We start from the raw sequence: 112,058 nt of genomic DNA on the forward strand, positions 1-112,058 counted from the left end.
CAATGCCTTTGTATTCGTTCAACTCGCCGGTTTGCATGATTTCAAGCAGACGTTCTGCAGTTACGCGCTGTTTGCCTTCTACTGCTTCAGCAAGCGTAGGCAGCGGTTTGCGCGGAATGCGATGGCGCGTCACGCGTTCGATGAAGTGCAGGTGATCGATCTCGCGCGGAGTAACGAACGACCATGCTGCGCCTTCTTTACCAGCGCGGCCCGTACGGCCGATACGGTGAACGTAGCTCTCCGGATCTTGCGGAAGGTCAAAGTTCACAACGTGAGTTACGCCGGAAACGTCCAGACCACGCGCCGCAACGTCCGTTGCCACGAGAACGTCGATGCTGCCGTCACGGAATTTGCGCATAACGGTATCGCGTTGATTTTGAGACAAGTCACCATGCAGACCATCAGCGGAATAACCGCGTTTTTGCAACGCTTCAGCCAATTCGTCCACACGGCGTTTCGTACGACCGAACACGATGGCGAGCTCCGGGGATTCCATGTCGAGCAAACGGCTCAACGCCTCAAACTTCTGGCGCTCAGGCACTTCAATGTAAGCCTGGTCGATCAGAGGTGCACTAACTTGTTTTGGAATGACGGAAACATGCTCTGGGTTGTTCAGGAATTGTTGAGCCAATTTCTGGATGTTAGGAGGCATTGTCGCTGAGAACAACATGGTTTGACGATCGTCCGGCACTTGCTTCAGGATGGATTGGATATCTTCCATGAAGCCCATATCCAGCATTTCATCCGCTTCGTCCAGTACAACGGTTTGTACGTCTTCAAGCTTAATCGTTTTGCGGTTGATGTGATCCAGGAGACGTCCTGGCGTACCGATGATAATTTGTGGTTTTCTTTTCAGGGCACGGATTTGGCGAACGATGTCTTGTCCGCCGTAGATAGGCAGGGAGCGCAGGCCCTTGAAGCGGGTAAGTTTTTCGATCTCTTCGGCAACCTGAATCGCAAGTTCGCGGGTAGGCGCCATGATGAGGGCACGGATTTTTTCGTCGTTTTTGGCAATTTTGCTGATCAGCGGAATACCGAAAGCAGCCGTTTTACCTGTACCTGTTTGAGCTTGACCGATCAAATCACGGCCCGTCAGAGCTACTGGAATCGATTTTGCCTGAATCGGAGTCGCTTCTTCAAATCCGAGTTCGGTGATCGCTTGCAGCACCAGTGGTTCCAAATTGAATTCTGAGAAATTTGTCAAAATTATTCATACTCCTTCTATAGGGTGGACATGGTGGACAATCCACTTTGTTGTCTGTATTCTTAAGTAGCGTTAATATTTATAGGGTTTCCCACAACGCCGATTTCATTTCACCAATTTTACCTTGTTGCCGAATTCGTGAATGGGCCCCCAACATAAGACTAAAACTACATAGCATACGTTGAAACACTTTAAATTTTAACCGTTCCAATTGGAAAAAGTTTCCTACTCAAGAATATCCACAAATTATTATATCACAAAACAAATCAAGATTACCAGCGATCTGATTCAAAACTAAAATGAGGTGATTAAATTGCCCAAAATGATTTGGCATTTTCTGGCGATCATCGTTGGCGCGGCTGCCATTGCGTGCGGCTTTAACTGGTTCTTGATTCCCCATCAGCTCCTTAGCGGCGGGGTTTCCGGCATATCCATGCTTCTTGGCTACTTTACGGCATTAAATCTGAGCGTGATGTACTTTGTCCTGAATATTCCACTGCTCATTGCAGGCTGGTTCATTCTCGGAAGGCGCTTTATTATACTTAGCATTGTTTCGGTCCTCGCCACTTCGTGGTTTATCGGCTTTCTGCCAATCATTACCGTAGCGGACGACCCATTGCTGAGCTGTGTTTTCGGGGGAGTTCTGGTCGGACTGGGAACAGGCATTTCATTCCGGGTTGGCGGCTCGACCGGCGGTCTTGACATTGTCGGCTCAATCTTTACCCGCAATCGCGATTTTCCGATCGGAACCGTAATGGCCGGCATGAATGGGGCCATTATTTTGCTTGCCGGTTACCTGAACGATGACTGGAACATCGCCCTGGCCTCCATTTTGTCGATATACATTACAGGCAAAGTGCTCGATCTCATCCATATCAGCCATGTCAAAGTCACGCTGTATATTGTGACCAACGAAACCGAGGCCATGCTCAAAAAAATGCTTGTACACAAGCGCGGCGTCACCAAAATCAAAACGCAAGGAGCATACACCGACATTGAAAAGGACATGTTAATGACAGTAACCACGCGGTATGAACTCGTCGAAGTCAAACGCATTATCAAGGAAACCGACCCAAACGCATTTGTTAACATTGTGGAAACGGTTGGCGTAATGGGCTCGTTCCGTAGAGGATAAAGGTTTCTGTCCGATTAACAATTCGTAACTTTGTGGTATAATAATGGTGCACAGCTCCTAAATATGATTGTATAGCAGGGAACTGCCCTTCAATTTCACAGGCCTTATGCTTTTCCAATTCTCGCCGAATGAGTTACCATGTTTGGAATTCGAGTAGGAAAGGGTGATTGTTGTGGAGATGGAAACGGTGAAACTGTTAGAAATCGTCAACAGATGGTGCCCTGAGATGCTCCCTTTCTTGAAACCGAATGAGCTGGACTCACTCATTGTCCTCCGGGATGGAATGGGCATTCTGGAGCAAGGGGACGCAATGGAAATTATTCAATACAGTATTTGCGAACATCAGAACGAAAGTTTTATTCAATAATTCAGTGATGAACAAATCGCCTCCAGCCGGGAATGCCCGGTTGGAGGCGGTTTTTGTTTCCCCGTCTATTCAAACGAATGAAAATCCTCTACAATGAATAGCTGTGCGCTTTCAATACGACAGCTTGATGATATTATTCAGAACAGAGAGGCCTTTCACGTGAACATGTTAACAACGAGTTTTTCGCAAAAAATCAAACCGTTTTTGATCATATTTTTACCGATCTTCACGACGCAAATATCGCTGTCTGCCATGTCGTTCTTCGATACGAACATGTCAGGGCGCTTCTCTCCCGCCGATCTGGCCGGCGTCGCTATAGGCACAAGCCTCTGGATGCCCGTTCAGACCGGGCTTAACGGCATTTTGATGGGGATCACTCCCATCGTTTCGCACCTTCTTGGCTCCAAACGCTATGACGAGATCGGCCGCAGCACGTTGCAGGCCCTATACCTCGGCCTCGCGGTTGCACTGATTGTGCTCGGCGCTGGCGCTCTGCTGCTAAACCCCGTTCTGGACGCCATGCCTCTGGACTTCCGGGTTGCAGAAGTCGCTCATGGATTTTTGAGCGCGCTTGCTTTCGGCATTCTACCGCTGTTCGGGTATACCGTGCTCCGCAGTTTCATGGATGCGCTGGGGCAAACGAGAGTCACGATGCTGATTACGTTGATCTCCCTTCCGATCAACATTATTCTGAATTATTTGCTGATCTACGGACGCTGGGGTTTTCCCGCATTGGGCGGGGTCGGAGCAGGCGTTGCAACGGCAAGCACCTATTGGTTGATTTTTCTGATCAGCATATTTTTTGTGCACCGGATTCAGCCGTTTGCCCGATACGGAGTTTTCCGAAAATGGTGTGGCGTATCGCTGAGCAAGTGGAAGGAATTGCTGCGAATCGGCATCCCGATCGGGTTTGCCACCTTTTTCGAAACTTCGATCTTTGCCGCCGTCACGTTGCTCATGAGCCGATTCGATACGGTAACCATAGCGGCGCACCAGGCTGCGCTGAATTTTGCATCAACCTTGTACATGCTTCCGGTAAGCATATGCATGGCACTTACCATCCTTGTCGGCTATGAATCGGGAGCAGGCCGCGTGAAGGACGCCAAACAATACAGTCTCATAGGCATTGGAGGCGCAGTGCTGCTTTCTCTGGTTACCGCCGCTCTGCTCCTGATATTCGGCGAAACGGTAGCCCGGCTGTACTCCAAAGAAGCCGACGTCATCGGGCTAACCCAGCACTTTTTGATCTACGCCATTTTTTTCCAGATTTCAGATGCCATCGCAACCCCGACGCAAGGCGCGCTCAGAGGGTACAAGGATGTAAATCCTGCTCTGATCATTACGTTTGTCGCTTATTGGATTATCGGTTTGCCCGTCGGCTATCTCATGGCAACGTACACATCCTTTGGCCCATTTGGGTACTGGATCGGCCTGATCGCTGGTCTTGCTGTGGGGGCTGTCGCTCTCTTGTATCGCCTGTTTGCCGTGCAGCGTATGGCGGCACAGCAGAGCAGCAACCACGTTCAGCAAAGATAAACCGATGACGCTCCGCATGCGGTGCATAAAGAAAGAGCACGGCCCACTTCAAGTGGTGCCGTGCTCTTTCTTGCATGATGCCGGATTTATTGGGACAGACGAATCGCAAGCTCGTAAGTGTCCAAATCGAATTGTTTTTTGGTGTTGACCACTTTATCGATGTCCGTCAACACAAGCTCGCCTTTGATGATTCCGCAAGCTTTGTCTGTTTCTCCCTCAATCAGTGAGCGTACGGCGAAATCGCCCAGACGGCTGGCCAGGTTGCGGTCAAACGGCGTTGGAGTCCCGCCGCGCTGGATATGTCCCAACACGGTTACACGCGGTTCATAGGTCGGGCAGCGTTCCATCAATTCTTTGGCTACATCTTCGCCTTTTCCTACGCCTTCGGCAACAACGATGATACTGTGGCGTTTGCCATGTGAAAAGTTTGCTTTCATGCGCTCTGCCACTTCGTCCATGTCGAATGGAACTTCCGGCACCAGGATCGTTTCCGCGCCGGAAGCCAGGCCGGCATGCAGTGCGATATCGCCGCAATGTCGTCCCATAACCTCAACAATGGAAGAACGTTCATGGGAGGACATCGTGTCGCGCAATTTGTTAACCGCATCGACAACTACGCTAACCGCTGTATCAAAGCCAATGGTGTAATCCGTAAACGAAATGTCGTTGTCGATCGTTCCAGGAAGTCCCATGGTGTTAATGCCCAATTTGCTCAATTTGTTTGCCCCGTTGTAGGAGCCATCTCCACCGATCACGACCAGGCCGTCAATGCCGCGCGCACGCAGAATGTCCGCCCCTTTTTGTTGTCCTTCAGCGGTGTAGAACTCTTTGCAGCGGGCCGATTGCAAGACGGTTCCTCCGCGCTGAATGATATCGCCAACGCTGCGCAAATCCATAGGGAAAATGTCGTTGTTGAGCAAACCCTGGTATCCACGCTGCACGCCGTAGACTTCCAGACCATGGTACAAACCACTGCGAACGACGGCACGAACAGCTGCGTTCATTCCTTGTGAGTCGCCGCCGCTCGTTAGAACTGCGATTTTTTTTACTGCTGACATGATGTTTCTTCCTCCTCTAGTTTCACTTCAGGCTCCCGCAACAAAAACGCCTGACTTACATTTTTTTGCGAATCCAGCGGCTGAACGCGAAGAAGAACACCCGGGTCATCGGGCTCTTCTTCATCAAACGCTTGGATACGGCGCGAACTTCCTGCTGTTCGCTGACTTTGGGATCAGACAGGTAAATGGCCAGCAGTCCCTCGATAATCATTCGGTGGAACGAATTCCCCGGAATGTTCCGCACATCGCTGCGTGCCATCTCCACGATAAAAGCAATGCGGTCCAGCATGGTCTCAACATGATCGTAATAATTGCAAAAGTTGAGATCTCCGCCCACACGGTCCTCATCCTGGTCGATCAAATAATCAAGCAAGATGTGCAGTGCGCACACATGCGGGAAGTAGGCTCTATGAATCAAAGCAGCCTGCTCTTCCGTCAGGTGCCCGTCGCTTGCAGCCAAGAATAGCATGAAAACGCCCAGCGTGGAACCGGTCGCGGCAGCAAATTCGTTCCAGCGCAGCTGAGGCGTGCGGTGACGATGCTTCGACCACCATTCAAGCAGCGCCGTTTCTCTCAGCTCGGGTTTGATGTGCTTATATACCTGCAGGTCCGTGTATAGACCTGCCAGATCCTGAATTTGAGGTTTGGCGGCCTCGTAGCCGGGCAACTGGCGCGTCAGCTCCTGACACCGCGTCACCAAGGAATGAAGGTATCCTCCGTCATCCTGCTCCTCGCGAAGCGCGTAATAGTTGACAGGCGAAGCCTCCGGGTTAACCGCATCAAGCATCGATTGATGAAGCAGGCGAAAATCGCCGGGATCCATCGACGTGCTGCGATCACATAGATTGTCCAAATAATCACTAATGGTTTGATAAGAAACGATAAGCGGGATCAGAATGTGCCTCTGGTTCATGTCGGGCAAGGCATATACCGTGCCCCCTTCGCAGTGAAACTGCTTGTCCCTGAGGCTGGCCAAGGCTTGATTGCGCAGCTCCTCGTTCGGAATGCGCTCCGCCGCTGCTCTCCAACCGTCCAGTTCCTTCCGGGTTTCCGGAATGGTGTTCCTGTACACCTTCCTCATCAAATCGAGCGGTCCCCGCGGATATTGATGGCGGCTTTGATTGAATTGGCTCAAATTAAATGTGCCTCCACTTGATTGAATACGTAATAAAGCGATTTTAAACCACTACTATTATAATATGATCCCCCTAATTGTACAAATGATCTGCCCTGCCGGCACGGCAAAAAATCGCATCCACTGCATAAGCTTTGTGGTATACTAACTTTATTTCATCCATAAAAGGAGTCGTTGACATGACGTCAGGTGAACCGCTCTCATGGAGACGGTTATTTGCTTTTTTCGTGCCGCTCGGCATTTCCGCCTCTCTCGTCACCATTTCTCACGTAATCATTAACAGCACGCTGGCGCGCTCGGCGCACCCGGAAACGGTCATTGCCAGTTATGCAATCGCCGGAAGCCTGCTGACCTTAACCGAGCGCCCTTCCACTTTATTGCGGCAAACCTGCTCTGCGCTGGTTCGTGACCGCCTTTCTTTTCAGGCGCTCGCTTTCGTCACGAAAATATTTTTGGCCTGCGTGCTTCTGATCGGTTTTGCGATCGTGTATTCCCCCGTAGGAACGCTCGTGTTCAAATACTTGTTCGGCGTTAGTCCCGACCTCTTGACCAAAGTCATCGATGTATACGAGATCCTGATGTATGTCAGCATATTTTCGGTCATCCGTAACATCTATCAAGGCATCATCATTACGAATAACCGCACGAAATGGCTAACGTTCGGCATGTTGTTCCGGCTTGCCGGCATGTATGGACTTTCCCTCTATTTCATCTATACGGATACCATTAACAGCGGTCGTGTAGGCGCTATCATTTTTGCGGTCGGCATGATTATTGAGGCGTTGGTTAGTTTTGTCGAAGGAAACAGCATCAAACGGAACATGCCTGCCAAATTGGAAGATCATCCGGTAGAAACGAAGGGGCAAGTATTTCGCTTTTACAAACCTTTGCTCCTGTCCAGCTTCGTCGCACTGTTCATCGGCCCGGTCATTAACATCGCGCTTGGCAAAACGACGGGCATCGCACTGGCGATCTCCTCCTTTGCGGTAGCAAGCAGCCTGATGCAGCTCATGCTGAGCTTCTTTACTTATATTCACCAGATCGTGCTGAACTTCTATGAGGTCAATGCCACGCTCGTCAAAAAGTTCGCGCTCGTCACGGGCTTCGTTCCGTTTGCGATGACGACGTCTATCGCCTATACGCCGCTAGGCCCATGGGTTTTGGAACATATCATGAGCGTGGAAGGCAATCTGCTGGAACAGAGCTTATGGACCCTGCGCGCCTTTGTGCTGTTTCCGCTGATCTCCCCGTTCCTGGATTTCAGCAACGGCCTCATTTTGCTGCGCGGGCAGACCAAAACGATGTTCCGATCCCAGGCCGCCAATGCAATATGCACTATGATTGTTCTGCTTATCCTGATTAACCTGTTTCCGTCCTGGAACGGCATGATCGGCGCCATCGCGCAATCCCTGGGTCTGTTTGCCGAACTGGTCATCGTGTGGCTGGTCATCCGGCGCACGCAGCAGGAGCCTACGATGAGATCGGCAGGCAGGGGCGGAAAATCCTCCGCCCTTTAGGAACAACGGATTTCAACTACGAGATTGGAGTATGTCAACCATGAATTCAAGTCCTCTCGCCCGTCCGGATCAAAACTGGCTGCGGGCACTCATGTTCACCATTTTCGGGTCCACCGTGCTCGTTGTGTCCTATTTCCAGCTGTTTTTCAGCCATCTGGGCTTCAGCCGGGCCGAAATTGGCTACCTGTATGGAATCGGTCCGCTCATCTCCGTGTTTTCCAACATGTTTTGGAGCATGGCCAGCGACCGATACCAAACGGTGCGGAAAGTGATGATCATTTTGCTGGCCGGGCAGTTGATCATGGGTGTGCTGCTTGCCAATGCAACAACGTTTGGCGAAGTGTTCGTCCTGGTCACCCTTTTTTATTTTTTCTATTATCCGGTCTACCCCCTGGCTGATACGATGGCGATCACCACGGCCAGCAAATACGGCAAAAACTTTACGTCCATTCGGGTTTTTGGTTCGATCGGGTATGCCTTCTTTGCATTGGCCATCGGATATTTTCTCGGCTCCTTCGGACCGGGTTGGACGATGTGGATATGCATTGCCATCGTGACAACCACGCTGCTTATCGGATTCAAGCTTCAGGATCAGCCTGTGGCGAGCAGCAGCAAGATGGAGCTTTCCGGGCTATGGTCGATTCTGAAGAGCCGGGAGGTATTGCTTTTTTTCGGCTGTACCTTCCTGCTTGCCCTGGGCCACCGAATGAACGAAGCCTTTCTGACGATCACGCTTAAGGAACTCGGAGCGAACGAAGGGGTCATCGGCTGGTCCCTGCTCATTGGGTCCGTAAGCGAAATTCCCGTGTTTTTGCTGCTCAGCAAGTACGGCAACCGCTATAAAGAGCTGCCCTTGCTTGCTCTTGCCGCACTTATGTACACGATCCGGCTGTTCTTGATGTCCATGGCCGATACGCCCGCTACCGTCATCATGGTTCAGTTTCTGCACAGCTTGACCTTCGGCGTTTTCTATGTGACCGCTGTCCGCTACATTACTCGGCTCGTTCCCGACAATTACCGGGCGACCGGCATGGCCCTGTTCACGATTGTATGGTCCAGCGCATCAGGACTGCTCAGCGGCACATTGGGCGGATTGCTTCTGGAACATGCCGGCAGGGAAACGTTTTATTTGACGGCGATGGCTTTTGCATTCGCCGCCCTGATCGGATTCGCGCTCCAACTGTTCTTCCACATGCTCCGCCGCACGTAATCGGGTGGGGCTTGGTTGAACCGAACCAAAAAAAGCACAGCCACCCATAAGGGAGACTGTGCTTGATTGCTAATGTTCAGCTATCGGTCAATCATTTATAAGAGATCCGCCGGGCGGATAGATCTTACAATTTAATTACGTTAGCTGCTTGAGGACCACGGCTTCCTTCAGTGATTTCGAATTCAACCGCTTGACCTTCCTCCAAAGTTTTGAAACCGTCGCCTTGAATTGCGGAGAAATGTACGAATACGTCCTCGCCGCCTTCAACGGAAATAAAGCCATAGCCTTTTTCTGCGTTAAACCATTTAACTGTACCTTTCAAATGAACAACCTCCTAAAAATATCACCATCTGTGGTGAATACCATCATTATACTGTATGACCATGCACATTGCAATTTATCTTTTCCAAAGAATGCGAAAAAATTTGCTTTGCATCTAAGGGTACGGTATCATTTTACCAAAACCGTAAGTTTGGAGACGACCTATGATCAAAAAACATGAAATATACAAAACCGACAAGTGGAACATGATGACCGTTGAAGTGCAGGGCAAATATTTGGTGCTGCGCGAAATTTCCGACCAGTGGGGCGAGGAATGCCATACGTTTCTGAGCCGTCCTGCCTTGATGCAGTGGGCCGAACGCCGCTTCCCGAAAGAAGATTTCGAAAACCGCGAGGAAGAATGGCAGCGTCTGATGGCCGCCTTCAAAGAGGTTTGATATGCAGCTTGATTCAAGCAATGCGTTCATCTTCATTATTCTGGCCTTCTCCCTCGGGATCGTACTGATCCTGGGGCGGGAGTCCATCCCGGCCAAGCTGAAACGAGGCATGGCCCTCATAGCCACCCTCATGATCGGCTTCGCCTTTTTTCTGATCGTTTACTTCTTGTTCAACATGGGCGCTTGACGCTCCCAAATATTTCAGCGACCCTCCGGCCATACTATTCGGGTATTTTACCGACGAGGAGGAAACCGCTTGAAATGGCGAAACACGTTGCTCGTTCTGATGGCGTTCAGTCTGATCCCTTCGCCTCTCCCCGCACAAGCGAACGTGGCAAGGACAGACCGGCCCATACATACATCCCTTCCATTATCCCAACAAAGGAGGATTCCCATGAGTCAAATATTGAAACGTTCCGAGGTGCCGGCTGAGCATACATGGAAACTGGAGGACTTGTTTGCAGACCAAAAGGCTTGGGATCAGGAATATGAGGAAGTACTTGCTTTAATCAAAAAAGCCTCCGAATTCCAGGGAAAGCTGAACAAACCCGAATCGCTGAAGGCAAGCTTTGAGCTCGAAGACGAAGTCAGCCTGAAGCTGGAGCGCTTGTTTGTCTATGCACGCATGCATCAGGATGAAGACACCGCCAACCCTACATACCAGAGTCTCTCCCAGAAAGCTCAGAAACTGAGCGTCAAGGTCGGCGAAGCGCTTTCGTTCGTAACGCCTGAAATTTTGTCCCTGCCGGACGAACAGCTTGATGCCTTCATTGCCAACGACGATCTCAAACCCTACCGATTTACGTTACAGGAAATGAAACGCGAAAAGGCACATGTTCTCACCCAGGCCGAGGAAGCTTTGCTGGCCCAGGTGGGGAACCTCTCGCAGGCTCCGTCAACCATTTTCAGCATGTTGAACAACGCCGACTTAAAGTTCCCGAAAGTGAAGGACGAAAACGGCAAGGAAGTCGAACTCACTCACGGCAGCTATATCCAATTGCTTGAGAATCCGAACCGCGAGGTCCGGGAACGTGCCTTCAAAGCCGTTTACGAAACGTACGCCAAACAAAAGAATACGATCGCCGCAGCCTTAAATGCCAACGTAACCAAAAACATGTTCTACGCCAATGTGCGAAAGTACCCTTCCGTGCTGGAAATGTCCCTATATGGCGACAACATCCCGAAAGAAGTGTATACCAATCTTGTGGACACCATCCACGAAAGCCTGCCGCTGCTGCATCGGTACATGGAATTGCGCAAAAAACTGCTTAAGGTCGACGAACTGCACATGTACGATCTGTTCGCCCCGCTCGTGGACGAATACAAAATGGACATCACCTATGATGAAGCGAAGAAAATCGTGAAAGAAGGCCTAAAGCCGCTGGGCGAGGATTATGCCTCCGTCCTGCAATCCGGATACGACGATCGCTGGATCGACGTGTACGAAAACGAAAACAAACGGTCGGGAGCTTATGCTTGGGGCGCTTATGGCACGCACCCTTATGTATTGCTCAACCACAAGGACAATTTGAACAGCATGTTCACGTTGGCGCATGAAATGGGCCACGCGCTGCATTCGTATTATTCGGACAACGCGCTGCCTTACCGTGATGCGCAGTACACCATTTTCTTGGCCGAAGTCGCTTCCACGACCAACGAAGCGCTGCTGATGGATTACTTGCTCAAAAAATCGACAGATCCGAAAGAAAAGCTGTATTTGCTTACTTATTATGCGGACCAATTCCGCACCACCGTATTCCGTCAAACCATGTTTGCGGAATTCGAGAAAATCATTCATGAACGTGCCGAGCAGGGCGAGGCTCTTACGCCGCAATTGCTGTCGGAAATTTATTATGACCTTAACGTCAAATATCACGGAAACGGCATGGTCGTTGATAAAGATATCGAGATGGAATGGGCTCGCATTCCCCATTTCTACAACAGCTTTTACGTTTATAAATACGCAACAGGATTCTCTGCGGCAACCAGCTTTTCCAAGCAAATTCTTGAGGAAGGCCAACCTGCGGTAGATCGTTATCTCGGATTCCTGAAAAGCGGCGGCAGCGACTTCTCCATCAACATCCTTAAAAAGGCAGGCGTGGATATGTCCTCGCCGCAGCCGATTCGCGAAGCCATGAGCGTTTTCAAGGAACTGATCGAGCAGATGGAACAGCTCACCAAGTAAGGCGGACCCCTGTTTGAACGGTTTGAAACGGTTCATCCCTTGCCCTTGTCGGGCAGGGGATTTTATCATCGGATCAGACTGCAAACGTTCAGGACCCAGGAAAGAATTAAAATGCTGCATAGCCTTTCCTTCAGGAGAAGGATGGTCCTATCAAGGAGGCAACATCATGAAAATGCAATGGTCCCTCATTGCAGGTCTCGTTTTTGCATTATTAACCGGCATTTTTGCGGTGATTAACGTCAACGCCGTGAAGGTCAACCTGCTGTTCAACACGTTCCAGATTCCGTTGATTCTGCTCATTCTCGGCTGCACGCTGATCGGCGGCGTTATCGTGGGATCTTACGGCATTTACCGCCAATACCGGCTTCAGCGCGAAAACAAACAATTGAAGCTGCGTATTACCGAACTAGAACAATCTGCGGCGAGCCCATTCTCGCCTGATTCGTTTGCTTCCGCGGAACCATCTCAAACAGCTGCTCCGATCGGAACGGAGGAGCCAGATTCCTTGCATAAAAAGGAGTAGGGATTTAGAGCGGAACAATACATGGTAGCACTCGAAGCAGCCTGCCGGGTACTTGGTGATGCACTGCATTTCCGCCTGCCAGGCTGTGTTTCTGTTTTTTAAATTGTGAGTTTCAATGAAGGAGGACAAATGACCCATGCATCATACCATCGATGAATCATACGTATTGAATTTTTTAAAAACGTTATTGGACACTCCTAGTCCCAGCGGTTATACCCATCATATTATCGATATGATCTGCAAGGAAGCCCAATCTCTAGGCATTGAATCCAAACTGAACAACAAAGGCGGCGCCATTCTGCGTTTGCCCGGGCAAGACAACAGCAAAACGATCGGCCTCAGCGCACACGTCGATACGTTGGGTGCCATGGTCCGCTCCATTACGTCCTACGGCACGCTCAAACTGACTTCGGTTGGCGGATTTACCATGCACAGCATCGAAAACGAATATTGCACGATCCATGCCCGTGACGGCAGAACGTATACAGGCACTATCCTTACGCTGCATCCTTCGGTCCATGTCTACCCTGACGCCCGCACGTTCGAGCGCAAGGAAAGCCATATGGAAGTACGCATCGACGAACTCGTGAACAACAAAGAGGACGTTCTCGCGCTCGGAATCGGCGTCGGGGATTTTATTTCCTTTGATGCCCGGGCCGTTATTACGCCAAGTGGTTACATCAAATCGAGACACCTGGATGACAAAGCCAGCGTAGCTGCACTGTTCGGCTTGTTGGAATCTTCCAAACGCGAGGGTTGGAAGCCGGCGCATGACGTTCTTTTGCTCATTTCGAACTATGAGGAAGTCGGTCATGGCGCCGCGCACATCCCAGCGGAGATCAGTGAAATGATCGCCGTTGATATGGGCGCCATGGGGGATGATCTGAGCTGCAAAGAAACCGACGTTTCGATCTGTGCCAAAGATTCTTCCGGGCCTTACGATTATGCCATGACAAGCCGTCTGATTGAATTGGCCAAAAAAGGCGGCCTGGATCATGCCGTCGACATTTATCCGGATTACGGTTCGGACGCCAGCGCAGCGCTCCGCGGCGGCAACAATATCCGCGCCGCACTCATCGGTCCAGGCGTTCATGCTTCCCATTCCATGGAGCGTACGCACAAAAATGCGGTACTGAACACGGCAAGGCTGCTAACGGCATATATCACAACCCCTTAAGCCCCATAATATCGCGACGATATACACCGCAAAAAAGGATGCCTACGGACTTTTCTTATTCCGTTGCGGCATCCTTTGCTTTTGGAAAAATAAATCGACACCACGCTGCGCATTCTCCCCCACGCACTCCTCATATCAAATGTTTCAAATCAAGTCCTATAGGTCGGAATAGATCCAGGGAAAAGGTACAAAATTTCTGCTGAGCGCCTTACTAGCGGACAATGCAAAAACACCTTCCTGCTCAGTGCGACAGCAAAGCCGCGCTTGATCAGAAAGGTGTTCATATCGGTTTATGCCCCGAACAGATGGCATCCTTGCTTCAAATTCGTGTCCGTGGTTACGATTTGCTCTGCTCGATCTGTTCTGCAAGTTCGTTCAGATAGGTCCAGCGTTCCATCAATTGCTCCAAATGCCGTTCGGCTTCCGCCTGCTCGGCCATCAATTCCTGCAAACGGGCGGAATCGCTAAAAGCTTCTTCCATGGCCGTATTGATCCGCGCGATGTTGGCTTCCGCCTTTTCGATATGATCATCGATCTGTTCATATTCGCGCTGCTCCTTAAAGCTGAACTTCAGCTTCGGCTTGGAAGCGGAAGCAGGCTTGACGTCAGCCGTTTCAGCTTGTGCCTTGGCACTGCCTGCGGCATTTTCCAATCCCGCCGGGGCCGGGGCATTACGGGCCATCCATTCCGCGTATTCGCTGTAATCGCCCACATGCACCCGCACTACGCCCGCACCTTCGAAGGACAACACTTTGTCTATGGTCCGATCCAGGAAATACCGATCATGGGATACGACAAATACGACGCCCGGGAAATCGTCCAGGTAATCCTCAAGCACGGCCAATGTCTGAATATCCAAATCATTGGTCGGCTCATCCAGCAGCAGTACGTTCGGCGCACCCATCAGCACGCGCAGCAAGTAGAGCCGCCGCTTCTCCCCGCCCGACAGGCGCGAAATCGGCGTCCACTGCGAGGCAGGAGGGAACAGGAAACGCTCCAGCATTTGCGAGGCGGTGATAACCGAACCATCGGCTGTTTTCACGTTCTCGGCCGCCTCCTTGATGTATTCAATCACGCGCAGGGATTCATTCATCTCCTGATGCTCCTGCGTGAAATAACCCAAGTTCACGGTTGGTCCGAGGACCACTTCGCCTTCATCCGGCTCCAGCTTGCCGGAAATCATCTGCAGCAAGGTAGACTTGCCGCTGCCGTTGGGGCCAATAATGCCCACCCGGTCGCCGGGAACGGCAATGTAATTCAGGTCGCTGATCAGCTTGCGATCTCCGACCGATTTGGAGAGATGCTCGATCTCCAGAATTTTTTTGCCCAACCGCGTGGAACCGACGGACACATCCATTGCCCCCGAACGCTGGATGCCCTGCTGGTCTTTCAATTGTTCGAAACGGTCGATCCGCGCCTTCTGTTTGGTCGTACGTGCCTTGGCACCCCGCCGAATCCATGCCAGCTCCGTGCGGAGCAGGTTTTGCCGTTTCTGCTCGGAAGCAACCTCACGCTCCTCGCGTTCAGCCTTCAGTTCCAAAAAACGGGTGTAGTTCGCCTCATAGCGATACAAACGGCCATGGTCCAATTCCAGCATCACGTTCGCTACCCGGTCCAGGAAATAGCGATCATGCGTAATCATAAGCAGCGCGCCGCGCCGTTTCTGCAAATATTGTTCCAGCCATACCACCGAATCGTTATCGATATGGTTCGTCGGCTCGTCCAGAATCAGCAGTTCGCAAGGATGAATAAGCGCTGAGGCCAATGCCACCCTTTTGCGCTGTCCACCGGACAAGGTCCCCATGCGTGCATCAAACTGCCGGATGCCCAATTTGGACAAAATGCTTTTGGCTTCGCTCTCCAACTGCCAGATCTGGAGCTGTTCCATCTGCTGGTTCAGTCGCAGCAGTCTTTCCTGCAAAGCCGTGTCGGAAGGATGAAGCTCCAGCAGCTCCATCGTTTCCGTGTAATCGCGCACGGTCTTCATCTCCGGGCTGTCACCCTCAAATACTTGCTGCAGCACCGTATTATCCGGGTTGAAGTCGGGATTTTGTGCCAAAAACTGAATGCGCACGTCATTGCCGATCGCGATCTGCCCTTCGTCGGGTTGTTCAATCCCGGCAATGACGCGCAAAAACGTAGATTTCCCCGTCCCGTTTACGCCGACAATGCCGATTTTGTCCTGGTCGTTCAAGCCGAATGAGGCATCCTTAAACAATATTTTTTCGCCATAGCTCTTGGAGATTTGCTCCACAGTCATTATATTCATGCTCGTTACCCACTTCTCCGTAAATTAGTTGATGGTGTCCCCGCTCCACTCATGCTTGCAAAAAAGAACGGCACCCATCCAGGAATAATGCTGCCGCAAACGCAATCCGTCTGTTCAGATCCTCTTCGCCGAACTCGGGATTCAGCATGATATCCATTTTCAGGCGGTCAAGGATGCCGATATAAGCTTCTGCCAGCAATACAGGGTCCGGCACGCCTGCCCGCTCCAGCACCTCGCGTACCACGCCCATGTACTCGCGCATGAACCCTTTCATGAACTGCATCAGATCCGGATCATTGTTCGGGGCCATAAAAAACAGCTTGGTATGATTGCGGCGCTCATAATAATACGTCAAATGTGTTTCGGCAATGGCCCCAAGCTTGTCGCCCGTGCTTTCATGAGCTTCCAGCGCTCGGCCCAGACGGCTGATGAATTCATTGCAGTCCCTTTTCGATACGGCCACAAATAATTGCTCTTTGCTTTTGAAATATAAATAAATCGTGCCTTTGGCGATCCCCGCCTCGTCCGCGATATCGGACATCTTGGTTTCGTAAAATCCCTTCGATCCAAATATCGTGTATGCCGCATCCAAAATGGCTTCCGATTTGTCTCCCTGCACGCTGCTCAAAATGCAACTCCCCCTATAGCGCAAAAATGTTCCCTAATCCAATGGCCACGCCTGCACCGACAAGGGAACTGATTACGTTCACCAGATCGTTGCTCATCCATGACCAGCCTCGCGCTCGCACCGTATCATGCCCGCAATGCGTTCCAACCTCCACGTCGCGCCCACATACGGTGCAGCGATACATACGCTGCACGGTTGCTCCCAGATAGGAATCGGCAAAAGCCCCCGCAAGCCCGCCGACCAGTCCCGTACATATCCAGCCCAACACATGAGCATGTTCCATGCCGGCCATCCAGCCAAAGAAGGAGGCTCCCGCGCCGATCATGGCCCCGCCTGCAGCAGCAGCAGTGGTGCCAAGCATCGATACACCTCCGGAAGCTCCGGGTGTCAGCACCTTCCATGTCAGCACGGAACGAGGAGGCTTGCGGCTTAAACTACCCAGTTCAGTCGCCCAGGTATCGGAGGTAACGGTCGCCATGACACCGATGAACGCATACAACCAAGCCGGATGCGGATACAGCCAGTATGCAAGGCAAAGAATCATGCCGATGCCGCCATTGGCCATGACTTGTCCCGCGTCACGATTTCCCGTTTTGGCGTACGATTTCTCCAGCTCCTGCTTGCGATCCTTTCGGTACTTCGAAAGCACCGTGGAAGTGATGAAAAACAGCAGCAGCGTACCAAACCAAAACAAGTTCCCCGCGCCGTAATAGATGGTTCCCATCATGACAGCCGCAAGCGCTCCCGACAGGGTAAGCGATTTTTTGGCATAGGCGGCGCCCGCTACAATAAAGGCGCACACGGCGCCGATGATCCAGTCCATATGTTCTCCTGTACGTCAGCATGCGTTAAATGCAACGGACGCTCTCCCATTTTAAAAGTTGATCAACAGTACACTGATTATAACACGGTTTCCCGTGATGCCGAAATGTTGATGAAATGCCGCAAAACCAAAAGGAGCGCCTTCGCGCTCCTTGCAGCTTTGTTCCCGTTATAGACAGATCACATGTTGGTGTCCTCTACTTCAATGCGATGGAACACTTGCCCACCGTTTGGCCATTCCAGCCCAATTCCAGCACGTCTCCTGCCGTCGTTGGTCCCACCCCTTCAGGTGTTCCGGTGAAGATCACATCACCAGCTCCCAGGCCATAATGATGGCCAACATAATCCACGATGTCCTGCAAGCTGAAAATCATGTTGCGGATGTTGCCGCGCTGCACCGTTTCCCCATTTTTGGTCAGCGTAAAGTCGCTTTCCAGCAAGTCTTTCACCCCAGGAAAAGGCTGAAAATCGGTAATCGGCGCCGAATTGTGGAACCCTTTGGCCGCCGTCCAAGGATGGCCTTTTTGTTTAATCTTGGACTGTACGTCCCGAAGCGTGAAATCAATGCCAAAAGCATAAGCATCGACAAGCTCATCTACCTTGACTCCCGGCTCGTGGCTGCTTCCGATGCGGATGACCAGCTCGGCCTCATAATGGATTTCACCTTTTCCGGCCGGCAGTTCAATGACCCCTTCAGTCATGGGGATGACCGCGTGGGAAGGTTTCATGAAAATCATCGGTTCGTCAGGAACGGCATTGCCCAGTTCTTCGGCATGAAGTTTATAATTGCGTCCTACACAGTATACGTTGCGAATATTTGTCAGCATGAATACAACCACCTTTGTCGGATTCGTTATGCAAAGCTTTGCCTTTAACGTTTGATAAACCGGTCATGCGAATCACGGAAAGCTACCTGCCACGCGTGCACATCATTCGTGCAGATCATCACTTCCGGATCGACCGCCGCGAGCTGCTGCATGACGGCCGGATCGTCCACCGTCCAAGCCATGACTTGGATGCCTCTGCTCCGCAAATCGTTCATCATGCTGCGATTGACATGGGAGTGTCCAATAGACAGAAAACTGCACTTCATTTCCTGCAAACGCTCGGGAAGATCGGCTGGATAGGCATCAATGATCAACCCGGTCCTAATCCCGGGGTCGATCTCCTTCGCTTTGATCAAAGCCGTCGGTTCGAAGGAGGTCAAAACAACGTCGTTCTGCATATGACGCTTCTTCACCTCTCGAATGACCGCTTCCGGCAAATCGGGGTACATGTTCCCTACCGTCTTCAATTCGATATTGAGCCGTACTTTGCCGCAGCAGCGATCCAGCACTTCCGCCAAAGTCGGTATGCGCTCCCCTGCGTATTGTTTGCTTTTCCATGATCCGGCATCAAGCGATGCCATAGTGGAACGATCTGTCTCCCGGACCAAACCTTCGCCATTTGTCGTACGTTCCAACGAAAAATCATGAATGACGACGGGAACACCATCGCGCGACATTTGAACATCCAGCTCGATCCATTGCACTTGCGGCTGCTCCATGGCCAGCAAAAAGGCCGCCATCGTGTTTTCGGGCGCTACCGAGGAGTATCCGCGGTGCGCGACACATATGTTTTTCACTAGGTTTCCCCCTAAAATGATAGTCATTTCGTCACAGCTGCTCCGTTTGGTTCAAAACGGATGCCAGGAGAAAGCGTGGTCATCTGTTCCAGAAGCAACCGTGCAGCGTCGGCTTCCATCGGAATGGCTTGCCCCAGCCCTGCTTCATAAGGCACCACTTTCATGCTGCATTTGGCATCCGCGCTGCAGCGCGCCTGGAAGACAGCCGTTTTCCAGGTCTCCTCCGTGGTCGATCTTGAAAAAATGAAATTGCCTGTACTGTAAGCGATCCATTTGCCCTTGTACAGCTCGACGCCTTGCAGTACATGAGGGTGTCCCCCGATGATCAGATCCGCGCCAGCGTCAACGAATTCATGAGCCAGTCTCGTCTGGTCACTGTTGGGGGTGCTTACACGTTCCTCTCCCCAATGGGCGACCACAATGACCAAATCGGCATGCTTGCGGGCCTCCTTGATTGCATTTACAGCCGCGGCCGAGCTGTAAGCTTCTGCAACGCCAGCCCGGTTTCCTTCGGCTTTCCAACTCGTTTCCGGAACGACCCTGCTGAAACCAAGCAGGGCAATCTTCATTCCTTTGCGTTCCATGTATACAGGAGCATACGCCTCGTCCTGATTCATGCCCGCGCCGACATGTTCGATGCCATACTCCTTGAGATAGGTGAGCGTATCCACCAAACCTTCCACGCCCTGATCCAAAATGTGATTGTTGGCCAGGTTTACGGCGTCAAATCCAGCAGCGACCATTGCGGCAAGCGCTTTGGGTGAAGATTTGTACACAAAGGTTTTGTTGGCAGCCCCGGTTCCGCCAAGCGTAACAGGGGTTTCCAAATTGCCGATGGTCAGGTCGTCTTCCTTAAACATGCCTCCAAGTTGAGCAAAGGCATAGTCATAGCCGTTTTTATCGAGGACTTCCGCTACCTTGCCCGAAAATTGCATATCTCCGACAATATTAATAATGACATCACCGGAGGTACCCGAAGGCTGAGGCGCAACAACGCTGCTACCCGAAGACTTATCGTTGTCCTGAGCAGCCGAAGTGTTGGATGACGCAGGCTTCTCTGGCTTTTCCGGCTGTTTCGCAGGTTGGTCTGTCTTGCCGGCCTCGGAAGTTCCGGATGCATTCGCAGGCTCTGAACCTTGCTTCCCTCCACTTGCAGCAGGGGATTCCTGATGGTCAGGCTGAGGCGTTTGGTCAGGCTCTTCATCCAACGTTCCGCCAGTTACCGGTTTTGCATCTGATTCACCAGCAGGTTGGTTCTCCTCGGTATTGTCGCGATCCGCCGGAACCTCACTTACAATCTCATCTTGCGGGTTTGTGCTTGCCTGCTGCTCCTTCATCCCGAGAATATAGTAGAGCGAGACCAGGATGATACAGACAAAAAGCAGCAGATTAATGCTCCAGACTACCTTTTGCGGGCTTATGCGCTTTCGCTTTTTCTTCCTTGCACCTCGTTCGGATCTTGGGGGATACATAGACCACCTCTTCTATTCCATTTCAACCCAATCGCTATCATTATATAAGAAAAATAACTATCGATGCACTCTCTAAGTAGACAGACCGCCTTTAGCAGAAATTTTTCTTGCGATTATGGCCTTCAACTTCGCTCACACCCGCGAAATTCCATAATCTAAAGAAAAATAACTATCGATGCACTCTCTAAGTAGACAGACCGCCTGAAAAAAAAGAGGCCGTCTCCACGTATCCATTTCAACGTTCGAGACAGCCCCATGATGAATGTTACAACGCCGCAAGCGCGGCTGCAGCCTGCATGGACATTTCCTTCGCCTGTTTGATGCAATCCGGCAAACCAACGCCTTCATACGCAGCCCCGGCAACATAAACGCCCGGCAATTTGTCGCCGAGTTCCTGCCGAAGCGCCGTAATATGCTGCAGATGCCCGACCGGATACTGCGGCATCGATTTGCGAAGCCGCGTAATTTCTGTGAAGAGCGGAACGGCATCAACCCCCATCGTCTCATGTAAATCCTTGAGCACGAGGTCAGTCAGCACGTCATCCGGAAGCTCCACGTTCTGTTCGTCCCCGGAACGGCCGACATAGCAGCGAAGCAGCACTTTGTCATCCGGACTTGTATGCAGCCACTTCGTCGAAGTCCACGTGCATGCCGTGATGTTGCGCCCTTCCTTGCGCGGCACGAGAAATCCCGAGCCGTCGAAGACGTGCTCCACGTCCTTTTTCTGGAATGCGAGCACCACATTGGCCACGGACACATAATTGATGGCATCGAGCGCGGAGGTATCCACATGCGGTTTCAACAGCGGCGCTGCCGCAAAAGCCGGCACGGTGACAATGATATCTTCGGCAGCCAGCGACTCCCCGTTATCCAGATGGACCCGGTATCTTGCCTCTCCCTCGTCGTGCTTCTCAAAAGATTGCACTCCGGTGTTCAGCAGCTGCTTCACGTCATGCAGATCATGAACAAGCGCGTGAACAAGGCTTTGCAGCCCCTGACGAAACGTAAGAAACGCACTTCTTTTCGTTCCCGTATGGGTCTCTGCCGGCTTGCGTCCGGTCATCATGCCGCGAATCAGGCTGCCGTAATCCCGCTCCACCGCGCCGAATTGCGGAAAGGTGGCCTGAAGGCTCAGCTTGCGCATATCCCCGGCATAAATGCCGGCCAAGAGCGGTTCGGTCAGGTTCTCCAGCACCTCCGGCCCAAGCCTGCGCTCGATCATGTACCCGAGCGACTCATCCTCTGACGATCGACGCGGCGGGATGAAGAAATCCATCAATGCGCGCAGCTTGCCTTGTGGAGACACCAACCCGCTTCGCAGAAACGGCGCCAGTTCCGTAGGTATGCCAAGCACCAGTCCCGCAGGCATCGGATGCAGCTTGCCGCGCTGCATAATGTAGGTTTTTTTGGATTCCGGATTTTGGCTGACCAGTTCATGGTCGATTTCCAGTTCCTTGGCCAGATCGACCATAGCCGTTTTGCGGGCCAAGAAGGAATCCGGGCCTTTCTCGATCACGAAACCGTCACGATGAAGCGTCTGAATCATACCGCCCATGGACGAGCTTTTTTCCACAAGCGTAATTTGGGCCTCTACCCCTGCTTCCCGGTAATGTTTCCGGATGTAAAATGCCGCGCTGAGGCCGGTCAACCCGCCGCCGATGACTACGACACGCCGTTTCTTATCAACCATTACGCATCTGTTCCTTGCTGCCATCGGCCTATAATTACATCGCTGAGCGTTTCCATGTACAGAGGATCACTGTTCAGCGAATCAATGCGCATCAAACGTATGTCGATTTCCTTGGCGATCGTTTTGGCTTCAATATCCAGATCATAGAGCACTTCCAAATGATCGGACACGAATCCGACGGGTGCCACCAGGACGTCCTCCACCTGCTCGCGCGCCAGATTCTGAAGCGTGTCCAGAATGTCCGGTCCCAACCACGGCTCTGCGGTTCTTCCCGCACTCTGCCATGTGAACTGCCAATTGCTGATCCCCGTGCGGGAAGCGATCGCTTCCGATGTCTCCAGCAGCTGCTGCGGATAAGGATCGCCCATGCCGACGATCCGTTCGGGCAGACTGTGTGCGCTGAACAGGACCCGAACCTCCCCGCGTTTTGCGCCAGCTTCCTCAAACGCATCCAGCTTGGCATTGACACGGCTCGCAAAAGCCTGAATCAACTTCGGATGCAGATGATAACTTTCGACGAAAGACATCTGAATGCCGAGCTCCTCCGCCTTCTCGCGGGCACGCTTAATGTAGCTGCCCACACTCATCGTGGAATAGTGTGGAGCAAGCACGATGCCAACCGCCGTCCGGATGCCGTCCTTGGCCATCTGTTCAACGCCGTCCTCGATGAACGGGCGGGCATGCTTCAATCCCTGATAACAACGGAATTCCACCTCTGTTGTGCGCTCATCCCGGTTCAATGTTTCCTGCAGGGCTTTCACTTGGTTGTCCGTGTTTTCCCTGAGCGGGAACACACCGCCGACAATGGCCTCATACCGATCCGTCAATTCTTTCAATTGCTCCGGCTCGGGAGGACGCCCCCGGCGAATATGCGTGTAGTACGCTTCGATGCCTTCCATGCTCTCCGGTGTGCCATAAGACATCACCAGTACGCCTACTGTATTAGTCATTTGGTAACTTTCACTCCCATTCTCAATGCTTCAGCAGAATATTCGTGAATATACGCCGTCAATTCTTTCAATTTATCAAGCGAGGCTTCCGGGAACAATCCATGACCCAGATTGAAAATATAGCCCGGCTCCTTAACGCCTTCGTCGATGATTGCTTTGGCCTGCTGCTTGATGACATCCATCGGCGCGGTCAGCACGTACGGGTCAAGGTTGCCTTGCACGGCAAACTTGCCCCCCAGTCTCTTGCGTCCTTCGGAGATGGATACCCGCCAATCCAATCCAATGACGTTCGCCTGCAGTTCAAGCAGCGCGGGCAGCAATTCTCCCGAAGCAACGCCAGGGAAATAAATTTTGGGTACATTCAAATCCGACAATTCGGCAAAGATACGGGTAATGGTTGGCAGGACATAGGTCTTGAAGTCAATCGGTGAAAGCGCGCCTACCCAGCTGTCAAACAACTGGAACGCTTTGCCGCCGCTGCCGATATGGGCTCGTACATATGTAATGACCATGTCGCCCAGCTTCTGCATCAGCCGATGCCATACTTCAGGCTCGCTGTACATCAACGTTTTGGTGCGAATATATCCTTTGGACGGCCTGCCTTCGATCAGATAGCTGGCGATCGTAAACGGCGCACCCGCAAACGTAATCAAAGGAACGTCCAGCTCTTTGTCCAGAATCCGGATCGTCTCTAATATATGGGACAAATCCCCCTCCACGTCGATGGGACGAAGCCGATCCACGTCCGCAGCGCTGCGGATGGGATTATCGATGACGGGACCGATGTTTTTGACAATATCGAAATCAATGCCGATTGACGCAACCGGATTCATAATATCGGAATACAAAATAGCCGCATCCACGCCGAGTTTGCGTACCGGCATTAGGGTCACTTCAGCAGCCAGCTCGGGCTGGCGGCAAATTTCAAGCAATGAATATTTCTCTTTGATCTTGCGGTAATCGGGATCGTAACGCCCAGCCTGACGCATGTACCACACCGGAACACGGTCCACCTGCTGTCCGAAGCTCGCCCGAATCAGACGGTCATTATAGCTCATTGTTAAGATGCCTCCAACTCGTTTTGGACTCATAACTACCATTATGCCCTTTTTGAAGACCAGTAACAACCACGTCTGGATGACAATACTATGACATTCCTTACATCCCGATGCCCATATGCCAATTATGGTATAATAAAAGAATCGTGTTTTTTTAGGTGTTTCAGAAATGATCCAGAAAGGAGTGAAAAGCACTTTGAAAACCTGGAAAGTAAACCTCATCGTGCTTTGGTTCGGGCAATTTCTGGCCAACTCCGGTATGACCATGATCACCCCGTTTTTGTCCCTTTATTTGGCACAAGACCTCGGCGTGGTAGGCGAGCATGAAATCGGCATCTGGGCGGGGATCATCTTTGCGGCCAATTTCCTGACCTCCTTTTTGTTCCAGCCCCTGTGGGGCAAGCTGTCGGACAAATACGGCCGCAAAATCATGCTGCTGCGTTCGGGCTTCGGCATGGCGATCGTCATCGGCTTGATGGGACTCGCGCAAAGCCCGTGGCAGCTGCTGCTATTGCGCCTGTTGAACGGCACGATTTCGGGCTTCAATCCGGCCGCCGTATCGCTGATCTCAAGCACGACACCAAAAGACCGCATGGGCTTCGCCATGGGGATCAGCCAGTCCGGCCAGGTCGCCGGCACGATTCTCGGCCCGCTGATCGGCGGTTTGCTGGCGGACCAAGTCGGCTTCCGTCCGATCTTCTACATTACGGGCGGACTGATCTTTACGGCCTCGATGCTGGCCCTGTTTTTCGTTAGGGAGACATTCGACCGCGAAAAAGCGGCCAAGCTGCCAGAGCAATCGGTCCTGTCCGGTTTGAAAGAGCTGAACAAGTTTCCGCAGCTCCCTGCATTGTTCGCCGTAACGTTCCTGCTTCAGTTCGCCATGATCAGCCCGATGTCTCTGCTGCCGCTGTACGTGCAGAAGCTTCACGCGTCCGACGTCAACGTAGCGTTCTGGGCAGGGTTGGTCGGTGCCGTGACCGGGATGTCCAACATGGCGATGTCGCCCGTGCTCGGCAAGCTCAGCGACAAGATCGGGGCCCACAAGGTGTTGACCTTTTCACTCATCGGCACGGGCCTCATGTTGATTCCGCAGGCCTTTGTACAGACGGTATGGCAGCTCATCCTTGTACGCTTCGTCATGGGTGTGTTCATGGGCGGCCTGCTGCCAAGCGTCAATGCGCTGATCCGTTCCTATTCGCCGGAAGGCATGATCAGCCGTGCGTTCAGCTTCAATACGAGCACGCTTGCACTGGGCAACATGCTCGGCGCCGTGTTCGGCGGTTTCCTGGCCGGCTTTATCGGAATCGAAGGACTTTTCATTTTGTCGGGCGCCCTATTGTTGCTGAATATGATCTGGGTCCGATTCAAGCTGTACGGCAAACCAGCGTCCCTGCGTGATCCTTGACATGCAGCTTCCCCGGACCACGAATCCCACATGCAGCTTCTCTCCGAGCTTCCTTTACAGGAAGACTTGGAGGGGAGCTCTTTTTTTTCAAAGGAATGTCCTGCATCCGCCCGTTATATACGAAGCTACGATGACCAATAATCGGCCCAACCTCTCTGAGTTTATCGATAGACGATTTCATTTCTCGCCTATACCGATCATGACAGCACAACCTCAAGCCTATTATGGAATATTATATGACATGTACAAGATGAAAACCCAATCATTCCAACGTCGTATTTTCCCTCAAAATTTCAAATAAATATGCAATATACTCTTTCAATCTTTCAATTTAACCGCTTTCCTTATGCAATCTTTCGTTTGTCATATTTTCTAACACATAATACAATAACCCTACAATCATTACATAATACCTCACACACCATTGACCTGAAGGAGCGTGTTACTATGACAAAACGTTCAAATCTTCGCCCTTGGGCTGTATGGAGCACAGCCGCTTTGACAGCACTGACCATCTCCTTATCCCCAATCGGAACTTACGCAGCCTCTGCCGCCATCGTCGAAACGAGCGGTACGACGGCTCCCGTGCAGACGACATCGTCCACGCCGGCGCGCAACACAACCATTCCTCCTGTCACTGATGCCGCCAAACAATCCCAGCTGCCTAACGTTCTCGTCATCGGTACAGGGGGAACCATCGCCGGCCAGTCTAAGGACGAAACCAGCTTTCAAAACTACAAAGCCGGTACGCTGGCCATAGCCGATATGGTGGATTCACTGCCCGATAAACAGAAGATCGCGGATGTCAATACGCTCCAGTTCGGCAATTCCGGTTCAGGCTCCTATACCATGGCCGATCTCTATGATCTCTCGCAATCCGTAGACGAAGCGCTCAAACAATATGACGGCGTTGTCGTCACGACAGGAACGGATACCATGGAGGAAATCGCCTATTTCCTCGATTTGACGGTCCAAAGCGACAAACCGGTAGTGATCACCGGATCGATGCGGCCATGGACGGTGATTGGTTCCGATGCGCAGGCCAACTTGTACAATGCCATCAAATTGTCCGCGAGCGGTCGCACCACTTCCTTCGGCACCGTGCTCATGTTGAATGACACCATTCAACTGGCACGCGGCGTAACCAAAACGAACGACTATCGCACAGACACCTTTGAAACCCCGATGCTTGGGGCCGTCGGTTACATCGATGAAGACAACATTCGCATCTACCGCGCACCTTCGCGGGCCATGCAGCCTTCCGGGGCAGCCAAACCGGTCTTCGATCTGAGCAAAATCAAAAAATCCGACCTCGCCAAGGTCGAGATCGCGATCTCTTACCAGGAAGCCGGAGGAGAAGCCATCGAAGGCTTCGTTAAAGGCGGAGCCAAGGGCATCGTAACGTCAGGCACCGGCGCAGGCGGCATTTCAAAAGCGATGGGTCAAGCACGCACCAAAGCGATCGAAGAAGGCGTCGTTTTCGTGACGACAACCCGTACAGGCTCGGGAAGCGTATACGGGGGCAGCGACGGCATCATCGCCGGAGACAACCTTAGCCCGCAGCAGGCTCGGATCTTGCTGATGCTCTCCCTCTCGTTCAGCAGCGATTTCGATACGATCAAGAAATGGTTCGAAACCTACGGAACGCCTGAAGTATAATAAGGATACGCCGATTCCGGCCAACCCATAGACGATCTTAATGAACATGCAGCAGCCATCATACATTAAAAAAAACGTTTAAACCCGCAGAAAGACCACGCCCTCAGGAAGAACAGGCGTGGTCTTTCTTAACGATGTACCTATTTTTTCACTTCACCCAGGCCAGGGCCAAACCATCGTAATCCGGCAGCATCGTGGTCACGAGGCGCGGGTCGCTGGCCATCTGTTCGTTGAAACGGCGCACGGCAAGCACGGCCGGGCCTTGCTTGTCCGGATTCAACGTACGGCCTCGCAGGAAGCAATTGTCGCCTACGATGACCGTTCCCGGACGGGCCAACCGGATTGCGTAATCGAGATAAACCGGATAGTTTTCCTTGTCCGCATCGATGAAAACGAAATCGAACGTGCGCCCTTCCTCTTCGAGCCGCTGCAAGCTGTCTGCGGCAGGACCGATGCGATACTCCACTTTATCTCCGAAACCGCCTTCTTCCAGATGGCCTTTCGCCATCGCTGCGTAAGCTTCTTTCAATTCGAGCGAGGTCAGCTTGCCGCCTTCCCCCAAGCCGCGGGCCAGGCAGATGCCGCTATACCCTCCCAGAGCCCCGATTTCGAGAATGGCCGAAGCGCCGGATGTTTTCGCCAGGAAAGTGAGCAAACGGCCGTACGCCGGGGCAATGGACACTTCAGGCATCCCGCTCGCCCGAATGGCCTCCTTCACTTTCAACAAGAGCTCATCCTCTTGATATAATTGATTCACATATTCGTCAGGTGTCAAATTCACCGCAATATCCTCCCTCGGACACTTGGACCGCTTTCCATCTGCATGCCAATGTTCTATAATGAATGTTTGTTATTGATACAGGCGGTTAAGCTTGAATACATACCGCATTACTCATTGTAAGTTTTTTCACGGCAAGCGGCAAGGCCGCACCGTCTACTATACGGCATCGGAAAGGCATATTTCCTTCCAGCCTGAAATGGAGTTGAATATTTAGCAATGGCTCAATTGCAATTGATCGCCACCTCGGCGATGGGGCTTGAGGCGGTCGTCGCCAGGGAACTGAAAGAACTAGGATACGAGGATGTCAAGACAGAGAACGGGCGGGTCACGTTTACAGGGGATTACATCGACATTTGCCGCTGCAATCTGTGGCTGAGAAGCTCGGATCGGGTGCTCGTCAAAATGGGCGAATTCGATGCGACCACATTCGACGAATTGTTCGAAGGGACCAAGGCGCTCCCTTGGGAAGAATGGATTCCGGCAAACGGCGAATTCCCTGTCGAAGGGCGTTCCCATAAATCCCAACTGAGCAGCGTGCCCGCGGCCCAAGGGATCGTCAAAAAAGCGATCGTCGAAAAACTGAAGCTGACGCATCGCACGGAGTGGTTTCCCGAAAATGGCGCGAGATACGTGATCGAGGTATCTCTTCTCAACGATCGCGCCCTGCTTACGCTGGACACGACAGGTGCAGGGCTCCATAAACGCGGGTATCGCAAACTGGTAACGGAAGCACCGCTCAAGGAAACGCTCGCGGCCGCGCTAATCCAGCTCAGCCGTTGGAACGTGAATCGCCCGTTCTATGATCCGTGCTGCGGTTCGGGCACGATGCTCATCGAAGCGGCCATGATCGGCTGGAATATTGCGCCGGGACTGCGCCGTTCCTTCAATGCGGAACATTGGGGCGTCGTTCCGCCAGAACTGTGGGAACAGGCCCGCGAGGAAGCCTTCGATGCCGTTCAAGACGACGTGCCGCTGCAAATTGCCGGCAGCGATATCGATCCGGAAGCCATCGAAGTCGCCAAAGCAGCCGTCAAGAGCGCCGGCTTCGCCAAAGACATTCAGCTCAGCGTGATGCCTGCGCATCGCGCAAGACCACAGGGAGAATATGGCGTGTTAATGACCAATCCTCCTTATGGCGAACGTCTTGGCGACGACAAGGAAGTCGAGAAGCTCATTCGTTCTCTCGGACGCTCCGCCCTGGAAATGCCGACATGGTCCTTTTTTGCGATCACGTCCACCAAATCGTTCGAGCATTATTTCGGCCGGAAAGCGGACAAACGGCGCAAGCTGTTCAACGGACGCATTGAGACCCAATTTTACCAATATCTCGGCCCATTGCCGCCGCGCGGACCTAAACCCGAATAAAACGAGAGCATGGTTCGGTTGGCACTGCGATCAACCGCAATCGGTGCAGGTCCCTCTTAGCCGGCCCTTGCCTTCTTCAGGCAAGGGCTTTTTTCGTTTCGCTGCGGCACCGATGATCGCGATCTTCTCATACCTTGCTCCCCTTGAGAGCTCCTCCACATATCCAGACACAGCGTTACCCATCCTATGAATGGGAGAGATAACCTTCCGTCTATTTCCGCCCGGTTGAAATGGAGTGAGGCCGCGCTATAATGAATGGAGTCCCGTTTTACACTGCGTTAACAAATGAATTTACAGGAGGAACATCATCGTGGTCCTTACCCGGTCAACACCGAGCGGCATGCTGCGCAAACTGCTGAACCATCCGCTGACGATTTACCTTGTGTTTCTGGCACTCATCCTATTCAAACTGATCTGGCTGCATCACAATCTGCATGCATACAACATTACGATGGACTTTTTTGACAAAGTGATCGCCGTGGGTTCCCTGCTGCTTGTCTCCTTCTGGACCTGGTGGCTTCCGCCCAAAGGCAGAATGGCAGGACTTGTCCTGCTGCACCTGTTCCTCACGGCGCTGATTTATGCGGATATGGTCTACTATCGGTATTTCCAAGACTTTTTGACCATTCCTGTGCTTATGCAAGCCGGACAAGTCAATGCGCTGGGAGACAGCATCGCCACGCTGCTTCATGTTAGCGACATCTTGTTTTTTGCCGACTGGCTGCTCGTCATCCCATATGGCATCATCGTTCTCTTTGGTCGTCGCTCTCCACGGCATTACAGCCTGCACGCCTTCGAGAGCTCTTCAGTTCGAACGAAAGGGACTCGCAGGCAAACGCGCATTCGCAGATTCGCGTCGGGCTGCATCGCCCTTGTGCTTGGGCTAGGCCTGGCTGTTGGGCCAATTTATTATTACAGCCAGACTTGGGCAAAAGGCTTGTTCGACAATAATTGGTGGAACGTATCGATGTACAATGTGACCGGTCTGATCGCTTTTCACGGTTACGATCTGTACAGCTTCGCCCGGGACCACATCGGTTCAGGAACGGAAGCCAGCGAGAGCGAACTGCAGCAGGTTCGTTCCTATTTCTCGGCTCGGCAAGAAGCCGGTTCGCCGCAGGACGAGTGGTTTGGCAAATACAAAAACAGCAACGTCATCATCGTGCAGGGCGAGGCCTTCATGAACTTCATGATCGGACGCAGCATCAACGGCCAGGAGATTACGCCCCATTTTAACGAGCTGATGAAAGAAAGCCAGTACTATAGCCATTTTTACCACCAGACCGGCCAAGGAAGAACGTCGGATGCCGACTTCGGCGCCAACATTTCGCTGCATCCGCTGCCGTCCGGCTCGGTCTTCGTTCGCTACGCCGACCATACGTATGATTCGCTGCCCTCCATCCTGAAAGATTCAGGGTACAGCACCAACGCGTTTCACGCCTATGAGAGCGGCTTCTGGAACAGGTATACGATGTATCGAAATATGAAGTATGACCGATTTTACAGCAAAAACGACTTTGTGGAGGATGACCCGCTCGGCTGGTCCTTGTCCGACATGTCCTTTTTCCGTCAATCCGTCGACAAAATGAGCGGCGAGGCCGTCGCCCCGTTCTATTCGTTCCTGATCACGCTTAGCAGCCATCACCCTTACTCCCTTCCGCAGAATAAACGCCAACTGGATGTCGGCGAATTCGAGGGCACGATGCTCGGGAATTATTTGCAATCGGTCCATTATGTCGACGCCGCACTCGGCAGCATGGTAGAGGATCTTAAAAGCCGCGGTTGGTGGGACAATACGATATTTATGTTTTACGGGGATCATGACAATTCAATCACTGAACAGGATGATTACGAGAAATTTTTGGGCCGCTCGTTGAATGCATTGGACATGGAACAGATCATGAACGAGGTGCCGCTGCTCGTGCATCTTCCGGACGGCGCAGGCGCAGGCACCATCGACGCTCCCGCAGGACAGCTCGACATTACGCCTTCGGTGCTGCACCTGCTCGGCATCCCCGATCAAGCATATTACCACATGGGGAACGACCTGTACTCCGGGTCGCCGCGGACGGTCGTGCTGCGCAGCGGCGCATTTACGGACGGCTCGTTGTTTTATATCCCCTCGGACGACTATCTGTTCGAGAACGGTTCATGTTACGATATAAGCACAAGCGCACCAACAGGCATCAATGCATGCCGCCCTGGACATGAAGAAGCGCAGAAACGATTGCAGGTGTCGGATACGGTCATTACCTATGACCTCATTCCGCGCTTGCGGCAGGAAAAAGGAGAACCCAAATGACGATGAAAACAAATATTGAACATCATTCCATTGAACAAAAGCTGTACGATGAGGCAACCGCCTTTGTAAAACACCGATATCCCCAGGGTTGGGGAGGTGCGGCAGCCGTCTACACCGAACAAGGTTCGGTCCTGATCAGCGTTGCTCCCGAAGTGATCAATGCCGCGACCGAATTGTGCATGGAGACCGGAGCCTTTCTGGAAGCTCACAAGCTCAACGAACGCGTCACCCATTCCATCTGCGTGGCCCGCGATGACGAGCAATCCGAATTCAAAGTATTGACGCCTTGCGGCGTTTGCCAGGAACGGTTGTTTTTTTGGGGAGAAGACGTCAAAGCCGCCATCTACGATCCGGAGGGTCGGTTAATTTACAAAAGGCTGGATGAGATTCAGCCCTTTCATTGGTTCAAAGCCTTTCGCGACCAATAAAGCATCCCTCGGTGAATGTAATGTGCCGAAGCCGCACCTCGCTGCGTGTTTCGGCATTTTTTGATTCAAACGTCCGCAAGGAAACTTGCGAATACGGATCGGCTGTTTTATAATTGTAACCAAAATAGTTTCAACTACATTGGAGGTCCAACATGAATATTGAAATATGGTCTGACTATATGTGCCCTTTCTGTTATATCGGCAAGCGCCGTCTGGAGCAAGTCCTGGAACAATTTCCGCATCGTGGCGACGTTACCGTTGAATTCAAAAGCTTCGAGCTCGACCCGAACGCCGAATTGAACAGCGGCAAATCCAACACTGACTATTTGACGGAAAAGTATAACATCAGCGCCGAGCAAGCCCAGGCCATGAATGCCCAAATGAATGCCAATGCCAGAGCCGCGGGGCTGGAATACGACATCGACTCGATGGTTCCGACCAATTCCTTCGCCGCTCACCGCTTATCTCAATGGGCCGGCACCCAAGGCAAAATGCTGGAACTCAGCGAGCGGCTGTTCCAAGCCGTATTTATCGAAGGCAAAGATACAGGAGATCATCACACGCTGATCCAACTCGCTGAAGAAGTGGGATTGGACGGCCAGGAAGCCGCTGCCGTGCTGGCGAGCAATCAATACGCGGACCATGTGCGGGCGGATCAAGCCGAAGCTGCGCAGCTGGGGGTTCGCGGCGTTCCTTTCTTTGTCATCGACCGGAAATTCGCCGTCTCCGGCGCACAACCGGAAGACGTATTCCGAAACGCGTTGCAAAAAGCCTGGGATGAGCGTACTCCTTTCACTATGGTGGAGTCTGCCGGAGACAACACTGCCGATGCAGGTCTCTGCACGGATGAAGGCTGCGAGCTGCCCCAAAAACCTTCGAACTGAACGTCGACGAAAAAGCAGCAGGACTTGGCATACTCCAAGGCCTGCTGCTTTTTTATCGATGAAACTACGTTTCCCCGAAATGCCGTCCATGTCAATCTAATCCCAAAACAACTGGTCCGGATGCGGGCCCGTTCGCTTGTCGGCATCGAGTGCATCGATCAAACTCAGTTCGTCCGGCGTTAACTCAAAGTCAAAGATGTCGGCATTCTCGCGAATGCGCTCCGGCGTAACCGACTTTGGAATCGTCACGATCTGATTCTGGATGTCCCAGCGCAAAATGATTTGCGCCGTGCTCTTCCCGTACTTCTGGGCTAACGCCTTCAGGGTCGACTCCTTGTCCAGCTTGTTGCGCATGATGGGACTCCATGCAACCAACTGGATGCCGTGCTCCCCGCAAAAATCCTGCAATTCCTGTTGGACCAGACCAGGATGCAGCTCGACCTGATTTACCGCAGGCACTATTCCACTTTCGTCCATTAAGTCTTGCAAATGATGAATCTGAAAATTGCTTACGCCGATAGCTCGTACACTTTTCTCATGATATAGACGCTCGAAGGCTCTCCACGTATCCTTATACCGGTCCCTGCCGGGCCAATGGATCAAATACAGATCGATGACGTCCAGACCCAGCGCCTTTTGGCTCGCCTCAAACGCACGAAGCGTTTGGTCATAGCCCTGATCCTCATTCCACAGCTTGGTTGTGACAAACAACTCGCTCCGGGCAATCCCGCTGCCCGCAAGCGCCTGTCCCACTTCTTCCTCATTGCCGTACACGGATGCAGTATCCACGCTGCGATAACCCACTTCCAGCGCTGTCTCCACCGCTTCCTGCACTTCTTTTCCTTTGGCCCGATAAGTCCCCAGGCCCAGCCAAGGCATCGTGACTCCATTGTTCAGTATGGTGCAATCCGTAATATGTTTTGTCATCCTATACCTCCCGATTGGAATTAACCTGCTCTTGGTCTATTAACCTCCTCGCGAAAAATGAAGCGGTCACCGGGCGCAAAAAACCCGCAGGAAGCATTCTGCCCTGCGGGTTCCGGTGTGACAGGAACGAATTATGAATTCCCTTGGCCGCTCTGGCTGCGGATGGAGCTGAATCGTCTCTTCTCCACGGCCAACATCTCTTCGGCAAGCTCGACGCCCTGACCTCCCAAAGAACGTTCGGCTTGACGCATCGCCTGCTCGGTATGAGCCAAGCGCCGTTCGGCCTGTTCGATGGTTTGCTCGGTCGGATGGGACATCGCCTGGGAAACGGCGAAATGCAGTTTGTTGACCGCATTTTGCGCCTGAGATACGGTCGTATTGGCTTGCAAGCTGGAATCGTAACGCTTCGGCATGAATACACCCTCCTTGGGAATCATGTTCCTGTTACCCCTTTAGGATGGATTAGGTTTATCCGCCTTATGCCCTTTCGCGCCCAAAACCATTATTTCACGAATTTTGCAACCTTCTCCAGCACTTCTTCTTCCGTAGGAGCGCTAATGTAACGGCCATTGACGAAAACAAATGCACGTTTGGCGCAAGGTCCGCAATACGATTTACACCCCACCTTGATTTCGGTGCCTGGAGCCATTTTCTCCAGTTTAGGTACGATCGATTTCAATTTAATATGCCTGCATTTCTCGCAGACGCGGATATCGTTAGCCATGATTTCCCCTTCTTTGCGCCTTAATGGTCGCCGTGATTGCCTTTGGAAGGGTTCGTAATGACAAATCCCTCTTGCGGGAAATACAGATAGTCAATTTTAACGCCATCCAGCATCGGCTGATCTTTCTCGAGAATTACGTCGATCTCTTTATCCGTAGACACGACTTCGTCGTGATCTCCCGGGGTATCCAGATCGAGCCCGTAATGGGCGTGATCGCCATGGGCGTGAGTAATGACAACCCGCAGCTTTTTCCCTTCATTCTCAGGCTTGTCCAATTCAAGCTTCAATACTTTGGCAGCATTGCGCGTAATTTTGCAATTCATCTGTTCATCTCCTATATCGTAATTGCTGGATCCAACAATTGCAGCATTTTCGAAACTCCAGCATCTATTTTAAAGAAAGTTAACCCGCTGTGCAATAACATTGATGCAAAATCGTGCCATAATGCCCCATTTGCGGCAATACTCTTTATTTTGAAACAGGCGGCAGCGCCGGATATTTACGTTCGGCCCGACTGACAAACCAGTTCATCAGCAAAAGCGTCACGCCAATATCATCGATCGGCATAAAAGGCATCACGTCGGGAAGCACCCAATACAACAACGCCGGCACGGCAAACAACAGTTTTTCCCAGAGCGGAATCTCGGGGGCCCGCAACAAACGAGGCAATCTGGTGAATACCTCTCCCCACCGCTTAAATGACAACAATCTTCTCCATTTCATCGACATGACCTCCTATCCCTTCCTTACCCGAAAGCACAAGACCCTGCACCACCCATGCTCTATGGATCAGGAAGCTGAATTGAAAAAAACGGATCGCGGTGTGCGGCATCCGTTTTTTTCGTTACGGAAATGAAACCTGAAGGTTTCACCCGTTTTACGGCGTCCCCTTTTTCCCTTCGCCGGAAAGCAATTCTCCGAGCAGCATGCCGATCTCCATGCAAAGATCATCAAACTGCTCCACCGGGAGAGGGTTCACGCCTAATCCCATTTCAACCGTAAAGCCCGGCCTGCTGAACTTTTGAATGAACCAATCCTTGTATCCTGCATCGCTTCCGCTAAGCCTCACGGCTTTGTATCCGGATGCTTTGGCCAACCTGCGGGATAACCAAACACTTTCCACAGGCTCCAGATCGCGATAATTCCAGTAAATCTCCTTGCCTTGACTATGGAGGGCTACAACCGCCGAAAAATCATGCTGGTCCGTCCATTGCGCCAGGGCCAGAGCCTCCGGTTCGGACAACGGCGTTCTCCCCGCATAATCGCGCGGCCCAGGCGAAGCCACCCCTCTCCTAGCCACCTCTTCTTCCCAGTAAGCCGGAAACTGGTCATTCAGATCCACGCCTCTAATGTTTGCTTTCCAATGCCTGAAATCGGCACGGCCCGCATTCCATGCAAGCAATTCATCGGCATAAGGGTGTCCATTCACAACACCTTCCTGAACGAGCTCCACCCCATCCGGATTCACCATCGGCACGATCCAAAGCGTCGTTTCCTTAAACCATTGATTCGGGTAGAAACCATACCAGGAAGAACCCGTGCCGACGACAGCCGCATACTGCTCAATAAACCGCAGCAAAACCGGAGTCGTCAACCACTCGTTTGCATGAATGGAGGCATTAACATGAAAATGCCGGGCTCCTTCCCCGATCCGCACATAATGCAGCGGTTTGCCCATCACACTCGTACCGATCGTGCCCGTATGGATAAATGGATAACGTTTCTCAAGCTCCCGGATGTCACGGTTCATGTCACGGTACCCATATTCACCCTGGATTCTGATTATAGTTTGGCCCGTTGCATCCGGAATATGAATGCAGTGTCCGTGCCAATCGTCCATTTCTGCAATATTGGCATTTGCGTTTCGCAATTCAGCCTCCGTCATCCCGAAGCGCTTCGCGATTCCGCTTGCGGTTTCTCCAGGCTGAACCGCATAGCGACGCCCCGTGCCCGGAATGATGCGCAGCATCTGTCCTGCCAACAAGTAGGGCTGGGCCGCGGCCTCCGGATTAAGTGCTGCGAGGTGTTCCCTGGTCATGCGATGTACGGCAGCGATGCGGGATATCGTGTCTCCCGGCTGTACGATGATCCATTTCGATTCCATGCGCTCCCCTTTCCCGGCAGGAAACCCTTGAAGTCTGACCGTCGCCCCTGCCCGTCTTCTCCTGATTAGCTGCAGGCTCTCAAAACATCACGAATCGCATGCAGCATGGTTCATCATGCTATTGCATAGCATTGATAATGTATATGCGCATGAAGTCGTCCGACATGTGGTCGCCATGCAGTCATCGACGGGTCGGCATGAACGCACGACAAAGATCCCGGAGCCTCATGGCCCCGGGATCAATCGCACCCCTTGTCGCAATGATCGAGAACGTCAAAATGGTTATGATAATTGCGTGACCTGCCATACTACTGGCGTTTTGGAGATCTGCTCTCCCAGCCATTGACGGGCAATATTCTGAAACATACCCGGGTCTCCCGTGCAGAAAAATTGGTGTACCGGAATCTCGTCTCCGCTTGCCAGTTTTCGTTTATCGTACAAAATCGTGCTTATTTCCCTTGCGGTCTCATCCGCTGAACTGATCAGCTTCACGTCCTGACCGATGACTTCCTGAATGGTATCCATCAGAAACGGGTAGTGGGTGCAGCCGAGAATGAGACAATCGAGAGGCTCATGCCTGAGCGGATCGATGGACCGCTTCACGACGCCGGTCGTCTTGACGGAGCGGAATTCCCCCTTCTCCACCAGCGGCACAAGATCCGGGCAGGCCTGGCTTACCACTTCGATATAAGGGGAAAGCTCTTTAAGGGCCGCCGTATACGCACCGCTGCTGATCGTGCCGATCGTTCCAATGACTCCAATCTTACCTGTGCGCGTTGCCGTAATGGCCGCCCGCGCTCCGGGATGAATGACGCCGATGACCGGAATCGGGACCTTGGCCCGGATATAATCCAGAGCTGCCGCCGTAGCCGTATTGCAGGCAATAACGATCACCTTTGGATCGAATTGGATCAAAAAATCTACAATTTGTTCTGTAAATTGTTTCACTTGTTCGGACGAACGGGGTCCGTACGGTGTCCGGGCAGTATCTCCAAAATAAATGATCTTTTCCCTGGGAAGCTGACGCATCACTTCCTTTGCGACCGTCAAACCTCCGACACCGGAGTCTAATATAGCGATAGCTTGTTGCACGAACACACCGCTTCCTTCTTCGATTAAAATTGTTCTGAAATGCATGTTTGCCTGAGCTTTCATCCTACTTTATGAGTTTTCGGGCAAAAAGGTACCTACATCTTACCCGATTTCATCGTCGGCTTCAAATTCCGGATACAACCCCCCGACTGGGGTTTATTCCCTTCCGCACAGCAAAGCAGGCTCTCCTCTGAGGGAAAGCCTGCTTAAACCCAAGCCTTTTTGCTTAATTCTGGTTTTTCGACTCGTCTTCGGGAAGCTGGAGGGCCGCATCCTTGCCAATCTCATCAACCTCTTTTCCAGTCGACAGATGATCTTCTGAGGCTGGATTAGCAGGGATCGCCGAAACCAGCAATTCCTTGGAGCTGCTGCCGCTCCGCCATGATTGGATATCATGGATCACGACATCAGCCGCTTCTTTGACTTTGGACACGAGATTCGTGCCCTGTTCGCCCACTTTGCTGACCAATTCCTGGCCTTTCTCCGTGACTTGGCGCGCACCTTCCGAAATGTCCTGACGAAGCTCGCGCCCGGATTTCGGAGCAAGCAGCAAAGCTGTCACCGAACCAACCACCGAACCAATTAACGCTCCCCATAACAGGCTTTTGTTGGAATCCTTCACGTTGCATCTCTCCCTTTCGAATTGTCGTTACCGATTTAACCCAACATTTTCGTTTCGCTAAACCGGGCGAATGCCTATTCCGTTGATGCATTATAAGCAGCACCGGTTTGTCCTGACACTCCCTGAACAAAAAAAAGTTGGAGTACAAGCAACTATGCCTCGGCCTTCTCTCCAGGCTGAAGATCAATGACATAGCGCCCCGGCGCAATCAATGCCGCCTGGCGCTCGCACCGCCAACGCCTGCCGCCGGAGGAGCCGAGCAGCTGTCCATTTTGAAGCACATCGCCTTGATCGAATATGTAATAAGCTGCCCCGAGAAGCGTTTGGGCAACCGTATCCGGATCAATTCCCGTGAAATGACATTGGACATCGGGTATGCCGAGTGCGGAAAGTCCCACCGTGTCCATCACAAGTTCACGTTGTTCCTCATCCCCGCCGGCCTGATACATCCGCACGTTCATGGCGCCGTACAGATGCTCTTCCCTTTCCTGCGACTGGCGATAAGCCGCTGGTTCAACCACTTTGTCGCTGCCGTACCAATAGATCGCCTCGCACGGCAGGACCTCAAGGATCGCCTGGAGCGTTTTTTGAAACAATTCCAGCCGCTGTTTCCGCGGCATCGCCGCCGCAAACATGTCATGCAGCCGCATGGAATATTCGGCAGACGACACAGCCCGCTCTGCTTCGGACCAATGCCAAGCCTGCTGAATCGCTCCTTTAAAACGGGAACGATCCTCGATTTTCTGCACGGCGAGAACACAGGTTTGCGAAGGAACGGCCCCTTCCTCAAAAGAAACCAGATGGTCCAAGTGATAGAAGACCAACAACTCTTCCTTGTACTCCGGATCCGGCTGCACAGCATTTTTCTCTCCGGGGAGTTCCTGATCCCCCGCGGTTTCACCCTGATCATGGCGCTGCTTCACGGCTAACCGAACTTGACCGGTGTACCGGCTTATCGCATCATGCAGTCGGCGGCGATCGACATGCGGCGGGGTTTTGAACAGCAGCTCCACCATATATACGGGATGAAATCCCGAAGGCGTTTTTGCGCTTTCTTTTTCTTGCAAATGTTCGTTGCTTTCATGCATCATGCTGCTTCCCTCTTCCTTGTGCTGCTAACCCTTTGCCTGCACGTTTTGAAATGGACCGAGTTCCCGGTCCACGTAATCGGAGACGTGTTCTGCAAAACGTTCGAGAACGTCCGGCAGCTCCCGGCTTAACGGATGCAGCTCGGACCGATTCCAGCTGAAGTATTCTTGTACTAACGGCTTTCGTAGAGCAACAAGACGGCTTAACACCTCATATGTCGCCGTATCGAACACCTTTTCCTCGTGATTGATCGTGATGATGTCGTCATAACTGCTTGCATCCCGCATAATAAACCCGTCTATAAGGTAACTTCCTACATCGGTCACGATTTCGATGGCCAGATGCAGGCATCGTTCCTGAACCAAGCCGAGCACAAGCCCGCCATCCCACGAATGTACCGCATGACGAAGCCCCTCGGCGATTTCCGGCACTGCAGCCAACCTATGGGCAATCTGCTCTCTGTTTACGTAATACAACACGTTCACCTTCTGTTCCCTAGATTATCGGTTCCGCTTGCCTCTGCGCTTCAGCCAGAATAGCATGACTGGACAAGCGATCAGAAACACGATAAAAATGTACAAAAATTCCATAACGTCTCTCAAATCGCTCATATCCAGTCCCCTTTACTTCTGTAAATGGAATGAAAAAGATCAGATTTCGTAATCCACCGCAATCGATTGTTCTCTTACTTCGTTCATGTATTTGATGACTTCCTGATGTAATGGGTGGACCTGATACGCCTGCAAGTCTTCCAAAGAAGCGAATTCCGCTGTAAGCGAAATGTCAAAAGACCTGTCCGACCGCAAAACATCCACGCCAACCTCCAGGGAAATCAGGACGTCGATTTTGCCTTCCAGGTTTCGAAGGACTTGCGCAGCGGCTTCAATATTCTCCGGAGAACGCTCCTTCATTTTAAAAAGAACAATATGCTTAATCATCGTAGACGGCTCCTCTTCTGCGTATAATCCATATCCTTGCGTAAATCCATCGTTGATCCACGGGTGCTTCCTTCTTAAGCGGAAGATCGGAGCAACGTTGCTGTATTCAAAATATACCATAACGTTTGCTATTGTAAAAGGATACTGGAAACGTTCTCCCAGAGAATACGAGAAGCATTTCAGGCAGGGATTTAGTTGGACTCGTCCGAGTCCTTCACGTTCTTCGCTCGTTCCGACTCGGGCAACCGGGATTCAGGCTGCTTCTGGTCAGAAACCGGCGGTTTGGCTTCGCTCTCCGACTCAGACTTGGCGCCAGACCGTGACCATTCCTGATCCGAGATGCCTTCTTTCTTTTTCAGTACCGTAATGGCCTGACGAAGTTTCTCGGGCAGCGGAAGACCGATTTTGGCATAATTTTCCGTAATCGAAATCAGCTCGTTGACCAAATAGAAATAAATCGCCCCACCCTTGATGATATCCATTCCCATTAACAGATCGATCCGGTGAGCGAGAAGGATGACCGTGAGCATAAGCCCCTTGCGGGCAAGCCCCCAGAAACCGACATTACTGTTTAAACCGGTACCCGACCTTACAGCTGCAGCAATACCCGTAATGTAATCTATGGCCATGGCAACGGCCAACAGACTGAGCAGCTGATCCCATCCACCAAAAGCAAACGTAACAATAGCTCCTGAAATGGCTGCAAAGGTATTCACGGCTGGTTGCACAATGCTCCCCCCCATCTCTTGATCCTCTGTACAAGATATGCACGGTTAAGAGATTTTGACCAACCAGTTGCCTGGTGCAAACCGTGGAAATGCGATTGCCGGTTTGCGCATAATCACATTAAAAAGTGAAAGGCGAATCCGGAAAACATTGGCTAATAGAGGTAAACAAACCGCATCATATCAACAAAAATTCGGAAAAAGTAAAATAGTCCTAAGAATAGTCTTATAGAATCATTTTGATGTTTCTACAGCTTCTTTTAACTCTGAAAATTTAGTGAATCATTGTAATCTAGGAATATACTAGGAAGTCCACGGGCAAACTTCTAGTCCATAACTCCCCCCCCGGCCATGCGCCATCGCGGTTCGCGTTTGCAAAACGGTGCACCTGGCACTTGAAAGTACCCCTGTTCTTATTGTAGTATTTGTTTAAAAAAATCGGAGGAAATATGCCTAATCAACCAGAACAACATTCCATCCAGGCGTGGTCTCTGATCAACCGTAAATACTTGGGTAAAGGCGTCCGTGTGAAACGATTCCGCAAACCGACACGCTGTCAAATCCGTAATCGCGTTCTTCTTGCCGTGCTGATGGCCAATGACATCAAGTTGTCCCAGCTGGCCGAAGACCTGTCCATTTCGTCCCGGAGCGTAAGCGCCTGGGTATACGAAGGGCGGATACCCGGCAGTACCAATCTGGACAAGGCCTGCCAATTGCTCGGCTACCCGCGCCACATTCTTTTCAATGAAGAAGTCGTTCGCAAAAGCCCGGTGATTTGCCAGCCTGAGCCTTCCCGTTTCATGAAGCGTACGGTGACCCGTTCTCCGGTTAGCAACCGTATTCTGACAGGCTTATGCATGGTCCATGATTTGTCGGTGACAGATGTCAGCCACTGGATCGGGGTTCACCCCGGCACTTTTCGCAAATGGCTGCATCAGGGAACGCTGCCTTCCGCTGCGTTTCAGGAACAGGCGGAACAATTTTTCCGCATTCCAAAAACGATATTGTTTGCAGATGTTATCTTGAAAGATCGCCGCAGCAACTAAATGGAGCAGACTGTCCGGGTGCAGTGCACCCGGCGACAACCAATGTCACCTTAAATACAGAAAACACGGGTATATGGCTGAAATGGCCAAATCCCGTGTTTTTTGTTTTGTCGAGCAATTCAACTTCAATAACCTGAAACCTGTTGTGAATAATACATACAAAAGTCTGATTACACACAATCCAAAAAAAATTTGTTCGACCATAAATTAAAAATATAGACAATTGTACGTACAACTAACAAAAAGACAAATAACCCCGCCATCGCGAAACAAATGTATCTCGCACCCGTTATTTGGAACAAAGGACTTCGTTCATATATTTGAGCCCCGTATAGCGATCACGAAGCGTATGCGCGGTCGCAAAAGCGCGTTCCACCATCTCCGGAGAAATGCCCAGTTCTTCCGTTGTGGTCGGCCCGCCAACTTGTCCCAACCATGCAGACAATTGCTCCTGTTCGGGCAATGATCGGTATACCTGAAAGGCTCGCTCGTTCGTTGTACGTACAAGCTCCTTGTATTTCCCCGTCAACAACGCACAAGCCACACCCACTTTGGCCCCGTGCAAAATCGGTTTGCGACCCAGCTCCATCAGCTCCATCTCCCAGCGATGGGATACATGATGCTCCCCTCCGGAGGCCGGACGAGAGTGATCGATGATCAGCATCGATATGCCTGACATGATCAATGCATCCATCAGCGCAGTCACGCCTTCCTGACTTCCCCCCGCAATCGCATCCACCTGATCGATGCACGCGTCCAATGCCTCTTTGGTCATCCGGTATGCAACAGGGCAGAATGGCTCTCCTCCAAGATCGCGGGATACTTCCCAATCGGCAAGGGACGTAAATTTGCCGAGCATGTCTCCGAAACCTGCTGCCGTCATCTCTTGGGGTGCCGATGCAAACACGTCGATGTCGGCAAAAATGATTTCCGGCGGAACCGCTTGAAACGTTTGCTTTACCCCGTTTACGATGAGCGGCGCTCCCGCAGACGTAAAACCATCCACCGATGCTGCCGTTGGAATTGACAGAAACGATTTGTTCATTTTGGCGCACACGATACGAACGACATCGTGAATCGTCCCGGAACCGATCGCAATGATCGCTTGACTTCCCTGCTGCACGCCCAAAAGCAGCTGTACGATGGCCGCCTCGTCGGCAATGACATCTCCGGCAGCCGCAGGTCTCAAACAGATCTCATCCACCCGGTTTCCCGCTGCTCGAAGGCTCCGCACCACGCCAAAAGCGGCAATGGGCCCCGTACTCGCATCATAAACGACCGTCACATGATGATATGACTTCCGGCTCAAATAGTCAGGCACCTTGCGAATCGCACCATGCTCCATGACCACCTGGATTTCCACCTCACGATGCTCATGTCCGCAATCGCATTCCTGGGCTCGCCTGTTCCAGTCCGCAATTCGTTCGTTCATATTCATTCTTCCATCCTCCTGTCCTGGGTTCATGCATATTTCTTCGGTTAAAGCGCACAATGAAAACAAGGAAAACGATGTTATATTTTTCCTGATCACACTTTACCGCTAGTTCTGCTACTTTGCAACCACTTACCACAACAGAAGCAGGTGAATCTATGAAATTCACGAAGGACATCGGCATCGCCCTCGGCTTTCTTGCCGGCACGACGCTGGGCAGCGGCATCTCGTTCCTGTTCCGTTTCCAGCCAAACCACCTTATGGGCACGGTCGCGATTTGCGGTCTGGCCGGCGTGATTGCCGGCCTCTGGGCAGCAGATTACTTACAGCAGCAGACAAAACGAAGTTGAGTTGAATAAACAAAAAAGAATGGAAGAATTGCGTGTGCAACTCTTCCATTCTTTTTCTGAGATGCGGTCGAGAGGACTCGAACCTCCACGGGGGGTTAGCCCACACGGACCTGAACCGTGCGCGTCTGCCAATTCCGCCACGACCGCATAATATGCAGCTTTTTCATTGATGTGAAAATGCTCCGGTCAAACCATTGCTTGTTTCACCGTAATTAAGAGTATACAGGTTATTCAACACGATTGCAATATATTTTTGTATCAAAAAAAAGGACATATGTCCTTTTTAATCGAATGCGAACCCGCTATCTTAAAACATGATGTCATCAAGATCAGCCAAATCATGTACAAATCAAATTTTCAAGGAGAGATTGGCGTTGCCTCAGACCAAACTTTGTTTTATCGGAGCAGGATTCCATGCCACCACCAACATCCTGCCCGCTGCCGTAGAAGCAGGAGCCAAGATTCAGGCCATATCCACCCGCAGCATCGAACGTTCACGGGCCGCGTTGCTTCGTTTCGGCAGCCAAGGCCAAGCGTATGGCGACGCGCTCGAAATGCTGCGCAACGAAAACTGCGATGGCATCGTTGTCGTTGCACAGCCGCATGACCAGACGGCTCTCGTTCGCGACTGCATTCGTGCGGGCAAACATGTATACGTAGATAAACCGCTGGGATGGAATGCAGCCGAAGCAGAGGAATTATCCCGCTTGGCCGAGCATGCCGGCGTTGTGCTCATGGTTGGTTTCATGAAACGATATGCTCCCGTTTACATGAAATTAAAGGAGTTGATCGACCGGCGCGAATTGGGACAAGCCCGTTCGTTTCAAATGCGCTTCGCCGTGGATTCCACACCGTTTTGCGAAGATGAAGAACAGTTCATTAAACTGGCCGCCATTCACATGGTCGATCTGATGCGTTTCCTCTTCGGCGAAGCGGTAGAGGTAACGGGAACCCGGGCCACAACGGGACGTCAAATCAACCAGAGCATTTCCATCGCGTTCGACAGCGGCGTAGCAGGCAGCATTTATTTTACCGGCATGAGTGCATGGTCCCGCGAAAGCGAAAGCCTGCTGGTCACCTTTGATAACGGGTTTGCTTCTGCGGATGAGATCAACACCCTGACCGTGCACTCCTCCCGCACTTCATCGAATATCCCATGGAAATCCCTTGAAGAGCAGGATACTGTCTTCACTCCTTCAGCCTCGCCCATGTCCGGTGCATACCGCGACCTTTATTTGCGGGGATTCGTGGGCGAAATGGCCCATTTCATGGCATGCTGCCGTACCGGAGCAACCCCTCTTAGCAGCGGGAAAGACAACATTGGCACGATGGCGTTATGCGACCGCATATTGACATCGATTCTGTAGGTTTGGCTGTAGCGGTGGACCGAATTGGCCTTTATTATATATTTCTCTGAGTTCGCTTATAGATTCTTAAGGTAACCAACCAGCTAATGATCATGATTCCCAGAAAAAGCAGGAGCATATTACTATACAAATACGCAGGCGGTTCAGTTATTGCAGGCAGCAGCCTTCGATCCAGTAAACGTACGGATAATAATCCGCCAACGATCGCAATACCTGTTCCCTCTGATAAGAAGCTAGTAAAATTAAGCAAACTCATTCCGGCACCAGCATCATTTTGTTTTAAACTGCTTGACACTATTGTAGAAACAACGGTTTTAGTAAATGAAAGCCCACCAAAAACCAAAACCAATACCATGGTCATAACCCATGGTGCTGCTTCTGCAAATAAGGCAGCGATCAAAAAACCGATGGAAAGTAAGGCAACTCCCATGGTCAATACAACCAAAGGACCTTTCCGATCAACAAGCAATCCTCCAATGTAACCGAAGAGGATGACACTCATCGTTCCGGGAAAAATAATCCCGCTTCCGATAGCCGCAGTACTTAACTGGTGAACATCTTTCATCATATAAGGGACCATGGAGACAAAACCTGCTACCGTACCGAAGATTAGCCCGCCACAAAGGACTCCAATCATAAATGGAATATTTTTACCCAGTGCAGGATCGACAAAAGGGTTTTCAGCTTTCTTAATATGTTTTACAAATATCAGGAAAGAGAGAATGCTGAGGACAAGAAAAGAAATTGTAAATGACGTTGTAAACAGCATAAAAAATACAATGCCTAGTGACATCAATATAATACCCGTTGTATCAAAATAACCTTTGGTTCCTTCATCCTTTTTCAACAGTTTTGCAAGAAACGGCACAGTGATTATCGTCATCGTTGGGATAAGCAGCAAATATGACCAATGGATGTAATGGGCAATCATTCCACCAATGGCCGGTCCGACCCCTTCCCCCATGGCGATTATGGATCCGATAAGACCAAATGCTTTACCCCTGTTTTCTTTCGGGATATAGCGCGCAACTACAACCATCACGAGTGCGGGAAATGCGGCTGCACCCATCCCTTGAATAAACCGTGAAAGAATAAGGATGGGAAAGAACGAGTGACCAACAAAACCGATTACCGATCCGAAGCAATTGGCGATAATCCCAAACAAGAGCAGTTTTTTGATGCCCAGTTGGTCCGATAACTTTCCATATACCGCTGTTCCAACCGAAAAGGACAACATAAAAGCTGTATTCACCCAGTTTGTGCTCGCTGGAAGTTTATTCAAATCATTGGCGATATCAGGCAATGAGACGTTCAGAACCATTTCATTTAATACGCTAAAAAAAGAAAGCACACAAAGCCAAATTAAAATGGGGTTGTGTCGCAAAGTTGATTGTGAATGAGATGTATTCACATTCTACCTCCAAACATGAGGCAGCGTAGTTTATAGGGTCAGTGATACGCTCCCTTCTTCGATTTGTACCCTGTTATATTTATTGCACTTCATAAGTAATCCCCTCCACATAAAATTAATTATACTTATCATTTTTAGTTGCTGCGCTTCATTGTCGCTCTATGCTTGAATATCGGAGCAATACCATAAAGAGTAGTACCCGTCTTCATCGGGAGCTTCGTTTTCCAATACAAAACCGGCAGACTGAAAACATTTCAAACAAGCGACGTTGTCAGCTTCGATCCCCGCATACCACTTATGAATCGTCCTGAGCTCGGGGAGCTGCATTGCTTTTTCAAGCATTGCCCTGCCATATCCCTGGTTCCTGACGGATGGTTTGACTATGACGGCAATGCTGCCCGTATTTTGCTCATCCTGCTCGAGCATAATTATGCCCACGACTTCTCTCTCCGCATACGCGATCCGCACGTGATAACCGGGATGCCGTTCCACATGCTCGTACCATTCACCTAACGGAAGCATTCCCTCCAATCGCTGCTGAACCTCTGCATCTTTAAACCAATCCTCCAGCATCGGCAGATTGTGTTCCGTAAACGGCAATAGTTTGTCAACCCATACCACGCTAATCCCCCCTTATCCGCTTGCATAATCGTCCGTTAAGATACCTTATGTAATAGCTCTTGCAGACTTGATCCATCGTTTTCCTTCATTCAATCTATTATAAAACTCTTTTCATCCAAGGTCTAACTCATCAACAACGCCTAGTCACCAACGAGGTTCAGACCAAACAGCAGGACGTGCAGGCCGCTCTTCACAGAAAGAAGCCGACCCCGTTCGTCCGGGATCAGCTTCTTTTTTTCGCTATTTTCGCAAAGCCTTTATCGTTACGGTACGGTTGCGTCCCTCTTCCTTTGCCCTGTACAAGGCCGTATCCGCGAGATGAAACAGCTCGCTCGCGGACGAAGAATGGAGGGGATGCTCGGCGATGCCTGCCGAAATCGTCACTTGCCGATCCACGGGCATAACGCTGCCTGCAACCGAAACGCGAATGTTCTCCGCAATCTGATAGGCCTCTTTGGTATCTGCATCACGAAGCAATACCACGAATTCCTCGCCCCCGAATCGCGAACTCACATCCTCCGGGCGCACCGATAACCGGATCAGGTTGGCGATATGCTTCAATACTTCGTCACCTGCATGGTGCCCATACGTGTCGTTAATGGATTTGAAACGGTCGATATCGAGCACCACGATCGAAAAGCGGATGCCTTCGTCCAACCAATTCTGGATGACCTCTTCAAACGTTCTGCGGTTGGTCATTCCGGTCAAAACATCCGTTCTTGCATCATAAGTGAGCTGCTCCCTTTGCTTGCGGAAATTGGCCAATGCCGACAGCACCGTACGATTCAGCAAGTCCGCTTCCCGGTTCCAATGCGGCTTCATGATCGGCAAGTACACTCTCCCTTGATCCACCTGCTGCACCAGATCGGTCAGCGATACGAATGGACGAGCGAGTTGTCTCGCAACACGAATGACGATCAGGGTCAGCAGCAAAAAAGGAACGGAAGTGTACAGGATAAGCAGCCCGATTTGATGATTCAACTGGTCATATACGGTCTGGGTCGGAGATACCACGACCACTCCCCAATCCGTTGTGGGCACCTTATAGTAACCTGCGAGAGAATCGACGCCAGCCAGATTTCTGTATTGTGCCTTGCCCTTCTCGTTGTTCAGCAGCTTGGAAACGACCGTATTGCGGCTAATGTTCTCCCCGATTCTCGCTGTGTCGGGATGATAAATGAGCGTGCCTTTCGAGTCCACGATGAAAAAATGAGATCCTTGACTTGTTTTCATCTGGCTTCCGAACAACAGATTCAGAATATTCTGATCCTGCAAATAGATGTTGCCCCCGATCATTCCTTTGAATTTGCCATGCGCGTCAAAGACGGGTTCGCTGACAAATACGATTCTGCGTTTCTTCCGGGGCGTCTTGTACGCTTCAGATATGTACGGTTCCTGTAATCGGAGCGCTGTCTTTGCAGCCTCTGACGAAACATGGTAACCAACCGAATCGGCCGAATACGGCGATATGCTAAGGACAAGCCCGTCCGAATCCACCAATGTCATCGAGTTGAAGTAATTGCTGCTGTTCTTGATCAGGTCCAATGCGGAATTCAGCTTTCGCGAATCGGAATAGTCGAGATCGGCGAAATACCTGGCATCATGGGCCAGATTGTTCTGCATGGATTTGAATAGCGCATCCAATGTATTGCTCATCTGCACGGCATTCGAATAATTCAAGGATAACGTTGTGTTGATCAAAGATTGTTTCTGGGAAGTGTACGACGATATAAACATAATGGTTAACGTCATCAGAACCGAAATGGTAACGAGCCCACCGAGCAATGCGGTGAGACTTATCTTTTTGAACCTCCTGAACTTCCCCCGAAATCTGGATGCTGCATTCTGTGAAATCATGATTGTTCGTTCCCCCGAAATTTCATGAAAGGCATATCGTAATATTTTACACGAAAGTTGTTAAGAAGGTATGTCTATTTCGCAAACATTTATCATCCATGATGTCCGGCATTGCCGCCGGGCCATTCCAAATCCAATAGGAGGTTTTACAGCCAATGATCTTCATTTTGAATGACATGCCCTTCACCAGGCTGCTGCTCCACGAACCCGGCCATTTGCCGCGCCTGATAATGAATTGCGGAGTCGCTTCCGGCCAGAATGCGATTCTGGATCTCATCGCCGGATTCCGTCGGCAAAGCAAACAGGCGTGTGCGGTCAAAATGTTCCGAAAGCGTAGCATAGATGGCATTCACTTGCCTGTCATTGCCCGATCGTCCAAAAACGTTCATCAATAACAGGCCATTCGGTCGCAATCTGTCCTTCACCAAACGAAAAAAAGAGCTGGACATGAACTGTGCAGGCGTACCTGCTGCCGTAAACGCATCAACGATGATTACGTCGTACATCCCCGAAGGTTCCTGTTCCAGCAGTTCCCGTCCATCGCCCACAATGACATCATTCGCCTCGTAACCAAAAAACGTCCTGCTGATTTCAACCACTTCGGCATCCAGTTCAGCCACCTTGAGCCGCCGATTTGCCAAATAGGCAGACAATGTGCCGATGCCATGCCCTATAATAAACGCCGTCTCGAATTCCGGGTTGTTCCGTTCCATTAAATGAACCATCGCTCGCGGGTACTCCAGCACCATTCGGGCAGGCTGCTCCAGATCCATCGCTCCTTGAACGGCCTCACCTGAAAATTCCAAAACCCGAAATTGCCCCTTCTCCCCGTAAAGTTTCTTGATATCGTATACCACCAAGTCATGTTGTTCGCTCCGATTCCGATATAACACTCGCACGTGTGACGTTCCCTCATTCCGCTAAATATAAGTACATTACTTCTATTATAACAGTCACTGGATGCTCCGCTCCATCAAAATGACAAAAACCGTTCCAACCGGGAACGAATCAGGAGCCGATCGCTTCATGCAGCGCATGGACGTATGCCTCGCCCAGAATGGACAAGGAGGCGCTTTTATGGCGAATCCAGCCTACGTTGATCGACTCCTCGCACTCCAGCGGAACCGGAATAATCTCGTTTCCGTTCAAATCCGAACTTAACACGCCCGTAGAGATCGTATACCCGTTCAGCCCGATGAGCAGATTGAACAACGTCGCCCGGTCATTGACCTGTATGCTTTTGGGATGGGAGAGCGTGCTTAATATTTCTTCGGAAAAATGAAACGAATTGTACTCCCCCTGGTCAAAAGACAGGTACGGGTAATCCCGAAGCTGCTCAATCGTTACGGAAGCTTGCTTGGCAAGCGGATTGTGAATGCTGATAAATATATGCGGTTTCGCCGTAAACAGGCTGTTGAACTCCAACCCGGCGTCTTTGAGCAGCTTGTTGATGACTTTGGCATTGAACTCGTTCAGGTACAAAATCCCGATCTCGCTGCGCATGCTGCGCACGTCCTGAATGATCTCGTACGTTTTCGTTTCGCGCAAGGCAAGCTCATACTCCTCATGCCCGTATTGCCGGACCAAATTCACGAAAGCATTGACCGCGAACGCATAGTGCTGCGTGGATACGGAAAAATGCTGCGGAGACGGCTTGGCATTCAGATAACGATTCTCCAACAGTTCGGCCTGCTCGACGACCTGACGGGCATAACTAAGAAATTCGACGCCTTCCTTGGACAATGTAATCCCCTTGTTGGTTCGTTCAAAAATAGTAATACGGAGCTCCTGCTCCAATTCCCGAATCGCGTTCGACAAACTGGGCTGCGAAATAAACAGCCGCTTGGCCGCTTCGTTCATCGAGCCGCGCGTTGCCACTTCGATCGCATATTTTAATTGCTGCAGCGTCATTCCTGATTCTCCCTTCAAACGTATCCCAGTTCTCAGGGACATCTCAGGCAAAAAAACCGTCCACATCCCTCTTTATCATAATAGCCTTAACCCGCCATCAAAGAAAGAACCCGAAACTTACAAACCCAAGGGCGGTGGGTCACGGCACGTTCTCCCAAAAAGCGTCGCCAGAATGTTTTATCCGGTCATTGTCCCACATATTGAGCAGGCCCCCCATCATAGGTGTAAATAACGAGAATTAGGCGTATCCAAAATAAGCACTAACCCTGCAAGGAGGACAAGAAACAATGACCAATCCGGATCATACCCGTCTCAAAAACGTGAACGTGCCTCAGCCGATCCGTAAGGATGGGGCTGGCGGACCAGACCTTGGACCGCGCAACGTGATGCTCGACCGGCAAAATCCGAACATGCTCGTGCCGCCGGCGACCGACTCCGGCCTGTTGCCCAATCTGAAGATGTCTTTCTCGAACACCCATATGCAGCTTAATCAAGGCGGCTGGTCGCGCGAGATTACCGTGCGGGATCTTCCCGTAGCTACCACGCTGGCCGGCGTGAACATGAGCCTCATTCCCGGAGGCGTGCGCGAGCTCCACTGGCATCAGCAGTCGGAATGGGCATACATGATTTGGGGAACCGCCAGGATCACTTCTGTCGATCAGGACGGTCGCAACTTTATTGCGGATGTAGGCCCCGGCGATCTTTGGTTTTTCCCCAAAGGGCTTCCCCATTCCATACAAGGCCTGGGAGAAGGCTGCGAATTTTTGCTGGTGTTTGACGACGGGACGTTCTCGGACCTGAATACGTTATCCATCTCCGACTGGTTCGCGCACACTCCGCCCGAAGTATTGTCCCGCAATTTCGGAGTGCCGGAGAATGCCTTCGCCCACCTTCCGAAAGACCAGGTATATATCTATCCAGACCGAGTACCGGGTTCGATCGAAAGCCAGGCAGTCCAGTCGCCATACGGGACGGTTCCGCTGACATTCACCCATCGGCTGTTGGCGCAGGAGCCGCTCGTTACGCCGGGAGGAAGCGTAAGAATCGTGGATTCGCGCAATTTCCCCATCTCGACGACGGTTGCTGCGGCCTTGGTCGAGATCAAGCCTGGAGCCATGCGCGAGATGCACTGGCATCCCAATGCAGATGAGTGGCAATACTATTTGACGGGGCAAGGCAGAATGACGGTATTCGGCGGCAATGGAACGGCCCGCACGTTTGATTACCGGGCCGGAGATGTCGGATACGTTCCCGTGGCCATGGGGCATTACATTGAGAATACCGGAAATGATACGTTGTGGTTTCTGGAAATTTTCCGCAGCGACCGTTTCGAGGATATTTCGCTGAATCAATGGATGGCGTTGACTCCGACCCAACTGGTGCAAAGCAATCTCAATGCATCACCCGAGCTGCTTCATTCGCTGCGCAAAATCAAATGGCCGGTGGTTTGAACATCCGCAATGTCGTCGATCGGCCAGCATCTTTTTGGGTAAACAAAGAAAGAATCCGAACACAAAGGAGGCTGCATCGTGAAAGCTGTTACGTTTCAAGGCATCAAAGACTTGCAAGTCAAGCAAGTCCAGGACCCGACCATTGAAAAAAAGGACGATATCATCGTCCGGATTACGTCCACGGCCATTTGCGGCTCCGATCTTCATATTTATCTGGGTGCATTGCCTGCACAGAAGGATTATGTCATCGGACACGAACCGATGGGCATCGTCGAAGAAGTAGGCCCTGACGTTACGCGCGTGAAAAAGGGGGACCGCGTGGTCCTCCCTTTCAACATCGCATGCGGTCAATGCTTCTACTGCAGCCACGACATGGAGAGCCAGTGCGACAACTCCAACCGTAATCCCGACATCCATACCGGGGGTTATTTCGGATTTACGGACCGTTACGGCAATTATCCAGGCGGACAAGCCGAGCTGTTAAGAGTCCCTTACGGAAACTTTGTGCCGTTCGTCATTCCCGAATCATGCGAATTGGAGGACGAAGCGCTGCTGTTTCTGTCGGATGTGCTGCCGACCGCTTATTGGAGCGTCGAAAATGCGGGCGTCAAACCCGGGGATACCGTCACGGTTCTCGGCAGCGGGCCGGTTGGCCTCATGACGCAGAAATTTGCCTGGATGAAGGGAGCAAGGCGCGTCATTGCCGTCGACCGTCTTGCCTATCGATTGGATAAAGCCAAACGCATGAACGATGTGGAGACTTATAACTTCGAAGAGTTCGAGGACATGGGTGCACATATTCGTGAAATCACGAAAGGGGGTACCGACGTTGTCATCGATTGCGTCGGCATGGATGGCAAAAAAACGGTGCTGGAACAGATCGGGCAAAAGCTCAAGCTCCAGGGAGGTACCCTGAGCGCCCTTGAAATCGGTATGAAGGCCGTACGGAAATTCGGCACACTGCAGCTTACGGGCGTATACGGCTCATTGTATAACATGTTCCCCCTCGGCAACCTGTTCGAACGCAACATCAACTTGAGAATGGGACAAGCTCCTGTCATCCATTACATGCCTGAATTGTTCCGCAAAATTACGGCCGGCGAGCTTGATCCGACGGAAATCATTTCCCACCGCGTTCCGATGGATCAGGCAAGCGAAGCCTACCGGATGTTCTCCGAGCACGAAGACGAATGCACCAAAGTGGTGCTTAAACCGTAGTCTTCCGGCCGTTTCGTGCTTTAGGGCGGACATCCGCTTGGCCTGTAATGCTTCGATCGAATAGGCAAGCCGAGGCAACCGCAACCCGGCTTGCTTATTCAGCGTTAAGGGAGTGAAGTTTGCTCCTTCACAACCCGAATGCCCACGCTCTGGCCTTCGAACCCAAACAATGTACCATCCTCCCGGCTTTGAAACCGAAACGTCCGTTGAAGATGGTCCGGTGCTGCCAGCATCGTTTCTTCCAGCTTGATCTGTTCAGCGCGGGGAAGCGCCATCCGTTCGCACCATTCGGTGAAAACGAAGTTTTTCCGGAAAACCTCCATCGTCTCCACACGGAACCCGGCGGATTCGAGCATCGAAATCCACTCCGTCTTGCGCCATGCCCGAACATGGCCAGGGTCCCGCCGGCACTCGATTTCATTATAGAAGCGATCCGCTTCCCCCGATTCCGGAACCACATTATCAATAAGCAGCAATCTTCCTCCAGTCCGAGTTACCCGGTAGGCCTCCGCGACGAAATCACGAACATGCGGGAAATGATGCGCGGCAATCCGGCATGTCACCAGATCGAACGATTCATTCGGAAAAGGCAGCTTTTCCGCATCCCCTGGGACAAAATCCACGTTGGAGTGGCCGTTGCCCCGGATGAACTGCCCGGCTGCTTGCAGCATATCTTCCGTCATGTCCAGCGCCGTCACCCTGCTGACGAGAGGAGCCAGCGCATTGGCTACATGCCCTCCGCCAGTGGCTACGTCCAAGGCGTTCATTCCCGGTTCTGCTCCCGCCGCCTCAACCAACCAGGCCAGATCCTGCCCTTTGGCGTGTCCTGCACTGGTTACATACTTGTGCGCATTCTCGCCAAATTGTTTGCGAACACGACTTTTGATCTCATCACTCATTTCGCGTCCTCCTTTAGTTTGATATAGCCCGACTCATCATGTTTCACCAGATAAAACTATGTTTCATTTATCGGTATATCCTCAGCTTATCATAGGTCAAGCTTCCCGAACAATAGGACAATACAAAAAAGCATCACCCCAGTGATGACCCACTCGGGCGATGCTTTTTTGAATGTTGCGGAAACAAAGTGTGGAAGTGTCCGGAAATGCAGTGTGCAGCACAACATTTCGAACGTTTATGATTTCACTGCCGTTGGTCTTTTCTTCCATACGCCCAAAATCAGGCCGGAGATGACCGAGCCGATGGCTACGGCAAGCAGGAACAACAGTGCATGGTTCGCCAGTGCGGCTACGAAGATACCCCCGTGCGGAGCAGGCACGTTAATGCTCCAAAGCTGCGTCAAGCCACCAGCTAAGGCGGAACCGATAATGCAGGATGTCAGGACGCGCAGCGGATCTGCTGCCGCAAACGGGATCGCACCTTCGGTAATGAAGGACAAGCCCAGCACATAGTTGGTCAAACCGGATTTGCGCTCTTGGTCCGTGTATTTCGATTTAAAGAATGTCGTGGACAGCGCGATCGCAATCGGCGGAACCATACCGCCAGCCATAACGGCTGCCATCCAGGCACCATCCGTATTGCCGCTTGATGTGAACACGCCGATGGCAAACGTATATGCCGCTTTGTTGAACGGACCGCCCATATCGATCGCCATCATGCCGCCCAGCAGGATGCCCAGCAGTACGGCATTTCCTGTACCCATGTTTTGCAGGGCATCCACCATCCATGTGTTGATGGAGCCGAAGATCGGATCAAAAATGTAATAACTGATTGCACCTACGATCAAGAGTCCAAGCACAGGATACAGCAGGATCGGCTTCAAGCCATCGATTGCTTTCGGCAATCCTTTAAGAGCCTTGCGCAAACCAACAACGACGTAACCAGCCAGGAAACCGGCAGCTAACCCGCCAAGGAAACCGGCATTGGAGTTGACCGCCATCAGACCGCCGACCATACCTGGCATCAATGCCGGGCGATCGCCGATGCTCATTGCGATAAATCCGGCCAATACAGGAATCAGGAAGTGGAATGCACCCTCTCCGCCGCCGATCGTCTGCAGTAATTGGAAGAGCGGATTATCCGGACTTGCTACCTGTTCGATCAGGAAAGACAAAGCCAGCAATATGCCCCCGCCGACGACGAATGGCAGCATGTGCGAAATCCCGTTCATCAAATCTTTGTAAATTTTGCTGCCCACGCTCATTTTCTCGGCAGCGCCTTCATCAGAACCGGCCTTACCTGCACCTTGACTGCGATAGATCGGGGCATCGCCCTTCACCGCTTTGCTGATCAGTTCTTCTGTCTTACGAATGCCGTCGCTGACCGGGCGCTGCAGCAGAGGTTTGCCGTCGAAACGATCCATGTCGACCTTTTTGTCGGCTGCGATGATGACGCCTTTGGCCCGCGCGATCTCTTCCGGTGTAAGCACATTTTGTGCGCCTTCGGAGCCGTTGGTTTCGACCCGGATGTTGATGCCCATTTCCTGTGCTTTTTTCTTGAGCGCATCTTCCGCCATGAATGTATGCGCAATGCCTGTCGGGCAAGCGGTAACCGCAACGACGAAATCTTCCGAGGACGGGTTGCCCTCAATGATTCCGGCAGGCTTGGACTGAACAGCTGCCTCCGCTGCCGCTTTGGCCTCTTTATCGGCCTTTGCCTTTTGCTTCGCCGCTTCCTTCTTCTCGGCTTCCTCCTGCTTCGCGTCAAACAGCGCGCTGACCTCAGCCGGGGAATCCGTGTTCATCAGTTGAGCGATGAAATCGTTATCAATCAACAGCCTGGAAAGAGCCGCAAGTGTGCGCAAATGGGTGTTTCCGGCACCTTCAGGCGCAGCAATCATAAAAAACACATGTGCTGGCTGGTCATCCAGCGCTTCGAAATCCAGCCCTTTTCGACTCTTGGCAAATACTACGGTAGGTTCGTTGACCGCGCTTGTTTTGGCATGCGGCATCGCGATTCCGTTACCGATGCCCGTGCTGGATTCAGCTTCCCGTTTGTAGATCATGTCTTTGAACATTACCGGATCGTTGATGCGTCCCGTTCTGCTCAGGCTGGAGATCAGCTCGTCAATGGCTTCATCCTTGGTTGTGGCTTGCAGGTCCATGATCATCGCTTCCTGGATCATCAGGTCTGTTATTCTCATTGGTTACACTCCCCTAAATCGCTTCCGGCCCGACACTTGCGGACCGGTCGTCATTCACTTTTCATTTCATACCCAGGTCGTTACGGCTGCACTTGCGTTATGCCTACCTGATTACGCAGTTCCTCAATATATGCACGTTCGGCCAGATCATCGGAGAAGGCGGTTGCACTTCCCGAAGCGACGCCCGTTCGAAATGCTTCCTGCAAATTCCCGTTCAGCACCCATGTACCTACGAATCCGCCGATCATGGAATCCCCTGCACCTACCGAGTTTTTCACCGTCCCCTTCGGAACTGTGGCATGAAAAACATCCGTTTCGGTAATCAGCAAAGCGCCTTCCCCGGCCATCGAGATCAACACATGCTGAGCACCCGCTGCGAGCAATTTGCGTCCATAAACGACCAGTTCCTCACGCGTTTCGATGTTGACGCCGAACAGTTCGGCAAGCTCGTGGTGGTTCGGCTTCACCAGCAGAGGCTGATACTTGAGCGCATCCATCAGTGCCGGCCCGGTCGTGTCGATCACGAACTCCGCACCCTTTTGCCGACACACCGCAATGAGTTTTTCGTAAAAATCGTTGCCGAGCGATGGCGGAATGCTGCCGGAGAGGATGACGATGTCTCCTTGATGAAGGGCGGACAATTTGCTTACCAAACGATCGGCTTCTTCGGTCGTGATCGCCGGGCCCAAACCGTTGATTTCCGTCTCTTCTCCGTGCTTCAGTTTGATGTTGATCCGCGTATCGTCCGCAATGGTCACGAAATCGGTCCGGATCCGGTCTTCCCGGAGTTTATCGTTGATGAAACGTCCCGTGAATCCGCCCAGGAATCCGATCGCCGTATTCTCCGCGCCCAACTGGTTCAAAATACGCGATACGTTAATGCCTTTGCCTCCCGGGAGCTTGAGATCCCGGTTCATGCGATTCAGTCCTCCAAGCTGGATATCGTGCACTTCCACGATGTAGTCGATGGAAGGGTTTAGCGTTACGGTATATATCATGGTTATCCCTCAATTATTTTAGTTTTCTGCGCGATTGCGTTCCGCCAATGCTCCGGCATCTGCTCGGTAATGAGGTCGGCTTCCTCCAAATCAAACAATTTGGCAAAAGTGATCTCTCCGATTTTGCTGGAATCCGCAAGCACGTACGATTTGCCTGACAATTGGTGGGCACGTCTTTTGACCATCGCTTCTTCCGGGTCGGGCGTTGTGTATCCCATCTCTGGATCCACCCCGTTGGTCCCAAGGAAGCATTTGTCAAATCGGAAATGGTCCATATTTTGCAATGCGATGCTTCCAATGACGGCTTTGGTATGCATTTTCATCATGCCGCCAAGCAGATAGCTGCGGATCCGTTTGCCCACCAATGCTTCGACATGAGACAAACCATTGGTAACTACCGTGACGTCTGTGGCTTCAATGAACGGAATGATCGCTAATGTAGTGGTTCCCGCATCTAGATAAATGCATTCGCCATTTTTGATCTCTTGCGCCGCCAAACGGGCAATCATCATTTTCTGTTGAATGTTTTTGGATGTTTTTTCTTCCATGCCGGGTTCCAGCGCTTTCTCGTTCATCAATGAAGCTCCCCCATGGATCCGTTTGAGTACCTGTCGGTTCTCCAAGTCGATCAAGTCTCGTCTTATCGTGGATTCCGAGGCGCCAAGCACCTCAACAAGCTCCTGAAGCTTTACGATACCCCGTTGATGTAAGCGCTCTATAATTGCAGCATGTCTCTCTTCTGTTAACATAGCCATTCCTCCAACTGCTTTCTATAGTATCATATAATCCGCAAAAAACAATCATTTTCTTTCAAAATAATTTAAAAACATTCATCATCCTGCACGGTTTGACGAATTTGTACACACAATATCCTTATTTTACACGTTCAAGCGGCCTATTTCATTCAAAACCCTTCAACGGCAAAAATCCCGCAAACGCTGTGCAAAGCACAACGCTGCAGGATCCGCTTCCGTCATTTCGTCGTCATCCGCGAGATTTCGCTAACGGTTCTTCTCACGTCTTGGTTTGGGTTTGAGCCATTGGCCTTCTTCGTTGATGAATGCGCCCTTGAAGCGCCCCATCTCCAGTTGTTCAATCAGCTTGGTTTCGTCAACGCTTAGAATGTCGGCCAACTGTGCTGACGTATAATACTCATTTGGGTCATACTCGATCAATAGCGGGACCGCCGTATCGTACAATTCCCGAAGCAAATTTTCAAACGATTGCCGGCCGAGGTTCTCCATATCCTTATACAATTGGAGCTTTTGCGACACCAGATTGCGGAACGATTTGTTTTCCAGGTTCATCCACAGGGTGTTGCAAGCCTGTACACTCATATAATTTTGTTCTACGTCGAAAAACTGCACTTCTTCCAGCTTCATATACTTTTCCTGAAAAGCAATGATTTTAATGATGGGTACATCTCGCTGACGTGATGCCTTTTTCAAGTGAGCCCTGAATTGTTCATAGCTCATCTCTTTCATACTTCCTTACACCTGCCTTCAACATCCTACATTCGACATTTTACAACAAAAACAGTTTCGACGTAACCGTCCCGCCAAAGAAAAACGTCTTCTAACAGGCCAGCACAGGAAAATCCCTGCAATCCGGATCCGTTCCCCCAAAAAAAACAAACCGCACAGCATTAGAATGCTGCGCGGTTCGCATATCGGAGCATGGCTCCCTTTATCATCATACGTTGATGCTTTCTCCCCAGGTCGCGGTGAACTCTTTCTCCTCATAACCGTAATACCGTTTCAGGATGGACTCCCGCTCATCCAAAAACAATTGGTCGGCCACCGCCGCCACCAACTTCGGAATGGCGCTGCGGGTGCCTGATATTGCCGATGCAGAGAGACCGCAGCTTGCAAGTGCCGAATAATTGAAAACAAACAATCCGTACAGCAGCGCCTCCCCTTCTTCATCCCTGCTTGTCATCGCGAAGCCTGGGCTTAGATAAGGATGTGCGTCGAGCAGGGCGTTGCGTATGCCTTCGGGCGCGTCGTATCGGTCCGCCCAACGGGCAATATGACGCTCCACAAGCTGAAGCTCCGGACGTAATCCGGGATCGCTGAGCAATCCGGTGCTGATGATCAGAAAATCGAACGCAAGCGTTCCCTTTGATGTCGTTACGATAGCCTCTTTTCCAGTCTCCGCCACACTTAACCAAGGCGCCCCCAGATGCAGTTCGAATCCCGGCCACGCGGCAGCCCGGTTGAATGTATCGTTCGTCGGCGGCTGATTATATTGGAGAAAATGAGCGATCACCGCATACTTGTCAGGGACGGACAATGCGTGGAATCGTTCGATCATGCCGGATTGCTCCATCTGCCGAATCGGGTTGATGCGGGGCAGCTGCTCCCGGCGCACGAAAACATGAGCTTCGGCCACGCCTGCCGCAAGCGCATGGGCGGCATTGTCGAAGGCGGATGCTCCCCCGCCAAGGATCGCAATCCGTTTTCCGCGCAACCGTTCGAAATCGATCGCCTCGGACGTATGCGCATACCGTTCCTTCGGCAGACTGTCTGCAATCATTGGCGGCACATGCCATCCCCCGCCGCCCTGAATGCCTGTGGCCAACACGACTTTTCGGGCAAGCAGCACCTCGGCATCCGCGCCGGCACCTTCCACGTGAAGCTGGTGAATTCCGTCCGGGAGCGGTTCGATCAACCTCAGCTTCACTTCGTTCAGGACGGGAAGATTCAGCACTTGCCGGTACCAGCGCAAATAATTCATCCAGGCACCGCGCGGAATTTTGTCCATGCCGTCCCAACCGTCACGTCCAGCCTGGGCTTCCCACCAGGCCCTAAACGTCAAGGATGGAATGCCGAGATCAATCGATGTCAGGTGTTTGGGCGTACGCAAAGTGACCATACGGGCATAGGATTCCCAAGGCCCCTCGCTGCCAGCCTCGTTTTCGTCAATGACCAAAATGTTGGATATCCTTTCTTTCAACAGCCCAAACGCTGCCCCAAGGCCGCTTTGTCCTCCGCCGACAATGATGACATCATAAACATGCCCATTGGGGTGCTGCTTGGGCTGCAGCCAGTCCTTTCCTCCATATGCCAAATAGGCAAGGTCAGTTTTGACGCGTTCATTCAATGCTTCCAGGCTCATGATTATTCACCCTTTCCAAACAAGCATGGCAACAAAGGAAAAACATAACTTAACGAGTTATATATAAGTTATGTTCATTCGGTAATAAACCGTTCTTTTGCATTTCCCATCCATAGATTAGCGTTATTATAGAAGCTCGAATGGCATATTTGAAGTATATGGAAGGTTAATTGTCATTGAACCTAAAAATAGCTATCATGCTTGTTGATCGAAACGAAAGGGCGGAAAGAGCGATTTTATGTCTGCATCCAACCTGAGAAGCACTGGAATAACCAAAAGATCATGACTATTTCCTAAACGCTTCAAACGAATTTAGTGATTGATCAATAACTTAGAAAGTTACAACGATCTTCTGATCTCTCTTACCGTTGCCGCAATCCCTTCTTCAAAGGCAGTGGATACGATCGGTCCGATCCTTGTTTCGTATTTTTTTCGGCTTAATCGCAGAGGTTCCGTTGTCAAATAGAGCATTTCTACAATTTCTTTCATCACCGGCACACCCAGCCCGAGCAGCGACAACCCGATTTTCCCCAATGCCAGCACCGGTTTTTTCACGCCTGCCGCTTGCTGAGCAATGCGCACGATGTCTTTGCCTGAGATCGTTCCCGATCCGGGAATGTTCCAGTTCTCACCGTACGTGTCTTCCTTGCTCGCCAGTTCCACCACCATCGCCGCCGCATCCGGCAAATATACATATTCGCGGGGAATGCTCATGTTTCCGATAAAAAATGCCATTCTCCCCTTCGCGATTGCATCCAGCGTGGAACCCAAGTAAGAAGCTTCATTGGCGGTCGGGCCATAATAATCGGGCAGGCGCACAATCATGAGACGTTCCCTCGCCCAAGAGTAGCTGAATAACATCTGCTCATAAGCCAGCCGGGTTTTCCCTTTTCGCGTATGCGGCCGTTTGGGATGCTCTTCGGTGACCTCATCCATCTGACTTTTCCCGTAAGGATAGATGCCGTCCATGACAACAACCTTGATGCCAAGCTGCCCTGCTGCCCGCATGACGGATTCGCCGAGCGGAATCAACCTGCTTTCCATCTCGTGATAAGGGACATTGGCGCAATGGAACAGAACATCGGCTCCGCCCGAAGCAGCCACAATATCCTCGCTGCGGAAGGCATCACCGGTTTGGATGCGAACATGTGCCGGATTCCCCAAACGGTGGACCAGCTGCTCCAACTTTTGCCGCGAACGGCCAAACACGATCGTCTCTACACCTCGTTTCACCAGCTCCTCCGTAATTGCTGCTCCCGTTCCTCCCGTAGCTCCGATAACCAGCGCTTTTTTCATCTTCTTTCATCCTTCCTTCTGATGTGTTATTGATCAATTACTTATCTGATGACCATATCATAACGCATAATTAGTGATTGATCAATAACTAAATCAAAAAAGGGCATTTCGTCCCTTTAACGTTCCTTAAGTTCAGGCATATCCAACGCCGAAGAAATGTTGCACAGCATGCCGATCGCCAAAAAGGTCAGCGTTCTGTATTTGGGGTTTGCATATCCGGCCTGGGTGAAAGCATTCAGCACCATATTGCGTACCTCGCCTAATGCTTTTTGCATCGCATGCCGTATCTCTTCCTCCCGCATCGTCTGCGCCTGCATCTGGAGCAGGATTTCATTTTTATGCGTTTCCAGAATTCGTTCGTATGCCTCGATCAGTTCGTGTTCAAGCGCCTCTGCCGATGCCGTCTCCACCACCGCACGAAAAGAATCGATGATCCGCGTCCAGGATACTTCCAGCGCACTGAGCAGCAATGCCTCCTTCGTTTTGAAAAAACGAAAAACGTACGGCTGCGAGATTCTGGCCTTTTCGGCGACCTGCGCGGTCGTGGCCCGGTAATATCCGATTTCGGCAAACACCTCGATGGCTGCAGAAATAATTTCGTTCCGGCGGTTGACCGATGCCACTCCGTCTTTTGCCATTTTAATGCACCTCCACATAGGTTATGAATGAATCAATAACCAGAAGTATAGCGGATCACCGCTCCCATTGCAAAATACTCCGGCCCATACCCTTCTCAATAAAGAAAAAACGAAATAATAATGTCCTAGACTCCGGATAGAATAACTGAGGAGGTCCCTTTTCATATCGGCCTTTGATTTCGTCTCATCTGGAGGATGGTTGCAAAAACAAATGAACCATGCTATATTGATTGAGCCGTCAATCATTGATGCCTCAAATTTTGAGCGCTCAACGATGATGGCCCTGTTCATCATTATGCAATGGCCCTGTATGTGGCACTTTACCATTAATTTGTTAACATACGCCCTTGTCCATGGATGAGATTTACCCGGGAGGTCCAGACATGACACGTATCGTTTCCAAAGAAGAACTGATCCTGACGCTGCTGAACGGGCTGGGCAACAAGATCAGTCCCAAGTTCGAGCGCTGCACGGGCATTAGCTCATCCCGCTTCGAAATTTTGTGCCAGTTGAACTTGGTCGACGAGATCAATCAATCCGCGCTGCAAAAAAACGTCGATATCGACGGGGCGGCCATTACCCGCCATCTGAAACAACTGGAGCTGGACGGCATGGTCAGCCGGCGCAAAAATCCGGACGATAACCGCGAAACGTTCGTTTCCCTCACCGATGAGGGGCGCCACCGGATCGATGGCTATAAGGCGGAAAAGGATATCCTGATCCGCCAAATCCTTGAAGGTTTCAGCGAGGAAGAGATCCATAACCTGGCGGGGTATCTTGAACGCATGCAGAACAATTTATAAACCGTAGACAGAGGAGAGAAACGAATATGAGCACAACGACAGGCAAATTTCATAAAACCAACGATTTTAATGAAATTGTGCTGGGACGGCGTTCCGTCAAAGCGTATGATCCCGAAGTAAAAATCAGCCGGGAGGAAATGTCGGAGATTTTGGCAGAAGCTTCCCGGGCACCTTCATCCATCAATCTGCAGCCTTGGCGTTTTCTTGTCATCGACAGTGCGGAAGGCAAAGAAAAACTGGCGCCGCTCGCTCGCTTCAACCAGACGCAAGTGCTGACGTCCTCGGCGGTCATCGCCGTGTTCTATGATGCCAACAATATCGAGCACATGGATGAAATCTTTGGCAAAGCGGTGGAACTCGGATACATGCCGAAAGACATCGCGGATATGCAGCTGCAAAAAGTGAAACCATATTATGCGAACATGGCTGCCTCCGATCTGCGCGACGTGAACCTGATTGACTCCGGACTCGTTTCGATGCAGCTGATGCTCGTAGCGCGCGCTCATGGATACGACACCAATCCGATTGGCGGTTATGAGAAGGACCAGATCGCGGAAGCGTTCGGCCTGGACAAAGACCGCTTCCAACCGGTCATGCTGATTTCGATGGGCAAATCGGCCAAAGAAGGGCATCCTTCTTACCGCTTGCCTGTGGACACCATTACGACTTGGGCATAATCGTCCCCTGCTTTTCACAAAAAAACGTTGGAGGTTGTCATTATGATTATCATTCACGCACATCTGTCCGTTAAACCCGATCAAGAGCAAGCTTTCCTCGCTGCCGCCAAGGAGCTGGTTGCCGCAACCCGCCAGGAGGAAGGCAACATCTCCTACACGCTGGTTAAACACACCGAGCAAGAACACCAATACATCATGGTCGAGCAATGGAAAGACGAAGCTGCTACTCAAGCACATAACGCAAGCGCGCATTTCCAAGGTTTCGTGCAGCAAGCCGCTGCTTTCATGGCAGCGCCAATGAACGTGGAAGTGTTCGCTGGAGAGAAAGTAAACTAATCTCCGTGAGCAAAAAAAAGATCGGTTTCGGGTCACACAGACGTGATCCAAACCGATCTTTTTTGGGTTGTCCAGCTTTTGCTGTCCTGTCCATCCACGGTGTCTTCGCTTAGTACCTGCCATTGCGCTTTGCTCCGATCAGGACTTTTTCAATAACAGATAGACAAAGTAAGGCACGCCGATCAAGGAAACCATAATGCCGGCCGCGATGCCGTCGGGATCGACGAGATTGCGCCCAATGGTGTCCGCGACAAGCAGCAGCCATCCACCGAGCAAAACGGCGACCGGAATAAATAAGGAACTTCGGGGTCCAACCAACGCTTTGGCAATATGGGGAGCCATCAGGCCGACAAAAGCGATGCCGCCCGTAACCGATACCGCCGAGGCGGCAGCGGCTACGGCGACCAGCACCAACACCAATCTTTCCTTTTCCATGCGCACGCCCAAACCGATTGCGGTTTCTTCATTCAAAGCAAGCAAATCCAGCCTCCCTGCACGAAGCAGCGCAATCGGAAGCAGCACCAGCAGCCAAGGCAGCAAAGCCCATATAAACGGCCAGTCCGTTCCCCAGATGCTGCCCGAGATCCATTTGGCGATAAAATCCACTTTGGTGCGCTCCGCCGCAGAAATGATTACGATCATCACACCGGAGAGCGCCATCGAAAACCCGACGCCGACCAACACCATGCGGATGGGATCGAGTCCTCGCGTACGGCTGTATGAAAAAAGATAGATCAGTGCAGCGGTAACCAGCGAACCCAGCAATGCAGCGAGTGGCAGCATATAGGCCAATGAGCCTGCTTCAAGGGGTGCATACAGAAAAAAGACCGCTACGGCAATCCCGGCACCCGAATTGATCCCGATAATGCCCGGGTCGGCAAGGTCGTTGCGCGTGACGCTCTGCAGGATGGACCCCGAGAGCGCAAGCAGCATGCCTGCCAGAACGGTAATCAAGATTCGAGGCAAGCGCACGGAAAACAGGATGAAATCTTCCTTGAATGTTCCTTGTCCTACAAGGACGGGAAGCAGCCGTTTGACTGACAAAGAAGAATACCCCCAGCTCATGCCGATGACGATGGTTAATGCAATCAGCAGCAAACATGCGAGCAAGATCAGCCGCTGCTTGCGAAGGCGGGCAGACATCATCATGAGAATGCTTTCCCTCCTTTACGCCACACCACAAACAGAAAAAACGGCAGTCCCAGCATGGAGGCAATCGCAACAACCGGTGTTTCGTACGGCGCGTTGATCGTGCGTCCCAACGTTTCGGCCAGCAGCATGAACGCTGCTCCGGCAAAGATGGATAGCGGCAATATGTGCCGATAATCCGTGCCGACCACCTTGCGTACAATATGCGGAATCATGAGCCCTACAAAAACCATATTGCCAATCAGGGCCACCGAAGCGCCGGTGAGGATGATAACCAAAAGGAACAGCATCAATTTGACGAAAACAAGCTTCTGACCCAAACCGGTAGCGACATCGTCGCTCAGGCTGAGAACATTCATTTGATGTGCCAAAAAAGGGACCAGGAACAGGCCGATCAGGATGACCGGACCGATCGTCTGCACCTGCTGCATCGTCGTACCGATCAATCCGCCGGCAGTCCACATGGATACGTCTTTGGATATTTTGAAATAGAGGGTCACCCCATCCGCAATGGCATACATAAATGAAGATACGGCAGCTCCCGCCAGGACGACGCGGAGCGGTGACAGCCTGCCTCGTCCAAAGGCTCCGAGCACGACAACGATGGCTGCGCCAAAGGCGGCTCCGACGAAACATGCGGCCATAATGCCAAAGGTTCCGAGCGACGGCACAAAAACAAAAGCGATGGCCAGCGCCAGATTGGAGCCTGACGTCAGGCCGAGCAGCCCCGGATCGGCGAGTGGATTCCGCGTCACTCCCTGCATGATCGCACCGGATACGGCGAGCGCCGCCCCGATCAGCATGGCCGCGATTTCCCGCGGCAGCCTGATCTCGCGCAAAATCATGACCTGATCATCTGGCTCCGCCGCGGTGAATGCCAGCCATATGCTGCGAAAGTCCGCCTGCTCCGCCCCATACTTCATGGCGAGGACAAAGGATAGAACGAGCACGACCACGCTGCCCGCCAGCTTGATCCAAAAGCGGTTCGAAACATGTTTATTTTTCATGGCGGTTCAAGTTACTTGCCCAGGAATTGTTTTTCAAAGAATTCAAGCTGATACTCCAGGCTGAGCGGATCGTTGAAATAAAACGTTTTGGCATCGGCCTCAAACACCCGGTTGTTTTGCACGGCCGGCACGTTTTTGTAGGTTTCCGTGGTCTGGAAAGTGTTGTCTTCGTCCGTGTTTTTGCTGAAAATCACGTAGTCGCCCATGTAGTCCTTCAGCACTTCGGTCGATACGGCGAAAAATCCGTCCGTTTTAGTTGCTTCTTTCACTTTTTCAGGCATTGCCAGACCAAACTGCCCGTACAGCAGCTCGGTTCCCCGTCCAAAGTTCTCGCCGTACACGTACAGCTGTTTATTGAAGGTTTCGATGACGGATACGGTGGCATCCGCACCGATTTTGGCCTTGATTTCTTCTCCGATTTTTTTGCTGCGTGCATCAAAATCGTCCACCCAGGCTTGAGCTTCGGTTTCCTTGTTCAACAGTTTTCCGATTTCCAGCTGCTGTTCCAGAAAATTCAGCTTGCCGTAAGTGTAGGTTACGGTGGGAGCGATTTGTTTCAACTTGTCCACGTTTTTGATATCCGACTGGCCGATGATCAGGTCGGGATTCAGTTCGATGATTTTCTCCAAGCTTTCGTCCGTCACCGCTTCGGCATCAGCCAGCTTTTCCTTGAAGTTCGGGTTTTCCTTGGACATTTCGTCCACGCCCACCAGCGGAACGCCAAGCTGCATCACATTTCCCGTCAAAAAACGCGTCAGCACGATTACACGCTGCGGATGTGTAGGAACGTCCACAGGTCCATTCTCGGACTCGTATACAAAGGTGTCTCCCGACTTGGCCGAATCGGTGGACGCGGACGAAGTTGCCGCCTCCGTTGTGCCGGAGCCCGCTTGGGCATCCTGGCTGCCGTTGTTTCCGCATGCCGCAAGCAGCATCACCAAGGCAAGTAATACAGGCGCAAAACTCTTTTTCATGGATGACTCTCTCCCCTTTTTGTTTGAACATGAAAATCATTCTCATTAACATAGCTAATTATAGGCATGGCGAATGAAGCTAACCATGCCTTTTTGTTTGCAAAATGACTTGCATTATTGATTCCCCGCCCAAAGCTTGAGCGCCCGTTCAAGCTGAAGACGAACAGAAACGGGATTATACGGAATCCATTCCTCTTGATCCAACACATGCACCCGATTCTGTTTAACCGCGCTCAGACCTTGCCATTCCTCGGAGGCAAAAATCCGCTCGGCATGGGCGGTAGCCCCCTTCTCATCCGGGAACACCATAACCAGAAACCAATTTCCTTCGTACTCCTTCAGTTCCGATCGTTCGATGGAAACGGAATGAAACTCATCCCCGAAATGTTCTATTTCCTGGGCAATCTTTGCCGAAGGCTGCAATCCCAACGAATGGTACAGGACATAACCTGCATTCCTTGCCCCGTAAATTTGCAGCCTTTCCGGTTTGATGACGACAATGGTTACGGTTTCATCAACCACCTTCTGCTCCTGCACCGTCTCCCTTGCCCGTCGTTCTTGTTGTTCGAAATCGGCTAACCAACGCTCTGCTATTTCGCTCTTTCGAATCGCGTGGGCAATCATACGCAAATGTTCTTTCCACCCGAGTTCCATCCATGGAACCTCAATGATCGGGGCGACCGATCTCAATTGCTCGGCAGTCAAACCGGTCTCCCGCAGATGTTGCTTTGCAGCAATGATCAAATCGACGTTTTCCTCCTGCAAAGCAGCTTTTATTTGCTCGGGAGGGGTGTCCATATGAATAAATCGCACGGTTTGCGGAGTCAGCAGACCATCTGCCCTTACGTATTCGCTGCTTTCCGAAATAACGATGGATGGCTCCACGCCAAGCAAAAACAGGTGGCTTGCATATGGCGCAAACCATACTGCAGCCCGTTGAACGTTTCGGGATCGACTATAGGATGAGGGACTTTCTCCCGTCTGGTGTTTGAAACGGCGGCTGAGATAGAATTCGTCCTTGTAGCCTACCTTTAACGCAATGTCCCTTAGGGATAACGTGCTGCCAATGATCAATTCTTTGGCCCGATGCACGCGCAGCTTGGATAAATATTCGTTCGGAGAGAATCCGGTCATCTGCTTGAACAAAATGGAGTAATGAGAACGGCTGACCCCGGCCATCTCGGACAAAAGCTCTGTCGTGATTTTTTCGTTGAAATGGCCTTCCATATAGGCCAAGCTTCGTTCCATCGAGGGCAGATCGGAAAAAGAATCCCCGCTTTCCATACGTTCCAGCAATGCTAGCAAGACCTGGTGAAATACGATCTGATTGCGCATATGCCGGGTCTCGCTTTCGGGCAAGCGATGTATAAACAGTTCTTCCAGCCGGGCCGCAATCGCCGGTGCGTCGATGAAATACTCCACGTTTTTGGCTGAACCAATCATGCTCACCCGGCTCATCGAGCCCTCATGGGTCGTACGTGCCTGGGCTTGCGTGCTGATCGTCAGCATATATATGTGCAGTGGCTGTCCAGACCCGGCCGTCACGACCGCCTTGGCGCCTGGCGGAAGCAAAACAGACGTGCCCTGCGACAATTCATAGGTTTCTTGTTCCCGTTGCAGCGAACCCGCGCCGCTGTTTACCGCCAGCAGCATGGGAACATGTTCATGAATGGTATGGAGCGGCCGATTGGAAGTGAAGTATAGGGATTGAATGCCTTCCATCACAAAATTGGGAAAGTATGATCCCGACCACTCAGAGTTTTTCATTGAGGGTTTCCTCCGTATCGTTAATGACAGTAAGTGTATGATTTAAGGATTAGTCCGTTCATTTGGCTCTGCCCGAGCGGGAATATCCCGTTTGGCAGAGCCGTAATCTATTTTATCATTCGAACCTTGGGACGAATACATCATTTTCGCTTTGCGGCTTCGGCGCAAGTATATGGGCTAACGGGTCGAATGGCAAAAAAACACGCTGCAGGGAGCGTGTTTAAGTTGATGTCTTTGGCGCGGATCGCGTAACTTCAGTCCGTCATGCATTCAAATCCGTGATCGCCGGAACATGGATTTCCTTTACACAAGCTGCGCTGGAGAGACTGACAATACATTTAACGATGGATACGATGTCCTGAACCGGAATACGGGTTCCCCCATACAGGGCAATTGCCTTGTCCGCCCCTTCCTCATAAGGGACTGCGGCAGCCAATTCTCCCGGATTGATGCAGGTTACCGCAATGCCATCTTTGCGAACATGTTCTCTTAGAGCATTGGCGATGCCGCGCAGTCCGAATTTGGAGGCCACAAACGATACTTGTGCATTATTCGTATGCTCCAATCCGGCGGTAGATCCGATCAGAATAATTTTTCCCGCCCCCGACATGCGAACGTTCGGCAATAACGCCTGAATGGCAGTGATGGTCGTGGTGATATTCACATGAACGATGTTGGCGATGTCTGCCGGGTCATCCTTCTCGAAGTCGTAATGCTCCTCGAATCCTGCCTTCTCCCAAATGCCCACGTTATATATCAGAACATCGATCGGTTCAGATGCCAAAGCATCCGTTATTTTCCGTACTGCATCCGGCCGCGCCAGATCCGCTTCGATCCATGTCCGTTTGACGCCATCGTTCAGTGCCAAGCTGCCCGGCTTGCTCCGGGACACGATCCATACTTGATCCCCCTGTTCCGGCAGCCCTTTGACGAATGCATCGCCCAATCCCTTGCTGGCGCCAAAAATGATATAATTTTTCATCTATTTCTCCTTTTTTGAAAGTGATATGGTCGATTTCTAATCTATTATAACCGGATCTATTATAACCGGATGGATTTCCCGTACAAAGAAAGATCGTTCCTCGTTACCCTTGTTGCGATAACTGAAACGATCTTTGGGAAGGGATGGCTTAACGTATCTTCCTGGCCCCGGGGTGTCGCTTGCACCTTACTACACGTTGTTGGTTTAACCACTCTCCTTTTCGTTTGAGTGCAACCTTCGTATCCCTTTAACCGTCTAATAAAGCGCAATAATCAATCACACTAGACCACTGCGAGCGCAGTACCATCTTCCGATCGCTGTTATCCCCAGATTTTTCGAATCCCCTTTTCGAAGGGGAAAATCCGGTGAACAGACTATGCTTCCGATGCAGCTTTCTTTCAGAAAGCTTTTAAGCGAACGCTACGCTTCTTCAGATTGGTTCTGCCTCTCCGTTAACGTGTGGATGTTTTTTCAGTTTATATAATAAGTACTTTTGGGGAAGGAGAGAAAGGGAATTGAAATCGATATTGTCTGTTTTCATTTTGATTCTTCTGGTTACAGGTTGCAACGGCAAAGGTGATCATTCTAAACAATCAACAGAACGGCAAGATGCCCTAAAGACGTCTGAGGCTATCGTCCTTGCAAAACAGGAGTCAAAGGGACAAAAGAAAATTCTTCTTGCGTTGGACACAAAAAATCCCGAGTTACAGTCAAACCTAGAAGAAATTACGGGTCAGACCGTTCAAGAGATTTTAAAGGCGAATAAATATAACTTAGAATGGCTGGATCTTAAAAACATCTCACCGGGAAAAGATGATTTTAATGCCCTGAAGATCGGGGCGAAAATCAATGTTGTTGCTGATAAAGAGCATCTGGATACGATTCCTCCAACATCTATTGCCAAAGAAATAAATATAACAGAATAAAAAAAGGGTTAGTGTGACACGACCATGAAAGCAAACAAATTTCTACATAGCAAAAACCCGCCAAACACTCGGAAATCCTTGTGTTTAGCGGGTTCTTTTGGTATGGAGCCTAGGAGGGCGAACCTGACTTATACAATTAAGTATCCCGAACCTAGGCAAGCGCTGATACATACAGTGTGTAAAAAATACGCTTCAGGAGGTTTTTTACAATGTATTACCATCAACGTTACTGGATTCGTTTTGGATATCGGCAAGAACCAATGGACTTACCAATTAACGGGAAAGTGTCGATACTTTTCAGTGAAACAAATCAATACGTCATTGCAGAGCCAGGCGCAAACAATGTCAACAAACTTATTGCATTTCAACCCAACTCCGATGGATTGGCAGAATTTGAAATGCGACAATTAGGAGGAAATGACAGCAGACTCTTCAATTTGTACTCACCTAGCATGCAACGTTATGTTTCAATAAAGTATGGGTGGTTGACAGCAAGCGAAGCAGGCGCTGGTCCAACTGAAGAATTCACACTTCATACTGAAACATTAGATGGAACTAGCTGGAATGTCATCTTTTCACCAGTTCAACAACACTATATTGGTGTTGATATGAGTAGTCAAAACTACTTACGAGGCTATTTTCCATGTCTTGGTTCTTGGCAACGATTTATCATAGAACCAAAATAGCACCGGAGAAGAATTTTCCTTCCTATTTACCTACTATAAATTCGAATCACAGACATTGGCCCACCACTATTCAACGTACTACAGACATAAAATACTCATTTACTCAATCAAAGGTTGATTCTACGAGAAATATTGTATACACACGCAATTGAAAAATTGAACCGTGATGCAAATCACAATTGCAAGTTAAACACAACCTGTCCCCAACTGAGAAAAAATGTAGAATGACTCATTTTAATATCACAGAAAAAAAGAAAAACCCTTATATACAAAGGGTTTCAACAGTTCAATATGTATGGAGCCTAGGGGGATCGAACCCCTGACCTCATCGCTGCCAGCGATGCGCTCTCCCACGTTTGTCTAAATCACTACCATTAACATCCCCGAGAAGTTCATGTATTTTCAGTTTTATTTTTAGGTCTACTGAATCTCTGTAGACCGTCACAGTGTCAATTACACTATTCAGCATCATTTTCTTTTTCTCCAATGGGGCATCTTGGAATGTCTCTTTCCACACTGGAATTGATTTTACCAAATTCTCCATTTCCGATTGCTCAATCTTCTTGTGAAGAGACTGCGCTTCGATTTTATCCAGTTCTGCCTTTGTTGCCTCAACTTCATTTTGCTTTTCTTCTATTAAAGAGTTAAGCAGTTCTGGTTTGAATGCACTCTTGCCAGCAATGCTTTTTGCTACCTCGCCCATTAATGTCGCCAACTCTTTTTCCAAAGCGGTAAACTGCTTTCTTAACAACTTCGCTTTATTCTCTTCTATATTAGTGTTTGATTTTTGAATTCTCTTCAATTCCTCGGACACGTCGACAGTCCTCAATTGCCCTAAGAACGAAAACAATTCATCAAGAACAGTTTCTTCGATCTTTACTTGGGAATAGGTCGTTTGTCCTTCGCAGTCCACTTTGTTTAATGCCTTTCCGGTACAACGGTATTTGGCTTGGCGCCATTTTTGCTCCGTTCCATCTTTCAAGGTGTACTTTTTAGAGTTGTATGTCGTCGTCATGGCTGAACCGCAGTATCCACATCTAATCATACCAACAAGCAAAAGTGGGCTGCTTGATATCAGAATCTTCTCAATCTCTGGTTTGTTGGTATTCTCTTGGTTTCGGGATGTCCTGATTTCCTGAACTCGATCCCACATCGGTTCCGGGACCGTTATAAGATGTCCAATTGCTTCGTCGGGACCAACCCAGTTATCTTTTGAAGCAGTCTTCATCTTACCTTCGTCGTCTTTTCTTTTTTTTCCAAAAGCAGGCTTTCCCTTGTACAACGGATTACTGAGTATGAAATTTATAGCACTGGCTGTCCATTTACCGCCTGTTGCGGTTGTTATATTCACCTCGGGATCGTTCAGGTATTTGGCGATACGATTAGCTCCATAACCTTGTGAGTACACTAAATCGTACATCATATATGCAATGGGATTTGTATCCTCGTCTTTTACCATCTGGAGCAGTTCTTTCCCTTTTTTGTTGAACACTCCTGACGGAATAAGCTTGTATCCATACCCCACGCCACCCCCGCGATATAAACCATCCTCAGCCATTTGAATGTGATTTTCGGTTACACGGATAGATGTCTTTTTACTTTCGCCACCTGCCTGCCAGAACCGTATGTAGTTCGTCAGGTGATCAGTATGCTGCTCAAATTTCTGTTGACCTTCCATCACAGACCAAACCTGTACACGCTTTGCGAACCATTCAACCACAAATGGTGTTTCATCTTCTTTGCGGCCTAATCGGTCAAACATGAAACACAACAAGACGTCATACAAACCATTCTCTGCATCTATCTTGGCTTCTTGGATTTTGTCTCGATCATTTGCGGAAACCCATAGACCCGATACACCTTTTTCGACATATTCTTTAACGAAAACCCAACCCATACGCTCATAAAACTCCTGGCACGATCTTCGCTGTGAAGGTATATCATCTTTGGTTAACTGCTTGTTGGTCGACACCCTATAAAAGGTGGCAACCCGTAATTTCCTTGTTAAATCAGGATTTTTCCGATTAATCACTACCATAAAACGCGCCTCCTAGTTAGTCAGGATAACTACCATAGAAAATAAACTATAACTGAATCTTTTGCAATTAATATTTTTTTTGCTTGCATAATTAATAATTTTTTTATATACTACGAAGGTAGTCTTCTTTACGGGGAATTAGCTCAGTCTGGGAGAGCGCTTCGCTGGCAGCGAAGAGGTCAGGGGTTCGAGCCCCCTATTCTCCATTAAAAAAAGCCCAACGTCATGTTGGGCTTTTTGTTTTGTCCAGACATTGCCGCAAATGTTCATTAGTGAGCATATCAATCAACTGTTCTACGACCGATTCATTTTCCTCATTCGCAAATTGTATGTTCACCCACATTTTTGTTTTTTCATTGAACCTTCTTATTAACTGCTTTTCTTGATCTACCATGTATCGTTTATTATCGATGATAACCTCATTTACCACCATCTCCAGTAGGCCCATCTCCCTCCTTCTTCGGTTTGTACACGACAATCCGTAAGATCAATGCCAAGTTCAAAAACGCGCTTTTTCGAATGTCAATATATTTCGGTGCGCTGATAGGTGGCTGAAAAGTGAATAAATAGACCTTTTGATCGGTGAGATATTTATACTCGTTTGTCATGTAACGTTCTTCAATCAAGAATCTTTCCATACGAGGAAGGCGTTTGACAGCCCGTTCAACCCGTTCGCAATAATTGCTTCTATATTCTTCTTGATCGGCGTTATATATGGCGATACTGGCCGTTTGATCACTTGTTTGGTTAGTGGGCCCGTGAAATCGTTCAGTGTAACCAGGTGTTATACTCGCCTCGCGTGATTCAAACATCATGTACTTGTATATCCTGTATTTCTCCAATGCTGACTCTACAGCCTCGGATGTAGCTTTACTATCAATGTCCGGCAAAACTGATTCTTGACCCACTGTATCACCTCAATGTAAGAATGGTTCCCCGACCGGAGCCGGGGATTAAAACTTTATTTAGAACGGCAGATCGTCGTCCGAGACAGGCACTTTCTTGCCGTCCTGAGTCGTTGCTATGATACTGGCAGCAGCGTCCTGTTCATCGAGCGGAATCTTTGCCTGATTCGGATCGGAGATTAAGATGTTTCCCTCTGCATCGGTTTTCGGACCCTGCTGCCCGCCCTGTTCCTCTTCCTCGTTTACGTCGGCTGTTTCAAGCGTAAGCTGCTCGACATTCACCTCTTTGATTGCGAGGGCCAGACGCTTCACGTCCTCACTGACTGCACCATGGCGAGTAATGACAGCATAGAATGCTTCGATGTCTGGCGGTAACGTTTTGAGCAACGGACGGCCGTCATCAGCCTCAATGACGTCTTTATTTTTATCCTTCTTCACATCCAATCCAAACAGTGCGTGATCCAGCACATACCGCTTCTGAGGGTCCGCCATCTGGTTCCACATATCCGCATTCAGATATAAGATCGCATCGTACTCCATGACCATGCGAATTGCCTCATTAAGAACAGACACACCACTGAATTTTGTTTTACCTTTGGATTTCCATCCACCGTGTTTCATCATGATCAAAAATTCGTTATCTCTCAAATGCGGATGATGTTTTTGGATCATATCTTTGAGCAGCGCGTTCGTTTCACTAGTTGCCTCGGTATGGAATTTATCGTTTGCCATGGGTGGTTCCCCTCTCATTTTTGAATTGGTTGATTAATAGAATAAGGGCGTTGTTTACTGTGGATTCGGGTCCGCTTCCGTTCCTTCGGGGACCCATTCGACCAGTCCCTCAAAGATTTCCGGATCGATTCCGTAGAGAGTAGCTGCTGCCTCAACACCGTCGGCGAAGTCCTGGTTTTTCGCTCCCTTGTACATTTCCCGCAAATGATCCTCAAGCGATGGTTCAACCGTTACCTGGTCTGGGTTGTACAGCAACAACGCCATTTGGTCGATGCTCAGGCTGTTGAGCGCGTCAACACTCCAATACTTTTTCCCCAAGTTGTCGGAATGCTCTTTCATGATCTGAGCCGCCGCCTTGTTTTTCAGTAGGTCTTTAACCCCTTCGAATTGCTCTTGTGTCACCATTGTTTGCATGCTCCGTTCCTCCCAATCTCGTATTGGTTTATTCGAATTGCATTAGGCATCGTTGGACCCTATATCCTCCTTGGTAGGGAGAGGCAACAGCCCAACCCTAAACGTTTGGGTAATTTTTAATATGCTCCGGGATCTGGTCGTACTTTTCTTGCCACAACTCGTTTGCAACATTCAGGACATACTCTTTTTCCATGTTTTTGATCACTTCTTGTGCAGCTCGTTCAAATTCTGTGTCTCTTCTGTAATATGTCAGGCCGCGAAGCATGTCAGAAACCTTGAACTGATGCGCCTCACCAACTGCTTCAACAATGGCTCTCGCTTGCTGTAGGCCCGTTATAGTCTTCATTGGTTCCCCTCTCCTTCCTGACTCAAAGCCAAATACTGCTCTAAAATGTCCTGAGCTGGTATATAGGATTCACGTTGGAGATAGTACAGAACGTCTTGCATAATTCTCCGAACCGCTTCTGCCTGCTTCTGTGCCTCTTCAAGCTCAATGCGAAGACTTTTAATTTCAAGCAACTGCTTGTTCGTCATATTCTGCAACCTGTTCATTTCCCTACCTTGTTGTTCAATAAGTGTTGCGCATGCATCAAGCTCCTTGCGGAGCCGTTCGCCTGACGCTCGTGGTTGACTTTGTTCTTTTCGAGGTATGCTGCCTCGATCTGTTCCAGTGTGAATCCGAAACGCTGTTGCCCGAGAGCGAAGAAAATATTGAATGCCATTCGGAACGATGTGAAGGTTGAATATCGGCTGAAATCTATCCCAATTGCTCCAGTGTGATAAATCAATCTGGATATAACCTTTGTCGTGCTGCCTTCCAGATAGTCATCAATGATTGTAAGGTCCTCTTTGGCCAGACCCAGTTGACGTGCGATGCTCAGGAAGAAATGCAGGCAATCGACATATTCCTCAAGCAACCGCCCCCATCTCGGGGCCTGATCGTTGCTCCAATGCTTGAACCCGCGCCATTCGTTTGCCATTTCGCCCAATTCCACTAGCAAAGCCAGGATCGTGTTAGGGAGCAAGTCTTGCCCTCGCAGCCCCTTTTCTTCGATGATCCGCGCATCCAACATCTTCTGCATTTCGAACAATTTAGCGATGTTCATACCCTTCCAGCCTCCTCGATCTCGGCCGCCGTCGCTGGCCGGATCACAAATTTTTTATCTCCAATGTGCAGCATGTGCGGCTCAGTCAACTTGTAAATTGCGGCTTCCGTTGCGTCGAAACCCTGTGCAATTTGGTCGGCCGTCTTGTATTCCGTTCCTTCTGTCCCATCGACCGTAACCATCTTCAATCCGTCCCACACTTCCCTTATCTCTTCTGCCTTGATCAAAACTTGGTTGATCATTGGTTTGCTGATACGTGGGTGGCAGCTCATGGCGTCTGTCATGTGCTCAATTGCCTTGGCATAAGCCCGGGTATGCAACTGGTTCATCCAGATCCAAAACCCTTCTTTAGTCATAGATTTCGCTTTCTGGAACACCCGTCGTTTCTGATCATCGTTCATGCAGAATGCTCCTTTCTGGCTAAAATAAGCACGTCTGTTCTGTATTTTGGGCATGACTGCCCGCCGTACGAGACTTCCCCCGCCGTTGGTTCGGTTTTTCGGTTTTCTTACTCTTCTTTTCCTTTGGAGTCGGTTTGATAATTGATTGGATGATTTCCTGCTGATATTTTGGATAATCGCTTAGCGGTTTGCCTTGACGCACCCGATAGACCGCTTCGCAAATTTTAGCGATGATGAATGCATCCACAACGTTGTTATTTGGGTGAGAGTAACCGAAGTGTTCGAGAGCACCGGCAGCCATGGCTTCTTTCTTTTCTTTCTCACCTTCAAGGCGCACTTTCTTCCCATCCACTAATTTGAATCCAGTTACTCGGACATATTTTTTGACTGCGGTTGGTTGAATTGATTCGAAACTCAAACCTTTCCTTGTAATCATATCTTCAAGTCCACCATGGATTTTAGCTGTAGTGATCAGCCTTGGAGTCTTATTCGCAATCCCTTCTTTTAGAACCACATCACCTGACTCCAAGAGTTTAAACAATTGATTCTGTAGAGAGACTCTCTGTTCAAGAGTTATGCCGCCAGGCTGATCCTTTCCGCGACCTCTGAAACTCGTTTCAACCACGGGATTTCCGTCCTCATCCAAGGCGACAACCCCCGTTTCGGTGGCCGGGTCAATTCCCACAAACCGCACTGCCCACACCCCCAATAAACCGTCTATATTTAACGCCTATAGCTTTTATAATCCGGCCGACATGCGCCTGGGAGATACCAAGTTCAACTCCAATATCTCTTTGCACATACCCGTGCATTCTCAACTCCAACGCTCTCCGTTCCCTCTCAGACAGGGTATTCATGAATTCCTCAACATCGAGTGAGCTTTGGTCGTCGATCCGACCGACCATATCCTCAAGCGTGGTGGTTTCCTCTTCGTCAATTGAGCGGCTGAGCGACATAACGACAGGGTTGATCAATAGGTCTCTTCCCGCCTGTACTTCGGCAATATCGATATTCAAAATCCTACTGATTTCGCTATCCGTTTTATCGAGCAAATCCTTTCCTATCAACTTTCCTCTGAGTTCGAATATCCTTCGTGTTGGCCGGATCGTGAAACTCTTGTCGCGGTAATAGTTCGTGATTCTCCCCTTTATGTTTGCGACTGCATGGGTTGTCATCGCGCCTTTTTCCGGGTCATATGTCATGTAGCACCGCAACAGCCCCATCATGCCTTCTTGAAACAAATCATCGTTATCAACGAACGCATGATATTTGGTTCGCCTCATTACCATCCACACAAGACGTTGATTTTTCTGTAAGAACTCTTCACAATCACCCAAATGCGGGTTATAAAATCGCTGCCCTTTCACTCGCTCCCCTCCTGTCAATCATCCAGCCAGGATGATACTTTTGTTTGCTGTCTCTGCGGCTCTGTACGCTTTGCTGGCACTGTTTCTGGTTGTGGCTTGGTGTTTGGCTTGTGCTGCACTCGTACCTCTGAAACAGGCGCTGAGAAGTCCTGATAAGCCCATCCCATCTGATCGTAATATGCCGCCCTCGTTGGGTTTGTTTGTACCTCTCGACCCCGGCTGTAAATCTGAACAAGTTCGGCAGTCCGCTCAAGTATAAGTTTTTGCTTTTCTACCCCATCACCGAGCGGATCGGGGTTTTCGATCTCTTCTGTCAACCGCTGCATACCTTGAATTGCCTTCACAAGTTGCTCGTCGTTCTCAATTCTTCGACTCATGAAGCCAGCCCCTTGTCCTTACGTGTTTTCCTGATCTCATCCGTAATGTTCAGCAGTGCTTGACGCGGCTTATCGAATATCACACTAACAGTTCCTGTTCCACAGTTCCGGCCTTTGGCAACGATCATGTCCATAATCCCCTTACGGCTGCTTTCTGCGTTGTAATAGTCATCCCGGTAAAGGAATATCACTACATCAGCGTCGCTTTCGATATTCCCGCAATCTCTGATGTCGGACATGACCGGACGTTTATCTGTTCGCTCATCTACCTTGCGGCTCAATGCTGCCAGGCAGACGACCGGAATATTAAACTTCCGCGCGATTTGTTTTAGTTCGTAGCTGATATATTTATACATCTCCCGCTCGCTGGTGAATGTTTTCTCGCTGCGCAGATGCTGCAGGTAATCAACATAAAGCGTGAGATTCGGGAATTTGCGTACCAGTTTTGAAACCTTTCTACGGATCGATTCAATGGTCGGGGCCGGTGTATCATCAATGTATATTTCTCTGCCCTCGATAATTTCAGCAGCCAATCCGTAACGTTCCCAATCCGTCTCAGTCATTTGTCCCGACTTCATGTGTGCAAGGTCGATCCGTCCGGCGCCGGCTATCATCCGTTCCAAAATATTCATCGTCCCATCCTCGCCGGATATGAGTAGGGAAGCCGATCCGTCAGCTGTAGCAGCCAGAATGTCATTGCAAATCCATGCTGTTTTACCTACGGACGGCCGGGCACCGATCACAATGAAATCTCCTTTCTGGTGACCTTTGGTTAGCTTATTCAGGTCCTCTGAGAAGCTTTTTCGTCCAGTGATTCCATCAGGATTCTGTGAACGTTTAAAGATCGTGGATATATGGCTTTGGATCATGTCTGAAATTTTGACCACATCACTGCCGCTTGTCGTCCTGGATTCTATACTGGCTATCCGGTCCATCTCAGTTTGCATTTCAGACAGGCTTCCTTGGGATGCAAGACGAAGACTTGCCTGTTCAATCTCCCGTTGTACATGCGCTTCATTTACAACTTGTTCGTAATGCTTGAACATGGACGTGGTAGCCACGGATTCAAGAACCTTTACGAGATATGAAATGCCGCCGACCTTATTGATCCTTTCGCCCCAATGCCTCGCCATGACAACCAGATTGAAAGGATCAGGTTCGTCACTAAATTTCTGGTGCGCATACTGTAACGCTTCAAACAAAAGACCATGATTCCATTCCGGAGAAAACGAATCGAAAGCAAGCACACACTCATCCATGAGTTTTTTGTCCTTCATGATCGAACCGAGAACGTTTATCTCCGCTTCGTACAGGTAGTTATATTCACTCAAGGACATCACCGCCTACGGTCCTTTTCTTCACGAGTCCTTCAAGCTTTGCCCTGATATGATCCGGCATCGGGACGACTTTGTTTTTTTCGTGATATTCCTGTAACGCGATTTGTTGCTCCTGTTGTTCGATTGCCTGTATGTCGTATACGGAGAGTTTAGGTCTGTTGAAGTAATCCCCGGCAAGATTAGCAGGCTTCGGCGGGAATTCACTTAACCGTAGGTGTTCTTTCAGGTTCTGTTGTGCCACTTCGAACGGCACTTCCCCGACCAGCTCAAACCAAATACCAAATGTAATCTCGTCGTCAACCGAGAAGCTTGGGTGTACTCGCTTGGCTATTGTCAGGAGTAACGTCAATTCTGCCTCCGTCACCGATCATCCCTCCCAATTTCTTTTCAAGGAATGAAGGCTGCTTTTGACCCTTTTTCATTTTTGCGAGGTGTTCCTCGTATTTCATTCGGAGCCAGCCGCCTTTTTTGAAGACTGCATAATCGCTTGCGTAAAATTTATCAACGGAAAGTTTATAAGAGCTGAGCACATCTACCATCCAGGTGAGTCCTTCCTCCCCGAACTCATTCAGCAGTTTTGCATGCTCTTCCGGCTTGAGCCATACTTCATCTGCATACTCCTGCTTGCCTTCACGACTCTTTGCCAGCTTGGTTTTAGAAGCCATTTCTTTAGCAGCTCCCTTATTGTTTTTATTATCTTTCTTTATACTTTCTTTCTTTTCTTTCTTGGGTGGTCTATTGTCCACCAGTTCCGGTGTATAATCGTCCACCTGATAGGTGGATAACTGTCCACCAGTAGATTCAAGTTTTTGCGGTGGACGATTGTCACCCACTAGCCATTGATCCGTGTATTTATTGAAACCGATATAGCGGCCGTGTTTTCCCTGCGCTGGCCTATGAACCGTCAACACTTTTATATCTAAGAGGTGGTTGAGTTCCTTCTTAACGCCGCGCAGATCGCTTTGTAAAGCTGTAGCAAGGTACGTAGCTGACAACTCGGCTGATTTCCGATGCCACCCATATGTTTGGCGCCAGACAATCAGGAGAATGCGAAGTTGTGTGCCGTTGAATTTGTGCCTTGCTACCTCCTCGATGATCTCATTCGCCACTTGGGTGTATTTCTCAGAAAACCCCGGTCCTGCCATTCAATTCACCCGCTTACTGTACGGTTTGCCGCTCAGCAATGTGGTTTTGAAGCCGATCTACAAGGTTTTGGAGTTGTTCCTCATTGGCGTCAATGTCCCGTTCTTTCCACCATTTCAACACGGTTTCCGCCAGACCAGATACATCCTCCAACTGCGGCTCAACAATGTACCCGTTGACCATGCCGTTTATAAGCAGCCAGCCGTTGCCCTTGGCATAATTAATAATTGTCATCAAATTACTGAACAATGCAGGGTCTGCATGTACAGGCTCCGTCATCCACCGGATAACCGTATCCCAGTCGTCGCCATTACGTTTGAATGCTTCCAGCGCCTGCACTACCTCACTCGGCAATGCCGACATCTCGTTATGTGCGATTGCTCTTTCGATCGTCTGAAGCAATGCGAGTCTTTCATCTTGCAACTCAACGATCGTCTGGCCGTGCTTCGCCAGGTCTGCAAAAGATGCATCGCGCTGTGCCAATGCTTCATCCCGTTGCGCCAAAATTTCGTCATACTGCTGCTGAGTGTACGTTCTTTCCGGTTTCAGTTCGACGGCGTTTTTATATGGAACCTCTTGGCCTGAACACGGTCCATCAATAATTTGGAAAGGAGTTTTGTAATCAAAGATTCCCGGATTAATCCGTCTTGCTGTATATGTTTCTCCCGGATGAAGCCAAGTTTTGTCCTTGGCCTTGAATGGTGCCACGATCTTGATTTGAACTGTATTCATGTACTGACCACCTCGATTTCATAATGTTTTCCTGCTATAAACCCGCGCTGCCGTAATGCCGCCTCAACGGTCATTTTGGCAAGAATTGAATTGTTATTACTGCTGGATAAGTGCGTAAGATATATTCGTTCGCCCTGGCCCTTGATAATCCGTTGGAGCGCTTCTGCTGTCTGCTGGTTGCTCAGGTGCCCAAGGTCACTCAGTATGCGCGCCTGTACGCTATCGGGATAGCTGGAAGCCAGAACAAGGTCCGGGTCGTGATTGCTCTCGATGATGTATATCTGACCTTCCATGAGCGCAAGCATGTCGTCATCGACCTTTCCAGTGTCAAACACCACGCATGCGCGGCTGCCGTCGTCTGCTTCTATCGCGTATCCAACCGGTTCGTATGCGTCATGGTGGGTTTTAAAGGGGTAGACCCATATATCTCCCAGCCGGATTGATTCGTACTTGCTGTATCTGGTTTCTACAACCCGGCGCAGATCATCGTCTACACCGGATATGCCTTTCCATTCTCCGTCCGTTGCCCACACATTGATGCGGTACTGGTTCGCCAGTGGCAGCCCTTTGATGTGGTCGCCGTGGGCATGTGTGATAAATATGTCTGTTACCTGATCTGGCCGGATGCCGACCTCAAGAAGCCGCTTTGCAATCTTGGTTTTGGCAACGCCTGCGTCGATTAGGATCGTTCGCCCCGCATAGGTCAGTGCTATGCAGTTGCCCCCGGAGCCCGATGCAATAATGTCGATTTTCATGAATTGCCCACCTCAGTCCACATACTTCACATCAGATTGGATTACACCGGGGTTATCTACAACTGCTTCCAATATTGACCGCATTACTCCAGCACAAGCCGTAAATCCTTGGTCTGTATATTTAATAAGTCTCCTCATTGTGGCAACTCCGTAAGTTAACTTATGAAGAGCTAACTTTTTTCTGGGGATATCCCACAACGTGTATTCTCCAAAATAGAAATCAGTGCCGTCATACGCGCATTGTGTAATTGTGAAATCGAAGGAATCAATGACGCTTTCGGGAGAAGTGTAGTAACCCATTCTAATAAGCTGGATGTATCGATCCTTACCATGAATCCGCTTGATGAATGTTTCTGCATGCTCATTTGAGTTGATTTTCTTCGCGCCATCTTTCTCAATTTGCTTTTTAAAGCAATTGAACTGATCTACGTCTTTGAAGAAGAAATCAAAATCTGAATCAATATCCATGCCAATCAACGTTCTTCGGATTGCACCACCGCCAAGCCATGGTCCTTCTGGAGATAGAGCAGGAAGGTCATTTAAAACCTTCAATATTTCTACCTCTTCCGCATCAGTGAACCTTCCAAGAAACTCAAGTGCATTTTTCTTCATATGCTCCGCTCCCTTTTAATTCGTTCCTGCCATTCCTTCAGGTGTTTGCACCCTCGGGCAGGCTCTTCGTAATGTCGTTTCCCCATCATGTAGGATACGAACTTGTCAGTGGCCTTTTCGTAGTACATGCCGTTTAATACCGGGGCCGGAGGCGGCCCCTTTGGTTCGGTCAAGCTGCTGAACAAGTCGAGCTGCACGGGCTTGCCGTCTTGCATCGGTTATCGCCTCCAGTGATGTCTTGCAGTCATCGCATACTCTGCGACCCCTGTTGTACTGCTCACGTCCTGCGGTTATATCTCGACCGCACACCTGGCAATCCGGACTCAAGCGGTATATTTCAACCATGGCTTACACTGGGAGATCGTCGGCGGCAGCTTGGATTTGGAGGTCCATAATTTTCAGATAACCTTTGATCTCAGCTACGGTCGGCTCTGATCCCTTCATCTTGCAAAACTGCTGCATGTGTTCTCCCATAGCTGCTTTATCTGTTATCCCAAGTTGTTTATATTTCTGCTTCATCTCGGCTTTGAGCGTTTGTTTTTCAGAATCAGGAGCAGCAGTGTCGGTTGTTGTATCAGGCTGTTCGATTGTCGGTGTTGGCGGAGCCTCTGGAGTAATATCCCGGCGCTCGTATGGTGCATTTTCAACCGGTGCTGCAGTCGGTTCATCTTCTGATACTTCAATCCCGTATTGACGCTTGAAGGCTCTCTTGATGGCGTGTTTTACGATCATGTCGTCAAAGTAGTCCTTCCACATTTGACCGTTCCGGCCTTTGACCAAATGCTCAATCTGATCTCTCCGAACGATGACCAGAATATTGGGTGCGTCCTCTCTGTATGCAATGCAGTAGGCACCGATTGTCTCTCCAGGATTCATTACGTCCGGCTCGTGTTCGACTTCACCCGTATGCATCTTGGCTTTGAAATGATCATTTGCACGAATCTCAGAAGCGATAAAACCTTTGTATTGTGGGTGCTTCTTCGCGAGAGCTACAATCCCCTCAACTGCAATCTGCATGCTCATAACAGGGCCGTCCTTGCCGTTGTAAACAATGCAGAATATTTGATTAAGGAACGGGTCCAGCCCTGTACGCACACACGTTTGCACGAATAATGCGAACTGCTCATTACTGGTGCCTTTGGCAATGGTCGACTTCAAAGTATCCAGATGTTTTTGTGTGTAGTTTCCTACGACCACCTCTTCATTGATCGCTTGCAGTTGATTATTTGAATTTGTCATGGGCTTGTAGCCTCCTATGATTTAATTGTTTTGCGGGTTAGCGAATTGCGTTATCGGTTTCAATGCGTAATTCCTGGCCTTCGACCACTCGACCCGTAATCAGTTGGTCGTAAACCGATATGCGGCCTGTGTAGCTCTCCAGGTTGTCGATGAAGGTCGGGCAGATCAGAGCGGATTGTTTGAACAACACCTCTGTCAGTTCAAGACCGGCTGAGATGCGTTCGCCCGTGGACAAGGCCAGGTAATCCTTGCCGTCCATTTGGATGCTGAAATCCGGCTCGTATTCGCCCTTCGTTTTCACGTATTTGAACAGGCGGATCGACAGTGATGTGAACAGGGATTGCACCTTGCTGGCTTGCAATTCGGCTTCCTTGGCTTTGTAGGACTTGATTGCATCCAAGATAAAGACTGATTCTTTCAGGTTTGCAAGGGTGTCTGCTTCGGCCTGCTTCGCATCCTCAACCTCAGCAGCAAGGCTGCTCCGGCGCTTCTCCGCTGCCAGTAAGTCCTCCAATGCATCCCGCTGGCTCTCTGCTTCTCTCAGCAGCCTCCATTGCTCTACCAGATCGACAGGTTGAATCTCGGCCGCTTTCGCCTCCAGCTCATTCCGCTCCTTGACCAGCGTTTCATGTTCCGCACGCAGGAGCTTCTTCTTGTGTTCTTTTGCGTCCGTAACTGCCTTCACGGAATCTTCGTCAAGGAGCCGATTGCATGTTGGGCATGTATCCTCAATAGGCTCGTTGTACGCCTCCATGTATCTGTCCCTGGCAGCAGCTACGCGGGCTTTAGCTGATTCAACTTGTAGTTTCAATTCATTCAGTTCTTTGTTAGTAGCCTCAGCAGCATCTATCGGCGCATTTAAAATTCTGATCTGCTCAAGTAACTCGGCTGAATCCAAGCGTATTTCTTCCGCATCCCGATCCAGTACAGGCAAACGGTCAAGTTGTTCCTGCAGCGTCTTCGTCCGGCTTTGAGCAGCAATGTGTTCCTTCTCCAGCTTCGATTTCTTGCCTCCGGTGCCGCCGTGAATCTTCTGCAAGTCATCAAGGGTGTGTTTCTTCATCAGTTCATTCAGCTTGACGGCAGCAGGGTTAAGCGTGATGTCCTTCGGTTTTTGTTCCGGGCTCAACCGGCTCATTTCCTGAAAGACTTCTTTCTTAGCAGGCGGCGTAGTGTACTTCATAATCTGTTCCCGCTGTTTCGTCCAGTGCCGTCCGAAAAAGTAAATCGGGTTATAGAAGGACAGGAATTCATCCTTATCGAACAGTTCAGATACCGCGGCCTCAAACTCTTTCGCCTTGACCGGAACATCGTTGATGTAGAACGAGTTGGTTCCCTTTTCTATCTCTCGCGCAAACTTGATAGGCATGCCATCGACTTGTAGAATCGTGGAAGCAAACACCCGGTCAAATTCATAGTTGGTAGGTGATGGATTGTATTTATTGCCGAACAGATCAGTTCCGTACAGGGTCCATACCGGAGCCGTGCCGATGGACGTTTTGCCTTGGCCGTTCTTCCCGGAAATCCGGGTTATATCCCCGTACTCCACTTTTTGATGCCGTAGCCCTGCGAAATTGATAACTTCTGTTTCGATCAGGCGCACATGGTTTGCCACTTGTTTTCCTCGCTTCCTGTGATATGATGATTGCGAATAGTTTTCTTATGGACCGCTCTCTAATGGGCGGCTTTTTTTGTTTGTTTTGGCCCCTCGACTTTCTCCATTTCCCACGGATCAAGCGTTCGGACCGGAGTCGCTATGGTGCAATCTACTGCAATAAGCATGCAGGCCAGACAGTGTGGTTGTGGTGGTTCATGCACTGCATACACCGCATAATTGCCGCACCCACATTCAACTCTCATTGTTTGCCTCACCTCCTCTCAAGCTGCGGCGGATGCGATTATATTCGATCCGGTGTGCCTCCGATGGAAAAGCGAATTTCGGATGTCTCCGGTCTAAATACTGCCCACCAGACTGCGCCAAGGCTTTCAGGTCATTCGGATCATCAGTGGCTTTGATTCTGATTGCCATCTGTAACGGATTGGTAACGTTCATGCTGATCACCAGTGACCATTCAAGCGGCGGCGGTACTTATCCCGCTGGCCCCGAGCATGCAGCGCAATTAACATGCGGCCTTGCTGGAGCATCCGCCATTCGAAGGATTCGAAGAACTCGCACAATTCGTACAAGCGTTGTTTGTTCATGCGTGAATCTCCTTTCTGTGTGGCACAGAGATGAGTCCGAGGCTTATCTTGAGCGCTTGTTCCATCCGTTCCATTTCCTTCGGGAACAAGTGAGATTTCTTCTTTATCAACCTTCGTTTGTCCACTGTCCGGATCTGTTCGAACATGACCACTGAATCTTTCGGCAGCCCATTCGACCGTTCGATCGGGACATGTGTTGGTAAATCTCTCTTGTTGCCATCTGTTATAGCAGCAACGATCACCGTTGGTGAATACGTGTTACCCACATCATTTTGAATTACCAGCGCCGGACGAACTCCCTTCTGCTCACTGCCCACAACCTCGCCAAAATCGACCATATAGATATCACCGCGTTTGATTTGGTTCATGTACACTGCACCTCCAGTTCTTCCAAGCGCTCGCAGACATGTTGTACAAGGTCCATCTGATCGAGCATTTGTCCGGTAAAGGCGATTTCTTTCAGTCCGTCGATCTCGTAAACAAGTTCATAATTTTGTTTGAGTAGCGGGAGAATCAAAGCCAGTTCAGGCTGACCGACTATCAAGTTTCCGTTTTTGTCGGTGATCATTTGAACGATTTTTGCCAACTCCCGGTGAACATTGTGGATCATGACTGCCATGTTCCTATCCCCTTTCGGATGTTGTATTCGAGCTGATTTCCGACTCATCTAAAGGAAGCTGGTTCAAAATGTCCCGAAGACTCCGAAGTGCCTCGATGTTTGAAATTGTGAACGATGCCGCTGGTGTGTGTTTCCCTGTTTCATAGTCCGTGCAAGCTGTCTCAATGAGGTTCAATGTGAATGCTGTTCCGCGTTGGATTACAATCGCGGCCTGATCGTCGGTTAATGCAACTGCATGTCGATTCATGTAACACCTCATATTTCCGAGAAAATACGGACAATCTAGTTGACTTTTTATACGGTTTTGCCGTATACTTCTCTTGTAATCAATTCCTAGATTCTAAGAATTCTTAGCCAAAAAAATTTCGTTTGGTTCTAATTCCAAGCCTTCAATCTTACATAACAATTCAACTTCTTCCGCTACCATCTTCGATGTACCATCCATCAATCTGTAAAACCGTCCTTCGGGGATGCCAGCTTTAGCAGCGACATCTCTAAAGGGAGTTCCAGATGCAATGATATGAGCGCGGATACGCTGGATCAAAGGAGATATGTTTTTCTTTGGTTGTTCAACACTAGGTCGAAACTCCAACGATTGGGAAACAAAAGATTGATTCATCAGGATCACCTCCTGCTTTGTTTTGATCGAATTCCTAATTTCTAAGAATCCGTGAGTCAAATATAACTCTTAGTTTCTAAGAATGCAACCCCTTTTTTTAATTTTTTTATTTCTGATTCCGCATTTCTAAGATTAATTACCAAGTTTCTAGGGCATTATGTTAAGATCAATTACCAAGGAGAGGTGAATGGAAACCATGCTCAATTTCTACGGTGAGCGCCTAAAGGAAGCACGTACTATGGCGGGATTGACACAGATTCAAGTGAGAGACCATACAGGGATTAACAATAAGACATTGAGCGGATATGAGAATAATGTGAGTGAACCAGATCTCAAAACGTTGACGATTCTGTGCGATCTGTACGGGGTAACAACTGATTGGGTATTGGGGAACACAAACAATCCCTACAGCCAGCTAACTGAGGCTGAAAGGGACGCTGTTAGGAAAGTGGATTTGGATGATGATTCTTTCATCGAAGGAGATTTCAGTTTCGCCGGACGTGAATTGACGGTAGAGGAAAAAAGAGAGTTACAAGCTATGGCTCGTCTGTTTCTGAATCGGAAGAAAGGGAACTGAGGAATTCTTCAATGAGTTCTTGGTTTTCTGGAGTATCGGCTGCTATAGATCTCAGAAAATGTTCGACATCAATGCTATTCATAAGGCATTACCCCCGTTATGTATTATTGTAATTATATACGAACGACTGTTCCTACGAAAGACTTAAAACTTAATATGGAGGCATACATAATATGGCGCTTACCTTCGGGAAGTGCCTGTTGCGCGATGTCCGTATCAAAGCCGGTTACACTCAGGAAGAGCTTTCCGAGGCCCTGCTTGAAGACTGCGGATTGAAGGTTTCCACCACCCTTTTGTCGCTCTATGAGAACGATAAGAGAACTATGCCAGCCCTCACTATGAGAGGGATCTGCATTATTCTCGGATGTTCAGAGACTGACATTTATGAGTGGCCGAACTAGCGCATCAGGCCGGAGCAATCACTGCTCCACCGGAGGTATTTCTTTACCCCTGTGTAAAGTTCGGAAACATCAACAGGAAATCTTGTTCCTATTTCCCATTTTGCCCCATACCACAGATTTTGTAAATTAAAATTGGGCGGCTGAATTTTTCCAATTCGACATCACAATTCGACAACTTATTCCATTGTACCTATGTTATTATTCTTAATTGAGAGCAAAAAAGAGGGGCCACCGCACTATGACGGTGGCCCCTCTTTTCATTGGTATGCTGGCACAAATTGTGGTTTGGTTACTTGCTCCACTGCATGCAATGCTTTCTGCAAGTCGTTGAAGCCTCTCACTGACATTGAACATTTAATCTCGCCAACTCTACGGAACCTTTCAAAGTAAGCGTAGTATGGCGTTTCGGATGTTCGCAGCACTCTGGCTACATTGACAGAACTATTCCGGTCAACGTCCACAAAGCGTCCGCCGCTGTTGTTGAGGACATCGGTCCAGTACTCCTTGCTGCCAGTAAAATAATACGTTGCATCGGCCGTATAGAAGGCAACTTTCCTATACGCCCTGATATAAGACAGATACAGTATGTCGGCGATCTTTACAGGGGCTACACCTTTTTTCCCTTTGTGATCCACTAAAAGCGTTATGTGTTCCATGTATGTGATCCTCCATTATTTTTTTAGCAATCTTTTGGACGGACGTGGATTGTTAACGAAAATCAAGCTTGCAGGCAGTACAGTAAGAGCAGCAATAGCACCCAGACTTGTTGCAATCGCGGAATAAATAGCCACTTTAAACATGGTTGTCACCTCCCTTCGTGATGTGTTCATTGGCTACGAGCGTCATGGCTTGAACAAAAAATGCTATCGCAGCCCAAGACGATCCAAACCAAAGGTTTGATGCCACGATCAGGAATGATATGACCGTGAGCAGCGGGTAAAACCGTTCCGGAATGCGCGTCTGGTGATCGATCCCCGATGGAGCGTAGAACAGAACAATTACCATACTGATAAGCGTAAGTCCCACGGTCCATGTCGAATTGATGCTTACCATACTTAACACCGTTGCAGTGCTTGCGGTTACGATCGCACATCCAATACTTGATTCCAGATGCAGCCCGCCCGAGACAAGCCGGAGCAACGCAAAGCATTTGAGCAGCATAATGACCTCAGATCCCCGGCCAGTAAACAGCGCTCCGATAATCGTAAACAGGATGACAGCAGCCGTATTCAGGATGATGATCAGCGTGTGCCGCATGTCCTCTTCATGCACCGGATGATTCGGGACCACTGACTTGATATGTCGGGCTATACGGCCCGCCGCATTCTCAATCACTCATATCCTCCCTCTCTTTCCGAACGGCATAATACAGGAACAATGCAGAAGCAACCCCAAAGAATAGAATGTTTGCCCACGATTCCTGTATGTACATTGTGATCGCCAAAAGCACAAATGCCACCAGAATGACGGACACAACCATGATCTTTTCCCAGCGTAACCTGAGCAAATCATAATCCGCTGTAAAGCCAAATCCGAACCTATACAACCCAAATGACAGGACCAGGAACAAAATGCTTGTCACAAGCTGTAGGAGTACCCCTCCAACTACGTTTACTAACAAGGCTTGAACGATCCCGTAAATGAAAAATCCGGTACAAGATATGATTCCTGACCAAATGAGCGGCAGCCGCACGATCGTTGCCAGGAACAGCACGTAGCACAGCAGGTTAATAACCGTTGCCAAGTAACCAAGCTCTAGTCCCCGGAGAAAATGGCTTTGCAGGCCCATCAGGATCGATACAACCACCGTTTGCCAAATGAAGTCCATAGGGTTTTCGCGAAATATCGCCATCATGAAAACAAATACTGCTAATACCTCAAGCGTTGAAAACAACAGAAACGTGACCAATTCCATCCGACTGTCCCCTTTTCTAATCCGGCTTTTCTTTGTTGCGCCATTCAGCCATGCGCTCTTGGTACTCATCGATAGATGGTTTGTACCAAAAAGGCCGGCTTCCTACCATGACATCAGGCTCGGGAAACATTTTGTTTTTGCGGACATGGTGCATATTCTTGGGGTCTACGCCTATCTGGTCGGCCACTTCTTTGCTGCCGAGCAGCGGCGGATACTTCTTGCCGCGAATGATCTGCCTGGCGTCTTCCAGCTCATCTACCAGCGCTGCGATTTGCTCGCCGACCTCTCCTCCTAACTGGTTGGCTATCTCGCGGTATTGATTCAAGGTCAATGTCATCCCTCCCATAAATTTCCGCTTTGGTGCTGATATAAATATACGGTAAAGCCGTATGTTTTACAAGAGGATGTCAGAAAAATATAGAAACATTTTCCTAGTTCTGTTAGACTAAAGCCAAAACTACCGAAGGGGAATGAATCATGCGATATCTATTGTGTTTCCTCCCGCCCCTCGCAGTCCTATCCTGCGGAAAAGTGGGCCAGTTCTTTATTAGCTGTATTCTGACGCTGTTCTTCTATGTGCCAGGAGTCATCCATGCTATCTTGGTCGTTAACTCCTACAAAGCAGACAAACGCAACGACAAGCTTATCCGAGCAATCAATCAGCAACAGCGTCCACCCATGTGATCTATGTACATAAAACGCCCGTATCCAACATTAATGGATCGGGCGTTTCTTCTTTAATCTATCGTTGCGGATATGATCTCCCCAATATCGATGAACACCCAATCGTCTTCACCAATGAGCAATTTGAACTCATTACGGTGAACAAAGATGGTTGAAACCATCCCCCACGAACACCTCAACCTCATAAGGACCGAACTTTGTTACCCGGAGCTTTAAGCGCTGGTTTCGAGCATCGATAATCGCTCGTTGAATCAATTCCAACTCCTGCGGATCAAGATTCGGCTTTTCCCTCTCCAGTTTCCTTTCCTGCTGCTCCAAATATGCATCTCGGTATTCCGGAAGTATCATCCTGGATGACTCAATCAGACCATTCCCAAACAGTTTCTTTGCCATTGAATGCCCTCCTTAATATTCGGTCCAGTAACTTGTGTCGACTGGTGGTTTCGGTTTGACTGATGCCGTTTTAGGTTGATCCGCTTCGCGCTCCCAGCCTTCCAGGATAACAATGCTGCTCGTATCCGGTTTATTGCGCCATGATATGTAATTAGCATTAACGAGGCCGTCCAAAGCAGATATGATGTCGTTCTGGCTCCTGCCTGTTTTGACAGTCAGTTCGTGGAGCGTAGGGAACCTTCTTCGCACTCCACTGTAGTTATACAGAATCCTCAGTACCTTCCGTTCGTAATCATTCAACATTTACCGTCACCCTCCTGAATAAGAACAACTGTTTGTATTATATGCGAACGATTGTTCGTTATTCAAGAAGAAAATAACCCCACCGCAGGGAGCAGGTGGGGCATCATTCATTACTTCACCTTGATTCCTTTTTCCTTACGGTAGCTAATCACAAGTTGCCGCCAAAAGTCATATGATCCCGTTTTATCAGCCATATAATCCTTGTAATATTCATAGGCTGCCTGTGCCCATGTAGGGCACTCCATGCTGTCCTTGGCCTTCTGTGCTTCGATCCATTTGTCCTGCGCTTCCACTTTATTTTTCAATTCATTCATTTGCTTCGTTTCCTCTGCCGTCATTGGTTCGGCACCTCCGTTCTTGATACGTTCAAATTCCGCTTTAACGGCTGGGAAGAAACTTTTTTCCGCTGCTGCCTTCGTGTTCCCTGCCCCGAAAAAGTTTGTGCCTGGGCACGTCTTACTTGATTCACCCTTTTTGTAATCTCCCAGCCACACCCCAGAATCCGTATACCAGGCATGATAAACGATATGAGTTGAATCTATAGCCAAACCCAGTTTAAGCGTTAGGCACGCGTACAGGTGCAATACAGCTTGTCGCTGCGCCTCTGTCATCTTATCTCCGCCAGTATCAAAATTCCCAACAATCTCAACGCACAATGCGCCTGTGTTCGCTCCCTTGATTCCGGCAGGCGTCTTGTTCAGATCCCGGTCCAGGCTAATAGCAATCCGTCCGTCTTCAAGAACTGTTATGTTTTGTCCTGTACCAGACCATCCCAAAGACAAATGGTATGTCCTCATGCCCTCAAGGCATTTCCATACATCCTGCTGGGCTATTCCATTAACCATCTGACGAGTTGTATAGTTAGGTGATGCTGTATGGTGTACCTGGAGTTTGTTGATATTTCGTGTGATTTTTTGTTTGTCGAGCCACCCTTTAAATTCGGATGGCTCAAGTAACAAGAAATTTCCTTTGGTGATCATTGCTGGTCAGCCCCTTCACGAACCTGCTTAACCAGTTGGTTACCATACACTGCCACGGCCCCCACAAGGATACCCTGTACCACGCTCTCAACGCTTAAGCCGAGGACCAGAATCGCAAATACGATCGCCGCAGCAGTGACGACAAAAATAATCGTCCAGTCAGGCACCCGTGGCGTCCGTTTGAGCACATATCCAATCACCCAACACGCTGCAAGAACGATCAGCAGCCGGCCATCAATCAACCCTTGAATAACATCCCATTCCATGCCCTATCTCTCCTGTCTTCCTTCGATTTTGTCGAGCCGTTTATGTGCTTGCTTCGAAGATTCCTCAACCCGGGTAAGTCGCTCTGTTACCCCGGCAAGTTGTTGGTTCTGCAGCCGGACATCCACTCGCAAATCGTCAATTCCGCGTTTGATGTACGAAACATCCGTATGGAGTGATGCATCCTGAGTCGCTTCTTGAATCACTTCGTCTTTGTAGGCTTTGGTCCGGCCAATCCAACCAATAAGCATGCCGCTAATCGCGCCAAGTGCTCCAATAAGCCCTATCAACACCGAAAAGTCCACCTTTCTTTCCCCCTGATTCCTAATTTTTTTGAACAGCAAAAAACACGTTCAGGATATCCGGACGTGCTACAAGCCACCCTTAATTGTCTTTGCCCGACGCCAACACCGCCCCCGATTTGATTAAAACGAATATATCGCCGTGTTTTTGAAATAAAGGTAAGCATGCGACCATCCGCCGCCCTTGTTAATTTGTCTGAAGCTCAATCTGTAATCACCAGTACGATCAAAGTTGCTTGGCATATTCATCGTTACTACTGGCGTATTAACGAATTGATTACGCCAAAATGCCACGCCCCTATCGATGTATATCGATAAAAAATCGACCGGAAATGAACCGTATGCCGAATTATTAACGCAAACAGTCCACTCCGTATCGTTTTTATCTATCAAGACAATCCTCACCTCTGTATCAACAAACTGATTACCACTACCGATGGCGAAATCATTATCACTAGAAATGTTATTTGCGACTGTAAGGTTAAAAGACTCTATAAACCCAGTGCCCGCCGGGAATGTGGCAATCGGGTAATACCGTGATCCCAGACCAAAAAATTCAGTTTGAGCAGTACTTAATGCAATGGAAGGCGTTACTACTTGCGGTTTCTTAGTATCAAGTGCCCTAACCTTATCAGCCAATACCGCCCATGAGTCATTGGTGGAAGCAGATCCCCCCTTGGCGTTGATGGCATTTACAATGCCCTGCTTCGCTTCAACGCCAGACTGAAAAACGTCAGGACTCCATGCGGACCAAGAATTGCCTAATTTAACGCGTACATAGAGTGTTGGTCCTGTATTTTCTAACCTTGTCGCACGTTGCATCACATAACTGTTCCCATTTGAATGAACAAGAACTTCAATGTAGAACCATGGTCCAGCTTGATTACCTAGAGGGCCATTTAATGGACTATTACAATCGTATTGTCCAGCTGTTATGAGATTGTTCAAATCATAGTTTATGGGTAAATTGATGACTCGCCCATTGTCCTCTGTAAGTTTGAATTTCTGCCATGCCTTAGAATCAACATAGTTTTTTGAATTTGTCTCCGCCGCATTCGCCTTTGTGGTAGCATCCGTAGCCGCCGAAATGATAGCAGATTGACGGGCGTCATTGACTGCTTTCGGCGTCGCAGCCATCGTCTGATTTGTGCTGTCGATTGCGTTATTAAGCTGTACCTTTCCTTGCTGGGTCAGCGAGGCAGACGGGATAGTGACTCCGGCCACCGCCGTGTCCGTGTAATCCTTCATTTCCTCTTTAGCCGCCGTCAAGTCGTCCTGAGTGGCATAAACCAAAGAAGAATTAATCACAGCCGTTACGTTCGTTGCTTCACCGACAAAAACAAGGACGGCAAATTGTTCCTGGAAAATGTCGCTTCCGCCCCCGGCAGGGATGTAGTCCGCCATAGCCCCGGCGTTGCCGTACCAATACAGGATTTCCCCTTCGTCGGGGTCTTGAGCAAAAATACCGACCTCTCGCCAGTAAAATCCGGTCGTAACACCTTGGTTATCGACGACGGTCATTAATGTCGCCCTATCCGGCGGAGTCATTTCCTTCCCTGTGATCGGCAATGTCAATTTAGGGCTAATCAGCGCCGTTAATGGTCCGATGGGGCTACCCCCTAAATTGCCATCACCAATCATGAATTTGGTGTAATTTAGCTGCGCCCCTGCTTGCGCCTTGGCTTGTAGGGCTTGGCCTTTGGCGGTTAACCCTTTCGCGTTAAATTGTCCCATGGTTACCCCCTCATTTTAGCTTTGCGGCCCCGTTGAGTCGCCGCGCCATAATACAATACTTGTTCTTCTTGTTTGATAAGCGTAACCGATTCAAGCCACGCCGAAAGGCGCGTGACCGACTTAATGGCCCGCGCGAACTCTTCCGCCCTCTCTGCTGTTACATCTTCATTGCTCGTGACTACCCGGTAATATCCCGGTTCTCCCCCGTATTGGTTCCACTCCTGCACCTCTCCGTCACCGAAGAGTATAGATATCAGTCTTTCGATAGCAGCCGGGGTCCCTTTGCTACGGTTCGTCTCCGTAGCCGCCTGTAATAGCTGTATCTTTTGGGTCAGGGGCAAGGTCGGATCGTAATAAGGTAGGTTGAACTGCCAGGCTAATTCATCCGCTTCGGCGTCTGTCAGGTCGCCTTGCATGATCCGACGATAGTACGATATGGAAGAAATCCGCCCATACAACGCCGCTAAATCACCATCAAGCGCCATCGCCGCTGATCGGATATTTTTATCACCCTGTGCGTTGTTCGGCAATAGATCGAATACCGAGACGTCCTTGAGCATCTTTACCATGATTCCAGCCCTCCGTAAGTGACTGTGATCGAATCCGCGACGGCGAATTCAGACTGCTCCAACGCTTGGAAAGCTGGGAGCATGTTCGCCATGTCGATCCGTAGTACACCTGCCGCCATAACTCGCTTGACCAACTCAGCAGGGTTGATGGCCCTACCCAGTGCAGACCTTTGCCAAAGAACATAAGCGGATACGGCATCGTCCACGGATTTCTTTATAACAGCTTCGTCCGACGCGTCCGCTTCGTCGATATAATAAGTGAACTCGATTTTATAATCGACGACTGTCGGGGCTTGCACGGTCACGACATCGGTTAGCGGTCTAACTTTCCGGTCGTTAAGGACTGATTTTACAGCAGCCAGAATTTCCGGTGTGGGCATAACCCCGTTTTCCAGCAAAGGCACGACCGTAACCTCCCGAACGGCCGGCGAAAAGGCGGCTACGTCTGCGATAGCCGAGCTTGCTGTTTTGGCCCAGTAAATATATGCGCCCTCCGGCCCGGCGGTAGAATATGAATCGCCAGCGCCCCTAATCCTAGCGCGATATGATTCATCGTCTTCACGATCAGCTCCCCCGGCAGTGACGGTGATGTTTGAAACGGTCTGCACAAACGGGAGTGGGTCGATAATGGTATTGATTGTGCCGACGGCAAAGTCATTCCCCACTATGCCAGCAGTCAAAGATCTAGCAGAAACCGCACCTGATGTTTGTCCAGCCGGAATAACGATATCCTGAGTCGTCGCAAAATAAAGTTCACCTTGAGCATCCTCCGGGCTTACGCGTGATCCAGCCGGGATGGTTACCGGTACTACGAACGTAGACGAAAGTGTGAACTCAAGCGTGGTCGTTGCATATGCAGCCTCAAGACGAGTTGTTTTCGTAAAATCTCCAATGTAATCAAGCACCCACCCGGAAGCATACCGGAGCAGAACCGACTTTGCCGACGCGTCAATCGCCACGTTTTGCAACAAAATTATGTGCGCCAAACTGTTGAAAAAGAACATTTCAGGGTCCGCTCTGTTTACATTCCTGCCGGACAAACCCTCGTACAGTGCAATGATATTGTTAAGGATGGGCGGTACGTCTTGTTCGTTAAAAACGATCTCTGGCAATTCCACCAATTCAACCATTAACCGTATCACTCCTTTCGATAAAACGGACAATAGCAGGCGTTCTCCCGAAAAATTCAGGATTTTCGTAGTCCTGTTCAGGGAAAATGATCTCCGTCACCTGCGCCCTTGGTTCGCCCGCTTCGATAGCCTCGATAAGCGCTCCTGGGAGGATCAATCGCCCGTAATTCTCCGGCACGTCAAGCACATCGGGATTTACACCCAATGATCGGTCAAGCGTCATTTGCCCTTGTGCGAGCGTGGCTATCATCTGAACATTTTGTTTGATGCTTTCAATACCTGTCAGTCCCAAACGAGTATCCGGCATAACCGTTTGGACCTCATAAACCTCGCTCATACGTATTCCTCCAAACTGACATCCAAAGACGCCTGTAATACGTTGCCTTTGTTGTCTACATGCAACCAGTTTTGAGTGAGTCCGGTTATGTTCCACTTTCCGCGACCCAATGGTTTGCCTCCGATGACAAGTGTAAGCACTTTTCCATCTCGGCTGTAAGTCATCAACTTTTCCATTTCAGGCCGGGGATTCATACCGAGATTCACGTCCAACACGATTGTAAAAGACACCGTATCAAGCCCCGGCCCCAAAAATTGCTTGCGAGGCTTTTGCAGGACAATATCGGTAGCCGCCCACCTATCTGCGCTTGAACGGACGAAATCTTTGAACGTCCTAACCTTTCTCCGATCCGTCCCAAAATAGGCGATGAATCCTATATCCCCAAGCGCGCCTGATCCCGGCAATGCCATAAATAATCACCTCAATCTATGTTTGATGCTGAAACAGTCCCGGTAACAGTCAAATTGCCGTTAATGATGACGTCACCGTTTATGGACGTCCCCACGGCTTCTATACTCACGTTTCCGGCAGTTTTGACGGCAAGGGAACCTGTTGTACTATCGAAATAAACATGGCTCCCATCCTCGAAATAAACGCCCTCTTGCCCCTTTTCTCCCGGCGGGTCTTCTACATCGTAGAGGTTGCCGAAACACACCCCATCTGACAGGCCGTTGCCCAAAAACGCACAAAAAACCGTGTCCCCCGGCTGAGGAACACCGCGCCGCTTTCCCAATCCACCAAAATAAACAACGGTGAGGGGGCCGGATACCATATCGTCCTTATCAGGGAATGTCGCCGTTATGGTCCCCGCATCCTCGTTTGAAGTGGAGCATATGCCGACCTTGAGCATACTCGAAATAATCGCCCTAATATCTGCCATCACCAAGCCAGCACCTTTCTGACCTCAATATCGGTCGTGTATGCGCCTGATGCGCTGACCTTATGCGAGGACTTGATAACGATGTATTTTCCATCGTACCGACCAAAACCCTTGACCGTGATCGTAATGCCTGCCGCAACACCAACGGAACCGGATAGCGAGAATGAGGCAAGCCCCGCTTGTTTGTTCTGCTCCCGAAGCTTGTTCCGGGCCAGTCTTTGCGCCTGCGCTACCGTATCTACTTGCTCATTGACTTTGAGCGTAGGCCCCTTAACTCCGGGCAGGGTGTACGATCCGGTGATGACTTTCGTTTTCCCCTTTTCCTTCTTGCCTTTTGCGCCCTTCTTCTTTTCGGCGCTCACCGTGGATTTGTATGTGACCACGCATGACGCATAAGCGGCGCTCGTGCTTGTCTCTGAAAAAGAGTATGAAACCAACGGATTTTTCCCATATTCAATGGTCATTACAGGGTCTTTCTTTTCGTACTCAGATTCATCGAACAAAACGAGTTGCGAACCCGAAACTTTGATGGCGATACCCTCGTCAGCGCAGATTTTGGAGAGGAATGCAAAATCCGATTCATCGCTTTGGTCCTGCCTGTCGTACGTCGGGTTGATATTGACCGAGTACAGCAGTTTCAGACGCGCTCTGTTGGCTATTTCCTGCGCTATTGTGCGGAGTTTAACCTTTTCCCATGCCTTCGTTCTCTGCTCCCTCAGGGCGCCTTGTCCTGCTTGTGGGATCGCAGTTGCTGTGATGGCCACAATATTAGGGGGGCCGGAAAGCTCGACCGTTTCAACTTCAAACGATCCGCAATTGAGCTTTGCTTTGTGCCCGGCCTTGTCCCAGTCCGAAACCTGTATCTCTGCAATAATCTTGTCACCTATATTCGGTTTCCACGTCTTAATCCAACGCCGCTCCCGATCATCAAGCGTCAACGTGATTTGATCTTGTTCCCCCGGGGCGTTGTCGTCGTATGAAAAATCGGAAAGGTACTTCGCCAATTCCTCAGTGATGTTCTTCCCCTGATACTTCACTGCCACCAAGCTGCGGCGGGCGTTCTGGACGGAACTCATACAGATTCGCCCCCTTGCAGCCATGGAGGTAACGTGTCGTACTCATCGATTTCGAACGATGGGACCGTCAAGACAATGCCAGCGGGAAAGATGACAAACTCTGAATAATCCAAGTTGGCTCGGATCAACGGCGTCATGTTGGCTTCGGCACCGGAAAGCTTGTAGGCGATTAAGTCCCATGTATCACCGCTTATCGTTGTGTATGTCATGCTAACCCCACCCTTTTCTTCCTTTGTTGGATTGCAGCAAGATGTTTTTCGATTGCCGCGCCTATATCTGTTCCTACTGCAGTAGCCTGTTCAGGGGTAACCGCACCGGAGACACTGACATTGATTTGTATCGGCGCTTCACTACCTCCGCCCGCACCGATCATGCGCCCTGTTTGCTCGTACAATCGCTTGGAACGTTTGGAACCATCGATAGGGATGATGGCTTCCATACCCGCTTCACCCGCAAGGGAAGGGCCGTCCGTGAATCCACCCTTGGCATACGCCGGGATTTCAGGGATCGTCGGGATAGAGAACCCGATATGACCCATATCAAAAGGCAAATCGACGGAAATGCTATTGATTTTGCCAATGGCCTGATTGACTAACCCGATAACCGCATTGATCGGTCTTGCAACAAGCGCCCTAAGCCCGGACCATATACCGCCGAACGTCTCGACGATCCCGTTCCACGCTTGCGACCAGTTGCCTGTAAATACTCCGGTCAAAAAGTCTATAATCCCACCAATAGTCTGCATCAACCCTTTAATCACGCCAGTTACCGTCCCGATAACACCGCTCACTATCTGCTGGATATAGGGAAATGCGAAATTAAATGCAGCAACGATGCCGTCTATAACTGGTTTAAGGAACTCGAAAATTTGACTAGCCGCCGTCATTATCTTGTTGAATGTGCTTTGGAATACCGGAGCAATCGTTTGGATAGCAGAAACAACCATGGGCGCTACCGTATTCCCCAGCCATCCGAAAACCTTGGAGATAATCGGCCAAACTTGGCTTGCCAGATACGAAACAATCGGCGTTAAAACGCTAATAACCGTTGACGCCATGTTCGCCACGGTGGTTGCTACTGTTTTAAAAATAGGAATTCCCGCCTTGATTATCTTGCCAATGGAATTGAATGTGTTAGCTACGTATGGTCTGATGGTTTTGAACGTGTCGATCATCACATCTTTGTAATACAAGACCGTATTGATCAGCGGTTCGAATTGAGAATCCTCGCGGTTCCCCCCGAACATGTCGCCAAAGAATCCACTTACGGCCTTGAATGTGCCGCTAACCGCCTTCGTAAGCTTGCCCGACGTGAAAAATTCCGCGAACTTGCTTACATACGGTAAAAGGTACTGAGACATAGGCGTAACAATGTCCATTTGAATCGATCGCCCTATAGCCTGGAACGACTTTGTTATGCTGCCGTATTTGACGTTCTGGACGTTCTTCATCGTCTCTCGTGTCATATCAAACTGACTTCGAGCCTCACCCATGGCCTTAATTGCTTCATACTCCAAGTCCTCAAACTGCGTGCCAAATAGCGCCACGCCTGCAGCGTTACGCTTTACCGGGTCTTCAACTTTGGAAAGAGCCTGGAAAATCTTTTGGGTCGCCTTTCGAGCGGCTTCCCCACCTCCGGCGATTGCTTCCTCAAATTCTATGGCATTCAACTTGAGTGCGTCGTAACCTTCGTAAGTTGTTTTTGATTGGTCCTTGGTCCGGATTGTAAGTTCCTTAATCGCGTCCATTAAGGTGTTAACCCACTGGCTTTTTATCCGGTGGTTCTAACGGTTTCCTTTCCCGTTAGATCAGCATAACTTTTCATTACCCGGAGTTTGGTAATGTCGCGGCCTCGTGGACGGGTTATTTCACCGTCTATGCGTTGCCCCTGAATGGCTATACAGCCATCCTTCGGTTCGGATTAGCATTGCAGCCTCCCCGTTTAATTCCGCGATTTAGGGTCGGCAACGCATTTTTACCGACCTTGTCTAATTGAAACACCCCTTCTTGGGCGCCTGCCCCGAACATATTGAACATGTCATTTGCATCGTAGCCGAGCTTCTTAAAGAAAACTGAGTATTCGGAAACCGAATCAATAAGCTCGTCTGACATGTTCAAACCGCCCTTGTAGCCCTGGGCCAAAAGGTTGAACGCTTCATGCTGGGAAACCCCGAATTGGCGCGTCATTTGATCGGCTGCTCGGATTGATGCCGTTACATCCTCACCGAAAACATCACGGTAAACAACGGCATCCCTTGTGGCCTCTTTCAGTGCATCGCCGGACAACCCCGTTACCTGTTTGACGGTCGCCATGGATTGCGCCAAGTCGTCCCAGCTTTCCCCGAGATTGTCCCTATACAAGCTGGAAACCTGTTGTTTGATCTGGCCCATTTCCTTGTCGGTTGTGTTTGTCGATGCTTGGAGTTGGCGCATAGCATCGTCAACTCCACCCAAAAGACCCGTAGCCTCTTTCAAGCCGGCGATAAGGCCGACGGTAAGAGCAGTCAACCCTGTGAACTTAGCGAGAGACATAACGCCGCTACTGAGCTTACCGAGCGCTCCGTCAGCCCTCCCAAATCCACGGACGGCATCGTCAGCCGCTCGATCAGGCCCTCGCGCATTTTGCAACTCCCGCAATGATCGTTGCATCTCTTCGAGTTGCCTGTTTGCTTCCCGGAAGCTGTTCCGAAATTGCGAGTTCATTTCGGCTTGCAACCTAAACGCTATTTCATAATCTCGCCCGGACATGGTTCACCCCCTGCATCATTTTTTAGGGGTATTTTCCTTGCGAAGTTCGATTATCTCATTGGCTACCCCTTCCCACTCGTAAAACTCAGCCGGAGAGAGCGACATGAAATAATCGACCCCTGTATTCAAATGCATGCTAAGCAAAGCCGCTCGGAACTTGACCGATTCCCTTACTCGGTCGTCTCTTCCGTTGAGGCCGTAATGAGCAAAAAAGCTTGCACCCGCATTCCCAAGCGGACAGCATCTTTCAAGCTTGCGCCGCGAAGGACTTCAAACGGGATACCGGATGCCTTGGACATAACAATAAGTTGGTATGTCTCGTCCATCGCCTTAACCATCGTTTGTGCCGCCGCTTCCGCTCCTACAACCCGGATAAACTGCTGCTTGATCTGCGCGAGGTCGTTAAAACCAAGCGCGTCCAAGTCGTATTCGATTTCTTCGATTTTTGTATCCCCGTCCAGGATCGGACGGGATAATTTGAATTTTTCCATGGCTCATTGCCCCTCTCTTTGATTAAAGGAATCCTAATGCTTTTTTGATTGCATCGTTTTGGCTGACGCCGCGAATCTTGAAGACATAGCCCATCTTGTCCACTTCGAAAATCTCCTGGTTGTTCAGGAACGATTTGTAGTACAGTAGTTCAAGCTCCGTGCTTGCTCCGAGCGATTCGTTTTTGGTAACCGTACCGCCTTCATACGTTTTGCCCAGCCCCCGGAAAACAATCTTGATCGGCTCGTACACAATTTGTCCGGTAGCCGTATCAAAGTTTTGTTGAGCGCCCCTAATTTCGATATCAATCGAACCCGCGCCCATCATTTCCGCCGCTTCGACGGTCATGGTGTTCCAAGCGATGCCGAGCGTTTGGGAACCGAACTGCCCAGGCGTAGGTACTTCTAACGTGCCCATGATCCCCGCGCCGCTTGTTTCCGTGGTCATCGCCTCGAAAGAAGGCAAAGTAATATCAGCGGTTCCCAATTGGTTGTTTGTTCCCTTGCGATATACGGCGTAGTCAATAAGCTTTTGTGGAATTTGACCCATGCTCTTCCCCTCCTTACGCTGTTGTAGTGAACGCCGCTACGAGGTTGGACAGATCGTATTCAAACGTTCCCAAAATGTCCTCCATTGGGTTTGGAGGCGTGATCTTAAAGCGGATGACGATTTTCCCGGCGAGCAATGCGTCAATCGGGTTATCAGCCTCGACGAATTCCAACGTACCGCCAAGCAAATACCCGGCAGCAGTCAAGCCGTTAAGCCAAACATTACCGTCATCGACGATCGCCGCGACCTTACGTTGGATCATGCGGTCGTCAACGCGGTCCCAATACTGCACGATGAAGTTGTTTTGCAACCAATCGAACATATCGCGAACTGGAATGAATGCGTTTTGTGGGTCAGTAGAGGCAGGGAATGCGGCTGTTTTGTTGCCCCATGCCTTATACGTACCTGTGAAGTTCAATGCCGTTACAATCCCGTTTGCGTTGAGCTGGTCGGCCTGCGCTTTCGTGATCACAATTTCTGTGCCGTCATCCCGAACCAAAGAGTCAACGAAGATCCGTTTGTTGGACAAGGAATCAGCAGGCACGCCCTCGTTCAGTGCAGCCGTAGCTACGCTTGTACCAGCGACCAGCGTAGACAGGCGGTACGTCTTACCGAGATATTTCGCTTTCGGGAACGTAGCCGTCATACGCGACGTGTCATAGTCGTTTTCATCCTTCCACTCGATCGCTGCGCTCACCGTCGATTCCGCTGGAAGATCAACAATGACGCCAGTTTTCAATATACCGCTGACGTCGGAAGCCTTCGAAACCATGGCGCTTGCGACAAGCGGGTCGGATGAATATCCAGGAATAATGAGTTTGTCGGGAATGACTTGGAACTTAGGCAAAACCTCTTCCAAAAGTTCGATCCCCGAGCGTTTCCCGGTTGCTTCATCAAACCCGCCGATGATATCCTCGGGCAAAACCGTGCTTGGATCAAGTTTTGTATACTCGACGGTCAACGTAAGGGCATCAACGGGGATCGCCCCACCTGTTCGGACAACCAAAATCACGTTACCCTTGGCATCAAAAGAAGCGGAATAGTCTGTTTTTGCCGCGTATGTTATGGATCCATCCGCCGACTTAACGACCAAGGTATCAATAAGGATGCCGCTATCCGCTATCGTCGCCCGGCGTTTAACCAGTTGGACAGGCGTAGACGGCACTGCCTTCCTGTGTTTGGTTGGATCGAGGACGTTGACAAGAACCAGTGGGCTACCCAAACGATAAAGCTTGAAGTGCGAATAAATAACCTCGGACAACGTGTAGTTTTCGAAGTCCTCGGAAAACCCGAGTGCCGCCACTGCTTCGTCATAAGTGGTCGCTTTGATCACCTTTTGAACTGGGGCGTCAGGCACTTGGTTAACCGGACTCGTGCCGATAGCTACGAGCGTTTGGAAGTTGTTGCCCACCGTTGTTGGTGGGACAAACTCTTTTTCTTGCGTGTGAATACCGTGGAAAAAGGCCATTTATTTTACACCCCCGATTTCTGAATTTCTTTAAACACAAATGATTGTTCGCTCGCCGGTTCCTTGAGTTCGCGGCGATACTCTACCGTTTTTTCCAAGGGCACAAACAAAAACGCCACGTCTGCGTTGGTATCAACCAGTTGTCGGAACTGTGCCGGAATACCGTTAACATACGTGGCGTTTTGCCGTAATGGATACGTCTTGAGTGTCGGACCCAAGTAGACGTATGTTGAAGACTTGGTGGTTGCGGCAGATTGCGTCTCTTTTGCTGCTGCAGCTTTTGCCGTCGGCGCTTTCTTCGTCTCGTCAGGCATTAAACATCGAACCTCCTTAAAATTGTTGGGATTTCGAATACCCCGTCACCATCTGAAACCCAATAAGGCGCGACCTGATCCTCATATACCGTCATCTGGAACGGCCTTTGAAGAGTGGCAAACCCGCCTATGTTAAGCGCCTCAAGCAATGTTTGCCGGACAACCTGGGTCAAATGCAAAATGTCCAAATACCCGCTTTCATCCACCGATCTAACGCCACAAATAATCCTCACCGTGGCTTCCGCCCGTTGTCCGAGGTTATCCTCTACGTCGACACAATCTAAAACCCGGACCACAATCAACGGATAAATCCTTTCTTGGTTAAAAGGGTTTGGCGCTGGCGGTTGTGGCTGATTCGGCAACACCTGTACATTCCCGGTCGGACCAACAACGCCCGGAACCGGACTGGAAGGCGTCACCCCTCCCGCTTTTGGGCGAGGAGGATAACCAATAAACACTTGTGGCGCTCTCCGGGAATCCCCTTCCCCAAACGAAAGGTTCGCGGTCGCGCCCTCAAGCAGTTTTTTTAATTCTTGAAGCAACACCGTAGGTGTCATGTTTTACCCTCCCATGAGACGCGCCAAATGACGGTCCATTTCATGGTTAATCCGTTGCTCGAACGTATCCGAAAAGGTTTGCTCAAGTTCCTTCCGAACTTCTTCGGCATTGAGCATTTCGGGGATCGGAGGTCCAAACAACTCTTTAATCGGCAATCGCCGGCGCGTCGATCTCTCGAAGACGCCGACGTGCCCACCCGTACCAACTTTGGCAACGAATGCGTGTTCCAGCGATTTGCGCTGCCCCTTGAGAACCCCGACCTTAACTCCGCCTCTTGGTTGCTTCTTTCCCGGAGGCGCGGAGGGCTTGGTCTGGAAGTTGATCAAGGGTAAACTCCCGGTTTTGGCACGCAAAACAGCCTCCAGCGAACCCGCAGAAGGTTTTGTAACGATCTTAAACGCCGCGTTTACGTCCTTAGCCTTGATGGTGTACCGTTCCCTCACCTTACGTCCAGCAGCAGTTTTTGCGCTTGATGCAGCACGATTGAGCGCGGAAGCGGCAGCTTTCGGGCCTATCTTCTCCATCTGTTTAACGATTCGTTGTGCTTTCCGCATATCGGCCTGAATGTTGATCCAATCGCCGCCACTCATGACGTATACGCCCTCTTGAGGGTTAGTTTGAGCATCCCGAACGTATTGTCCACACCATCAACCACATAATACAGGCCATCCAAGTAGACCGCTTGACCTAATACGGGAAGGTATCCGAGCGCTTGCAAGTCCACATGAACGACGGCTGTATTGGAGGAAATCCCTTCGGCGTGAGATACTGGACGACCATCGAGCGTGAATAACTCGACGATCATGTTCACTTGATATCTGCGCGACGTGTCATCAGCATTCGGATGCCACCAATGCAATTCCGAGAATTCATTGGGGTTGAGGAATGTCTTTTGGACATCAAGCCTCATTTGATCACGAAAGTTCATTGGGAATCAGCTCCCCTATTCGGCGGCCTCTGCCGCTTTCTTGGCTTTGGCTTTAGCCACTTCCTGTGCGACTTTATCCGGGTCCTCGACGGCTTTGGCATCAATCAATCGTTTCAAGTCATCGCCCTTGATGTCGTTCGGGAGTGTTTCACCGATCGCGATTCTTTTCCCGTTGTGACGGATGTTCCAAAGTGCTTTATATGCCATTTTGTTTTTCCTCCTTGGTTTTTAGATTACAATACCTTCGCCACATACCAGCCATCTACGTTTTCAGGAACGCAAATTGGCTTGGACAGCAGTTGCAGTTTGCGGCTTACTGGCTCGCGGTTGAAGAATACTTGCGGGAAAATCTTTGCCCGAGCAAGTTTGATGTTGTCGTCTTCGCCCACGAGGTTTGCACCGTACATGAACTGGAACGGTTTACCCTCTGGCAGCAACGCCAGCGTGCCTTCCGGGATATAAGGAACTTCTACACCCTCTTCGTCGGTGTAAGAATTGGTGTACGACCATACGGACAATCCTACTTGAGCAAGATACCCATGAAAGATGACCCCATCTGTACCCGCTTGGATTTGTTGGTTGAGTTGCCCCGGTGTGATAACGGCTGTGTTGTCGGTTTTGATCAAAGCCAGCACCGTTTCGTGGCGCATGATGCGCGTTGCAACATCAGCAGTTGCAAGAAGTTTGGTCGGCGTTTTACCGGATTTCCGCATTACTGCCAACTTCCATTCTTCCAAGAAGGCCAGGACATCCGTAGTTGGATTACTGAACAGGTCGTCTCCCGAAAGAATTGTTTTGTTCGTGAATTCCCAATCGAGAACTTGGTGTACACCTTCACCGATCTGTTCGGTCGTTCCCTTGAACATGATGTCCGAGAGTTGTTGCATTTTACGACGGTCGATAGTCTCGATCAATTCCGCCAAGTCTTGCGTTACCAATTCTTGATAACGTTCCTCCGGCGTTTTAGGGTTGATCAATGTTTCGCCTGCTTGCTTAACCTTTAGATCGTGGCGAGTGATGACGCGCATTGGTTTCAGCAGCGCAGGTTTCCACGTCTTGGACGTCCAACCGGAACGGAGGACTACCTTACCCGGCAACAATTCGTTGACGTATGGTGCAAGTGGGCGATGGCCCTTTTTCGTTTGGATTTCGATTTCTTCTGTTTCGAATACTTCGCCTTCGGACGCGAATTGGTCCATCAGCCAAGAAGAGTCCGGCGGGAATGCCTCGACGACGCGAAGCAGTGTAGGGATTTCCAAAATGTCATGATAAGATGCCATAGTTTTTTAGCCTCCTTATTTAACTACTCGTTTTGTAATCAAGCCGATTTTGCGCATTGCGTCCTCATGGTCGGCAACCTTGTCGGAACCACCGAACTTGAGGAAATCACGGTTGAACTCTCCATCTAAGAAGGATGCACCACGAACGTCAGCAGCCGTTGCATCAATCACAGGGTCAGCGGAAATGGCGTATGGTTCTGTTTCTCCCGGCTTCGTACCTGCCGAGTTAACCGGAACACAAATTGGTGTGCCTGCGTACAGGTCGCCTTCGGCAACTTGTCCGACTTTAGCCAGCACTGTACCGCGGGTTACCACGCCTGCGCCGGATTGGATGATAATTGCAGTCATGCGCTCAGGCACAATACCGCCTGCAAATAACTCATCAAAATTAGGGGATGTGTAATCAGCCATTATTTTCTTCCTCCTTTAGCTACGCCAGGGATAAGGTTAATCATGTGTTGGATGCTTGCTTCTTTTTTGGCAGCGTCCGTTACTTCCGGTTTTACGGGTTCTTCCGTTTGGACGTTGTTCACGCCGCTGTTCATGGCATCTTCGGCGCGATTCTTCGCCTCTGTATCAAGCTTTGCAGCTTGTGCCATGAGGATTTTTGTTGCCATTTGATCGACGGTATCACCGTTCGTGATGGCGTCTTGGATAAATGGAGCAGCACCCGGAACCTTGGACATGGCTTGCAGTCCGGCAATGCGCGTGCGTTCGCTGGCTTGAGCAGCTTCAACGATTTGGTTGTACAATTCGGGGTGGTTCTGTTTCAGTTCTTCGAGAGTCATAGTTTTGTTATCCTCCTTGTTTTCATTTTTAGGTGGGGCTACTTCTTTCACGGCAGGAGCAGGCGAAGGCATGCCGTTACCGCCATTGACAGGCGGCATGTTAATCGCCTTTCCGGTTGCTCGTGCTTCCTGGAAATAGTTGATCACGTTCGAAGGGATAAGGCCCTCTCCGGCGGCAGAAGCAGCGACTTGAGGTACTTGATTTTCGAACATGATGTCATCAATGAACCCGAGTTCCTTCGCCTTGACTGCATCCATCCACGTTTCCTTGTTCATTAGGTTCAGGACCTTATCCCGATCCATTCCCGTCTTGGCAACGTAAGTGTTCGCGATAGACTCGTCCACCGATTTCAGCATGCTTGCCGTGTCCGTCATGGCGTTTTTATCCCCTTCGGAAACTGTTGATGAGTTATGGATCATCATTTGTCCGGCAGGAGACATGAGCACTCTCTTTGCGCCCATAGCGAAAACGGAAGCGGCAGAAGCGGCAAGGATAATTTCTGATGTCGAGTTACCCGGATAACTTCGCAACGCCGTGTAAATCTCTGCGCCCACATAAACGTCCCCGCCCCCCGAGTTAATCGAGATTTCGACGTCATCCCCGGCGGCATCTTCCAGAAACGAATGGACCGCCGACGGGCTGATTGTCTGATAACCAAACCAGTCATATATCCATGCGACATCATCACTAACGACAACGCCACTAAGCTTTAATCTTTTTGCCATTTTTAGTTTTCACCCCCTTCCCCTGCGTTCTCGTTCTCATTCAATTCATCATCATTGTCATTGTCTTCGTCGCCTTCCTCCGATGGTTCAGGAGGCGTTGCAGGCGTCGGGGTTGATACTGTTGCAGTAAGCCCCAATTCCGCCTCACGCGCTTTCTCCTGCGCCCGACGTTGGACGTTTTGTTCCCACGAACCGCCGTTAAGCTCGGCTGTCTCGCGGGTTGCGGTGGAAAGGTTGTTCTCAATACGAGTGACGGCGGCGTCTACTTCCTTGGTCGGATCAAGCAGCCCTTGAGATGGTCCGTGCCATTCAGCCCGTGTATAGGCAGCAAAAATAGCCGGGTCATCAAATATGCCCGGTGCGTCGATCCTGCCTTTGGTTACAGCCTCGATAAACCACTCTTCATAGATCGGCTGGCAGAAGCTTTTCGCAAGCCATTCACGGCGCATGCGGTACATCTTCCAAGCCTCAAGCAGAGCACCACGAGAAGCGGAATAAGACGACGTGAATTGCTTGGTCAAAACCTCGTATGGGATTTCCAAAGCAGCAGCCATTTCTTTCATCATGGCGCGTACAAACGCTTCGTAATTCGGATTCGGCCTTGTGGTTTCAGCGAACTTTACGTCTTCCCCTGGATCGAGGTAAACGATAGCTCCGTTGCCCAGCTTGGCGCTCGAATGATCCATACCAACCACGGGTTCATCGCTCTGCCCATCTGTTTCCGGCGGACCCATGCTCATAGCCCCGTCGCCCATATCATCGGCAGGGGTGGTTACGAACACAGTGTACATCGCTGAGATAACAGCAGCCATAATTTCGGCCTCTGTGTACCTGTCAAGCTGTTTGAGCGTGCTAATGATCGGAGCAATGACAGGAATACCCCGGCGTTGGCCTGGCCTCTCTGCCTCGAACAAGTGGAGCACGTTCAGGCGTCCAGTCTTGGCCCCGTACTTCTCCACGCGCACCCACTCTTTTTTTGTTATTGTGTAGTTGTCTGATCCGGGGTGGTTGTTTGAAAAGTAGTACGCCACCACCATTCCGTCTTCGTCCACCTCAACGCCTGACTGAACCCGATTCAGGTCGCCTACGCTTCCGTCATCGGGAGTATCACAACGATCGGCCTCAATCAAATTGATTTTAAGGTCATACAGCGACCATTTGCGCGGCTTGGAGGCCAGCAACGGGAAGACATCGCCACTCATTAACGTTGAGAGGAAGGCCAGGCTTTGCAATTCATAGAAATCGTTAAGCCCTGCTTGGTCGCACTTTGTTGTTTCGGCCCACAAGGGCCATTCTCGCTGGATCGTGCTTCTCAATTCGTCCGCTTGCGCGTCGGTCAGGTTAAGGAACTTGGCATCAAAGGTGGGGTTCAGTTTCAAACCTGTACCCACAATGTTTGTTCGAAGCCCCTTATGAGCAGCGGCAACCGTCGATGAACCCATGTGAAGGTCCCTAGCACGCGCCCTGAGCGTCTTTAAGTTAAGGTGGATGTCTGTATTGGCATCGCCAATCGGAGCGCTCCACATCGCCATAGACGACTTGGTGCGGCTCGCTCCATGCTTTCCGTAGCCCCTACCGCTACCGAGAGGACTGCTCATAGAGTTTGTGACTTGTTTTG

129 protein-coding genes, 3 tRNA genes and 2 pseudogenes (1 of these 134 running past the window's edge) are annotated in these 112,058 nt (G+C 50.2%); 30 read left to right on the forward strand and 104 right to left on the reverse strand.

The window, feature by feature from the left end; genetic code table 11:
* On the reverse strand, positions 1 to 1,204 hold the 5' portion of the coding sequence (gene cshA / locus RSX24_RS02895) for a degradosome RNA helicase CshA (protein WP_343259612.1). The gene continues 362 nt to the left of window position 1, outside the view; only the first 1,204 of its 1,566 coding nucleotides appear in the window; its start codon is at positions 1,202 to 1,204; its stop codon lies beyond the left edge, outside the window.
* A gap of 322 nt (positions 1,205 to 1,526) precedes the next feature.
* Here cshA and RSX24_RS02900 point away from each other — a divergent pair, with 322 nt between their 5' ends.
* From RSX24_RS02900 to RSX24_RS02910, 3 genes are all read left to right on the forward strand, one after another.
* Positions 1,527 to 2,339, forward strand: a complete 813-nt coding sequence (locus RSX24_RS02900; RefSeq protein WP_438286767.1) for a YitT family protein — start codon at positions 1,527 to 1,529, stop codon at positions 2,337 to 2,339.
* A gap of 178 nt (positions 2,340 to 2,517) precedes the next feature.
* Positions 2,518 to 2,706, forward strand: a complete 189-nt coding sequence (locus RSX24_RS02905) for a hypothetical protein (protein WP_236418123.1) — start codon at positions 2,518 to 2,520, stop codon at positions 2,704 to 2,706.
* A gap of 165 nt (positions 2,707 to 2,871) precedes the next feature.
* Positions 2,872 to 4,242 carry an MATE family efflux transporter gene (locus RSX24_RS02910; RefSeq protein WP_343260058.1) on the forward strand — a complete coding sequence of 457 codons (1,371 nt, stop codon included), beginning with the start codon at positions 2,872 to 2,874 and terminating at the stop codon, positions 4,240 to 4,242.
* Between the two features lie 86 nt (positions 4,243 to 4,328).
* Here the strand turns inward: RSX24_RS02910 and pfkA are convergent, their stop codons facing one another.
* Positions 4,329 to 5,300, reverse strand: a complete 972-nt coding sequence (gene pfkA, locus RSX24_RS02915; protein ID WP_236418134.1) for a 6-phosphofructokinase — start codon at positions 5,298 to 5,300, stop codon at positions 4,329 to 4,331.
* Between the two features lie 55 nt (positions 5,301 to 5,355).
* Positions 5,356 to 6,381, reverse strand: coding sequence for a tetraprenyl-beta-curcumene synthase family protein (locus tag RSX24_RS02920; protein WP_438286768.1), 1,026 nt, complete (start codon positions 6,379 to 6,381; stop codon positions 5,356 to 5,358).
* A 233-nt stretch (positions 6,382 to 6,614) separates the two neighbouring features.
* Here RSX24_RS02920 and RSX24_RS02925 point away from each other — a divergent pair, with 233 nt between their 5' ends.
* Positions 6,615 to 7,952, forward strand: a complete 1,338-nt coding sequence (locus tag RSX24_RS02925) for a multi antimicrobial extrusion protein MatE (protein WP_236418145.1) — start codon at positions 6,615 to 6,617, stop codon at positions 7,950 to 7,952.
* Between the two features lie 40 nt (positions 7,953 to 7,992).
* A complete protein-coding gene (locus tag RSX24_RS02930) occupies positions 7,993 to 9,162 on the forward strand; it encodes an MFS transporter (protein ID WP_236418147.1) in 1,170 nt (389 codons plus the stop codon).
* A gap of 124 nt (positions 9,163 to 9,286) precedes the next feature.
* Here the strand turns inward: RSX24_RS02930 and RSX24_RS02935 are convergent, their stop codons facing one another.
* On the reverse strand, positions 9,287 to 9,484 hold the full coding sequence (locus RSX24_RS02935) for a cold shock domain-containing protein (protein WP_236418149.1): 198 nt from the start codon (positions 9,482 to 9,484) through the stop codon (positions 9,287 to 9,289).
* A 163-nt stretch (positions 9,485 to 9,647) separates the two neighbouring features.
* On the opposite strand from RSX24_RS02935, the gene RSX24_RS02940 reads away from it, so the two are divergent.
* From RSX24_RS02940 to RSX24_RS02960, 5 genes are all read left to right on the forward strand, one after another.
* Positions 9,648 to 9,881 (forward strand): hypothetical protein, encoded by a 234-nt coding sequence (locus RSX24_RS02940; RefSeq protein WP_236418150.1) that lies wholly within the window; start codon positions 9,648 to 9,650, stop codon positions 9,879 to 9,881.
* Between the two features lies 1 nt (position 9,882).
* On the forward strand, positions 9,883 to 10,068 hold the full coding sequence (locus RSX24_RS02945) for a hypothetical protein (protein WP_236418152.1): 186 nt from the start codon (positions 9,883 to 9,885) through the stop codon (positions 10,066 to 10,068).
* 207 nt (positions 10,069 to 10,275) lie between these two features.
* Positions 10,276 to 12,066, forward strand: a complete 1,791-nt coding sequence (gene pepF / locus RSX24_RS02950) for an oligoendopeptidase F (RefSeq protein WP_343259613.1) — start codon at positions 10,276 to 10,278, stop codon at positions 12,064 to 12,066.
* A 166-nt stretch (positions 12,067 to 12,232) separates the two neighbouring features.
* Positions 12,233 to 12,589, forward strand: coding sequence for a LapA family protein (locus RSX24_RS02955; RefSeq protein ID WP_343259614.1), 357 nt, complete (start codon positions 12,233 to 12,235; stop codon positions 12,587 to 12,589).
* A gap of 136 nt (positions 12,590 to 12,725) precedes the next feature.
* On the forward strand, positions 12,726 to 13,766 hold the full coding sequence (locus RSX24_RS02960) for a M42 family metallopeptidase (protein WP_339277260.1): 1,041 nt from the start codon (positions 12,726 to 12,728) through the stop codon (positions 13,764 to 13,766).
* 337 nt (positions 13,767 to 14,103) lie between these two features.
* Here the strand turns inward: RSX24_RS02960 and RSX24_RS02965 are convergent, their stop codons facing one another.
* The 9 genes from RSX24_RS02965 to hemE form a co-directional block, all read right to left on the reverse strand.
* The gene (locus RSX24_RS02965) at positions 14,104 to 16,035 is read right to left on the reverse strand and encodes an ABC-F family ATP-binding cassette domain-containing protein (protein WP_343259615.1); all 1,932 of its coding nucleotides are present in this window, start codon (positions 16,033 to 16,035) and stop codon (positions 14,104 to 14,106) included.
* Positions 16,036 to 16,084: 49 nt separating this feature from the next.
* On the reverse strand, positions 16,085 to 16,663 hold the full coding sequence (locus RSX24_RS02970; RefSeq protein WP_236418195.1) for a TetR/AcrR family transcriptional regulator: 579 nt from the start codon (positions 16,661 to 16,663) through the stop codon (positions 16,085 to 16,087).
* A 13-nt stretch (positions 16,664 to 16,676) separates the two neighbouring features.
* Positions 16,677 to 17,486, reverse strand: a complete 810-nt coding sequence (locus RSX24_RS02975; protein ID WP_343259616.1) for a DUF92 domain-containing protein — start codon at positions 17,484 to 17,486, stop codon at positions 16,677 to 16,679.
* 196 nt (positions 17,487 to 17,682) lie between these two features.
* Positions 17,683 to 18,312 carry a fumarylacetoacetate hydrolase family protein gene (locus RSX24_RS02980; protein ID WP_343259617.1) on the reverse strand — a complete coding sequence of 210 codons (630 nt, stop codon included), beginning with the start codon at positions 18,310 to 18,312 and terminating at the stop codon, positions 17,683 to 17,685.
* Between the two features lie 44 nt (positions 18,313 to 18,356).
* Complete coding sequence (locus RSX24_RS02985) at positions 18,357 to 19,109, reverse strand: glycerophosphodiester phosphodiesterase (RefSeq protein ID WP_339277253.1); 753 nt, start codon at positions 19,107 to 19,109, stop codon at positions 18,357 to 18,359.
* A 23-nt stretch (positions 19,110 to 19,132) separates the two neighbouring features.
* On the reverse strand, positions 19,133 to 20,581 hold the full coding sequence (locus tag RSX24_RS02990; RefSeq protein ID WP_343259618.1) for a CapA family protein: 1,449 nt from the start codon (positions 20,579 to 20,581) through the stop codon (positions 19,133 to 19,135).
* Between the two features lie 265 nt (positions 20,582 to 20,846).
* Positions 20,847 to 22,271, reverse strand: a complete 1,425-nt coding sequence (hemY, locus tag RSX24_RS02995; protein WP_343259619.1) for a protoporphyrinogen oxidase — start codon at positions 22,269 to 22,271, stop codon at positions 20,847 to 20,849.
* Positions 22,271 to 23,221, reverse strand: coding sequence for a ferrochelatase (gene hemH / locus RSX24_RS03000; protein WP_236418248.1), 951 nt, complete (start codon positions 23,219 to 23,221; stop codon positions 22,271 to 22,273). Before hemH ends, hemY begins: the two co-directional genes overlap by 1 nt.
* On the reverse strand, positions 23,218 to 24,279 hold the full coding sequence (hemE, locus tag RSX24_RS03005) for a uroporphyrinogen decarboxylase (RefSeq protein ID WP_343259620.1): 1,062 nt from the start codon (positions 24,277 to 24,279) through the stop codon (positions 23,218 to 23,220). The genes hemH and hemE overlap by 4 nt, the downstream gene beginning before the upstream one ends.
* A gap of 169 nt (positions 24,280 to 24,448) precedes the next feature.
* On the opposite strand from hemE, the gene RSX24_RS03010 reads away from it, so the two are divergent.
* Together RSX24_RS03010 and RSX24_RS03015 are read left to right on the forward strand one after the other, a co-directional pair.
* Positions 24,449 to 25,687: an MFS transporter gene (locus RSX24_RS03010; protein WP_343259621.1), complete on the forward strand. Its 1,239-nt coding sequence runs from the start codon at positions 24,449 to 24,451 to the stop codon at positions 25,685 to 25,687.
* 447 nt (positions 25,688 to 26,134) lie between these two features.
* Positions 26,135 to 27,346 (forward strand): asparaginase, encoded by a 1,212-nt coding sequence (locus RSX24_RS03015; protein WP_236418267.1) that lies wholly within the window; start codon positions 26,135 to 26,137, stop codon positions 27,344 to 27,346.
* A 148-nt stretch (positions 27,347 to 27,494) separates the two neighbouring features.
* On the opposite strand, the gene RSX24_RS03020 is transcribed toward RSX24_RS03015, so the two are convergent.
* Positions 27,495 to 28,127 carry an O-methyltransferase gene (locus tag RSX24_RS03020; RefSeq protein ID WP_236418268.1) on the reverse strand — a complete coding sequence of 211 codons (633 nt, stop codon included), beginning with the start codon at positions 28,125 to 28,127 and terminating at the stop codon, positions 27,495 to 27,497.
* 216 nt (positions 28,128 to 28,343) lie between these two features.
* Between RSX24_RS03020 and RSX24_RS03025 the strand changes: the two genes are divergently transcribed.
* The 4 genes from RSX24_RS03025 (at position 28,344) to RSX24_RS03040 (ending at position 33,106) form a co-directional block, all read left to right on the forward strand.
* A complete protein-coding gene (locus RSX24_RS03025) occupies positions 28,344 to 29,492 on the forward strand; it encodes a THUMP domain-containing class I SAM-dependent RNA methyltransferase (RefSeq protein WP_236418272.1) in 1,149 nt (382 codons plus the stop codon).
* A 340-nt stretch (positions 29,493 to 29,832) separates the two neighbouring features.
* The gene (locus tag RSX24_RS03030; protein ID WP_438286769.1) at positions 29,833 to 31,794 is read left to right on the forward strand and encodes an LTA synthase family protein; all 1,962 of its coding nucleotides are present in this window, start codon (positions 29,833 to 29,835) and stop codon (positions 31,792 to 31,794) included.
* Positions 31,791 to 32,222 (forward strand): cytidine deaminase, encoded by a 432-nt coding sequence (locus RSX24_RS03035; protein ID WP_438286753.1) that lies wholly within the window; start codon positions 31,791 to 31,793, stop codon positions 32,220 to 32,222. Before RSX24_RS03030 ends, RSX24_RS03035 begins: the two co-directional genes overlap by 4 nt.
* A 152-nt stretch (positions 32,223 to 32,374) precedes the next feature.
* On the forward strand, positions 32,375 to 33,106 hold the full coding sequence (locus tag RSX24_RS03040) for a DsbA family oxidoreductase (protein WP_236418286.1): 732 nt from the start codon (positions 32,375 to 32,377) through the stop codon (positions 33,104 to 33,106).
* Between the two features lie 96 nt (positions 33,107 to 33,202).
* Here RSX24_RS03040 and RSX24_RS03045 read toward each other — a convergent pair whose 3' ends face one another.
* From RSX24_RS03045 to RSX24_RS03100, 12 genes and pseudogenes are all read right to left on the reverse strand, one after another.
* The gene (locus tag RSX24_RS03045) at positions 33,203 to 34,033 is read right to left on the reverse strand and encodes an aldo/keto reductase (protein WP_236418288.1); all 831 of its coding nucleotides are present in this window, start codon (positions 34,031 to 34,033) and stop codon (positions 33,203 to 33,205) included.
* Between the two features lie 131 nt (positions 34,034 to 34,164).
* Positions 34,165 to 34,446: a hypothetical protein gene (locus RSX24_RS03050; RefSeq protein ID WP_236418297.1), complete on the reverse strand. Its 282-nt coding sequence runs from the start codon at positions 34,444 to 34,446 to the stop codon at positions 34,165 to 34,167.
* Between the two features lie 89 nt (positions 34,447 to 34,535).
* A complete protein-coding gene (locus tag RSX24_RS03055; RefSeq protein WP_236418299.1) occupies positions 34,536 to 34,757 on the reverse strand; it encodes a YuzB family protein in 222 nt (73 codons plus the stop codon).
* A 20-nt stretch (positions 34,758 to 34,777) separates the two neighbouring features.
* Entirely contained in the window at positions 34,778 to 35,080 is a 303-nt protein-coding gene (locus tag RSX24_RS03060; protein WP_236418301.1) for an iron-sulfur cluster assembly accessory protein, read from the reverse strand.
* Positions 35,081 to 35,225: 145 nt separating this feature from the next.
* The gene (locus RSX24_RS03065; protein ID WP_343259623.1) at positions 35,226 to 35,480 is read right to left on the reverse strand and encodes a hypothetical protein; all 255 of its coding nucleotides are present in this window, start codon (positions 35,478 to 35,480) and stop codon (positions 35,226 to 35,228) included.
* 154 nt (positions 35,481 to 35,634) lie between these two features.
* Positions 35,635 to 36,861, reverse strand: a complete 1,227-nt coding sequence (locus RSX24_RS03070) for a M14 family zinc carboxypeptidase (protein ID WP_343259624.1) — start codon at positions 36,859 to 36,861, stop codon at positions 35,635 to 35,637.
* 282 nt (positions 36,862 to 37,143) lie between these two features.
* Positions 37,144 to 37,953 (reverse strand): glutamate racemase, encoded by an 810-nt coding sequence (racE, locus tag RSX24_RS03075; RefSeq protein WP_290371471.1) that lies wholly within the window; start codon positions 37,951 to 37,953, stop codon positions 37,144 to 37,146.
* Between the two features lie 226 nt (positions 37,954 to 38,179).
* Complete coding sequence (locus RSX24_RS03080) at positions 38,180 to 38,575, reverse strand: YtxH domain-containing protein (RefSeq protein ID WP_236418324.1); 396 nt, start codon at positions 38,573 to 38,575, stop codon at positions 38,180 to 38,182.
* 152 nt (positions 38,576 to 38,727) lie between these two features.
* Complete coding sequence (locus RSX24_RS03085) at positions 38,728 to 39,666, reverse strand: DUF4261 domain-containing protein (protein ID WP_236418327.1); 939 nt, start codon at positions 39,664 to 39,666, stop codon at positions 38,728 to 38,730.
* A gap of 24 nt (positions 39,667 to 39,690) precedes the next feature.
* Entirely contained in the window at positions 39,691 to 40,140 is a 450-nt protein-coding gene (locus RSX24_RS03090) for a DUF86 domain-containing protein (protein WP_236418330.1), read from the reverse strand.
* A 174-nt stretch (positions 40,141 to 40,314) separates the two neighbouring features.
* Positions 40,315 to 40,602 (reverse strand): Dabb family protein, encoded by a 288-nt coding sequence (locus RSX24_RS03095; protein ID WP_236418340.1) that lies wholly within the window; start codon positions 40,600 to 40,602, stop codon positions 40,315 to 40,317.
* 332 nt (positions 40,603 to 40,934) lie between these two features.
* Positions 40,935 to 41,345: pseudogene (locus RSX24_RS03100) on the reverse strand (phage holin family protein); the annotation flags it as partial.
* A 431-nt stretch (positions 41,346 to 41,776) separates the two neighbouring features.
* On the opposite strand from RSX24_RS03100, the gene RSX24_RS03105 reads away from it, so the two are divergent.
* Positions 41,777 to 42,373: a helix-turn-helix domain-containing protein gene (locus RSX24_RS03105; protein WP_236418347.1), complete on the forward strand. Its 597-nt coding sequence runs from the start codon at positions 41,777 to 41,779 to the stop codon at positions 42,371 to 42,373.
* 289 nt (positions 42,374 to 42,662) lie between these two features.
* Here RSX24_RS03105 and RSX24_RS03110 read toward each other — a convergent pair whose 3' ends face one another.
* Positions 42,663 to 43,811, reverse strand: a complete 1,149-nt coding sequence (locus RSX24_RS03110; protein ID WP_343259625.1) for a sn-glycerol-1-phosphate dehydrogenase — start codon at positions 43,809 to 43,811, stop codon at positions 42,663 to 42,665.
* Positions 43,812 to 43,963: 152 nt separating this feature from the next.
* Here RSX24_RS03110 and RSX24_RS03115 point away from each other — a divergent pair, with 152 nt between their 5' ends.
* On the forward strand, positions 43,964 to 44,155 hold the full coding sequence (locus RSX24_RS03115; RefSeq protein WP_236418351.1) for a hypothetical protein: 192 nt from the start codon (positions 43,964 to 43,966) through the stop codon (positions 44,153 to 44,155).
* Positions 44,156 to 44,217: 62 nt separating this feature from the next.
* Here the strand turns inward: RSX24_RS03115 and RSX24_RS03120 are convergent.
* Positions 44,218 to 44,302: transfer RNA gene (locus RSX24_RS03120), tRNA-Leu, on the reverse strand.
* Between the two features lie 227 nt (positions 44,303 to 44,529).
* On the opposite strand from RSX24_RS03120, the gene RSX24_RS03125 reads away from it, so the two are divergent.
* Positions 44,530 to 45,522, forward strand: a complete 993-nt coding sequence (locus RSX24_RS03125; protein ID WP_343259626.1) for a Gfo/Idh/MocA family protein — start codon at positions 44,530 to 44,532, stop codon at positions 45,520 to 45,522.
* Between the two features lie 34 nt (positions 45,523 to 45,556).
* Here the strand turns inward: RSX24_RS03125 and tet are convergent, their stop codons facing one another.
* From tet to RSX24_RS03150, 6 genes are all read right to left on the reverse strand, one after another.
* Positions 45,557 to 46,933 (reverse strand): Tet(L)/Tet(K)/Tet(45) family tetracycline efflux MFS transporter, encoded by a 1,377-nt coding sequence (tet, locus tag RSX24_RS03130; protein ID WP_343259627.1) that lies wholly within the window; start codon positions 46,931 to 46,933, stop codon positions 45,557 to 45,559.
* Between the two features lie 30 nt (positions 46,934 to 46,963).
* Positions 46,964 to 47,026, reverse strand: coding sequence for a tetracycline resistance efflux system leader peptide (locus RSX24_RS32270; RefSeq protein WP_356723851.1), 63 nt, complete (start codon positions 47,024 to 47,026; stop codon positions 46,964 to 46,966).
* Between the two features lie 66 nt (positions 47,027 to 47,092).
* Entirely contained in the window at positions 47,093 to 47,554 is a 462-nt protein-coding gene (locus tag RSX24_RS03135) for a GNAT family N-acetyltransferase (RefSeq protein ID WP_339277228.1), read from the reverse strand.
* Positions 47,555 to 47,794: 240 nt separating this feature from the next.
* A complete protein-coding gene (locus RSX24_RS03140) occupies positions 47,795 to 49,411 on the reverse strand; it encodes a sensor domain-containing diguanylate cyclase (RefSeq protein WP_343259628.1) in 1,617 nt (538 codons plus the stop codon).
* A gap of 146 nt (positions 49,412 to 49,557) precedes the next feature.
* Positions 49,558 to 50,310, reverse strand: a complete 753-nt coding sequence (locus RSX24_RS03145; RefSeq protein ID WP_343259629.1) for a spermidine synthase — start codon at positions 50,308 to 50,310, stop codon at positions 49,558 to 49,560.
* A 109-nt stretch (positions 50,311 to 50,419) separates the two neighbouring features.
* Complete coding sequence (locus RSX24_RS03150; RefSeq protein ID WP_236418387.1) at positions 50,420 to 51,322, reverse strand: LysR family transcriptional regulator; 903 nt, start codon at positions 51,320 to 51,322, stop codon at positions 50,420 to 50,422.
* A 287-nt stretch (positions 51,323 to 51,609) separates the two neighbouring features.
* Here RSX24_RS03150 and RSX24_RS03155 point away from each other — a divergent pair, with 287 nt between their 5' ends.
* Positions 51,610 to 52,773, forward strand: a complete 1,164-nt coding sequence (locus RSX24_RS03155; protein WP_343259630.1) for an oxalate decarboxylase family bicupin — start codon at positions 51,610 to 51,612, stop codon at positions 52,771 to 52,773.
* A 78-nt stretch (positions 52,774 to 52,851) separates the two neighbouring features.
* Positions 52,852 to 53,991 (forward strand): zinc-dependent alcohol dehydrogenase, encoded by a 1,140-nt coding sequence (locus RSX24_RS03160; RefSeq protein ID WP_343259631.1) that lies wholly within the window; start codon positions 52,852 to 52,854, stop codon positions 53,989 to 53,991.
* A gap of 104 nt (positions 53,992 to 54,095) precedes the next feature.
* On the opposite strand, the gene RSX24_RS03165 is transcribed toward RSX24_RS03160, so the two are convergent.
* From RSX24_RS03165 to RSX24_RS03200, 8 genes are all read right to left on the reverse strand, one after another.
* Entirely contained in the window at positions 54,096 to 54,890 is a 795-nt protein-coding gene (locus RSX24_RS03165) for a class I SAM-dependent methyltransferase (RefSeq protein WP_343259632.1), read from the reverse strand.
* A gap of 236 nt (positions 54,891 to 55,126) precedes the next feature.
* Positions 55,127 to 57,094, reverse strand: a complete 1,968-nt coding sequence (locus RSX24_RS03170; RefSeq protein WP_343259633.1) for a PTS fructose transporter subunit IIABC — start codon at positions 57,092 to 57,094, stop codon at positions 55,127 to 55,129.
* A gap of 80 nt (positions 57,095 to 57,174) precedes the next feature.
* Entirely contained in the window at positions 57,175 to 58,092 is a 918-nt protein-coding gene (gene pfkB, locus RSX24_RS03175; protein ID WP_343259634.1) for a 1-phosphofructokinase, read from the reverse strand.
* Between the two features lie 2 nt (positions 58,093 to 58,094).
* Complete coding sequence (locus tag RSX24_RS03180) at positions 58,095 to 58,841, reverse strand: DeoR/GlpR family DNA-binding transcription regulator (RefSeq protein WP_236418414.1); 747 nt, start codon at positions 58,839 to 58,841, stop codon at positions 58,095 to 58,097.
* Positions 58,842 to 59,093: 252 nt separating this feature from the next.
* Positions 59,094 to 59,567 (reverse strand): hypothetical protein, encoded by a 474-nt coding sequence (locus tag RSX24_RS03185; protein WP_236418416.1) that lies wholly within the window; start codon positions 59,565 to 59,567, stop codon positions 59,094 to 59,096.
* Positions 59,568 to 59,784: 217 nt separating this feature from the next.
* A complete protein-coding gene (locus tag RSX24_RS03190) occupies positions 59,785 to 61,209 on the reverse strand; it encodes an FAD/NAD(P)-binding protein (RefSeq protein WP_343259635.1) in 1,425 nt (474 codons plus the stop codon).
* Between the two features lie 339 nt (positions 61,210 to 61,548).
* On the reverse strand, positions 61,549 to 62,505 hold the full coding sequence (locus RSX24_RS03195) for an SDR family NAD(P)-dependent oxidoreductase (RefSeq protein WP_343259636.1): 957 nt from the start codon (positions 62,503 to 62,505) through the stop codon (positions 61,549 to 61,551).
* A gap of 116 nt (positions 62,506 to 62,621) precedes the next feature.
* The gene (locus RSX24_RS03200) at positions 62,622 to 63,143 is read right to left on the reverse strand and encodes a TetR/AcrR family transcriptional regulator (protein WP_343259637.1); all 522 of its coding nucleotides are present in this window, start codon (positions 63,141 to 63,143) and stop codon (positions 62,622 to 62,624) included.
* 383 nt (positions 63,144 to 63,526) lie between these two features.
* Here RSX24_RS03200 and RSX24_RS03205 point away from each other — a divergent pair, with 383 nt between their 5' ends.
* From RSX24_RS03205 to RSX24_RS03215, 3 genes are read left to right on the forward strand one after another with little or no spacing between them, the layout of a single operon-like run.
* Complete coding sequence (locus RSX24_RS03205) at positions 63,527 to 63,946, forward strand: MarR family winged helix-turn-helix transcriptional regulator (protein ID WP_236418431.1); 420 nt, start codon at positions 63,527 to 63,529, stop codon at positions 63,944 to 63,946.
* A 26-nt stretch (positions 63,947 to 63,972) separates the two neighbouring features.
* The gene (locus tag RSX24_RS03210; RefSeq protein ID WP_343259638.1) at positions 63,973 to 64,623 is read left to right on the forward strand and encodes a nitroreductase family protein; all 651 of its coding nucleotides are present in this window, start codon (positions 63,973 to 63,975) and stop codon (positions 64,621 to 64,623) included.
* Positions 64,624 to 64,665: 42 nt separating this feature from the next.
* The gene (locus RSX24_RS03215; RefSeq protein WP_339277211.1) at positions 64,666 to 64,959 is read left to right on the forward strand and encodes a putative quinol monooxygenase; all 294 of its coding nucleotides are present in this window, start codon (positions 64,666 to 64,668) and stop codon (positions 64,957 to 64,959) included.
* Between the two features lie 138 nt (positions 64,960 to 65,097).
* On the opposite strand, the gene RSX24_RS03220 is transcribed toward RSX24_RS03215, so the two are convergent.
* From RSX24_RS03220 to RSX24_RS03240, 5 genes are all read right to left on the reverse strand, one after another.
* On the reverse strand, positions 65,098 to 66,108 hold the full coding sequence (locus RSX24_RS03220) for a FecCD family ABC transporter permease (protein ID WP_236418445.1): 1,011 nt from the start codon (positions 66,106 to 66,108) through the stop codon (positions 65,098 to 65,100).
* Positions 66,105 to 67,115 carry a FecCD family ABC transporter permease gene (locus tag RSX24_RS03225; RefSeq protein WP_343259639.1) on the reverse strand — a complete coding sequence of 337 codons (1,011 nt, stop codon included), beginning with the start codon at positions 67,113 to 67,115 and terminating at the stop codon, positions 66,105 to 66,107. The genes RSX24_RS03220 and RSX24_RS03225 overlap by 4 nt, the downstream gene beginning before the upstream one ends.
* An 11-nt stretch (positions 67,116 to 67,126) precedes the next feature.
* The gene (locus RSX24_RS03230) at positions 67,127 to 68,089 is read right to left on the reverse strand and encodes an iron-hydroxamate ABC transporter substrate-binding protein (protein ID WP_343259640.1); all 963 of its coding nucleotides are present in this window, start codon (positions 68,087 to 68,089) and stop codon (positions 67,127 to 67,129) included.
* A 114-nt stretch (positions 68,090 to 68,203) separates the two neighbouring features.
* Positions 68,204 to 69,856 carry a helix-turn-helix domain-containing protein gene (locus RSX24_RS03235; protein ID WP_343259641.1) on the reverse strand — a complete coding sequence of 551 codons (1,653 nt, stop codon included), beginning with the start codon at positions 69,854 to 69,856 and terminating at the stop codon, positions 68,204 to 68,206.
* 262 nt (positions 69,857 to 70,118) lie between these two features.
* Complete coding sequence (locus RSX24_RS03240; RefSeq protein ID WP_343259642.1) at positions 70,119 to 70,838, reverse strand: SDR family NAD(P)-dependent oxidoreductase; 720 nt, start codon at positions 70,836 to 70,838, stop codon at positions 70,119 to 70,121.
* Between the two features lie 515 nt (positions 70,839 to 71,353).
* Between RSX24_RS03240 and RSX24_RS03245 the strand changes: the two genes are divergently transcribed.
* Together RSX24_RS03245 and RSX24_RS03250 are read left to right on the forward strand one after the other, a co-directional pair.
* Entirely contained in the window at positions 71,354 to 71,764 is a 411-nt protein-coding gene (locus RSX24_RS03245; protein ID WP_343259643.1) for a hypothetical protein, read from the forward strand.
* Positions 71,765 to 71,973: 209 nt separating this feature from the next.
* A complete protein-coding gene (locus RSX24_RS03250) occupies positions 71,974 to 72,450 on the forward strand; it encodes a hypothetical protein (protein ID WP_339277200.1) in 477 nt (158 codons plus the stop codon).
* Positions 72,451 to 72,746: 296 nt separating this feature from the next.
* Here the strand turns inward: RSX24_RS03250 and RSX24_RS03255 are convergent.
* Together RSX24_RS03255 and RSX24_RS32275 are read right to left on the reverse strand one after the other, a co-directional pair.
* Positions 72,747 to 72,833, reverse strand: a tRNA-Ala gene (locus RSX24_RS03255).
* 476 nt (positions 72,834 to 73,309) lie between these two features.
* Positions 73,310 to 74,488 (reverse strand): annotated as a pseudogene (locus RSX24_RS32275) (recombinase family protein); the annotation flags it as partial.
* Between the two features lie 132 nt (positions 74,489 to 74,620).
* Here RSX24_RS32275 and RSX24_RS03260 point away from each other — a divergent pair.
* A tRNA-Ala gene (locus tag RSX24_RS03260) sits at positions 74,621 to 74,694 on the forward strand.
* A 213-nt stretch (positions 74,695 to 74,907) separates the two neighbouring features.
* Here RSX24_RS03260 and RSX24_RS03265 read toward each other — a convergent pair.
* The 23 genes from RSX24_RS03265 to RSX24_RS03375 all read right to left on the reverse strand — a co-directional run bounded on the left by RSX24_RS03265 (position 74,908) and on the right by RSX24_RS03375 (position 89,048).
* Positions 74,908 to 75,396 carry an ArpU family phage packaging/lysis transcriptional regulator gene (locus tag RSX24_RS03265; RefSeq protein WP_343259644.1) on the reverse strand — a complete coding sequence of 163 codons (489 nt, stop codon included), beginning with the start codon at positions 75,394 to 75,396 and terminating at the stop codon, positions 74,908 to 74,910.
* A 57-nt stretch (positions 75,397 to 75,453) separates the two neighbouring features.
* Positions 75,454 to 76,125: a putative metallopeptidase gene (locus RSX24_RS03270; RefSeq protein WP_343259645.1), complete on the reverse strand. Its 672-nt coding sequence runs from the start codon at positions 76,123 to 76,125 to the stop codon at positions 75,454 to 75,456.
* A 54-nt stretch (positions 76,126 to 76,179) separates the two neighbouring features.
* Positions 76,180 to 76,539 (reverse strand): hypothetical protein, encoded by a 360-nt coding sequence (locus RSX24_RS03275; RefSeq protein WP_343259646.1) that lies wholly within the window; start codon positions 76,537 to 76,539, stop codon positions 76,180 to 76,182.
* Positions 76,540 to 76,636: 97 nt separating this feature from the next.
* A complete protein-coding gene (locus RSX24_RS03280; RefSeq protein WP_343259648.1) occupies positions 76,637 to 76,885 on the reverse strand; it encodes a hypothetical protein in 249 nt (82 codons plus the stop codon).
* Positions 76,882 to 77,073, reverse strand: coding sequence for a hypothetical protein (locus RSX24_RS03285; protein WP_343259649.1), 192 nt, complete (start codon positions 77,071 to 77,073; stop codon positions 76,882 to 76,884). Before RSX24_RS03285 ends, RSX24_RS03280 begins: the two co-directional genes overlap by 4 nt.
* Positions 77,074 to 77,087: 14 nt before the next feature.
* A complete protein-coding gene (locus RSX24_RS03290; protein ID WP_343259650.1) occupies positions 77,088 to 77,645 on the reverse strand; it encodes a dUTP diphosphatase in 558 nt (185 codons plus the stop codon).
* Positions 77,642 to 78,046, reverse strand: coding sequence for a hypothetical protein (locus RSX24_RS03295; RefSeq protein WP_343259651.1), 405 nt, complete (start codon positions 78,044 to 78,046; stop codon positions 77,642 to 77,644). The genes RSX24_RS03290 and RSX24_RS03295 overlap by 4 nt, the downstream gene beginning before the upstream one ends.
* A gap of 19 nt (positions 78,047 to 78,065) precedes the next feature.
* A complete protein-coding gene (locus tag RSX24_RS03300) occupies positions 78,066 to 78,692 on the reverse strand; it encodes a hypothetical protein (RefSeq protein ID WP_343259652.1) in 627 nt (208 codons plus the stop codon).
* Positions 78,693 to 78,720: 28 nt separating this feature from the next.
* On the reverse strand, positions 78,721 to 79,413 hold the full coding sequence (locus RSX24_RS03305) for a sigma-70 family RNA polymerase sigma factor (protein ID WP_343259653.1): 693 nt from the start codon (positions 79,411 to 79,413) through the stop codon (positions 78,721 to 78,723).
* A gap of 14 nt (positions 79,414 to 79,427) precedes the next feature.
* Complete coding sequence (locus tag RSX24_RS03310) at positions 79,428 to 79,790, reverse strand: hypothetical protein (protein ID WP_343259654.1); 363 nt, start codon at positions 79,788 to 79,790, stop codon at positions 79,428 to 79,430.
* Positions 79,787 to 81,121, reverse strand: coding sequence for a replicative DNA helicase (locus RSX24_RS03315; protein ID WP_343259655.1), 1,335 nt, complete (start codon positions 81,119 to 81,121; stop codon positions 79,787 to 79,789). The genes RSX24_RS03310 and RSX24_RS03315 overlap by 4 nt, the downstream gene beginning before the upstream one ends.
* A complete protein-coding gene (locus RSX24_RS03320) occupies positions 81,114 to 81,491 on the reverse strand; it encodes a replicative helicase loader/inhibitor (RefSeq protein ID WP_343259656.1) in 378 nt (125 codons plus the stop codon). The genes RSX24_RS03315 and RSX24_RS03320 overlap by 8 nt, the downstream gene beginning before the upstream one ends.
* Positions 81,424 to 82,272, reverse strand: a complete 849-nt coding sequence (locus RSX24_RS03325; protein WP_343259657.1) for a replication protein — start codon at positions 82,270 to 82,272, stop codon at positions 81,424 to 81,426. The genes RSX24_RS03320 and RSX24_RS03325 overlap by 68 nt, the downstream gene beginning before the upstream one ends.
* Before the next feature lie 13 nt (positions 82,273 to 82,285).
* Positions 82,286 to 83,002, reverse strand: coding sequence for a hypothetical protein (locus RSX24_RS03330; RefSeq protein WP_343259658.1), 717 nt, complete (start codon positions 83,000 to 83,002; stop codon positions 82,286 to 82,288).
* Positions 82,999 to 83,757: an MBL fold metallo-hydrolase gene (locus RSX24_RS03335; RefSeq protein WP_343259659.1), complete on the reverse strand. Its 759-nt coding sequence runs from the start codon at positions 83,755 to 83,757 to the stop codon at positions 82,999 to 83,001. The genes RSX24_RS03330 and RSX24_RS03335 overlap by 4 nt, the downstream gene beginning before the upstream one ends.
* A 12-nt stretch (positions 83,758 to 83,769) precedes the next feature.
* Positions 83,770 to 84,369, reverse strand: coding sequence for a Gabija anti-defense Gad2 family protein (locus RSX24_RS03340; protein ID WP_343259660.1), 600 nt, complete (start codon positions 84,367 to 84,369; stop codon positions 83,770 to 83,772).
* Complete coding sequence (locus RSX24_RS03345; protein WP_343259661.1) at positions 84,366 to 84,584, reverse strand: hypothetical protein; 219 nt, start codon at positions 84,582 to 84,584, stop codon at positions 84,366 to 84,368. The genes RSX24_RS03340 and RSX24_RS03345 overlap by 4 nt, the downstream gene beginning before the upstream one ends.
* Positions 84,585 to 84,717: 133 nt before the next feature.
* Positions 84,718 to 85,608 carry a RecT family recombinase gene (locus RSX24_RS03350; protein WP_343259662.1) on the reverse strand — a complete coding sequence of 297 codons (891 nt, stop codon included), beginning with the start codon at positions 85,606 to 85,608 and terminating at the stop codon, positions 84,718 to 84,720.
* A 37-nt stretch (positions 85,609 to 85,645) separates the two neighbouring features.
* A complete protein-coding gene (locus tag RSX24_RS03355) occupies positions 85,646 to 87,223 on the reverse strand; it encodes an ATPase (protein WP_343259663.1) in 1,578 nt (525 codons plus the stop codon).
* A 443-nt stretch (positions 87,224 to 87,666) separates the two neighbouring features.
* A complete protein-coding gene (locus tag RSX24_RS03360; protein ID WP_343259664.1) occupies positions 87,667 to 87,810 on the reverse strand; it encodes a hypothetical protein in 144 nt (47 codons plus the stop codon).
* Complete coding sequence (locus RSX24_RS03365; protein ID WP_343259665.1) at positions 87,807 to 88,178, reverse strand: type II toxin-antitoxin system PemK/MazF family toxin; 372 nt, start codon at positions 88,176 to 88,178, stop codon at positions 87,807 to 87,809. The genes RSX24_RS03360 and RSX24_RS03365 overlap by 4 nt, the downstream gene beginning before the upstream one ends.
* Positions 88,175 to 88,429 carry a DUF7667 family protein gene (locus tag RSX24_RS03370; RefSeq protein WP_343259666.1) on the reverse strand — a complete coding sequence of 85 codons (255 nt, stop codon included), beginning with the start codon at positions 88,427 to 88,429 and terminating at the stop codon, positions 88,175 to 88,177. Before RSX24_RS03370 ends, RSX24_RS03365 begins: the two co-directional genes overlap by 4 nt.
* 340 nt (positions 88,430 to 88,769) lie before the next feature.
* A complete protein-coding gene (locus RSX24_RS03375; protein WP_343259667.1) occupies positions 88,770 to 89,048 on the reverse strand; it encodes a hypothetical protein in 279 nt (92 codons plus the stop codon).
* 187 nt (positions 89,049 to 89,235) lie between these two features.
* Here RSX24_RS03375 and RSX24_RS03380 point away from each other — a divergent pair, with 187 nt between their 5' ends.
* Together RSX24_RS03380 and RSX24_RS32280 are read left to right on the forward strand one after the other, a co-directional pair.
* Positions 89,236 to 89,625 carry a helix-turn-helix domain-containing protein gene (locus RSX24_RS03380; RefSeq protein ID WP_343259668.1) on the forward strand — a complete coding sequence of 130 codons (390 nt, stop codon included), beginning with the start codon at positions 89,236 to 89,238 and terminating at the stop codon, positions 89,623 to 89,625.
* A gap of 173 nt (positions 89,626 to 89,798) precedes the next feature.
* Positions 89,799 to 90,026: a helix-turn-helix transcriptional regulator gene (locus tag RSX24_RS32280; RefSeq protein ID WP_438286754.1), complete on the forward strand. Its 228-nt coding sequence runs from the start codon at positions 89,799 to 89,801 to the stop codon at positions 90,024 to 90,026.
* 257 nt (positions 90,027 to 90,283) lie between these two features.
* Here the strand turns inward: RSX24_RS32280 and RSX24_RS03385 are convergent, their stop codons facing one another.
* From RSX24_RS03385 to RSX24_RS03405, 5 genes are read right to left on the reverse strand one after another with little or no spacing between them, the layout of a single operon-like run.
* Positions 90,284 to 90,682, reverse strand: a complete 399-nt coding sequence (locus RSX24_RS03385; RefSeq protein ID WP_343259669.1) for a hypothetical protein — start codon at positions 90,680 to 90,682, stop codon at positions 90,284 to 90,286.
* Positions 90,683 to 90,697: 15 nt separating this feature from the next.
* Positions 90,698 to 90,826, reverse strand: coding sequence for a hypothetical protein (locus tag RSX24_RS03390; RefSeq protein ID WP_343259670.1), 129 nt, complete (start codon positions 90,824 to 90,826; stop codon positions 90,698 to 90,700).
* A complete protein-coding gene (locus tag RSX24_RS03395; RefSeq protein ID WP_343259671.1) occupies positions 90,819 to 91,361 on the reverse strand; it encodes an accessory gene regulator B family protein in 543 nt (180 codons plus the stop codon). Before RSX24_RS03395 ends, RSX24_RS03390 begins: the two co-directional genes overlap by 8 nt.
* Positions 91,354 to 91,941 carry a hypothetical protein gene (locus RSX24_RS03400; RefSeq protein ID WP_343259672.1) on the reverse strand — a complete coding sequence of 196 codons (588 nt, stop codon included), beginning with the start codon at positions 91,939 to 91,941 and terminating at the stop codon, positions 91,354 to 91,356. Before RSX24_RS03400 ends, RSX24_RS03395 begins: the two co-directional genes overlap by 8 nt.
* A 16-nt stretch (positions 91,942 to 91,957) precedes the next feature.
* Entirely contained in the window at positions 91,958 to 92,272 is a 315-nt protein-coding gene (locus RSX24_RS03405; RefSeq protein WP_343259673.1) for a hypothetical protein, read from the reverse strand.
* Positions 92,273 to 92,418: 146 nt separating this feature from the next.
* Here RSX24_RS03405 and RSX24_RS03410 point away from each other — a divergent pair, with 146 nt between their 5' ends.
* Complete coding sequence (locus RSX24_RS03410) at positions 92,419 to 92,625, forward strand: YqaE/Pmp3 family membrane protein (protein WP_343259674.1); 207 nt, start codon at positions 92,419 to 92,421, stop codon at positions 92,623 to 92,625.
* 132 nt (positions 92,626 to 92,757) lie between these two features.
* Here RSX24_RS03410 and RSX24_RS03415 read toward each other — a convergent pair whose 3' ends face one another.
* The 27 genes from RSX24_RS03415 to RSX24_RS03545 form a co-directional block, all read right to left on the reverse strand.
* On the reverse strand, positions 92,758 to 93,018 hold the full coding sequence (locus RSX24_RS03415; protein WP_343259675.1) for a YolD-like family protein: 261 nt from the start codon (positions 93,016 to 93,018) through the stop codon (positions 92,758 to 92,760).
* A 12-nt stretch (positions 93,019 to 93,030) separates the two neighbouring features.
* Positions 93,031 to 93,321, reverse strand: coding sequence for a helix-turn-helix domain-containing protein (locus tag RSX24_RS03420; RefSeq protein ID WP_343259676.1), 291 nt, complete (start codon positions 93,319 to 93,321; stop codon positions 93,031 to 93,033).
* 110 nt (positions 93,322 to 93,431) lie between these two features.
* Positions 93,432 to 94,301 carry a peptidoglycan recognition protein family protein gene (locus RSX24_RS03425; protein ID WP_343259677.1) on the reverse strand — a complete coding sequence of 290 codons (870 nt, stop codon included), beginning with the start codon at positions 94,299 to 94,301 and terminating at the stop codon, positions 93,432 to 93,434.
* Complete coding sequence (locus tag RSX24_RS03430; RefSeq protein WP_343259678.1) at positions 94,298 to 94,567, reverse strand: phage holin family protein; 270 nt, start codon at positions 94,565 to 94,567, stop codon at positions 94,298 to 94,300. Before RSX24_RS03430 ends, RSX24_RS03425 begins: the two co-directional genes overlap by 4 nt.
* Before the next feature lie 3 nt (positions 94,568 to 94,570).
* Entirely contained in the window at positions 94,571 to 94,858 is a 288-nt protein-coding gene (locus tag RSX24_RS03435; RefSeq protein ID WP_343259679.1) for a hypothetical protein, read from the reverse strand.
* Positions 94,859 to 94,990: 132 nt separating this feature from the next.
* Entirely contained in the window at positions 94,991 to 96,601 is a 1,611-nt protein-coding gene (locus RSX24_RS03440; protein ID WP_343259680.1) for a tail fiber protein, read from the reverse strand.
* A gap of 2 nt (positions 96,602 to 96,603) precedes the next feature.
* Complete coding sequence (locus tag RSX24_RS03445) at positions 96,604 to 97,170, reverse strand: phage tail protein I (protein ID WP_343259681.1); 567 nt, start codon at positions 97,168 to 97,170, stop codon at positions 96,604 to 96,606.
* Positions 97,164 to 98,300, reverse strand: coding sequence for a baseplate assembly protein (locus tag RSX24_RS03450; protein ID WP_343259682.1), 1,137 nt, complete (start codon positions 98,298 to 98,300; stop codon positions 97,164 to 97,166). The genes RSX24_RS03445 and RSX24_RS03450 overlap by 7 nt, the downstream gene beginning before the upstream one ends.
* Complete coding sequence (locus RSX24_RS03455; RefSeq protein WP_343259683.1) at positions 98,293 to 98,637, reverse strand: hypothetical protein; 345 nt, start codon at positions 98,635 to 98,637, stop codon at positions 98,293 to 98,295. The genes RSX24_RS03450 and RSX24_RS03455 overlap by 8 nt, the downstream gene beginning before the upstream one ends.
* Positions 98,634 to 99,047, reverse strand: a complete 414-nt coding sequence (locus RSX24_RS03460) for a phage tail protein (protein WP_343259684.1) — start codon at positions 99,045 to 99,047, stop codon at positions 98,634 to 98,636. Before RSX24_RS03460 ends, RSX24_RS03455 begins: the two co-directional genes overlap by 4 nt.
* 11 nt (positions 99,048 to 99,058) lie before the next feature.
* Positions 99,059 to 99,517, reverse strand: a complete 459-nt coding sequence (locus tag RSX24_RS03465; protein WP_343259685.1) for a phage baseplate assembly protein V — start codon at positions 99,515 to 99,517, stop codon at positions 99,059 to 99,061.
* Positions 99,517 to 100,593: a phage late control D family protein gene (locus RSX24_RS03470; RefSeq protein ID WP_343259686.1), complete on the reverse strand. Its 1,077-nt coding sequence runs from the start codon at positions 100,591 to 100,593 to the stop codon at positions 99,517 to 99,519. Before RSX24_RS03470 ends, RSX24_RS03465 begins: the two co-directional genes overlap by 1 nt.
* The gene (locus RSX24_RS03475) at positions 100,590 to 100,802 is read right to left on the reverse strand and encodes a tail protein X (protein ID WP_343259687.1); all 213 of its coding nucleotides are present in this window, start codon (positions 100,800 to 100,802) and stop codon (positions 100,590 to 100,592) included. The genes RSX24_RS03470 and RSX24_RS03475 overlap by 4 nt, the downstream gene beginning before the upstream one ends.
* Complete coding sequence (locus RSX24_RS03480; protein ID WP_343259688.1) at positions 100,799 to 102,340, reverse strand: phage tail protein; 1,542 nt, start codon at positions 102,338 to 102,340, stop codon at positions 100,799 to 100,801. Before RSX24_RS03480 ends, RSX24_RS03475 begins: the two co-directional genes overlap by 4 nt.
* Before the next feature lie 148 nt (positions 102,341 to 102,488).
* Positions 102,489 to 103,340, reverse strand: coding sequence for a phage tail tape measure protein (locus tag RSX24_RS03485; protein ID WP_343259689.1), 852 nt, complete (start codon positions 103,338 to 103,340; stop codon positions 102,489 to 102,491).
* Between the two features lie 170 nt (positions 103,341 to 103,510).
* Positions 103,511 to 103,831 carry a hypothetical protein gene (locus RSX24_RS03490; protein ID WP_343259690.1) on the reverse strand — a complete coding sequence of 107 codons (321 nt, stop codon included), beginning with the start codon at positions 103,829 to 103,831 and terminating at the stop codon, positions 103,511 to 103,513.
* A gap of 22 nt (positions 103,832 to 103,853) precedes the next feature.
* A complete protein-coding gene (locus RSX24_RS03495) occupies positions 103,854 to 104,378 on the reverse strand; it encodes a phage major tail tube protein (protein ID WP_343259691.1) in 525 nt (174 codons plus the stop codon).
* A gap of 13 nt (positions 104,379 to 104,391) precedes the next feature.
* The gene (locus tag RSX24_RS03500; protein ID WP_343259692.1) at positions 104,392 to 105,846 is read right to left on the reverse strand and encodes a phage tail sheath family protein; all 1,455 of its coding nucleotides are present in this window, start codon (positions 105,844 to 105,846) and stop codon (positions 104,392 to 104,394) included.
* Between the two features lie 5 nt (positions 105,847 to 105,851).
* Positions 105,852 to 106,160: a hypothetical protein gene (locus RSX24_RS03505; RefSeq protein ID WP_343259693.1), complete on the reverse strand. Its 309-nt coding sequence runs from the start codon at positions 106,158 to 106,160 to the stop codon at positions 105,852 to 105,854.
* Positions 106,160 to 106,717: a hypothetical protein gene (locus tag RSX24_RS03510; RefSeq protein ID WP_343259694.1), complete on the reverse strand. Its 558-nt coding sequence runs from the start codon at positions 106,715 to 106,717 to the stop codon at positions 106,160 to 106,162. Before RSX24_RS03510 ends, RSX24_RS03505 begins: the two co-directional genes overlap by 1 nt.
* Positions 106,718 to 106,720: 3 nt before the next feature.
* Positions 106,721 to 107,308 (reverse strand): phage tail protein, encoded by a 588-nt coding sequence (locus RSX24_RS03515; protein WP_343259695.1) that lies wholly within the window; start codon positions 107,306 to 107,308, stop codon positions 106,721 to 106,723.
* Complete coding sequence (locus tag RSX24_RS03520; RefSeq protein WP_343259696.1) at positions 107,305 to 107,646, reverse strand: hypothetical protein; 342 nt, start codon at positions 107,644 to 107,646, stop codon at positions 107,305 to 107,307. The genes RSX24_RS03515 and RSX24_RS03520 overlap by 4 nt, the downstream gene beginning before the upstream one ends.
* Before the next feature lie 15 nt (positions 107,647 to 107,661).
* Complete coding sequence (locus tag RSX24_RS03525; RefSeq protein WP_343259697.1) at positions 107,662 to 107,853, reverse strand: hypothetical protein; 192 nt, start codon at positions 107,851 to 107,853, stop codon at positions 107,662 to 107,664.
* A gap of 26 nt (positions 107,854 to 107,879) precedes the next feature.
* Complete coding sequence (locus RSX24_RS03530) at positions 107,880 to 108,926, reverse strand: major capsid protein (RefSeq protein ID WP_343259698.1); 1,047 nt, start codon at positions 108,924 to 108,926, stop codon at positions 107,880 to 107,882.
* Between the two features lie 15 nt (positions 108,927 to 108,941).
* The gene (locus RSX24_RS03535) at positions 108,942 to 109,337 is read right to left on the reverse strand and encodes a head decoration protein (protein WP_343259699.1); all 396 of its coding nucleotides are present in this window, start codon (positions 109,335 to 109,337) and stop codon (positions 108,942 to 108,944) included.
* A complete protein-coding gene (locus tag RSX24_RS03540; protein ID WP_343259700.1) occupies positions 109,337 to 110,440 on the reverse strand; it encodes a head maturation protease, ClpP-related in 1,104 nt (367 codons plus the stop codon). The genes RSX24_RS03535 and RSX24_RS03540 overlap by 1 nt, the downstream gene beginning before the upstream one ends.
* A gap of 2 nt (positions 110,441 to 110,442) precedes the next feature.
* Positions 110,443 to 112,038: a phage portal protein gene (locus RSX24_RS03545; RefSeq protein WP_343259701.1), complete on the reverse strand. Its 1,596-nt coding sequence runs from the start codon at positions 112,036 to 112,038 to the stop codon at positions 110,443 to 110,445.
* Between the last annotated feature and the right edge of the window lie 20 nt (positions 112,039 to 112,058).

It is taken from the genome of Paenibacillus hubeiensis (assembly GCF_032334105.1).
GTDB classification, from domain to species: domain Bacteria; phylum Bacillota; class Bacilli; order Paenibacillales; family Paenibacillaceae; genus Paenibacillus; species Paenibacillus hubeiensis.

Excerpts from the sequence above, each read along its gene's own strand:
- RSX24_RS03430 (WP_343259678.1), bottom strand. The coding sequence starts at position 94,567 with ATGGAATGGGATGTTATTCAAGGGTTGATTGATGGCCGGCTGCTGATC.
- RSX24_RS02960 (WP_339277260.1), top strand. The coding sequence starts at position 12,726 with ATGCATCATACCATCGATGAATCATACGTATTGAATTTTTTAAAAACG.
- RSX24_RS02955 (WP_343259614.1), top strand. The coding sequence starts at position 12,233 with ATGAAAATGCAATGGTCCCTCATTGCAGGTCTCGTTTTTGCATTATTA.
- RSX24_RS03365 (WP_343259665.1), bottom strand. The coding sequence starts at position 88,178 with ATGAACCAAATCAAACGCGGTGATATCTATATGGTCGATTTTGGCGAG.
- RSX24_RS03420 (WP_343259676.1), bottom strand. The coding sequence starts at position 93,321 with ATGTTGAATGATTACGAACGGAAGGTACTGAGGATTCTGTATAACTAC.
- RSX24_RS03085 (WP_236418327.1), bottom strand. The coding sequence starts at position 39,666 with ATGATGCATGAAAGCAACGAACATTTGCAAGAAAAAGAAAGCGCAAAA.
- RSX24_RS03450 (WP_343259682.1), bottom strand. The coding sequence starts at position 98,300 with ATGGTTGAATTGGTGGAATTGCCAGAGATCGTTTTTAACGAACAAGAC.
- RSX24_RS03050 (WP_236418297.1), bottom strand. The coding sequence starts at position 34,446 with ATGCCGAAGCGTTACGATTCCAGCTTGCAAGCCAATACGACCGTATCT.
- RSX24_RS03545 (WP_343259701.1), bottom strand. The coding sequence starts at position 112,038 with ATGAGCAGTCCTCTCGGTAGCGGTAGGGGCTACGGAAAGCATGGAGCG.
- RSX24_RS02900 (WP_438286767.1), top strand. The coding sequence starts at position 1,527 with ATGATTTGGCATTTTCTGGCGATCATCGTTGGCGCGGCTGCCATTGCG.
- RSX24_RS02965 (WP_343259615.1), bottom strand. The coding sequence starts at position 16,035 with ATGAATATAATGACTGTGGAGCAAATCTCCAAGAGCTATGGCGAAAAA.
- RSX24_RS03140 (WP_343259628.1), bottom strand. The coding sequence starts at position 49,411 with ATGATTTCACAGAATGCAGCATCCAGATTTCGGGGGAAGTTCAGGAGG.
- RSX24_RS03205 (WP_236418431.1), top strand. The coding sequence starts at position 63,527 with ATGACACGTATCGTTTCCAAAGAAGAACTGATCCTGACGCTGCTGAAC.
- RSX24_RS03295 (WP_343259651.1), bottom strand. The coding sequence starts at position 78,046 with ATGAACGATGATCAGAAACGACGGGTGTTCCAGAAAGCGAAATCTATG.
- RSX24_RS03030 (WP_438286769.1), top strand. The coding sequence starts at position 29,833 with ATGCTGCGCAAACTGCTGAACCATCCGCTGACGATTTACCTTGTGTTT.
- RSX24_RS03425 (WP_343259677.1), bottom strand. The coding sequence starts at position 94,301 with ATGATCACCAAAGGAAATTTCTTGTTACTTGAGCCATCCGAATTTAAA.
- RSX24_RS03185 (WP_236418416.1), bottom strand. The coding sequence starts at position 59,567 with ATGAGCTATGAACAATTCAGGGCTCACTTGAAAAAGGCATCACGTCAG.
- RSX24_RS03055 (WP_236418299.1), bottom strand. The coding sequence starts at position 34,757 with ATGGCTAACGATATCCGCGTCTGCGAGAAATGCAGGCATATTAAATTG.
- RSX24_RS03270 (WP_343259645.1), bottom strand. The coding sequence starts at position 76,125 with ATGGCAAACGATAAATTCCATACCGAGGCAACTAGTGAAACGAACGCG.
- RSX24_RS03170 (WP_343259633.1), bottom strand. The coding sequence starts at position 57,094 with ATGAGAATAACAGACCTGATGATCCAGGAAGCGATGATCATGGACCTG.
- RSX24_RS03415 (WP_343259675.1), bottom strand. The coding sequence starts at position 93,018 with ATGGCAAAGAAACTGTTTGGGAATGGTCTGATTGAGTCATCCAGGATG.
- RSX24_RS03340 (WP_343259660.1), bottom strand. The coding sequence starts at position 84,369 with ATGAAGAAAAATGCACTTGAGTTTCTTGGAAGGTTCACTGATGCGGAA.
- RSX24_RS03480 (WP_343259688.1), bottom strand. The coding sequence starts at position 102,340 with ATGGACGCGATTAAGGAACTTACAATCCGGACCAAGGACCAATCAAAA.
- RSX24_RS03060 (WP_236418301.1), bottom strand. The coding sequence starts at position 35,080 with ATGAATTGCAAAATTACGCGCAATGCTGCCAAAGTATTGAAGCTTGAA.
- RSX24_RS03025 (WP_236418272.1), top strand. The coding sequence starts at position 28,344 with ATGGCTCAATTGCAATTGATCGCCACCTCGGCGATGGGGCTTGAGGCG.
- RSX24_RS02940 (WP_236418150.1), top strand. The coding sequence starts at position 9,648 with ATGATCAAAAAACATGAAATATACAAAACCGACAAGTGGAACATGATG.
- pfkA (WP_236418134.1), bottom strand. The coding sequence starts at position 5,300 with ATGTCAGCAGTAAAAAAAATCGCAGTTCTAACGAGCGGCGGCGACTCA.
- RSX24_RS03345 (WP_343259661.1), bottom strand. The coding sequence starts at position 84,584 with ATGCAAGACGGCAAGCCCGTGCAGCTCGACTTGTTCAGCAGCTTGACC.
- RSX24_RS03535 (WP_343259699.1), bottom strand. The coding sequence starts at position 109,337 with ATGGCTGATTACACATCCCCTAATTTTGATGAGTTATTTGCAGGCGGT.
- RSX24_RS03220 (WP_236418445.1), bottom strand. The coding sequence starts at position 66,108 with ATGATGATGTCTGCCCGCCTTCGCAAGCAGCGGCTGATCTTGCTCGCA.
- RSX24_RS03485 (WP_343259689.1), bottom strand. The coding sequence starts at position 103,340 with ATGTCCGGGCGAGATTATGAAATAGCGTTTAGGTTGCAAGCCGAAATG.
- RSX24_RS03445 (WP_343259681.1), bottom strand. The coding sequence starts at position 97,170 with ATGGTAAAGATGCTCAAGGACGTCTCGGTATTCGATCTATTGCCGAAC.
- RSX24_RS03470 (WP_343259686.1), bottom strand. The coding sequence starts at position 100,593 with ATGAGTTCCGTCCAGAACGCCCGCCGCAGCTTGGTGGCAGTGAAGTAT.
- RSX24_RS03200 (WP_343259637.1), bottom strand. The coding sequence starts at position 63,143 with ATGGCAAAAGACGGAGTGGCATCGGTCAACCGCCGGAACGAAATTATT.
- RSX24_RS03515 (WP_343259695.1), bottom strand. The coding sequence starts at position 107,308 with ATGAGTGGCGGCGATTGGATCAACATTCAGGCCGATATGCGGAAAGCA.
- RSX24_RS03215 (WP_339277211.1), top strand. The coding sequence starts at position 64,666 with ATGATTATCATTCACGCACATCTGTCCGTTAAACCCGATCAAGAGCAA.
- RSX24_RS03180 (WP_236418414.1), bottom strand. The coding sequence starts at position 58,841 with ATGTTAACAGAAGAGAGACATGCTGCAATTATAGAGCGCTTACATCAA.
- RSX24_RS03530 (WP_343259698.1), bottom strand. The coding sequence starts at position 108,926 with ATGGCATCTTATCATGACATTTTGGAAATCCCTACACTGCTTCGCGTC.
- RSX24_RS03525 (WP_343259697.1), bottom strand. The coding sequence starts at position 107,853 with ATGGCATATAAAGCACTTTGGAACATCCGTCACAACGGGAAAAGAATC.
- RSX24_RS03325 (WP_343259657.1), bottom strand. The coding sequence starts at position 82,272 with ATGGCAGGACCGGGGTTTTCTGAGAAATACACCCAAGTGGCGAATGAG.
- RSX24_RS03360 (WP_343259664.1), bottom strand. The coding sequence starts at position 87,810 with ATGAACAAACAACGCTTGTACGAATTGTGCGAGTTCTTCGAATCCTTC.
- RSX24_RS03495 (WP_343259691.1), bottom strand. The coding sequence starts at position 104,378 with ATGGGTCAAATTCCACAAAAGCTTATTGACTACGCCGTATATCGCAAG.
- RSX24_RS03400 (WP_343259672.1), bottom strand. The coding sequence starts at position 91,941 with ATGGAATTGGTCACGTTTCTGTTGTTTTCAACGCTTGAGGTATTAGCA.
- RSX24_RS03370 (WP_343259666.1), bottom strand. The coding sequence starts at position 88,429 with ATGGCAGTCATGATCCACAATGTTCACCGGGAGTTGGCAAAAATCGTT.
- hemE (WP_343259620.1), bottom strand. The coding sequence starts at position 24,279 with ATGAGCTATAATGACCGTCTGATTCGGGCGAGCTTCGGACAGCAGGTG.
- RSX24_RS03240 (WP_343259642.1), bottom strand. The coding sequence starts at position 70,838 with ATGAAAAATTATATCATTTTTGGCGCCAGCAAGGGATTGGGCGATGCA.
- RSX24_RS03275 (WP_343259646.1), bottom strand. The coding sequence starts at position 76,539 with ATGCAAACAATGGTGACACAAGAGCAATTCGAAGGGGTTAAAGACCTA.
- hemH (WP_236418248.1), bottom strand. The coding sequence starts at position 23,221 with ATGACTAATACAGTAGGCGTACTGGTGATGTCTTATGGCACACCGGAG.
- RSX24_RS03285 (WP_343259649.1), bottom strand. The coding sequence starts at position 77,073 with ATGACGAACAAGCAGTTGCTTGAAATTAAAAGTCTTCGCATTGAGCTT.
- RSX24_RS02925 (WP_236418145.1), top strand. The coding sequence starts at position 6,615 with ATGACGTCAGGTGAACCGCTCTCATGGAGACGGTTATTTGCTTTTTTC.
- RSX24_RS03150 (WP_236418387.1), bottom strand. The coding sequence starts at position 51,322 with ATGACGCTGCAGCAATTAAAATATGCGATCGAAGTGGCAACGCGCGGC.
- RSX24_RS03475 (WP_343259687.1), bottom strand. The coding sequence starts at position 100,802 with ATGACATACACAACGATAAGCGGTGATACATGGGACTTAATCGCCTAC.
- RSX24_RS03250 (WP_339277200.1), top strand. The coding sequence starts at position 71,974 with ATGTATTACCATCAACGTTACTGGATTCGTTTTGGATATCGGCAAGAA.
- RSX24_RS02910 (WP_343260058.1), top strand. The coding sequence starts at position 2,872 with ATGTTAACAACGAGTTTTTCGCAAAAAATCAAACCGTTTTTGATCATA.
- RSX24_RS03380 (WP_343259668.1), top strand. The coding sequence starts at position 89,236 with ATGGAAACCATGCTCAATTTCTACGGTGAGCGCCTAAAGGAAGCACGT.
- RSX24_RS03225 (WP_343259639.1), bottom strand. The coding sequence starts at position 67,115 with ATGAAAAATAAACATGTTTCGAACCGCTTTTGGATCAAGCTGGCGGGC.
- RSX24_RS03455 (WP_343259683.1), bottom strand. The coding sequence starts at position 98,637 with ATGAGCGAGGTTTATGAGGTCCAAACGGTTATGCCGGATACTCGTTTG.
- RSX24_RS32280 (WP_438286754.1), top strand. The coding sequence starts at position 89,799 with ATGGCGCTTACCTTCGGGAAGTGCCTGTTGCGCGATGTCCGTATCAAA.
- RSX24_RS02975 (WP_343259616.1), bottom strand. The coding sequence starts at position 17,486 with ATGGACTGGATCATCGGCGCCGTGTGCGCCTTTATTGTAGCGGGCGCC.
- RSX24_RS03390 (WP_343259670.1), bottom strand. The coding sequence starts at position 90,826 with ATGTTTAAAGTGGCTATTTATTCCGCGATTGCAACAAGTCTGGGTGCT.
- RSX24_RS02980 (WP_343259617.1), bottom strand. The coding sequence starts at position 18,312 with ATGCTGACAAATATTCGCAACGTATACTGTGTAGGACGCAATTATAAA.
- pfkB (WP_343259634.1), bottom strand. The coding sequence starts at position 58,092 with ATGATATATACCGTAACGCTAAACCCTTCCATCGACTACATCGTGGAA.
- RSX24_RS03460 (WP_343259684.1), bottom strand. The coding sequence starts at position 99,047 with ATGGCATTGCCGGGATCAGGCGCGCTTGGGGATATAGGATTCATCGCC.
- RSX24_RS02945 (WP_236418152.1), top strand. The coding sequence starts at position 9,883 with ATGCAGCTTGATTCAAGCAATGCGTTCATCTTCATTATTCTGGCCTTC.
- RSX24_RS03230 (WP_343259640.1), bottom strand. The coding sequence starts at position 68,089 with ATGAAAAAGAGTTTTGCGCCTGTATTACTTGCCTTGGTGATGCTGCTT.
- RSX24_RS03335 (WP_343259659.1), bottom strand. The coding sequence starts at position 83,757 with ATGAAAATCGACATTATTGCATCGGGCTCCGGGGGCAACTGCATAGCA.
- RSX24_RS03035 (WP_438286753.1), top strand. The coding sequence starts at position 31,791 with ATGACGATGAAAACAAATATTGAACATCATTCCATTGAACAAAAGCTG.
- RSX24_RS03500 (WP_343259692.1), bottom strand. The coding sequence starts at position 105,846 with ATGGCCTTTTTCCACGGTATTCACACGCAAGAAAAAGAGTTTGTCCCA.
- RSX24_RS03375 (WP_343259667.1), bottom strand. The coding sequence starts at position 89,048 with ATGAATCAATCTTTTGTTTCCCAATCGTTGGAGTTTCGACCTAGTGTT.
- RSX24_RS03015 (WP_236418267.1), top strand. The coding sequence starts at position 26,135 with ATGACAAAACGTTCAAATCTTCGCCCTTGGGCTGTATGGAGCACAGCC.
- RSX24_RS03440 (WP_343259680.1), bottom strand. The coding sequence starts at position 96,601 with ATGGGACAATTTAACGCGAAAGGGTTAACCGCCAAAGGCCAAGCCCTA.
- RSX24_RS03385 (WP_343259669.1), bottom strand. The coding sequence starts at position 90,682 with ATGGAACACATAACGCTTTTAGTGGATCACAAAGGGAAAAAAGGTGTA.
- RSX24_RS03065 (WP_343259623.1), bottom strand. The coding sequence starts at position 35,480 with ATGAAATGGAGAAGATTGTTGTCATTTAAGCGGTGGGGAGAGGTATTC.
- RSX24_RS03235 (WP_343259641.1), bottom strand. The coding sequence starts at position 69,856 with ATGAAAAACTCTGAGTGGTCGGGATCATACTTTCCCAATTTTGTGATG.
- RSX24_RS03310 (WP_343259654.1), bottom strand. The coding sequence starts at position 79,790 with ATGAGTCGAAGAATTGAGAACGACGAGCAACTTGTGAAGGCAATTCAA.
- RSX24_RS02905 (WP_236418123.1), top strand. The coding sequence starts at position 2,518 with ATGGAAACGGTGAAACTGTTAGAAATCGTCAACAGATGGTGCCCTGAG.
- RSX24_RS03115 (WP_236418351.1), top strand. The coding sequence starts at position 43,964 with ATGAAATTCACGAAGGACATCGGCATCGCCCTCGGCTTTCTTGCCGGC.
- RSX24_RS02990 (WP_343259618.1), bottom strand. The coding sequence starts at position 20,581 with ATGTATCCCCCAAGATCCGAACGAGGTGCAAGGAAGAAAAAGCGAAAG.
- RSX24_RS03155 (WP_343259630.1), top strand. The coding sequence starts at position 51,610 with ATGACCAATCCGGATCATACCCGTCTCAAAAACGTGAACGTGCCTCAG.
- RSX24_RS03350 (WP_343259662.1), bottom strand. The coding sequence starts at position 85,608 with ATGACAAATTCAAATAATCAACTGCAAGCGATCAATGAAGAGGTGGTC.
- RSX24_RS03070 (WP_343259624.1), bottom strand. The coding sequence starts at position 36,861 with ATGGAATCGAAATGGATCATCGTACAGCCGGGAGACACGATATCCCGC.
- RSX24_RS02920 (WP_438286768.1), bottom strand. The coding sequence starts at position 6,381 with ATGAGGAAGGTGTACAGGAACACCATTCCGGAAACCCGGAAGGAACTG.
- RSX24_RS03465 (WP_343259685.1), bottom strand. The coding sequence starts at position 99,517 with ATGGCAGATATTAGGGCGATTATTTCGAGTATGCTCAAGGTCGGCATA.
- RSX24_RS03330 (WP_343259658.1), bottom strand. The coding sequence starts at position 83,002 with ATGAATACAGTTCAAATCAAGATCGTGGCACCATTCAAGGCCAAGGAC.
- RSX24_RS02930 (WP_236418147.1), top strand. The coding sequence starts at position 7,993 with ATGAATTCAAGTCCTCTCGCCCGTCCGGATCAAAACTGGCTGCGGGCA.
- hemY (WP_343259619.1), bottom strand. The coding sequence starts at position 22,271 with ATGGTTGATAAGAAACGGCGTGTCGTAGTCATCGGCGGCGGGTTGACC.
- RSX24_RS03505 (WP_343259693.1), bottom strand. The coding sequence starts at position 106,160 with ATGCCTGACGAGACGAAGAAAGCGCCGACGGCAAAAGCTGCAGCAGCA.
- RSX24_RS03195 (WP_343259636.1), bottom strand. The coding sequence starts at position 62,505 with ATGAAAAAAGCGCTGGTTATCGGAGCTACGGGAGGAACGGGAGCAGCA.
- pepF (WP_343259613.1), top strand. The coding sequence starts at position 10,276 with ATGAGTCAAATATTGAAACGTTCCGAGGTGCCGGCTGAGCATACATGG.
- RSX24_RS03040 (WP_236418286.1), top strand. The coding sequence starts at position 32,375 with ATGAATATTGAAATATGGTCTGACTATATGTGCCCTTTCTGTTATATC.
- RSX24_RS03190 (WP_343259635.1), bottom strand. The coding sequence starts at position 61,209 with ATGAGCCTGGAAGCATTGAATGAACGCGTCAAAACTGACCTTGCCTAT.
- RSX24_RS03520 (WP_343259696.1), bottom strand. The coding sequence starts at position 107,646 with ATGAACTTTCGTGATCAAATGAGGCTTGATGTCCAAAAGACATTCCTC.
- RSX24_RS03105 (WP_236418347.1), top strand. The coding sequence starts at position 41,777 with ATGCCTAATCAACCAGAACAACATTCCATCCAGGCGTGGTCTCTGATC.
- RSX24_RS03280 (WP_343259648.1), bottom strand. The coding sequence starts at position 76,885 with ATGAAGACTATAACGGGCCTACAGCAAGCGAGAGCCATTGTTGAAGCA.
- RSX24_RS03490 (WP_343259690.1), bottom strand. The coding sequence starts at position 103,831 with ATGGAAAAATTCAAATTATCCCGTCCGATCCTGGACGGGGATACAAAA.
- RSX24_RS03410 (WP_343259674.1), top strand. The coding sequence starts at position 92,419 with ATGCGATATCTATTGTGTTTCCTCCCGCCCCTCGCAGTCCTATCCTGC.
- RSX24_RS03290 (WP_343259650.1), bottom strand. The coding sequence starts at position 77,645 with ATGAACATCGCTAAATTGTTCGAAATGCAGAAGATGTTGGATGCGCGG.
- RSX24_RS03095 (WP_236418340.1), bottom strand. The coding sequence starts at position 40,602 with ATGATTAAGCATATTGTTCTTTTTAAAATGAAGGAGCGTTCTCCGGAG.
- RSX24_RS03110 (WP_343259625.1), bottom strand. The coding sequence starts at position 43,811 with ATGAATATGAACGAACGAATTGCGGACTGGAACAGGCGAGCCCAGGAA.
- RSX24_RS03510 (WP_343259694.1), bottom strand. The coding sequence starts at position 106,717 with ATGACACCTACGGTGTTGCTTCAAGAATTAAAAAAACTGCTTGAGGGC.
- RSX24_RS03045 (WP_236418288.1), bottom strand. The coding sequence starts at position 34,033 with ATGACAAAACATATTACGGATTGCACCATACTGAACAATGGAGTCACG.
- RSX24_RS03540 (WP_343259700.1), bottom strand. The coding sequence starts at position 110,440 with ATGGCAAAAAGATTAAAGCTTAGTGGCGTTGTCGTTAGTGATGATGTC.
- RSX24_RS03165 (WP_343259632.1), bottom strand. The coding sequence starts at position 54,890 with ATGAGTGATGAGATCAAAAGTCGTGTTCGCAAACAATTTGGCGAGAAT.
- RSX24_RS03210 (WP_343259638.1), top strand. The coding sequence starts at position 63,973 with ATGAGCACAACGACAGGCAAATTTCATAAAACCAACGATTTTAATGAA.
- RSX24_RS03010 (WP_343259621.1), top strand. The coding sequence starts at position 24,449 with ATGATCCAGAAAGGAGTGAAAAGCACTTTGAAAACCTGGAAAGTAAAC.